The organism is Mucilaginibacter puniceus (genome assembly GCF_054783175.1).
This window is the reverse complement of sequence record NZ_BAAGRB010000002.1, coordinates 1-115343: the sequence shown is the minus strand read 5'-3', so window position 1 is coordinate 115343 and position 115343 is coordinate 1. Positions and strand designations below refer to the sequence as shown.

90 protein-coding genes, 1 tRNA gene and 1 pseudogene (1 of these 92 running past the window's edge) are annotated in these 115343 nt (G+C 38.7%); 39 read left to right on the top strand and 53 right to left on the bottom strand.

Features of this window, described 5'->3' with window-relative positions:
* Positions 1-285: the 5' end (the start) of a hypothetical protein gene (locus tag ACYVJ6_RS07315; RefSeq protein WP_460693396.1), read on the bottom strand. It extends 639 nt beyond the left edge of the window; 285 of the gene's 924 nt are visible here — the first part of the coding sequence; its start codon is at positions 283-285; the stop codon falls past the left edge of the window.
* A 196-nt stretch (positions 286-481) separates the two neighbouring features.
* On the opposite strand from ACYVJ6_RS07315, the gene ACYVJ6_RS07310 reads away from it, so the two are divergent.
* Complete coding sequence (locus tag ACYVJ6_RS07310; RefSeq protein WP_460693395.1) at positions 482-1654, top strand: XdhC family protein; 1173 nt, start codon at positions 482-484, stop codon at positions 1652-1654.
* Positions 1654-2241 (top strand): nucleotidyltransferase family protein, encoded by a 588-nt coding sequence (locus ACYVJ6_RS07305; protein ID WP_460693394.1) that lies wholly within the window; start codon positions 1654-1656, stop codon positions 2239-2241. The genes ACYVJ6_RS07310 and ACYVJ6_RS07305 overlap by 1 nt, the downstream gene beginning before the upstream one ends.
* Before the next feature lie 71 nt (positions 2242-2312).
* Here the strand turns inward: ACYVJ6_RS07305 and ACYVJ6_RS07300 are convergent, their stop codons facing one another.
* From ACYVJ6_RS07300 to ACYVJ6_RS07285, 4 genes are all read right to left on the bottom strand, one after another.
* Positions 2313-3524 carry an aldose epimerase family protein gene (locus ACYVJ6_RS07300; RefSeq protein ID WP_460693393.1) on the bottom strand — a complete coding sequence of 404 codons (1212 nt, stop codon included), beginning with the start codon at positions 3522-3524 and terminating at the stop codon, positions 2313-2315.
* A 123-nt stretch (positions 3525-3647) separates the two neighbouring features.
* A complete protein-coding gene (locus ACYVJ6_RS07295; protein WP_460693392.1) occupies positions 3648-4517 on the bottom strand; it encodes an HAD-IIA family hydrolase in 870 nt (289 codons plus the stop codon).
* Positions 4518-4565: 48 nt separating this feature from the next.
* Positions 4566-5603: a hypothetical protein gene (locus ACYVJ6_RS07290; RefSeq protein WP_460693391.1), complete on the bottom strand. Its 1038-nt coding sequence runs from the start codon at positions 5601-5603 to the stop codon at positions 4566-4568.
* A 64-nt stretch (positions 5604-5667) separates the two neighbouring features.
* Positions 5668-7026: a glutamine synthetase family protein gene (locus tag ACYVJ6_RS07285; RefSeq protein ID WP_460693390.1), complete on the bottom strand. Its 1359-nt coding sequence runs from the start codon at positions 7024-7026 to the stop codon at positions 5668-5670.
* 89 nt (positions 7027-7115) lie between these two features.
* Between ACYVJ6_RS07285 and ACYVJ6_RS07280 the strand changes: the two genes are divergently transcribed.
* Positions 7116-7514 carry a gamma-glutamylcyclotransferase family protein gene (locus ACYVJ6_RS07280; protein ID WP_460693389.1) on the top strand — a complete coding sequence of 133 codons (399 nt, stop codon included), beginning with the start codon at positions 7116-7118 and terminating at the stop codon, positions 7512-7514.
* 53 nt (positions 7515-7567) lie between these two features.
* Here the strand turns inward: ACYVJ6_RS07280 and ACYVJ6_RS07275 are convergent, their stop codons facing one another.
* Positions 7568-8578: a glutamine synthetase beta-grasp domain-containing protein gene (locus tag ACYVJ6_RS07275; RefSeq protein ID WP_460693388.1), complete on the bottom strand. Its 1011-nt coding sequence runs from the start codon at positions 8576-8578 to the stop codon at positions 7568-7570.
* Positions 8579-8979: 401 nt separating this feature from the next.
* Here ACYVJ6_RS07275 and mdh point away from each other — a divergent pair, with 401 nt between their 5' ends.
* Complete coding sequence (gene mdh, locus ACYVJ6_RS07270) at positions 8980-9918, top strand: malate dehydrogenase (RefSeq protein WP_460693387.1); 939 nt, start codon at positions 8980-8982, stop codon at positions 9916-9918.
* A 323-nt stretch (positions 9919-10241) separates the two neighbouring features.
* On the opposite strand, the gene ACYVJ6_RS07265 is transcribed toward mdh, so the two are convergent.
* Positions 10242-10583: a hypothetical protein gene (locus ACYVJ6_RS07265; RefSeq protein ID WP_460693386.1), complete on the bottom strand. Its 342-nt coding sequence runs from the start codon at positions 10581-10583 to the stop codon at positions 10242-10244.
* Positions 10584-10875: 292 nt separating this feature from the next.
* The gene (locus ACYVJ6_RS07260; protein WP_460693385.1) at positions 10876-13479 is read right to left on the bottom strand and encodes a M1 family metallopeptidase; all 2604 of its coding nucleotides are present in this window, start codon (positions 13477-13479) and stop codon (positions 10876-10878) included.
* A 261-nt stretch (positions 13480-13740) separates the two neighbouring features.
* Here ACYVJ6_RS07260 and ACYVJ6_RS07255 point away from each other — a divergent pair, with 261 nt between their 5' ends.
* The gene (locus tag ACYVJ6_RS07255; protein ID WP_460693384.1) at positions 13741-15048 is read left to right on the top strand and encodes a cytochrome ubiquinol oxidase subunit I; all 1308 of its coding nucleotides are present in this window, start codon (positions 13741-13743) and stop codon (positions 15046-15048) included.
* 98 nt (positions 15049-15146) lie between these two features.
* The gene (locus tag ACYVJ6_RS07250) at positions 15147-16163 is read left to right on the top strand and encodes a cytochrome d ubiquinol oxidase subunit II (protein ID WP_460693383.1); all 1017 of its coding nucleotides are present in this window, start codon (positions 15147-15149) and stop codon (positions 16161-16163) included.
* Positions 16164-16216: 53 nt separating this feature from the next.
* On the opposite strand, the gene ACYVJ6_RS07245 is transcribed toward ACYVJ6_RS07250, so the two are convergent.
* From ACYVJ6_RS07245 to gcvP, 3 genes are all read right to left on the bottom strand, one after another.
* Positions 16217-17647, bottom strand: a complete 1431-nt coding sequence (locus ACYVJ6_RS07245; protein WP_460693382.1) for an L-serine ammonia-lyase — start codon at positions 17645-17647, stop codon at positions 16217-16219.
* Positions 17648-17714: 67 nt separating this feature from the next.
* A complete protein-coding gene (gcvT, locus tag ACYVJ6_RS07240; protein WP_460693381.1) occupies positions 17715-18794 on the bottom strand; it encodes a glycine cleavage system aminomethyltransferase GcvT in 1080 nt (359 codons plus the stop codon).
* A 17-nt stretch (positions 18795-18811) separates the two neighbouring features.
* On the bottom strand, positions 18812-21703 hold the full coding sequence (gcvP, locus tag ACYVJ6_RS07235) for an aminomethyl-transferring glycine dehydrogenase (RefSeq protein WP_460693380.1): 2892 nt from the start codon (positions 21701-21703) through the stop codon (positions 18812-18814).
* Between the two features lie 162 nt (positions 21704-21865).
* Between gcvP and ACYVJ6_RS07230 the strand changes: the two genes are divergently transcribed.
* Positions 21866-22324 (top strand): Lrp/AsnC family transcriptional regulator, encoded by a 459-nt coding sequence (locus ACYVJ6_RS07230; protein WP_460693379.1) that lies wholly within the window; start codon positions 21866-21868, stop codon positions 22322-22324.
* Positions 22325-22382: 58 nt separating this feature from the next.
* On the opposite strand, the gene ACYVJ6_RS07225 is transcribed toward ACYVJ6_RS07230, so the two are convergent.
* The 5 genes from ACYVJ6_RS07225 to ACYVJ6_RS07205 form a co-directional block, all read right to left on the bottom strand.
* On the bottom strand, positions 22383-23489 hold the full coding sequence (locus tag ACYVJ6_RS07225) for a bile acid:sodium symporter family protein (RefSeq protein ID WP_460693378.1): 1107 nt from the start codon (positions 23487-23489) through the stop codon (positions 22383-22385).
* A 127-nt stretch (positions 23490-23616) separates the two neighbouring features.
* Positions 23617-24903: a mandelate racemase/muconate lactonizing enzyme family protein gene (locus ACYVJ6_RS07220; RefSeq protein ID WP_460693377.1), complete on the bottom strand. Its 1287-nt coding sequence runs from the start codon at positions 24901-24903 to the stop codon at positions 23617-23619.
* Positions 24904-24938: 35 nt separating this feature from the next.
* Entirely contained in the window at positions 24939-25913 is a 975-nt protein-coding gene (locus ACYVJ6_RS07215) for an RraA family protein (RefSeq protein WP_460693376.1), read from the bottom strand.
* A gap of 308 nt (positions 25914-26221) precedes the next feature.
* Positions 26222-26536: a hypothetical protein gene (locus tag ACYVJ6_RS07210; protein ID WP_460693375.1), complete on the bottom strand. Its 315-nt coding sequence runs from the start codon at positions 26534-26536 to the stop codon at positions 26222-26224.
* Between the two features lie 4 nt (positions 26537-26540).
* Positions 26541-26669: a hypothetical protein gene (locus ACYVJ6_RS07205; protein WP_460693374.1), complete on the bottom strand. Its 129-nt coding sequence runs from the start codon at positions 26667-26669 to the stop codon at positions 26541-26543.
* Between the two features lie 412 nt (positions 26670-27081).
* On the opposite strand from ACYVJ6_RS07205, the gene ACYVJ6_RS07200 reads away from it, so the two are divergent.
* The 10 genes from ACYVJ6_RS07200 (at position 27082) to ACYVJ6_RS07155 (ending at position 38841) form a co-directional block, all read left to right on the top strand.
* Complete coding sequence (locus ACYVJ6_RS07200) at positions 27082-27846, top strand: polysaccharide biosynthesis/export family protein (RefSeq protein WP_460693373.1); 765 nt, start codon at positions 27082-27084, stop codon at positions 27844-27846.
* Positions 27847-27850: 4 nt separating this feature from the next.
* A complete protein-coding gene (locus tag ACYVJ6_RS07195; RefSeq protein WP_460693372.1) occupies positions 27851-30136 on the top strand; it encodes a GumC family protein in 2286 nt (761 codons plus the stop codon).
* 84 nt (positions 30137-30220) lie between these two features.
* A complete protein-coding gene (locus ACYVJ6_RS07190) occupies positions 30221-30847 on the top strand; it encodes a CatB-related O-acetyltransferase (protein ID WP_460693371.1) in 627 nt (208 codons plus the stop codon).
* A 1-nt stretch (position 30848) separates the two neighbouring features.
* Positions 30849-32078 (top strand): hypothetical protein, encoded by a 1230-nt coding sequence (locus ACYVJ6_RS07185; protein WP_460693370.1) that lies wholly within the window; start codon positions 30849-30851, stop codon positions 32076-32078.
* A 6-nt stretch (positions 32079-32084) separates the two neighbouring features.
* Positions 32085-33308, top strand: a complete 1224-nt coding sequence (locus ACYVJ6_RS07180) for a glycosyltransferase family 4 protein (protein ID WP_460693369.1) — start codon at positions 32085-32087, stop codon at positions 33306-33308.
* A gap of 41 nt (positions 33309-33349) precedes the next feature.
* The gene (locus ACYVJ6_RS07175) at positions 33350-34222 is read left to right on the top strand and encodes a glycosyltransferase family 2 protein (RefSeq protein ID WP_460693368.1); all 873 of its coding nucleotides are present in this window, start codon (positions 33350-33352) and stop codon (positions 34220-34222) included.
* 74 nt (positions 34223-34296) lie between these two features.
* Positions 34297-35403: a glycosyltransferase family 4 protein gene (locus ACYVJ6_RS07170; protein WP_460693367.1), complete on the top strand. Its 1107-nt coding sequence runs from the start codon at positions 34297-34299 to the stop codon at positions 35401-35403.
* 54 nt (positions 35404-35457) lie between these two features.
* The gene (locus ACYVJ6_RS07165) at positions 35458-37074 is read left to right on the top strand and encodes a glycosyl hydrolase family 28-related protein (protein WP_460693366.1); all 1617 of its coding nucleotides are present in this window, start codon (positions 35458-35460) and stop codon (positions 37072-37074) included.
* A gap of 58 nt (positions 37075-37132) precedes the next feature.
* Positions 37133-37882: a ChbG/HpnK family deacetylase gene (locus ACYVJ6_RS07160; protein WP_460693365.1), complete on the top strand. Its 750-nt coding sequence runs from the start codon at positions 37133-37135 to the stop codon at positions 37880-37882.
* Positions 37883-38010: 128 nt separating this feature from the next.
* Complete coding sequence (locus ACYVJ6_RS07155; protein ID WP_460693364.1) at positions 38011-38841, top strand: WecB/TagA/CpsF family glycosyltransferase; 831 nt, start codon at positions 38011-38013, stop codon at positions 38839-38841.
* A gap of 245 nt (positions 38842-39086) precedes the next feature.
* On the opposite strand, the gene ACYVJ6_RS07150 is transcribed toward ACYVJ6_RS07155, so the two are convergent.
* Positions 39087-39160, bottom strand: a tRNA-Pro gene (locus ACYVJ6_RS07150).
* A gap of 249 nt (positions 39161-39409) precedes the next feature.
* Here ACYVJ6_RS07150 and ACYVJ6_RS07145 point away from each other — a divergent pair.
* The 4 genes from ACYVJ6_RS07145 to ACYVJ6_RS07130 all read left to right on the top strand — a co-directional run bounded on the left by ACYVJ6_RS07145 (position 39410) and on the right by ACYVJ6_RS07130 (position 44112).
* On the top strand, positions 39410-40441 hold the full coding sequence (locus tag ACYVJ6_RS07145) for a hypothetical protein (protein WP_460693363.1): 1032 nt from the start codon (positions 39410-39412) through the stop codon (positions 40439-40441).
* A gap of 24 nt (positions 40442-40465) precedes the next feature.
* Positions 40466-43336, top strand: a complete 2871-nt coding sequence (locus ACYVJ6_RS07140) for an outer membrane beta-barrel protein (RefSeq protein ID WP_460693362.1) — start codon at positions 40466-40468, stop codon at positions 43334-43336.
* Positions 43337-43439: 103 nt separating this feature from the next.
* On the top strand, positions 43440-43682 hold the full coding sequence (locus ACYVJ6_RS07135) for a MoaD/ThiS family protein (protein ID WP_460693361.1): 243 nt from the start codon (positions 43440-43442) through the stop codon (positions 43680-43682).
* Complete coding sequence (locus ACYVJ6_RS07130) at positions 43675-44112, top strand: molybdenum cofactor biosynthesis protein MoaE (RefSeq protein ID WP_460693360.1); 438 nt, start codon at positions 43675-43677, stop codon at positions 44110-44112. The genes ACYVJ6_RS07135 and ACYVJ6_RS07130 overlap by 8 nt, the downstream gene beginning before the upstream one ends.
* Here ACYVJ6_RS07130 and ACYVJ6_RS07125 read toward each other — a convergent pair.
* Entirely contained in the window at positions 44109-44558 is a 450-nt protein-coding gene (locus tag ACYVJ6_RS07125; RefSeq protein WP_460693359.1) for a KTSC domain-containing protein, read from the bottom strand. The two genes, ACYVJ6_RS07130 and ACYVJ6_RS07125, sit on opposite strands and share 4 nt — an antisense overlap.
* Before the next feature lie 140 nt (positions 44559-44698).
* On the opposite strand from ACYVJ6_RS07125, the gene ACYVJ6_RS07120 reads away from it, so the two are divergent.
* Entirely contained in the window at positions 44699-46489 is a 1791-nt protein-coding gene (locus ACYVJ6_RS07120; protein WP_460693358.1) for a glycoside hydrolase family 9 protein, read from the top strand.
* Positions 46490-46500: 11 nt separating this feature from the next.
* Here the strand turns inward: ACYVJ6_RS07120 and ACYVJ6_RS07115 are convergent, their stop codons facing one another.
* Entirely contained in the window at positions 46501-46953 is a 453-nt protein-coding gene (locus ACYVJ6_RS07115; protein WP_460693357.1) for a QcrA and Rieske domain-containing protein, read from the bottom strand.
* Between the two features lie 388 nt (positions 46954-47341).
* Between ACYVJ6_RS07115 and ACYVJ6_RS07110 the strand changes: the two genes are divergently transcribed.
* The 13 genes from ACYVJ6_RS07110 to ACYVJ6_RS07050 all read left to right on the top strand — a co-directional run bounded on the left by ACYVJ6_RS07110 (position 47342) and on the right by ACYVJ6_RS07050 (position 60711).
* On the top strand, positions 47342-47872 hold the full coding sequence (locus ACYVJ6_RS07110; protein WP_460693356.1) for a hypothetical protein: 531 nt from the start codon (positions 47342-47344) through the stop codon (positions 47870-47872).
* 442 nt (positions 47873-48314) lie between these two features.
* Positions 48315-49523, top strand: coding sequence for a serine palmitoyltransferase (spt, locus tag ACYVJ6_RS07105; RefSeq protein ID WP_460693355.1), 1209 nt, complete (start codon positions 48315-48317; stop codon positions 49521-49523).
* A gap of 76 nt (positions 49524-49599) precedes the next feature.
* A complete protein-coding gene (locus tag ACYVJ6_RS07100; RefSeq protein ID WP_460693354.1) occupies positions 49600-50718 on the top strand; it encodes a hypothetical protein in 1119 nt (372 codons plus the stop codon).
* Positions 50715-51701 (top strand): NAD-dependent epimerase/dehydratase family protein, encoded by a 987-nt coding sequence (locus ACYVJ6_RS07095; RefSeq protein WP_460693353.1) that lies wholly within the window; start codon positions 50715-50717, stop codon positions 51699-51701. The genes ACYVJ6_RS07100 and ACYVJ6_RS07095 overlap by 4 nt, the downstream gene beginning before the upstream one ends.
* A 27-nt stretch (positions 51702-51728) precedes the next feature.
* Entirely contained in the window at positions 51729-53057 is a 1329-nt protein-coding gene (locus ACYVJ6_RS07090; protein ID WP_460693352.1) for an inositol-3-phosphate synthase, read from the top strand.
* Positions 53044-53502, top strand: a complete 459-nt coding sequence (locus ACYVJ6_RS07085; protein WP_460693351.1) for a phosphatidylglycerophosphatase A family protein — start codon at positions 53044-53046, stop codon at positions 53500-53502. The genes ACYVJ6_RS07090 and ACYVJ6_RS07085 overlap by 14 nt, the downstream gene beginning before the upstream one ends.
* 172 nt (positions 53503-53674) lie before the next feature.
* Complete coding sequence (locus ACYVJ6_RS07080) at positions 53675-56227, top strand: DUF5686 and carboxypeptidase-like regulatory domain-containing protein (RefSeq protein WP_460693350.1); 2553 nt, start codon at positions 53675-53677, stop codon at positions 56225-56227.
* 19 nt (positions 56228-56246) lie between these two features.
* Positions 56247-56978: a CDP-alcohol phosphatidyltransferase family protein gene (locus tag ACYVJ6_RS07075; RefSeq protein ID WP_460693349.1), complete on the top strand. Its 732-nt coding sequence runs from the start codon at positions 56247-56249 to the stop codon at positions 56976-56978.
* Complete coding sequence (locus ACYVJ6_RS07070; RefSeq protein ID WP_460693348.1) at positions 56978-57541, top strand: DUF4833 domain-containing protein; 564 nt, start codon at positions 56978-56980, stop codon at positions 57539-57541. Before ACYVJ6_RS07075 ends, ACYVJ6_RS07070 begins: the two co-directional genes overlap by 1 nt.
* A gap of 5 nt (positions 57542-57546) precedes the next feature.
* Positions 57547-58170 carry a sterol desaturase family protein gene (locus ACYVJ6_RS07065; RefSeq protein ID WP_460693347.1) on the top strand — a complete coding sequence of 208 codons (624 nt, stop codon included), beginning with the start codon at positions 57547-57549 and terminating at the stop codon, positions 58168-58170.
* 1 nt (position 58171) lies between these two features.
* On the top strand, positions 58172-59110 hold the full coding sequence (locus ACYVJ6_RS07060) for a phosphatase PAP2 family protein (protein WP_460693346.1): 939 nt from the start codon (positions 58172-58174) through the stop codon (positions 59108-59110).
* Positions 59111-59279: 169 nt separating this feature from the next.
* Positions 59280-60044 (top strand): hypothetical protein, encoded by a 765-nt coding sequence (locus ACYVJ6_RS07055; protein WP_460693345.1) that lies wholly within the window; start codon positions 59280-59282, stop codon positions 60042-60044.
* Between the two features lie 94 nt (positions 60045-60138).
* The gene (locus ACYVJ6_RS07050) at positions 60139-60711 is read left to right on the top strand and encodes a CAP domain-containing protein (protein ID WP_460693344.1); all 573 of its coding nucleotides are present in this window, start codon (positions 60139-60141) and stop codon (positions 60709-60711) included.
* Position 60712: 1 nt separating this feature from the next.
* On the opposite strand, the gene ACYVJ6_RS07045 is transcribed toward ACYVJ6_RS07050, so the two are convergent.
* The 8 genes from ACYVJ6_RS07045 to ACYVJ6_RS07010 form a co-directional block, all read right to left on the bottom strand.
* A complete protein-coding gene (locus ACYVJ6_RS07045) occupies positions 60713-60940 on the bottom strand; it encodes a DUF1456 family protein (RefSeq protein ID WP_460693343.1) in 228 nt (75 codons plus the stop codon).
* A gap of 17 nt (positions 60941-60957) precedes the next feature.
* Positions 60958-62256 carry a DEAD/DEAH box helicase gene (locus ACYVJ6_RS07040; protein ID WP_460693342.1) on the bottom strand — a complete coding sequence of 433 codons (1299 nt, stop codon included), beginning with the start codon at positions 62254-62256 and terminating at the stop codon, positions 60958-60960.
* Between the two features lie 112 nt (positions 62257-62368).
* Positions 62369-63727 carry a putative oxidoreductase C-terminal domain-containing protein gene (locus ACYVJ6_RS07035; protein ID WP_460693341.1) on the bottom strand — a complete coding sequence of 453 codons (1359 nt, stop codon included), beginning with the start codon at positions 63725-63727 and terminating at the stop codon, positions 62369-62371.
* Between the two features lie 29 nt (positions 63728-63756).
* Positions 63757-64017, bottom strand: coding sequence for a hypothetical protein (locus ACYVJ6_RS07030; protein WP_460693340.1), 261 nt, complete (start codon positions 64015-64017; stop codon positions 63757-63759).
* 58 nt (positions 64018-64075) lie between these two features.
* Positions 64076-64753, bottom strand: a complete 678-nt coding sequence (locus ACYVJ6_RS07025) for a pseudouridine synthase (protein ID WP_460693339.1) — start codon at positions 64751-64753, stop codon at positions 64076-64078.
* Between the two features lie 5 nt (positions 64754-64758).
* A complete protein-coding gene (locus tag ACYVJ6_RS07020; RefSeq protein ID WP_460693338.1) occupies positions 64759-65235 on the bottom strand; it encodes a pyrophosphohydrolase domain-containing protein in 477 nt (158 codons plus the stop codon).
* Positions 65236-65294: 59 nt separating this feature from the next.
* Positions 65295-65783 carry a DUF421 domain-containing protein gene (locus tag ACYVJ6_RS07015; RefSeq protein ID WP_460693337.1) on the bottom strand — a complete coding sequence of 163 codons (489 nt, stop codon included), beginning with the start codon at positions 65781-65783 and terminating at the stop codon, positions 65295-65297.
* A gap of 90 nt (positions 65784-65873) precedes the next feature.
* A complete protein-coding gene (locus tag ACYVJ6_RS07010) occupies positions 65874-68042 on the bottom strand; it encodes a glycoside hydrolase family 3 C-terminal domain-containing protein (RefSeq protein ID WP_460693336.1) in 2169 nt (722 codons plus the stop codon).
* A 126-nt stretch (positions 68043-68168) separates the two neighbouring features.
* On the opposite strand from ACYVJ6_RS07010, the gene ACYVJ6_RS07005 reads away from it, so the two are divergent.
* The gene (locus ACYVJ6_RS07005; RefSeq protein WP_460693335.1) at positions 68169-68813 is read left to right on the top strand and encodes a 4'-phosphopantetheinyl transferase family protein; all 645 of its coding nucleotides are present in this window, start codon (positions 68169-68171) and stop codon (positions 68811-68813) included.
* A gap of 45 nt (positions 68814-68858) precedes the next feature.
* Here the strand turns inward: ACYVJ6_RS07005 and ACYVJ6_RS07000 are convergent, their stop codons facing one another.
* The 8 genes from ACYVJ6_RS07000 to ACYVJ6_RS06965 all read right to left on the bottom strand — a co-directional run bounded on the left by ACYVJ6_RS07000 (position 68859) and on the right by ACYVJ6_RS06965 (position 77909).
* Positions 68859-69809, bottom strand: coding sequence for a CvpA family protein (locus tag ACYVJ6_RS07000; protein WP_460693334.1), 951 nt, complete (start codon positions 69807-69809; stop codon positions 68859-68861).
* 100 nt (positions 69810-69909) lie between these two features.
* A complete protein-coding gene (locus ACYVJ6_RS06995; RefSeq protein WP_460693333.1) occupies positions 69910-70887 on the bottom strand; it encodes a ligand-gated ion channel in 978 nt (325 codons plus the stop codon).
* A gap of 99 nt (positions 70888-70986) precedes the next feature.
* Positions 70987-71445, bottom strand: a complete 459-nt coding sequence (locus ACYVJ6_RS06990) for a cold-shock protein (protein ID WP_460693332.1) — start codon at positions 71443-71445, stop codon at positions 70987-70989.
* A gap of 245 nt (positions 71446-71690) precedes the next feature.
* Positions 71691-73247 carry a glycoside hydrolase family 43 protein gene (locus ACYVJ6_RS06985; RefSeq protein WP_460693331.1) on the bottom strand — a complete coding sequence of 519 codons (1557 nt, stop codon included), beginning with the start codon at positions 73245-73247 and terminating at the stop codon, positions 71691-71693.
* A gap of 3 nt (positions 73248-73250) precedes the next feature.
* On the bottom strand, positions 73251-74168 hold the full coding sequence (locus ACYVJ6_RS06980) for an alpha/beta hydrolase (protein ID WP_460693330.1): 918 nt from the start codon (positions 74166-74168) through the stop codon (positions 73251-73253).
* Between the two features lie 139 nt (positions 74169-74307).
* A complete protein-coding gene (locus tag ACYVJ6_RS06975; protein ID WP_460693329.1) occupies positions 74308-75609 on the bottom strand; it encodes an alpha/beta hydrolase-fold protein in 1302 nt (433 codons plus the stop codon).
* 111 nt (positions 75610-75720) lie between these two features.
* Positions 75721-76968 carry an alpha/beta hydrolase-fold protein gene (locus tag ACYVJ6_RS06970; RefSeq protein WP_460693328.1) on the bottom strand — a complete coding sequence of 416 codons (1248 nt, stop codon included), beginning with the start codon at positions 76966-76968 and terminating at the stop codon, positions 75721-75723.
* A gap of 35 nt (positions 76969-77003) precedes the next feature.
* Positions 77004-77909 carry an alpha/beta hydrolase gene (locus ACYVJ6_RS06965; protein WP_460693327.1) on the bottom strand — a complete coding sequence of 302 codons (906 nt, stop codon included), beginning with the start codon at positions 77907-77909 and terminating at the stop codon, positions 77004-77006.
* A gap of 230 nt (positions 77910-78139) precedes the next feature.
* On the opposite strand from ACYVJ6_RS06965, the gene ACYVJ6_RS06960 reads away from it, so the two are divergent.
* The gene (locus ACYVJ6_RS06960; protein ID WP_460693326.1) at positions 78140-79066 is read left to right on the top strand and encodes a Nif3-like dinuclear metal center hexameric protein; all 927 of its coding nucleotides are present in this window, start codon (positions 78140-78142) and stop codon (positions 79064-79066) included.
* 39 nt (positions 79067-79105) lie between these two features.
* Here the strand turns inward: ACYVJ6_RS06960 and ACYVJ6_RS06955 are convergent.
* From ACYVJ6_RS06955 to ACYVJ6_RS06880, 16 genes and pseudogenes are all read right to left on the bottom strand, one after another.
* Positions 79106-79294: pseudogene (locus tag ACYVJ6_RS06955) on the bottom strand (HopJ type III effector protein); the annotation flags it as partial.
* 205 nt (positions 79295-79499) lie between these two features.
* The gene (locus tag ACYVJ6_RS06950) at positions 79500-79835 is read right to left on the bottom strand and encodes an L-rhamnose mutarotase (protein ID WP_460693325.1); all 336 of its coding nucleotides are present in this window, start codon (positions 79833-79835) and stop codon (positions 79500-79502) included.
* Between the two features lie 23 nt (positions 79836-79858).
* Positions 79859-80827: a hypothetical protein gene (locus ACYVJ6_RS06945; protein WP_460693324.1), complete on the bottom strand. Its 969-nt coding sequence runs from the start codon at positions 80825-80827 to the stop codon at positions 79859-79861.
* A gap of 81 nt (positions 80828-80908) precedes the next feature.
* Positions 80909-83230, bottom strand: coding sequence for an outer membrane protein assembly factor BamB family protein (locus tag ACYVJ6_RS06940; protein ID WP_460693323.1), 2322 nt, complete (start codon positions 83228-83230; stop codon positions 80909-80911).
* A gap of 60 nt (positions 83231-83290) precedes the next feature.
* Complete coding sequence (locus tag ACYVJ6_RS06935) at positions 83291-86443, bottom strand: glycoside hydrolase family 2 TIM barrel-domain containing protein (RefSeq protein WP_460693322.1); 3153 nt, start codon at positions 86441-86443, stop codon at positions 83291-83293.
* A 48-nt stretch (positions 86444-86491) separates the two neighbouring features.
* Positions 86492-89104 (bottom strand): glycoside hydrolase family 31 protein, encoded by a 2613-nt coding sequence (locus tag ACYVJ6_RS06930; protein ID WP_460693321.1) that lies wholly within the window; start codon positions 89102-89104, stop codon positions 86492-86494.
* 10 nt (positions 89105-89114) lie between these two features.
* Positions 89115-91049 carry a glycoside hydrolase family 97 protein gene (locus ACYVJ6_RS06925; protein WP_460693320.1) on the bottom strand — a complete coding sequence of 645 codons (1935 nt, stop codon included), beginning with the start codon at positions 91047-91049 and terminating at the stop codon, positions 89115-89117.
* 2 nt (positions 91050-91051) lie between these two features.
* Positions 91052-92923, bottom strand: coding sequence for a glycoside hydrolase family 127 protein (locus ACYVJ6_RS06920; RefSeq protein WP_460693319.1), 1872 nt, complete (start codon positions 92921-92923; stop codon positions 91052-91054).
* 11 nt (positions 92924-92934) lie between these two features.
* A complete protein-coding gene (locus ACYVJ6_RS06915; RefSeq protein WP_460693318.1) occupies positions 92935-94896 on the bottom strand; it encodes a sialate O-acetylesterase in 1962 nt (653 codons plus the stop codon).
* Positions 94897-94910: 14 nt separating this feature from the next.
* Entirely contained in the window at positions 94911-96560 is a 1650-nt protein-coding gene (locus tag ACYVJ6_RS06910; RefSeq protein WP_460693317.1) for a UxaA family hydrolase, read from the bottom strand.
* A gap of 12 nt (positions 96561-96572) precedes the next feature.
* A complete protein-coding gene (locus ACYVJ6_RS06905; RefSeq protein ID WP_460693316.1) occupies positions 96573-98075 on the bottom strand; it encodes a tagaturonate reductase in 1503 nt (500 codons plus the stop codon).
* 5 nt (positions 98076-98080) lie between these two features.
* Positions 98081-99091: a zinc-binding alcohol dehydrogenase family protein gene (locus ACYVJ6_RS06900; RefSeq protein ID WP_460693315.1), complete on the bottom strand. Its 1011-nt coding sequence runs from the start codon at positions 99089-99091 to the stop codon at positions 98081-98083.
* Positions 99092-99097: 6 nt separating this feature from the next.
* Positions 99098-99928 carry an amidohydrolase family protein gene (locus ACYVJ6_RS06895; protein ID WP_460693314.1) on the bottom strand — a complete coding sequence of 277 codons (831 nt, stop codon included), beginning with the start codon at positions 99926-99928 and terminating at the stop codon, positions 99098-99100.
* A gap of 1 nt (position 99929) precedes the next feature.
* A complete protein-coding gene (locus ACYVJ6_RS06890; RefSeq protein WP_460693313.1) occupies positions 99930-100973 on the bottom strand; it encodes an aldo/keto reductase in 1044 nt (347 codons plus the stop codon).
* 6 nt (positions 100974-100979) lie between these two features.
* Entirely contained in the window at positions 100980-102260 is a 1281-nt protein-coding gene (gene fucP / locus ACYVJ6_RS06885) for an L-fucose:H+ symporter permease (protein ID WP_460693312.1), read from the bottom strand.
* Positions 102261-102411: 151 nt separating this feature from the next.
* Positions 102412-103296 carry an AraC family transcriptional regulator gene (locus ACYVJ6_RS06880; RefSeq protein ID WP_460693311.1) on the bottom strand — a complete coding sequence of 295 codons (885 nt, stop codon included), beginning with the start codon at positions 103294-103296 and terminating at the stop codon, positions 102412-102414.
* Positions 103297-103578: 282 nt separating this feature from the next.
* Between ACYVJ6_RS06880 and ACYVJ6_RS06875 the strand changes: the two genes are divergently transcribed.
* Both ACYVJ6_RS06875 and ACYVJ6_RS06870 read left to right on the top strand, forming a co-directional pair.
* Entirely contained in the window at positions 103579-106719 is a 3141-nt protein-coding gene (locus tag ACYVJ6_RS06875; protein ID WP_460693310.1) for a SusC/RagA family TonB-linked outer membrane protein, read from the top strand.
* A gap of 11 nt (positions 106720-106730) precedes the next feature.
* Positions 106731-108464: a RagB/SusD family nutrient uptake outer membrane protein gene (locus ACYVJ6_RS06870; RefSeq protein ID WP_460693309.1), complete on the top strand. Its 1734-nt coding sequence runs from the start codon at positions 106731-106733 to the stop codon at positions 108462-108464.
* A 69-nt stretch (positions 108465-108533) separates the two neighbouring features.
* Here the strand turns inward: ACYVJ6_RS06870 and ACYVJ6_RS06865 are convergent, their stop codons facing one another.
* Together ACYVJ6_RS06865 and ACYVJ6_RS06860 are read right to left on the bottom strand one after the other, a co-directional pair.
* Positions 108534-110672: a TonB-dependent siderophore receptor gene (locus ACYVJ6_RS06865; RefSeq protein WP_460693308.1), complete on the bottom strand. Its 2139-nt coding sequence runs from the start codon at positions 110670-110672 to the stop codon at positions 108534-108536.
* A 22-nt stretch (positions 110673-110694) separates the two neighbouring features.
* On the bottom strand, positions 110695-114879 hold the full coding sequence (locus ACYVJ6_RS06860) for a hybrid sensor histidine kinase/response regulator (protein WP_460693307.1): 4185 nt from the start codon (positions 114877-114879) through the stop codon (positions 110695-110697).
* Positions 114880-115343 lie beyond the last annotated feature (464 nt).

Here is a 115343-nt window from a genome sequence, read left to right as displayed (position 1 = left end):
GTTGGCAAAACTTTTGGTGTTGGTAGCGTATAATCTGGCTGTATCGTCAGACAAAAAAGTAATTTGCCATAAGGGTTCTAATTGATAACCATATTTACTAAATGAACGGCCATTGGCAAGCCTTTGCTTCACTTCGGTATACTTTATACCCCATACCGGTTTAAAGGTTACTTTGTTACGGTAATTATTATTATTCGGTTTAGTTTTACATGAATTGTATATGGCCGAGATAGCAATAAGTAATATGTACAGTGTATATCTTTGTAATTTTGTATTAAGCCGCATTAATATTATATCCGTTTTAAGCCGGGCTCCAAAATTAACATAAAACGCCTTTAAAGGGTAAGCTAAAGGTATTTTTATAGTAATATTTGAGTTATAAATTATGCGGTGAATGTCATACCCTACAAAAGAGCTAATTCATGATAGGTTGAGGCGATAACAAAGACTGAGTAAAATCAATTATATTTGTTCAGCAACTATGAAAGAGTTACAGGATATTGTATCAGCATTTGATAAGGCAATAAAGGATGGTAAACAAACCGCCCTTGCCACTGTGGTACATGTGGAGGGCTCGTCCTATCGTCGTGCAGGCGCACGTATGCTGATAACCGAGGATGGGCAATTGACCGGCGCTATTAGCGGAGGTTGTTTGGAGGGCGATGCCTTGCGCAAAGCGCGATTGGTGATGACGCAAAGCAAATCAATGCTGGTTACTTATGATACTACTGATGATGACGATGCTAAATTTGGCGTAGGCCTGGGTTGTAATGGCATCATCCATATTTTAATTGAACCTATTTTTGCCGATAAAACAAATAACCCAATAGCTTTATTTAAACAGTTTTTGAGTAAAAGGCAGCCGGTTGTGCTTGTTACCATATTTTCTATGGGTGATAAGCAGGCTACCCAGCCCGGTACTTGCTTAATATTAACTGAACAGGAGGAATTACAGGGATTTTTCCCTGATGAAGATATTAAAGATGCTTTACTGGAGGATGCTAAGGATGTGCTTAAAAACGGTAACTCGGTAACCAAAACTTACTTGTATGGCGATAAATTTACTTGCTTTATAGAGTTATTACAGCCAACAGTTTCATTGGTAGTATTTGGCGCCGGTAATGATGCTATACCAATGGTACAATTGGCTGATGTGTTAGGTTGGCATGTTACCTTAATTGATGGCCGGTCCAATTATGCAGTACCAGCACGCTTCCCACTGGCTAAAAAGATCATCATAGCTAAACCAGAGCAAGCTTTGGCGCAAATTAATATTGATAGCCGTACCATATTTGTGCTGATGACGCATAATTATAATTACGATATGGCTATGCTGAAACAGTTGTTGCCACTGGAATTAACCTATGTAGCTTGTTTAGGCCCTAAAAAACGCTTAAATCGCATGCTGGATGAGTTATGCGAAGAAGGTTTAAATATTACGCCACAACAGCTACAAAGCATTTATGGTCCTGCAGGCTTAGATATAGGATCTGAAACTTCAGATGAAATTGCGTTATCCATTATTTCAGAAATGCAGGCAGTTTTGAAGAAACGCAACGGCACACCTTTGCGCGAAAAGGCAGTTATTCATAATCGCGATGCTGACCAGATCATACAACAGCAACGCCCTGCCATAATCATTAAATCCTGCTGATGACAGGGCTCGTTATATTAGCGGCAGGCTCATCAAGCCGGTTAGGAAAACCAAAACAAAACCTGGTTTTTCAAGGCACAACTCTTTTACAACGAACTATTAAAAGTGCTTTAGCTGCTGATTGCCAACACATAGTGGTAGTTTTAGGCGCTAATGATAACGTGATTGAACCAACAATTAAAGATCTACCTATACAAATAATACATAACCTCAATTGGGAAGAAGGCATTTCGTCATCTATAAGTTGCGGACTGGCAGCTTTACTTAAAACTAACCCGCAAATGCAATCAGTTATTTTAATACTTTGCGATCAGCCATTTGCAGATTCATCTATTATCAATCAGCTAATACAAGCATCTGTAAACAAGAAACACCTTGTAGCCAGTAGCTATAACGGCACAATTGGTGTGCCTGCACTTTTTGACAAAACCCATTTTGACGAACTTTTAGCGTTAAAAGGTAATGAAGGTGCTAAAAAGCTATTGTTAAAATATGCCAATGAAGTCCATACTGTACCCTTTCCCTTAGGCATGATAGATATTGATACCATCGGCGATTACGAGCGGTTGGAGATTAGGGATAACTAATCAATCATTTTTCAACAAAAAAGGCAACCCCAATTAAGAGATTGCCTTTGACATCTGACTAATAAATCAGCTTATTTTTTTACCGAGAACTTGTATATAGTTTGAGTTTTATAAACCTGGCCCGGCTTTAACACAGTTGAAGCAAAGTTTGGTTGGTTTGGTGCGTCAGGGAAGTGTTGAGTTTCCATAGCGAAAGCAGTACGTTTACCATCTTTTGCACCACCACGAATGGTGTTTCCACCAGACATAAAGTTACCGCTGTAAAACTGCAATCCCGGCTCATCCGTATAAATATCCATTTGGATTCCGCTTTTATCGCCAATAACGGTAGCTACAACATCCTTTAAAGTATGCTTATTTAAAGCATAATTATGGTCATAACCCGGTCCATATTTCAATTGCTGGTTATCAGCATCTATTTCTTTGCCCAATGCTTTAAAGCTGGTAAAATCAAATGGCGTACCTTTTACCGGCTCAATTTTTCCGGTTGGTATTAATCCTCTGTCAACCGGGGTATAGTTATCAGCATTAATTTTAACCTGGTGATTCAAAATGTCACCATTGCCCTCGCCATTAAGGTTGTAATAAGCATGGTTGGTTAAGTTTACTACTGTAGTTTTATCGGTAGTAGCCTCATAGCTAATTTGCAGGGCGTTATCATCGGTTAAATGATAAGTTACTTTAGTTTGTAAGTTACCCGGGTAACCTTCCTCCATATCTTTTGCAAGGTAGGTCAATTCAACTGTTTGTGGGTTGGTTTGCTTGCCATCAAATACAACCTGGTCAAATCCTTTTTTACCACCGTGTAATGAGTTAGGAGCATTATTAGTAGCCAAAGTATATTCTTTACCCTCCAAAGTAAATTTACCTTTAGCAATACGGTTTCCGTAACGGCCAATTGTACCGCCGTAATAAGCGCTTGCTCCTTTTTTGTAACCCTCAATATTATCAAATCCTAAAACTACACTGGTTAATTTGCCGGTTTTATCAGGCACTAATGCGCTTACTAAGTGACCGCCATAATTAGTTATGGCTACTTGCATACCCTTTTTGTTTTTCAATACATAAAGTTGTGTTTGTTTTCCGTCGATAGTTCTTTCAAAACCGGATGCTGCAGGCAATTTGGCCTGGCCAGTAGTATCAGTCATAATAGTGGTAGTAGTTGTCGTTGTTTCGGTAGTAGTTGTTGTTGTTTCGGTAGTTTTACCATCGCCGCAGGCGGTCAATGATATAATACAAGCCGGAAAGATAATAACCGACAGGCGTTTAATTGATGGGTACATTACTTTAGTTTTAAGTGATTGTTAGTATGAATAATTGATTTAACATCAGCAACGTAGCTGTTATTAGGTTTATTTCAAAAATGATAAAAAAAACTGTAATTACAACGTATGTATAGTGCAAATTTAAAATTCCAGTTCACCGGGTGTAACCACTGCCGATTCGCAAATATAAGTGGGTACAATACCCGTAGCTTTTATACGTGTATCTACATCCTGCGTCAGGGTATTGCCTGATAGTACCAGTACGGTATCTAATCCAAACTTATTACCGCCCAAAATATCGGTACGCAATGTGTCCCCTACCATTACGATATCTTTTTTGTTAATTGGTCGCTGTTCACGTATCAGATCATAGGCAAACATAAACATCTGCGAGTCGGGCTTACCAAAACGGATAAATTCGCGGCCCACAACATTTTCAATCATGGCTGCAATACCACCAATGGCAATATTTACATCGTGTATAGTTAGGGGGTAAGCATGGTCGGTATTGGCCACAATAGCAGGTATAGTACGTTTACGCAACAGGTTAACTGTTTTATTCAAATCGCGGCACCAATCAAAACCCTCATCATCTAAAAATATAAGCGCGTTTACTTTATCAATATTACTATCATTAATAGCGCTTATAGGTAATGTATGCAAGCCCGAGCTTTCAATATAATGCGCCGAGTTTTCGGTACCTAAATAAGCTACTATGCCATCATTTACTTTCAAGTCAAGATACTCTTTGGTTAACATACCTGATGATATAATGCAATCCTGCGATATGGTATGCAAACCCATTTTGTGGTACGATTCGGCTAACTGTGCCGGGCTGCGCGAAGCATCATTGGTAACTATATAGTACTGTTTATTTTGTCGTTTAAGGTATTCAAATGTATTTTCGACTCCCGGCACTAAACCCGAATGGGTTTTAATAACACCAAACGCATCAAAAAATATAACATCGTACTGATCAATTATCGATTTAAAGTTATCAACTTGTTGCATTTATTGGCTATTATATATTATAGTTGCAATATAGCTTATTTGTAAGTATTAGCTTAGCTCAAGCGCATCTAATAATATATCTGCGTTAAAATCCCTGTCAACAGATGGCAGATAGATGTCAAACGCCTCGGCTTGCAGTTTTTTTGCATATTGAGCGCTAAAAAAGTATTTACCATCTTTTATCACATAATTAAGGATGAAAAAGCGATACATCTCTTTTAAAAACCTGATCTCGTTAGCGGTGAGCGGGTTTATCTTATGATACTCTTTCAAAAACAGAATAAAACCTTCTTCGTTCAAAGTATCTATTACATAGCTGAATACCGTTTTATCCCCTACCGATGATACCACCCTGCTTAAAAAATAAAAATCCAATATCCGGTAACTCATTCTAAACCAATCATAATCCCACCGCGAATACAAATTAAGGTTTGCATCAACCGAGAAGTTACCAATGTTCCAGTCAATAAATACAGGTATGATCTCGAAGGTTTTCATATTGTATTTTGACCGGTTACGCAAAAAGGCTTCGCAATGGAACTTTAAAAAGTCAGCCTGCATCGTTGTACCAAATTGCTTCTCGTTAGTTTCCAACTGGTGCATCAAGGCATAAATATCGGTACGTAAAGTTTTTGAAGTTTTTGGCAATACGTTTTTAACCCGTTGGCAGGCTTTATGAAACTTGCCTATCTGTTGGCCCAATTTAACGATATGTCCCTCATCCAATTTACGGGGCAACCTGTCCATTATACGGGTTGGGTTATAAAATACTACCCAGGCATCAGTTTTATCTTGTTTGTAGCGGTAGATATAAACCCTATTATTCTTAAGCAGCGATTTGGTGAGCAGGTTTTCAAAAGGATATAACAGGTTGTTAGATAAACTATGTATGATGCGATGATCTTCCTTAAAAAACTCATATTTACCAAAGTAGGAAAACTTGGCAATTATGATATCATCGTCCTCGAAGGTTATTTTAAACACCTGGTTGGTTGATACCCTGGCGCTGATGTCCTCAATTTTCCTGATCTTCTTTGAGGCATCATACCCCTCCCACGCCTTACTTATTATTGCTGAATAATCCATTTTTTTATTTCCCTTGCAAAGGATACAAAGATATAATACAGGAAGATTGTTTGATTAATATGATTTATATTATTTCAAAATAGCGTTTTAGCTCCCAATTGGCTTCACTTTCAGTATATTGACGATGTTCCCATAAGCGCGTTTGCGTAAAATGCCGGGTAAATGCCTCGCCAAAAAGCTCATTAGCTACAACTGAGTTTTGCATAGCTATACTGGCATCGTATAAGTTGGAAGCCAACTTACCATTACGCGCATCTTCATAACCATTACCAATGGTTGCAGGCGTATTTAAAGCTAATTTATTTTTAATACCATACAATCCAGAGGCCAATGCTGCGGCCAATGCCAAATATGGGTTAGTGTCCGATCCCGGTATACGGGTTTCTACACGGGTGTTTTCCTTTTTTGAATTGATAACACGTAAAGCAGTGGTACGATTTTCAATACCCCATGTTACCGTAGTCGGCGCCCATGCCCCATCAACCAGGCGCTTGTAACTGTTAACGGTTGGTGCATACATAGGTAATATATGGGGGAGGCAGTATAATTGTCCGGCTATATAGTGTTTCATCAAATCACTCATTTTGTTCTTATCGGCTTCATTATAGAACAAATTTTCGGATTGATCCTTATTCCACAAGCTTTGATGAACATGGCCACTACAACCAGGTAAGCTGCTGTTCCATTTGGCCATAAACGAAGCCATTATCCCGTGTTTATAAGCGATTTCCTTTACAGCTGTTTTAAGCAATATCGCTTTATCTGCTGCCGCGATAATATGATCATGTATTATTGCGGCCTCATACACTCCCGGTCCGGTTTCGGTATGTAAACCTTCTACCGGGATATTAAACCGGCCCAGCAGGTCAAAAATATCGTTATAATACTCATAACATTGCGAAGTGCGCAGTATAGAGTAACCAAACATACCGGGTGTTAACGGCTCGGGATTGGTGTAATTTTTATCTTTAAGCGATTGTGGTGTTTCTTTAAAATTGAACCATTCAAACTCTTGTGCAAACTCCGGATGATAACCCATAGCTTCACATTGCGCGGTAATCCGTTTCAATAAACTACGCGGGCAAGCGGGTAAGTCATTACCATCCGAACTGCTAAAATCAGCTAAAAAGAACGGAACATTATACTGCCAGGGTATCGTACGAAAGGTAGACAGATCAATACGGCAAAGTTTATCCGGGTAACCGGTATGCCATCCGGTAAGATCTACATTATCATAAACCACATCATTACAGTCCCACCCAAAAACCACATCACAAAAACCATAGCCTGAATGCAGACCTTCGGTAAACTTTTTTTGATGGATGGTTTTACCGCGTAATATGCCATCAATATCCGCAATGGCAAATTTTATTTTTTGCAGGTCATTTTCTTTCAGGTAAGCTGTAATTTGCTGTTCGGTCATGGTAAAATGCAAAACGAAATAAATATTAAGCAATATAATACAAAAAGGGCGTAATTTGTGTTAGAAAAGATGCTTTTCACCGCTAACAAATGATAAATAAATTATTTATTTACGGATCATTATTGGAAACTGACAATGAGTTTGGCCGGTATTTAAAACAGCACGCTACTGTTTATAAACCCGGGATATTAAAAGGCAAATTATACGATGTGGGCGAATACCCGGGAGCTATTTATTTACCGGATACGGATTATAAGATACACGGCATAATTATTCAACTTACCAATACAAAAGAAACCCTAAAATACATTGACGATTATGAAGGTTTTGGTGATGATCAGTTACAACCCAACTTATTTATCCGCAAGTTGCTTACTATGCAAACTGCAGATGGCAATGTAAAGTGCTGGGTTTATTTGTACAACCACGCTACCACCCATCTGAAACACATTCTCTCCGGCGATTATTTAAGTTACAAAGGGGCATAAAAAAATCCCTTCCGTTTTACGGGAAGGGATTTAGTTTTTATAAAAAGCTAAAATTAAACTTTAGCTGATTTTACTGTTTTAATGATAACCGCAGCAACTTTGTATGGATCAGCTGCAGAGTTAGGGCGACGATCTTCTAAGTAACCGCTCCAGTCATGATCAACTGCATAAAGAGGGATACGGATAGAAGCACCACGATCAGATACACCATAGCTAAAGTCATGGATAGAAGCTGTTTCGTGTTTACCGGTTAAGCGTTGATCGTTATCAGCACCATATACCGCAATACACTCAGCAACTGCAGGACGGAAAGCCTCGCAAACTGCTTTAAATTTAGCTTCGCTGTTAGCAGTACGTAATAATGTATTTGAGAAGTTAGCGTGCATACCAGAACCATTCCAGTCTAATTGACCTAATGGTTTGCAATGCCAGTTAATTGATACTCCGTATTTCTCGCCTATTCTTTCTAACAAGTAACGTGCAACCCAAATTTGGTCACCGGCTTCTTTAGCGCCTTTAGCGAAGATCTGGAATTCCCACTGACCTGCAGCAACCTCTGCGTTGATACCTTCAACGTTTAAGCCGGCTTCTAAACATACGTCTAAGTGCTCCTCAACAATCTCACGACCGTAAGCGTTGTTTGCACCTACTGAACAGTAGTAAGGGCCTTGTGGGCCTGGATAACCACCTGCAGGGAAGCCAAGAGGTTTGTTAGTTGCAGGATCCCAAAGGAAATACTCTTGCTCAAAACCAAACCAGAAATCGTTATCATCATCCTCGATCAAAGCACGGCCGTTTGACTCATGCGGCTGACCTTTTGAATCCAAAACTTCACACATTACTAAGTGTGCGTCTTTTCTTCCCGGATCAGGGCAAGTATAAACCGGTTTCAAGATACAATCTGATGAGCCACCTGGTGCCTGCTCTGTTGATGAGCCATCAAAGCTCCAATTGTCAAGGTCTTCAACCTTGCCGCTAAATGATTTAACAATTTTTGTTTTGCTGCGCAGGCTTTGAGTTGGTTTATAACCGTCAAGCCAGATGTACTCTAGTTTTGTTGCCATTGTTTAATTATTTGTAAAAGTTGGTTCAAATTATACTTTTAGTAATGTTAACGCTTGTTATCACGACAAATTTATATTATTATTTCTATTTTTTGCAAATTTTATCGAAAAAACCTAAATAAAATATAAAATCATACAAAAACAGCTTTCAATGCAGTTAAATTAAGTAATAAATCATAAAAAAATTACAAATAAACAGTTTTTAGTAATTTTTATTCTGCATATCAGCTACTATTCACTTTAATTTTAAAAATCTTTAAACCATTGCTTTACAGCCCTGAATAAATACGGGATACTAATAAATATATATTTTACCTATTTAACACATTACGGGTCACTATTCTATATTTTTTTTCTTAAAATTGCGCCTGTTTAGTTTCCTTCTATATAAAACATAAATCATGAAAATAACTGTTGTAGGCGCCGGAGCTGTTGGCGCTACTTGTGCGGATAACATCGCCAGAAAAGAATTAGCTGAAGAAGTTATATTATTAGATATCAAAGAAGGTTTTGCCGAAGGCAAGGCTATTGATATGATGCAAACCTCGGCCCTGTTGGAGTTTGATACCAAAATTAAAGGTGTTACCAATGACTACGCCGCAACTGCTGACTCTGAAGTTGTAGTTATTACCTCTGGTTTACCACGTAAACCGGGAATGACCCGCGAAGAGTTAATTGGTGTTAACGCTGGTATTGTAAAAGGTGTTACCGAAAACATTTTAAAACACTCGCCAAATACCATCATCATCGTGGTATCTAACCCAATGGATACGATGAACTACTTAACCCTGAAAACTTCGGGCTTGCCTAAAAACCGAATTATAGGTATGGGTGGTGCATTGGATTCAGCACGATTTAAATATTATTTGAGCCAGGAGTTAAACTGCTCTCCTGCCGACTTAAACGCTGTTGTTATTGGTGGCCACGGTGATACTACCATGATCCCGTTAATTAACCACGCTACCTGGAACAGCATACCTGTTACCCAGTTTTTAAGTGCCGAGCAGCAAGAAAAAGTAGTTAAAGCTACTATGGTTGGTGGTGCTACTTTAACCGGTTTAATTGGTACATCTGCCTGGTATGCGCCGGGTGCAGGTACAGCGTTTATGGTTGAAGCTATTGTACGCGACCAAAAGAAACTAATCTCTTGCGGTGTAGCATTAGATGGCGAGTACCAGCAAAGCGATATCTCATTAGTAGTGCCGGTTATTTTAGGCAAAAACGGATGGGAGAAAATTGTTGATTTTAAACTAAGCGCCGACGAGCAAGCTACCTTTAACAAAAGCGCCGATGCCGTACGTGCAATGAACAATGTATTAGCTGATAGCAAATTGATCTAATAATCAACCACATATCAATATATAAAAAAGGCTTTATCGTTTGATAAAGCCTTTTTTGTTGAACATGGTTTACACAACTTAACACATTTTGAATATTTTATACATCTATATAGTTGATAATCAATTTTTTAACATAAAAAACTATCAAAAATATGTTAACCTTAAATTACAAATATAAATAGCAACCGTAATTATTTTATAATCAACAATATATGACAATTTAAACTAGCTTCTCACCACGAGTTACAAACTCGCAGGAGCAAGCGGGCTAAAGCGGATTGTAAATCCGCGTACTGTAGTCCGGGATTATAAATCCGGACTAACTATTTCGATATATTACCCCATATCACACTGATAAAAACTATTGATGCAACAAAGAAAATCAAAAAGTTAATTGCCAATACTTTCCAAATTGGTGTTTGTATATGAACAGTTATTTTTTTTAGCAACCAGTTAACAATTCCAATAATCGCTACCATAAGTAAACTTACTATTACATCAAAAAGCAGCCGATAAGCAAGAAAAATCCAATATGAGTTTTTATAAACTTGCTGGAATTGCTCATCACTACCTAACCAAAACACAGAAGTGAAAAACAGAATAAAAACTCCAAGTAAGGATAGCACTAAGTTTGTTATGACAAATAGCATTTTAGTCCTTTTCACTTTTGTTTGATTAGCGATAGATATATACGACTATTCCATACAAAATCAGAATATACATACTACTTCCGATAACAATAGACTTCTGATTTTTTCGAGGATTTGATATAAACAGCAAATTTAAAACTAAATGAACTATTACAAATGCTCCAAACAATCTCCATGTAGCTGACTCATAATTACCATTAGATGCGTAGCCCGATAAAAATGCTATCGCACCAAACAGAAATACAGATGTTATAAATAATAAAACATTAACTATTAATATCCATAGAATGGATTTTATCATATTCTTTTACTTAAACTCCCCCACCGACAAATCACTATTAGCCACTGCGTCCGTAATTTTAAACTCAACAGATTCGCCTAATAGGCCGGTTACAAAAGTGTATGGTATTTTTATGCCGCCGTTTATAGCGCGGTAATCGCTAAACTCGTTTACAGAGGCACCCTGCACATCGGTAACCTGTTTAACTTTTAAACCGGTTTTAGTATCAAAATAACTTTTAACTTTTAAGCCATCAGGGCGGGTTACGGTTACCAGGTAGGCCAGTTCGCCGTTTACAATTTGGGTCATGGGGTCCAGTTCTAAGGCATAACCCGGTTTGGTATAATCCAATTCGGGGAATAGGGTGTAGCGCGCCTTGATCTGGCTTTTAACGGTATTATCAACCTGTACTTCCTTATTTAACTGTATAGCGCTTATATCATCGCCATTAATAGCTATGCGCATTACTTTAAGGTCCTTATAGCTTGGGGCAGTTATTTCCTGCAGGAACATATTTGGCGACTTATACTTTGTACTTATTTTAATTTCGGTACCATCTATTTTGCCACCACCTAACATCATGATGTCTTTTATGGCCTGTACTTTGTCGGCACCGCCAATAGCATCTAAATGCGCTTTGACAACACCTGCGGCAGTAACATTTGCAGGTACAGCAACACCGCTAAAACTATTGTTATCGGGGTTAATATCAGGCAACACATGTTCAGGGTCTAAAGTTACCGATACAATTTTTGAGGTTGACTTATACGGGAACGTCCAGATTGCACCACGTTGCCAAATTTCGGCAGGCAGTTTTACGGTGCCTGTTTTACCATTTTCCTCTTTTATTTGCGCGATTACCGGCAGGGCCATTTCTTCCACGTTCTCTATGGTGATCAATGAACCTTTGGTGGCATCATTATCGGTATAATTAATAGCACGTACAGCCTGGTCAACTTTCCAGGTGGTAAAGAACCATTCGTTCCAAAACCAACTCAGGTCCTCGCCTGCCGCGTTATCCATCGTATGGAAAAAATCCCAGGGCGTTGGGTGCTTAAAGGCCCAGCGTTTAATATAAGTTTTAAAGGCATAATCAAAACGCTCCTCACCTAAAATCTGCTCGCGCAAAATGGTTAACCCCAAAGCAGGTTTATTATAAGCCGCATAACCCAAATAGCCAGACTGTATAACATCAGGTATATTCATTATCGCGTCTGCATCCGGATTAAACATGGCAGGTGCAGATTTTTGCTCATCAGGTTTGTCGTAATACTCGCCGTTGTTAAATGCCTTGGTCGAGCCATGGTTAATAAATGTGTTAAAGCCCTCATCCATCCATGCATATTTACGCTCGTTTGAGCCCACGATCATCGGGAACCAGTTATGGCCAAACTCGTGGTCGGTAACGTTCCATAACTCACCTCCTGCCGATTTAGCATCACAAAAAACAATGCCGGGGTATTCCATACCTCCCACTATACCCGCTACGTTAGTTGCTGCAGGGTAAGTAAACTCAAACCATTTGCCCGAGTAAAATTCGATAGCGCCCTTTACATATTCTGTTGATCGGCCCCAGGCTTCGTTACCCGCAGCCTCAACCGGATAAACAGATTGTGCCAATGCTTTTTTACCGCTTGGTAAATTAATGCGCGCGGCATCCCATATAAAAGCCTTTGAAGCAGCCCAGGCCACATCGCGCGTATTTTTGCAGCTAAAGCGCCAGGTTAAAGTTGGCTTTGCAGGATGCCACGAGGCATTGGCAATATCGGCTTCAGTACGTATCATCACTGTTTTATCGCTGGCTTTTGCAGCCGCTAATTTGCTGATTACTGCCGGGGTATATACCTCGGCTGGGTTTGTTACCTCGCCCGAACCTACTATTACCATATCAGACGGCGCGGTTATGTTATAATTAATATTACCATACTCCAGGTAAAACTCTCCTGCTCCCTGGTAAGGCAGGGTGTTCCAGCCGCTTATATCATCATAAACCTCCATGCGCGGGTACCACTGGGCAATTTCATATATCCAGCCATTTTTAGTTTCCAACCTGCCCATGCGGTCGGTACCATACTCCGGTATATCAAAAGCGTAATCAATTTTTATCTGCAATTTACTGCCACCCGCTTTCAGGGTATCTTTTAACCTGATCTGTAAACGGGTATCATTCACTATATAATCTGCTTTTTCGGTTTTGCCGTTTTTAATGATGGTGATGCCTTTGATCTCGTTACCGTTGGTAAACGTTTTATTAGCAAACCTGCCGCCTGTAACCGGGCTGGTCGCCTCGGCGCGCGAATCTTCACGAAAGATATTCTGATCTACCTGCAACCATAAAAACGGCAGTCCATCCGGGCTATTATTGGTATAGGTAATTAAAGCCGATCCGCTTAAACGGTTCTTTTCCGGATCAAGGGTTACATCCAGCTTATAATCGGCACGGTTTTGCCAATAACGCGGACTTGGGGCGCCACCGGCTGTACGGTATTGGTTTCCCTTGTCTATATAAAAAGACGGGCTAAAAACCTTATGCTGATCATATTTGCTTGGCGATGGCTGTGCATCCTGCGCAAAAGTGGTAAAGGTACTTGCCGTTAAAAACAAAGCGGCTATAAATTGATAAAACTTCATATGAGGGTGTATTTAATTTTAAAGGTAATATAACGACATTAATTATTAAAATATATATCGACCTCTCCTAAATCCTCTCCAAAGGAGAGGACTTAAATACAATAGTTTATAATAATCTATTATAGCCCCTCTCCTTTGGAGAGGGGTTGGGGTGAGGTCACTAATTTAAAATCATTATGTATTATAAATGATGCGATAAATTTTAAATAGTTACGCTAAAGTAACCCCTATCTTTACCTATCCTGTAACATCACAACGCGTATGAATGATTTTATAGCCGCACGTTCGCAAATGGCCCTTTCGCTGGGGTTTCATATCATTTATTCCTGCATAGGTATGGTAATGCCGGTTTTTATGGCGGTGGCGCACTATAAATATTTAAAAACTAAAGACGAGGTTTATAAAAACATCACCCAGGCATGGAGCAAGGGCGTAGCTATTTTCTTCGCTACCGGCGCGGTATCGGGCACGATGTTATCTTTTGAGTTAGGTTTGCTATGGCCAGGCTTTATGGAGCACGCCGGACCGATATTTGGGATGCCATTCTCATTAGAGGGTGTCGCGTTTTTTATTGAAGCCATTGCCTTAGGATTTTTCCTTTACGGATGGAAGCGATTTAATAAATGGTTCCATTGGTGCACCGGGGTATTGGTTGGCGTAAGCGGTATTATATCAGGGGTTTTAGTAGTGGCCGCAAATGCTTGGATGAATAGTCCGGCAGGGTTTGATTATGTAGACGGACAATACCTTAATATTGATCCGGTTAAAGCGATGTTTAATGATGCCTGGTTCTCTGAAGCCCTGCACATGACCATTGCCGCCTTTGCAGCTACCGGATTTGCTGTAGCGGGCGTACATGCCTTAATGATCTATAAACGACAAAACATTACCTTCCATACCAAAGCTTTTAAAATAGCCATAGCGTTTGGGGTGGCAACGGCATTATTACAACCTTTAAGCGGCGATATATCTGCCAAAAGCGTAGCCAAAAGACAACCCGCTAAATTAGCCGCTATGGAGGCTTTGTTTAAAACACAAACCCATGCACCCTTATTGATAGGCGGAGTGCCTGATACTGCCACCGAAGAAGTTAAATACGGACTGGAACTACCCGGCATGTTGAGCTTTTTAGTACATGATAATTTTGAGGGAGAAGTAAAAGGTTTGGATGCCATACCGAAAAACGAGCAGCCCCCTGTGGCTATAACTCACTATGCATTTCAGTTGATGGTAGGCTTGGGTATGGCGATGATGGCTATTGCCGTATTGTATTTGATAGCCATTTGGAAAAAACGAAGCTGGCTGTTTAAAAAATGGTTTTTGCAGCTTTTTATCATAGCTACGCCATTTGGCTTTTTGGCCGTAGAGGCCGGATGGACAGTAACCGAAGTAGGCCGCCAGCCCTGGATATTACAGGGCATTATGCGTACTGCCGACGCGGTTACACCCATGCCGGGTATACAATATTCGTTTTACCTGTTTAGCTTTGTTTATTTTACTTTAAGCCTGGCGGTTATATTTCTACTGGCCAGGCAAATTAAAATGGTACCCGAGTTGTATGATAAGTGAGTGGTTGATTAAGTGAATAGTTATTATAAAGCTGTTCAATCAACCCAACAAAATAAACTACTCACCCAATCAACCATTCACATAATCAACTAAAAAAAATGCTAACCGTTGTTATCCTCTTCCTGTTTTTTGCCATACTGCTTTATTTTTTATTAGGCGGGGCCGATTTTGGCGCGGGTATCATAGAGCTATTCACGTCTGACCCGAATAAAAACCGCACCCGCCGCACCATGTACCAGGCCATAGGGCCCATATGGGAAGCCAACCACATGTGGCTGATCATTGCCGTGGTAATTTTGTTTGTTGGCTTTCCGCGCATATATACGCAGATGTCAATTTACCTGCATATCCCTATTTTGATCATGCTGATGGGAATTATAGCGCGTGGTACGGCATTTACATTTCGTGCCTATGATGCAGTAAAAGGCGAACGCACACAGTATTTATACAACCACATATTTGTTTACTCCAGTTTTATTACGCCTTTATTTTTAGGGATCATAGCGGGCAGTGTCATATCCGGGCACATTGATACAAAGGCCACCTCATTTATGGATGCTTACGTGTATAGCTGGTTTAATTTATTTTCAGTTGCTGTAGGTTTATTTACAGTTGCGCTCTGCGGATTTTTGGCGGCAATTTACCTGATAGGCGAATCAACAGAAGAAATTGACATAAAGCGCTTTATACTTAAAGCCAAAGTATTAAACATACTGGCGTTTGTGTTTGGCGGGTTGGTATTCTTAGCTGCCGAGATCGAGAATATTCACCTGGCGTCATGGATATTTGGCAACCCAATAAGTTTAGTAGCCGTAATAGCCGCATCTGTATCGCTGGTATTGCTTTGGTTAACTATCAATAAAGGCAAAAGGTTAATAGCGCGTGCATTTGCCGCTTTCCAGGTGAGTATGATATTGCTGTCGGTTGGGTATAGGCATTACCCCAACTTTATCATGATCAAAGGTGGTGAGAATATGTCGCTGTTAACTGAACATGCTACCGAAAAAACTATTGATACCTTAGGTACAGCGTTGTTGACCGGCAGTTTGTTAATACTGCCATCATTATTTTATTTATATTATAGTTTTAAGGACAGGAATAGAACAGATTATTAGTCATTTGTCACTGGTCATTGGTTCTATCAATACTAATGACAACTGACCAATGACTAACATTCCGGCAAGCTTATCGGCACATTTACCGCCAGGCCCCCATCAGAAGTTTCTTTGTATTTGGAGTTCATATCCAACGCGGTAAGCCACATGGTTTTAACTACCGCATCTAAACTTACTTTGGCATTATCAGGGTTACTTTGCAGGGCCAATTGCGATGCGGTAATGGCTTTAATAGCTCCCATGGTATTCCGTTCAATACAAGGCACCTGTACTAAGCCACCTATCGGGTCGCAGGTCATGCCCAAATGATGCTCCATGGCAATCTCTGCCGCCATCATTACCTGGCGCTGTGAGCCGCCCATACATTCGGTAAGTGCTGCGGCAGCCATGGCTGATGATACGCCGATCTCCGCCTGGCAGCCGCCCATAGCTGCGGATATGGTAGCCCCTTTTTTAAATATACAGCCAATCTCTGATGCGGTTAATAAAAACTGGATGATTTGATCATCAGTATAACCATCACAAAAGGTAATGTAGTATTGCAATACCGCAGGTATTACCCCGGCAGCACCATTAGTTGGTGCAGTTACCACACGGCCAAATGAAGCATTTTCTTCATTAACAGCCAGGGCAAAGCAACTTACCCAATCCAGTATATATTGGAAACCATTACCTGTGTTACGAATAGCTATCAACCAATCATCATAATTAGTTTCCTGGTAGTTATTCAATAGTTTCCTGTTTAAAACTGATGCCCGGCGGGTTACGTTTAGTCCCCCCGGCAGCATGCCTTTGGTATGGTAGCCTTTATACATACATTCCTTCATTACCCGGAATATATTAAGCATACCACTCTTTATTTCTCCCTCATTTCTCCAGGCCAGTTCGTTTTCAAATACCACTTCAGATATTTTTAGCCCCGTGGTTAAACACCAATGCAGTAATGCCGCTGCATTTTGTATAGGAAAAGGCAGATCAACCTGCTTGGTAGTTAATTGCTTTTGCTCACCTTCCTTTAACACAAAGCCACCACCTATAGAATAATAGGTTTCTGAAAAAGCGGTTCCGTTATTTAAAAACGCCTGGAAAGTTACTGCATTGGGGTGAGCAGGCAAGCTCTCGCCCGAAAGAAAAAGAATATCCTCTACAGGTGAAAAAGCAATCGCCTTGTTGCCACCCAATACAATTTCATTTTTTACAAGTATGTTTTGAATTTCGGTATTGACGCTGCTTACATCCATGGTAACCGGGTCATGACCACTTAATCCCAATTGTATGGCAATATCAGTGCCGTGTCCATGTCCGGTTTTGGCTAATGAACCGTATAACAAAACTTTAATTCCGGCTACTGTATTTAATGATTGAGCACTGTCAAGCGATTGGATAAATTGCTGCGCGGCACGCCAGGGGCCAAGTGTATGTGAACTTGACGGCCCAATGCCTATTTTAAACATATCAAATGCGGATAGCTGCTCTTTTTCCATTTCTAAACTCAGCTAATAATAATCATAGTCATTGCACAGAGCAATGACATATACAAGATACGCTTAATTAAGCGGTAAATGGAGGTTTAACTACTTTGGCCTTAACCTGGTTATCCCTAATCTTGATAAATATCTCTGTGCCGTCTTTTGCAAACTCGGTTTTAACATAACCCATCCCAATTGCTTTTTGTAAAGATGGTGATTGCGTACCTGATGTTACCTTACCTATAATATTTCCGCTGGCATCAGTTATTTCATAATCATGACGCGGTATACCACGATCTATCATTTCGATACCTACCAGTTTACGGGTAACACCGTTCTGCTTTTGTTGCTGTAACGCTGCCGAATTGGTAAACTCTTTACTAAATTTAGTGATCCAACCTAAACCGGCTTCTAATGGCGATGTAGTGTCATCAATATCATTACCATATAAACAGAAACCTTTTTCTAAACGCAGGGTATCACGTGCGCCTAAACCAATGGGTTTGATATCAAACTCTGCTCCTGCTTTAAATACGGCATCCCATATGGCATCTGCATGAGCATTATCAAAATATATCTCGAAACCGCCCGCTCCTGTATAACCTGTAGCTGATATTAATACATTATCCACGCCTGCAAATTTGCCCTTTTTAAAAGAATAGTACTCCATGGAACCTAAGTCTACCTCGGTTAATTTTTGTAAAGCTTCGGCCGCTTTAGGGCCCTGTATGGCCAATAAAGTGGTGCGGTCTGATATATCTTTCATATCTACGCCCAGGTCATTGTATTTAGCTATCCAGTTCCAGTCCTTTTCAATGTTTGAGGCGTTAACCACCAGCATATAGGTTTTTTCGTCTATCCGGTAAACCAACAAGTCATCAACAATCCCGCCATCCTCATTAGGCAGGCAAGAGTATTGCACTTTACCATCCACCAATTTTGAAGCATCGTTACTGGTCACTTTTTGTATCAACGCCAGCGCGTTTTCGCCTTTAAGGATAAACTCGCCCATGTGGCTAACATCAAAAACGCCAACGCCTTTTCGTACTGTCTCATGCTCGGCATTTATACCGGCGTATTGTACGGGCATATTATACCCGGCAAAAGGAACCATTTTTGCACCCAGTGCTATATGTTTATCTGTTAATGCTGTAGTCTTCATTTGTAATGATTTGGCAATTATTCTATAACGCTTTCTTCAAACGCGTACTCTTCAATTGGCGGGCAGCTGCATATCAACGTACGGTCGCCATAGGTATCATTCACCCTACCTACTGATGGCCAGAACTTGTTACTGGTTACATAATGTAATGGAAACGCTGCTTTTTGGCGGGTGTATGGATGTGCCCAATCATTAGCGGTTATAACTGCTGCAGTATGCGGCGCATTTTTAAGCGGGTTATCTAATTTATTAGATAATCCTTTTTCCACATCCTCAATTTCGTGACGAATGGAGATCATCGCATCACAAAAACGATCTAACTCATGTTTTGGCTCTGATTCGGTTGGTTCAACCATTACCGTGCCTGCAACCGGGAATGATACCGTTGGTGCGTGGAAACCATAATCCATCAGGCGTTTGGCAATATCTACCACCTCTATACCGAAGTTTTTAAATGAGCGGCAGTCTAATATCATTTCGTGCGCACAACGTCCGTTAGTACCTGTGTATAGTACCGGGTAATGTTTCTCCAAGCGTGTTTTGATATAATTTGCATTCAATATCGCATAACGAGTGGCATTGGTTAAACCATCGGCACCCATCATGGCGATATAAGCATGAGATATAATTAATATAGATGCAGATCCCCATGGCGCTGCTGATACAGCCGGGATAGATTTACCTTTATCAATATCAACAACAGCATGGCCCGGAAGATACGGCACCAAATGTTTAGCCACACCGATTGGGCCCATACCAGGCCCGCCACCACCGTGCGGTATACAAAATGTTTTATGCAGGTTTAAGTGGCAAACATCGGCTCCAATATTAGCCGGGCTGGTTAATCCTACCTGCGCGTTCATATTAGCGCCATCCATATAAACCTGGCCACCATTTGCATGTATGATCTCGCATATTTCAATAATAGATTCTTCAAACACACCATGCGTTGACGGATAGGTCACCATCAGGCATGATAGTTCATCTTTGTATTGCTCTGCTTTTTCTTTCAGGTCATTTACATCAATGTTACCGTTGTCATCGCATTTTACTACAATGATTTTCATACCGGCCATAGCTGCCGATGCCGGGTTAGTACCATGTGCCGATGAGGGTATTAAAGCGATATTACGATGATCATCACCCCTATCTAAATGATAAGCACGAATAACCATTAAGCCCGCATACTCGCCTTGTGCGCCAGCGTTTGGCTGTAAACTCATGGCTGCAAAGCCTGTAATTTCTGATAGCCAGTCATTCAACTCGGCAAATAATTGCATATAACCGCCTGTTTGGTCAACCGGGGCAAATGGATGCATTCGGCTAAATTCGGCCCAGGTTACAGGTATCATTTCGGTAGTAGCGTTTAGTTTCATGGTACACGAACCTAAAGCGATCATGGAATGGCAAAGCGAAAGATCTTTTGCTTCCAGCGATTTTATATAACGCAGCATTTCATGTTCTGAATGATGCGAATTAAATATGCTATGTGTTAAGTAAGCCGATGTACGTTGTTTACCTGCAGGTATAGTAGTTTGCAGGTTAGCTTTTAACTCCTCAAAATTAACATCATTGATGGTTTTGCCTTTTACCTTAGCAAAAAAGCGTACCATGGTTTTGATGTCTTCCGAAGAAGTTGTCTCATCAATAGAAATAGTAATAGCCGAACCTGAATAATTCAGGTTCATTTCATTGTTAATTGCTTCACCGTTTATTGGACCGGTTAAGTCTCCGGTTTCAAACCTTAAGGTATCAAAATAGCCTTTGTTAGTTTGCTCGTATCCTAATTGGCGTAATGAATTATCTAATAGCACAGCTAAACCGTGTATTCTTTCTGCTATTTTTTTTAACCCATCCGGTCCATGATATACAGCATACATCCCGGCCATAATAGCCAATAAAGCCTGCGCAGTACAAATGTTTGAAGTAGCTTTATCCCTGCGGATGTGCTGCTCGCGGGTTTGTAATGCCATGCGCAAAGCATAATTACCGGCACTATCAATAGTTACCCCAATTATGCGACCCGGCATGGAGCGTTTGTATTCTTCCTTGGTAGCAAAGAAGGCGGCGTGCGGCCCGCCAAAACCCATTGGTACACCAAAACGCTGTGTTGAACCCACAACTATATCCGCGCCCCATTCGCCCGGAGGGGTTAATAGCAATAAGCTCATAATATCGGCAGCTACAGTTAGCTTAACACCTTTATCATGCAATTTATTGGCAAACTCTTTATAATCATAAACCTCGCCACTGCCTGCAGGGTATTGTACAATAGCACCAAACATGCCTTCGCTTATTTCAACAGTTTGATGATCGCCTATCAGTAAATCAATTCCGTAAGGCTGCGCACGTGTTTTTAAAATATCTATAGTTTGTGGAAATACATCCTGTGATACGAAAAACACTTTAGCATCCTGGTTTTTACGCAAGCTGTACTGCATAAACATGGCCTCGGCTGCTGCAGTACCCTCATCCAATAACGAAGCATTAGCAATCTCCATCCCGGTTAAATCAATAACCATGGTTTGGAAGTTTAGCAGCGCTTGTAAACGCCCTTGGGCTATTTCAGCCTGGTATGGGGTGTACTGGGTATACCATCCTGGGTTTTCTAATATATTTCTTTGGATAACTCCCGGAACTATTACATCATAATAACCCTGGCCGATATAGCTTTTATATACCTTGTTTTTACTTGCGGTTTGTTTCAGGTTAGCCAGGTAATCAAATTCACTTTTTGCTGCAGGTAACTGCAGAGGCTGTTTCAAACGTATTTGTGATGGAACTGTCTGATCGATCAATTCATCAAGTGTGTTTACACCCACAGCATTCAACATTTCTGCAGTTGCTGCATCATTTGGCGCAATGTGCCTTTTTTCAAAAAGTTCCTGGTAATCTGTATTCAAATTCATTGAGAAGGGATTTAAACGTATTCCCTGCAAATTTAAACATTAGCCATTTTTTATTTACCATAGATAGTTATATTAGCAAATATTCCTTTTGGAAGCCTTATTACTATAAAAAAAATCTAAATCTGAACCATTTATTCCTGTTTACAAGAAAAAATTACCACCATGGATACAATTGATGATACTGACAAGGCTATTTTGCGCGAACTACAAAAGAATGCTAAGATCACTACCAAAGAATTAGCATCTAAACTTAATTTGACCATATCTCCTGTATATGAGCGCATTAAACAACTTGAAAACTCAGGTTATATAAAACAATACGTAGCGGTATTAGATAAGTACATGATCAATAAGCCGTTTACCAGCTTTTGCCAGGTATCTATGCGTTACCATGAAGAATATATTGATAGGTTTGAAGAAGAAATTCTCAAATTAGAAGAGGTGCAGGAATGTTATCACATTGCCGGACAGATTGATTTTTTACTAAAAATAAACGTTAGCAGTATTGACGAATACCACGATTTTATCCGTTATAAATTATCAAAGATCAATAACATTGGTACCGTAAACAGCGCCTTTGTTTTAAAAGAGATTAAGCATACCTACGCTTACAATATTTAAAAAAAAACAGGGGTAAAAGATCGCTCCTTTACCCCTGTTTGTATCAGTTTCAACTTTTTTAGGTTGGAACTACAATTTCATCTTTCATTTCTGTATCCTTAGGTGGTTTACGGTGCCAGTAAGAAGCCAGTATTGAACCTGTAATATTCATTATAGGTGAGAATACTGCAGCTGCTAAACCAATAGTACCTGCTTTGCCCATTTTGGTGGCCAAGCTTGCTGCCAAACCACCATTTTGCATACCCACTTCAATAGCAATGGTACGGCAATCGCGCTCAGGCAAGCCAAATAAACGTCCGGTCCAATAGCCAAATAAAAATCCACCAGAGTTATGTAAAAACGCGCAGATAATTAATGCCGGGCCAATTATTATCAGGTTATCACGGCCGGCTGCAACAATAATTAAAATAACACATGCAATACCAAACATTGACAGTATTGGCATAGCTTTATCTAACCATTCTGCTTTACCTTTCATGAATTTATTAAACAATAAGCCGGCTGCTATTGGCACAATTACCACTTCAACAATATCCAGCATCATTTTTCCGGCATCAACTTCAATAAAATGTCCTCCTAACGTTTTCATCCAAAACGGAGTTATAAAAGGCGCTACTACAGTAGCAACAGCTGTTAAAGTAACAGATAACGCCAAATTAGCATTTGCTAAATATGACATTACATTTGAAGCCAAACCACAAGGCATGCTACCTATTAGTATTACACCTGCAGCAATTTCTGGCGGGAAATTAAATAGCGTAGCTAATGAAAAGCCTAAAATCGGCATTACGGTAAAGTGGCCCACTAAACCAATAACAACGGCTTTGGGGGTTTTAATTACTCCGGCAAAATCCCTTAGGCTCATTTCGGTACCCATACCAAACATGATAATTTGGATTAGGGGGGTAATTAATTTTGAAAATTTAAAGCCATTAACTTCAATAAAAGAGGCGGGGTATTGCAGTGCCAATACCACTACAGCAAAAATTATCAGGGTAAATGCAAAACCTTTAAGTACCGGGTTACCACGAAACCCAATTGATAAAGCCACAAAGAAGGCAATTAATAGCGGGCTTCCTATTTCATAGTTCCCACCTAATAACATTATGAGCGATGCAACTAAACACACCCCTGCTAGTATCAATGCTGATTTATAAATATTCATTTAATTTAGTTTAGTTAAGCTGCTGTTTACAGAAGCAATTGGTTTATAAATGCTGCAATTATACAACATCTTTAATAAATAGAAAAGCCGGGTTGAATTATCAACCCGGCTTTTTTAAAACTAATTATTATTCAAAGAAAGGTACGCCAGCTACAGCATATCTTTTCATTCCTTCTTGGTTAACATCAACACCAATACCCGGTTTATCAGATACGGTCATGAAACCTTTTTCAATAAATGGTTTGTCATAGATAACCATATCTTTCCACGCTTGTTCGGTGTCGCTTTTTGTTTGCCACTCTAAAATGTGGAAATTAGGTACCGCAGCACAAACGTGTGCAGAAGCCATAGCGCCAACCATGGTACCTACCATGTGCGGAGAGAATGGTGTATAATAAGTAGCAGCCATGTTAGCAATACGCTGACCTTCGCCTAAACCACCGCATTTTTGCAAGTCGGGCATGATGATATCAACCATTGTTTCTGAAAGCAAACGGCTAAAACCATAAGTAAGGTAAACGTTTTCACCACAGCAAATTGGAGTGCTGGTTTCGCTGGTGATGGTTTTGTATATTTCAGGATTATCTGCAGGAATAGGTTCTTCTAACCACATCAGGTTAAAAGGCTCTAACGCTTTAGCAGCTTTACGGGCCGTAGGCGCATCATAACGACCGTGCATATCGCAGGCAATGTCAACTTTATTTCCTACTTGTTTCCTGGCGGCAGCTATTGAGTTAACCATTCTATCAATTTCCATTTGGCTGGCAGTCCAGTTAGTACGATCCCATTTATTTGGGTCACCGGCTTCGTCAAGGTCAAATTTCATAGCAGTATAACCACGATCAACTACATCTTGTGCAGCTTTAGCAAAAGATTCAGGCGTTTTCTGGCCTACTGCATAAAACTCAGTATCGCAATAAACACGTACCCTATCACGAAATTTACCGCCTAATAACTGGTGTATTGGTAAACCCAATGCTTTACCGGTCAGATCCCATAAAGCACATTCAAGAGCGGTTAAGGTAGCAACAAAAGTACCTGCCTGCGCACCACCAAAAACGCCACCTTTACGGATTTGTTCGAAAATCACATTTGGCTTTAAAGGACTTCCTCTCATTACACTGCCAGCCATACGTTTTAGCAAGTAATAGCTACCAGCGCTGGCATCTACAGATTCGCCCCAAGCTGTAATGCCCTGGTTGGTTTCTAATTTAACAAACATACCACCTTGCCTGGTATAAGCAACTTTAACTGCTGTTACTCTAAGGTCAGCTGGTGCTGACATCATTGAGGTTCTTTCTTTTGCATCCTCTAAGCCGTTTCCAAAAGTTTGGATCAATGGCGTAGCAGCTAACGCAGTGGCACCTATTCCTGCTTTAGTTAAAAACGAACGCCTGTTTTGTTTTGTTGACATGATATTTATTTTATATATGAGTAATTTGTTATTATTTAGTGTACACCGTTAATACTACGAGCTGCAATTATTTCATCAACTTGTTTTTTAGCAACAGGAAGTTTCATTTTCTTGTCTTTAGCTGCAGCCTTTAACCATTCAAGATAATCCGCGTTAATAGCAGCTGTCCAACCCGCGTCCATTTGTCCGGAAGTATATTTACCTTCAGCGGTACGGATATGAGCAAACATATCTTCCAAACGTGTTCTTTCAGATGAAGTTACTACTCTTTCAGCCAGATGTGGAGGTATAAATATAACCACTCCTTGTTTACCTAAAACAACATCACCCGGCATAACCGTAACCTGGCGGATACGTGTAGGTCCGTTTACACTCATGATCATGGTGTTCATATCGCCATTACCATTGTGAAATGTTGGCGAATAACTTGTTATATATGAAGTAAAACCACCAAATTCTTTTAGGCCTTCCAAATCTCTAACGGCTCCGTCATATACTATACCGGTACCTGTTTTTCTATAAATGTCAGCAGCTACACGGTCGCCAATTGTTGGGCCATTTTTGTGTATGCCAAATTGATCTGCCACGTATACATCGCCTTTTTGCAATTGCTCTACTCCCCAAACGTTTTGTCCTTTAAGGCCAGCCTTTTTACCACGATCTTCTATTGCTTTCCATACATCACCACGATAAGGCATAAATGTAGTTGTAAAAGCACGTCCAACCAGTACACTATCAGGATTGATGATAATAGGCCAATCTTCTGCCAGTTGATAACCGTAACTGCGGGTACCCATAGTGGCCCAGGCCTCCTCAATACTCACATCTTTCATACGTGCGATAATATCATCCGGTACTTTTGGCCTTCCATCAGGAAAACGTTCGCCCTTCCATTCCGGGGTTAAATAGATAAGCTCTTCTTTTGAGAATTGCTGCTGGGCACTGCTATACAATGGCGTCATGCCTAAACAAGCAAGCATAAATAATCCAACGGAATAATATAATTTCATAAATTATGTTTCGGTGTTAATTGGTTAAGTCACTAAATTTAGTAACACTTTTCAAATTAAGCAACAAAACATCTTATATACCCACAAAATCACCTGTTATTTTTAACAGTATCAAAATTATTACAAATTTAGACTACGCTAAACATAACCAAATATAACTATTTATATAATTTAAATATCTCATTTACAATATTTTATCAATTTTCAATAAGTATGTTTGACCATTTTTTGTTGTGTCCAACTACGCAAATTATTTGAAACAAAAAAAACACCGGTCTGTTAAAACCGGTGTTTCAATATCGTGTCGATTACCTGGCTCTTTTAGGGTTAAAAGCTACCAGGTATTGCATACTGACATTATCAGCAGTATCAAATTTTCTTTCTATATCATATTTCGCATCAATAAGCTTATTCTTAACCAGCCTTACTAACTTTAATAAAGTTTCGGGCAGGGCTTTAACCGTAACTGTTGGGTAATACTTTTTTTCAAGCGCTGTTTTTTCTAATGCGGTTACCAGGCTCAACTCCCACCCCTCATCACCTTTGAATCCATATTCAATAGCACAATTATTCAAATCATATACATAAGTCATGGCCTTGTATTCAATTGTTTCGTTTTTCATATTGTTATTTCTTTTTAGGAATGACATCAATTTTCGATACCGATTTTTTCCCCGACTGATAATCAGAAGGCGCACCTTTACCAACCGGGTTTGGTAATTTCTTCTTGTCTCTTCCGGGTTTGTCTTTACTCATAAATTTGATTTTTTTATTGTTAAAATTTTGCAAAAAAAGTCAGCAATTGATAAGCCTTCTTTTTAGCTATTTTTTCAAAGCTGTTATTGCAGTTAATTACTAAATGGTAATGGGTTTTTAACAATTTTACAGCCTAAATTTTTTAAATAAAATATATAATTTTTAGTCATATATTTTTTTGAAAATACCATTTTTTGCTTTTTACAATATAGCATAAATATTTGATTATTAGATAATTTTAAAATTTATTTAAATTATAATTTTTACACAATACTAAAGCTCTGCTTATGATGATTTTACCTAAGCCAGGCATTGAAAAAAACCCACATAAAGCCATTGTTGATATCTTACTTAACCATACCTGCCTATTATATTTTAACTTAGGACGTTGTTGTATATTTTTAATATTATAATGAAGACCCGCCTGTTAAAAATCCTATCAATTTTCTTTCTTCTTTTTTTGGCATCATGCAGCGAGTACAATAAGGTTCCATATTTCCAGGATTTGGACAAAACAAAAACAACCAATTCATTAATAAATAATTACGCACCGCTAAAAATTCAGCCGGGCGATTTATTAGGGATTAATGTATCGGGAAACAAAGAGAGCATGGCATCCCTTACTTTATTTACTGATATACCTTCGAGCCCCTTATATGGTTACAAGGTTAATTCGGCGGGCGAAATCAAGTTACCACTTATAAACACAGTACAGGTAGCTGATCTGAGCACCGAAGAAGTTAAGGCTAAACTTACTGCAGCGCTAAGCCCTCTTATTGGCGGTTTAAATGTTGATGTAAGGATAATTAATTTAAAAATATATGTATTAGGTGATGTAGCGCGTCCCAACGAATACACTATACAAAACGAAAAAATAAACATATTACAGGCATTGGCACTTGCGGGCGATTTAAACATTACTGCAAAACGGGAAAATGTATTGCTTTATCGTGAAGAAAATGGTGCAAAACATGTGTACCCGGTTGATCTAACAACAAAGAAACTTTTTGACCTACCCTATTTTTATTTAAAAAACAACGACATTTTGGTAGTTGAACCAAGCAGTAAAAAAACAGATCAGGTGGATACTAAAGGTTACCGTACAGCAACTTTAGCATTATCTGCATTGTCTGTTTTAAGTTTAATTGTATCTGCTCTATTTCTAAATCGTAAATAAATTTATGGCTGCAGAAACGATAAGAGGACCTGTGCCCCCACGCAAGGTTTCTAAAAAGGACGAAGTAATAAATTTAAGAGCAATAATTGTTTCTTACCTAAGTTATTGGCCCTATACAATAGTTAGTGTAATACTCTGTTTTGTATTAGCTACGCTATTTTTAAAAAGAATAAAGCCCAATTATCAAATAAAGGCAACAGTTGTATTGCAGGGTAATGCCAATAATAAAGCAAACGACCCTAAAACAAACCAGGACATTAATATATCCAATACCATCGCTGTAAATGTTGAGGATGAAATTGAGTTTTTAAAATCACGCACTTTAACTCGTTTAGCTATTGACAGTTTGCAGTTGAGCGTAACATATACGCTTAAAACTGTACCTGTAACCGATCCATTATATGATAAATCACCTATAAAATTTCATTCTATCAATCTTAAAGAGGGAATAGATAACCAAAATTTTGAAGTTGTCATCGAAGATAACAACACCTATATTATTAAATTTAAAGATAAGCAAAAGGAATTTTCATTTGCGGATACCATAAATACTGAAATTGGTAAATTTAAAATAAGCCCTACTGCCTATATATCCAAATATATAGGCTCGACAATAAATGTTGACGTAGTAGATCCGAACTTAAGTACTACTTACATTTTGGACGCACTTGAAGTAAAACAAAAATTCAAGCTGGCATCAACAGTTGAACTTTCGGTTAATGACAAAACCTATCAGCGTGGGCAGGACTACCTGGATGTATTGATATATTTTTATAACAGGGCAAAAAACATTGAGAAAAATTTAAATACCAGAAATACCTTAATTTTTATTGACAAACGCTTAGACTCTTTGCGAAAAGAGTTGGATGAAGCTGAAAACACCTATGAAAATTTTAGAAGCAAAAGGAACATCACAGATATTAATGCCCAGGCTCAAATATACAGGCAAAACCAACAAAACAATGCCAATGCCTTAAACCAGGTAAACGTACAATTAAATGTAGTAGGCGAAGTTGAAAATTATGTTAACTCATCTTCCCAACTATCGCGAAACCCGTCAAGCATAGGTATTCAAGATCCCGGTTTGATTTATCTCATCCAAAAATATACCGACCTGCAACAAGAGAAGGCAAGGATGTTAAAAACAACTCCTGAAAAAAATCCTGTATTTGACCCTCTTAATGCTCAAATTGAAGCGGCCAGAGCTTCGATAAGGGAGAATATAAGAAATATTAAAGCTTCTTTACAAGCGCAAAAACAAAGTTTGCAATCACTTGATGCACGATATACAGCTGCCATACAAAGCCTGCCCGGCGAAGAACGAGCCCTTAATGCTTTAAGGCGCCAACAAACCGTCAAAGAAAATTTATATAACTTTTTATTACAAAAACAGGAAGAATTATCTCTTACTGCATCAACAACACTATCAAGCGCTACCATTGTTGACAGAGCTTATTCAACACCATTAAAAGGTACTTCAAGAATGATAGCCTATGCAGGCGCATTAATGATTGGTTTAATTTTGCCAGGGGTATTTGCCATTATGCTATATATAATACGTAATAAAATTACCTCGACAGTGGACATTGAAGATTTGGGGATACCTGTTATAGCACAAATAAGCAGGATAAAGAAAAAAATACCATTAGTGTTCTTATCTGCTAAAAAGAAAAACACCATTAGAATTATTGAACAATTTAGGGCGTTACGTAATGAATTGTATCATCTGCACGGCGCTACCGGAAACAGTAAGGGACATGTAACTTTAATAACCTCAACCATTAGCAATGAGGGCAAAACATTTATAACCACGAATTTAGCAACAGCATTAGCGAGTGCCGAAAAGAAAACCATTGTTATTGAAATGGACCTGTATAAACCACATTCGCCGGAAATATTGGGAGTATATGCAAATAACCCGGGTATTACCGGCTATTTAAGACACCAGGCGCAAATGCAGGATATAATAATCCCTACTACTATATCGCCAGATCTGGATGTGATACAGAGTGGTGTATTTGTTGATAATTATTCAGAACTATTGGAGCAGCCCAAATTAGAAGCTTTGATAACATGGCTTAAATTGCGGTATGACCATATTTTGATCAAAGCTTCGCCAATGCATTTAGTAAATGATGCCACCATTTTAAGCGCTTTGTGCGATGTTACTTTATATGTTGTTTGTTATGACTATTCTTCAAAAGCTCATTTGCCATTTATGAAAAAGATATATTTGGATAAATATATGCCTAAGATGAGTGTTATATTAAATAAGGCAGAAATAAAGTAAATTTTCAATAAACATTCATTCACATATTAGTGCCTGACAACTATGAGGGATTGGCTTAAATTACTTTATTACAAATTGCTTTACATGAAAAAGCATGTAAAATTTGATAGGCTGGTAACCTTAAATACAAATCATTATTTTGAGGGTTGGAACGCGATTGGTAAAAATACAGAAATTTCATACACCAGCCTGGGGTTAGGCACCTATGTATCTGATAATTGCATTATCAGAATGACTAAAATAGGTCGTTTTTGTTCAATAGGCAATAACGTGCAAATGGGTATAGGTACACATCCAACCCAAATATTTGTATCTACTCATCCTGCATTTTTTTCAACCAGCAAGGTTTGTGGATTTTCATTTACAGAAAAAAACACCTTTGAAGAACTAACTTACATCGATCCTGACAGGAAATATGTATTATCAATAGGTAATGACGTATGGGTAGGTAGCAATGTTATTTTTACAGACGGTTTGCATATTGGCAACGGTGCTATAATAGCTGCTGGTGCAGTGGTTACCAAAGATGTTCCTCCTTATGCTATCGTTGGAGGTGTTCCGGCAAAAATTATACGTTATAGGTTTACAGAAGAAGAGATAAAAAAATTAAATTCTATCAAATGGTGGCAATGGGATATCGACAGGTTAAAACAACAAAGCCATTTATTTAACAATATAAATGAGTTTTTAAAAACTACTCAAGCCGGGTAACATGAATAATGTCATTACCATTATTTTTTTATTGTTAGCATCAAAAGGATCTTTTTTGTACACTTCAAATGCAAGCTGGTTTGTAATACTTTTTCTTTATATCGGGATAGGTTTACACTATAAACGCTTCACTTACTACGATCTTAGGGTTATAGGAACTTTTTCATTAGTGTTTTTATCATTAATGGTTTTCAGGTATTACTTTTTAAATGATTTACCCTTAAGATACTTGTTAACCGATGTGTTGTTTTTGGTAAAATACATGTTTGTATGTTTTCTGTACTGTGCGTTGCTCAAAGAAGAATCTATGATATACTTAGTAAAAGTTATCTATTGGGGCGCAGTAATATCAATACCATTGTACTTTTTTCAACTTGTTGCAGGTAACGTGTTGTACACTATAGGAAGAAGTTTACCGCTTGCACAAGACATTAATCATTATTCAAACATTTATATATTTACTTACGTACTGGGACACTGGGACCGTAACTGCGGATTTGTTTGGGAGCCCGGTGCCTACGGCTGCTTCTTAAACATAGCGCTAATGATTAACCTGGCGCAAAACAGGTTTGTTATTGATAAAAAAAGCATTTGGTTTGTAGCGGCTATTATTACCACATTATCAACCACCTCATATTTGGCCCTATTAATAGTTATGTTAATGTATTATAGGGCAAACGGTGGTAAATTTTCTAAAATAATATTTATTGGGGGCCCAATGATGGTGGCATTAGCATTTAACCTCCCCTTCTTGTTTGACAAGATATCTAAAATGTATGTACACGATATGAATGATATAGATAATATTCAGTTTTTGAGCGAATATTATTTAGATGTAGGCGGTGAATTACCTTTGAATAGGTTTTCGAGTGCGGTATATTTATGGGATCTATTTGGTATTCACTTGCTCTGGGGAGTTTCCAACCCTTACCAGGATACGGTTACTATATTAAAAAACGTAAATATTTCAAACGGCATTATAGATTTTTGCGCCAAATTTGGTGTAATGGGGTTATCATATCTACTTTATAATTTTGGAAAATTTTTTAATTTATTCGCCAAAAATGCCGAGCTTACTATATATAGCGTATTAGTAATACTTACCTTAAGTTTTGGCGAACCTATATTGATATTGCCTATTGCCCTGATATTTTTATTTGTAAATTATTATATAAATGAAGAAGACATGGTTTACGATGACCGCGTTTATGAAGAATTGGAGCTTAATTAATTTTCAATGCTAAACGTATTACTTTCAGCATTTGTATGTGAGCCCAACAAAGGATCTGAATCCGGAAACGGTTGGAACTGGGCCTATTATCTTTCAAAAAAAGGATTTGAAGTGCATGTAATTACCACCAGCCTGGGTAAGGCAGCTATTGAGAAAACATTGATTGAAAAAAACATAACCAACTTGCATTTTCATTATGTTGACCATACTCCATTTTGGAAAAAAGCATTTTATTGGAATGTAGCTACCATGTATACTGCCTACTTATTATGGCAGCGGAAAATATATACGGTAGCAAAACATCTGCATAAAACCAAGCCATTTGATGTAGTACAACATGTTACCTGGGGAAGCGTAAAAATGGGATCGATGCTATATAAGCTTAAAAATACCCGGTTTATTTATGGCCCTGTTGGCGGTGGACACAATGCTCCGCCTCAATTTAAAAGATATTTTTTTAATGAGTGGAAACGCGAGTGGTTAAGAACAAATGTGGGTAAATTTTTCTCGTTGGTAAATCCGTTAACCAGGCCTACTCTATCAAACGCCTATGTGGTTTTAGCTACCAATAGCGAAACTGTAGACTATGCTATAGCCAATGGTGCAAAAAATGTTCATTTATTTATGGACTCTGCATTGCCTGTTGATTTTATACCATCTTCACTGCCCGAAAAAAACAACAATTCAGTTAAATTTTTATGGGTTGGTGGTATGTGGGCGTTTAAGGGCATAGCATTGGTATTAGAAGCCTTTGCATTAGTTCCGCATAATATAAGGGAGCAGTTACATTTAAAAATTGTTGGCGACGGCCCTTTTATGAGTCAATTAAGGGAATTAGTTATTCAAAATGGTGTAGAAGATATTGTTACTATTTGTGGGGCATTACCCTACGATACCGTAAAACAAGAATATAATAATGCCGATGTATTTATCTATTGTAGTTTAAGAGACTCCTGCCCGGCTCAGTATTTAGAGGCATTGGCTTATGGACTGCCTATTATCACGCTAAACATGAATGGTGGTAAAAACTTTTTACCGCATAACACAAGCATATTGGCATCGGTTGATCAACCAACTGATGCGTTAAAGGAAATCAGTGACGCCATTATAAAGCTTACTACCTCAAAAAACATAAGACAAGAAATGAGCAAAAATGCCTATGATTTTGCTAAACAAAACACATGGGACCTTAAAATAGACTACATTGTAAATAAATTTTACTATAATTAACTATTAAAACTCTAATTGAATTTTATAGGCCCTTGTAAATAATGACGACCAAGAAATTAAAAATTGCCGCTTTAGCAAGTTCATTTAACAGGCTGCAAAAAACAAGCGCTTTTTTATCAAGCCTATTTCAACAAATCATACCTGAAAATTATATACTTGACGTTTACTTATTAGATGATAAATCGCCTGATGGGACCGGCGACTTTGTAAGACAAAATTTCCCTACGGTAACAGTTATTGATGGTACAGGCAGTTTATTTTGGGCCGGCAGTATGCGTACTTTATGGAAGTACGCCAATGAAAGTAAAGATTACGATTTTTTTTTATTGCTAAACGATGATGTAAAATTATTTGATGGCGCTATACATAATCTGTTAAAAGCATATACCAAATTAAACCAATCGCCTGCAATAATTGTAGGCACTGTACACGGTTTTACTGAAGATGATATTACCTACGGCGGCCGTAAACTTTTGAGCCGTATTACCGGCGACAGCTATATTGTTATACCCGATAAAACAGAATTAAAGGAATGTGAATTTGGCAATGCCAACATTATGTTGGTTGATAAAGCCACTGTAAATGCTATAGGTATTTTAGCAGAAGATTTTACTCATGGTGTGGCAGACTACGATTATACCATGCGCGCAATTGAAGCCGGAATAAAAGTTTGGGTTGCACCGGGGTTTTACGGCTTTTGTGAATGGGATCATGGATTACCGTGGCTATCGGGTAAGCATTCGCTAAAAGAAAGAATAGCGTATTTATATAGTCCTAAAGGATTGGCCTATAAAGAATACCTGCTTTATATTAAAAGGCACTTTCCTTACATGTATCCTGTGTTGGTATTAAAATTATGGGGCAAGACGCTATTACCCGCCATTTTTGATTTCTATAAGGGTAAAAAACAGTGAAGATTTTAATATTAAATAATGATTTAAGAGTATATTGGAAAAGGCGTATAATCTATCTACATCAATTCCTGGCCATGCAAAACATTCAATTTTTTGCTGTAGAGTTATTTGGTAAAGGATCGCCGTATGCTTTTGACCCTTATGACAATAAGGAGAATTGGTGGTCATGCTTATTTCCGGATAACAACTTTTCAGAACTGTCCAAAACCACCATTACCAAAAAAATATTTGATAAGTTAAATGAGATCAACCCGGACGTTGTTATAGGCGGATCAATTGTATTTTTTTCGGGCGCGATAGGTTTACGCTGGGCCAAACAACATAAAAAAAAGTTTGTAATGTTTGATGATGGTAAACCATCAGACATCAAAAGAAATATGGTGGTGCAGTTTGTTAAAGATACACTTATTAAGCAAGCAGATGCTTTATGGCTACCATCTGCCGATTATGATTCTGAGTACCCCTATTTAGATTCTGACACGGTAATATTTCATGGGTTTAACTGCATAGACAATGACCAGTTTAGGTTTGAAGATAAAAAAACACTTGATCATAAAACCATTGTTTGTGTTGCCAGGCTGGTGCCTATTAAAAATATAGATAACTTATTACGAGCCTGGAAAATTGTTGAGGATAGTGGAAGTGGTTACAAGCTCAATATCATTGGGAATGGCCCGCTTTACGACCAACTTACTCAACTGGCATCATCATTAAATCTAAAATCAGTTATTTTTTCAGGAGCGATAAGTAATAGTGACCTGCCGCTACATTTATACAATGCTGATGCTTTTGTATTACCAAGCTATTCAGAAAGCTGGGGGTTGGTAGTAAACGAGGCTATGGCAGCAGGCTTGCCTGTTTTATTAAGTAATAAGATAAATGCGGGCCAGGCATTATTGCAAGAGGGTATTAACGGCTATAGCTTTAACCCTGATAATGTGAATGAGATTGCAGATAATTTGTTAAAATTTATAGCATTAGATATTAGTGCAAAAAAAGAAATGTCTGATAATTCATTAAAAATTATAAACACTATGAATTATCAAAATATGGGGCAAGAACTTTTAAATGCCATGGATAAAATAAATTCTAAAAAAAATAAAAAACCGGGTATTATAGCTTCCATTTTCATAAAACTATGGAGTGGAAATTATAATACAACCGGATGGGACAAGTTATAATTTGATATATGTAAACTAATTATTATATTTCTAAAACCTTATCTTAATACCATTATGTTTAAGCGATATACGTTATTTATATGTCTTGCTCTATTAACTGCATTAGTTGCTTGTAGCAAGTTTTCATCAGATAGTTCTGATTCATTATCAAGCACAACAATTTTAGAAAAAGCCAATTCACAAAGCGAAATTAGCATTGCAGATACCGTTGTACCTGCTGATGCAGCAAATGCAAAAAAGTTTGGAGTAGTTGGCGATGGTGTTACTGATGATACAGAAAAGCTTCAAAATTTAATTAATACCCAAACAAAAATCTTATTGCCTGCAGGCACATATATTATAAATAAGGTTTTAAACTTACGTTCAAACGTTAAAATATACGGCGCTACCGGTGCAACAATTATGGCAGGCAACAAAATGAGTGGTGCTTTGTTAACAAATGGCCACTTTTTTTATTTAGACAAGGCTGATAACTGCCTTATATTCAACTTGATTTTCAAAAAGTCGTCGCAATCATTTACTCTTAAAGAATGGTCAAACGCTTGCATTTTTGCTTCAAATAGTAAGGGCACAAATGTATTGTCCAATACATTTAATTTCAATTTAAATTATGGTAAACAAGGTTTAGAAGCAGTTTGGTTTACCGGTAGCGAAACAACAAATACCGTAATAAAAGGAAACAAACTATATACCGTAGGTATTGAGTATGCCGAAGCCGGAGCAAGCAGATCACTGGTACAAAATAATTACATTAAAAACGCCCATGGTATTGCTATAAATGCACATGGAAATAACACCTCTGTATGTGCCGATAATATAGTATCTGATAACGTTATTGAATATCCCGGTAACATGGGAATTGAGGATTGGGGTAATACATCCGGCACAATTATTAAAAACAACATTATATCACATACCGGGCAAGATCCGTTACGAAGAGATGATGCTATGGGTATATCGGCAGTTGGCTCACGACCACAAATATTAAACAATCAGATAACTGATGCATGGATGTATTATATTGAGATAGGCGGTAACTCAAACAAAACTGTTGACGGAAATATAATAAACGATACCCGCGGGTTGGCTACAGGTATCATTATAAATTATACAGATACCTCGTCAATTAACCAGGCCAATACAAATAATAAGGTAACTATTACAAACAATCAAATATTTAACTGCGAGTTAGGTGTAAACTACTATGGCAGTAATAATATAAATACCCTATTGCAATCAAATACTTTTAAGAATCCAAAAGTATCGGCTGTTAAGTTTGATAGTGATGCAGCTATAATTGATGCCGATGTTAGCAATAATAATGTATCCATTACAGACCCTACTACAAAAACTCGTTCTATTTTTGTGGCTTATACACGTAAAGCACCTAATGCTGTAAAACATAGTATTTCCTTTACCAATAACAATATTGTGTATGAAGCTACAGCCAGGGGCAGTACAGCCGAAGAATATGCATTTTATTTAGCCACTAATAATACAAGCATAAAAAATAACATCATTCAGTCGGCGGTTACTAGTTTATATGCTGTAGGTAATTCATCAAACAATAAATTAAATCTATACTTTACAAACAATAAATTTAGTGGGGTAAAAAACGATTTAAGCCTGTTTAACTTATTGGAAAATTCCGGTAACGTGATAACTAAATAACATATAGATTTATCTTTCAATTTATAAGAGTTTTATATAGCTTTATGGAATATTTTTTATGTCGATAAGGACTGGGTTAATTGTAAACGCGGATGACTTAGGTTTAAGTAAATCTGTTAATGAAGCTATTCTATTTTGTTATAAAAAGGGCTATATCAATAGCTCATCTATAATAACCAATACGCCTTTCTTTGATGAAACCGCACAATTAGTTAAAGACAACGAGGTTATAATTAACCTGGGTGTACATATTAATTTTGCTGAAGGTAAACCTATTACAAATTTTAAATATGCCGAATATTTAAACCACAATGGTGAATGGGATTGGGAAAAAACAAAAAAATACTCTAATTCTTTAAACACAGAGGTTAAGAACGCTTTCCTCACTGAATTATATGCACAGGTTGATAAGGCATTGTCGGCAAATCTGAATATAACTCATATTGATTCGCATTATCATTTACATATCTTGCCATGCTTTTATGACCTCTTTATAACTGCTGCAAAAAAGTATGATATCAAATTACGTTTGGCTCAATTATCACATGAGCAAAATGCTGTAAAATATCTGTATAGGCTATATATCAATAGCAAGATCAAATTAAATAATCATAACTATTCATCCAAATTTGAAAACCTAGGAGAGTTTTTAAAAGTTTTTCCGAAAAATAAGGATCTAAATATCGAATTAATGGTACACCCCCAGTTTGATATATTAGGCAACCTTACTGATAGTGTTGACGCAATAGGATTTAACGAATGGATAAATTATGCATCGCAAGATGTTTATAAATTAAAAACATACTAATATCGCTATGTTTCTATTTCCCCAATCGGTGGTGTATTTTCCACATACACTTCATTACAAGTAACTAAAACAAGTATAAGATGCCTTAGGATTGATATTTGCATTATTCATAAACAAATGTTAATATAATGTTTGCTGCCACTTTAAAAACCCAAAAATCTTCAACAGCTAAAATGATTGATTACTCTATTTACAAGGGTAGTCTTAACGAGATACGTTTTAATAAGAAAACTGTAATAAATACTATTAATCAATATTCATACATGGTAGCCGAGAATGATAACGAATTCAAATCGGCGTTATTGGCTTCAGATATATTACTTCCTGACGGCGTAGGCGTTACAGCAGCAATGAAAGTTTTGAGTAATGAAAATGTTAAAAAAATTGCCGGAGCAGATATCCACGTTCATATTTTAGAGAAATTAAATGCAAGCGGCGGCCGTGTATTTTATTTTGGATCTTCCGAGAATACTTTGAGTTTAATTGAAAAACGGTTAGCAAAAGAATATCCAAACATAACCGTTAAAACACTCTCTCCCCCATTTAAAGATACCTTTACTCAAAGCGAAAGCCTGGCTTTTGTAGCTACCATTAATAGCTTCAATCCCGATGCTTTGTTTATTGGAATGACAGCACCTAAACAAGAAAAGTGGGCTACTAAATATAAGGATGAATTAGATGCCAAAATTATTTGCTCAATTGGCGCCGTATTTGACTTTTATGCAGGAACTATAAACCGACCGGGCGATTTTTGGATAGATATGGGTTTAGAGTGGATGGTTCGGTTGGCACAAAACCCAAAACGCATGGCTAAAAGATACCTTTATTACGGCCCTGCTTTTATACGCGATATATTTAAGTTGAAAATGATGACACAATTAGTCTTACAAAAACAAATTATCATTAATAAAGCACATAAGTTTGAATATATATTTCCTAAATATAAAGTACAATCCTAATTAATTTGATTTTACCTTTTTTGAAGCCGTTTTCATTTAATGAAATGGCTTTTTTATTTGCCGGGCAACAAACAAGGTTAACAACCTTCATAATTAATATTCAAGGTTAATACCTACAACCTGCATTTTTTACTTTTTGAAATAATAATTTTAGAAATATCTGTCAGCATAGAATTTGGATAAAAAACAAAAAACCCTGTAAATTATACACTTACAGGGTTAATGATTTAAAAATCCGACTTTCGTCGGGATGGCAGGATTCGAACCTGCGGCCTCCACATCCCAAATGTGGCGCGATACCGGGCTACGCTACATCCCGAAAGGGTTCGCAAAGGTAAGCTTTAAAATTATTGCTGCAAATATTTTTAAAAAGAAGTTTAGATAATAATACTAACCGCCTCAATTATAGCTAATAAATTTTTGTATTAACTTTGCGCAAAAAAGCACTATTAAAGTAGCATCTTTGCAACAAGTGTATGACATTTAAGCAACAATTATATGACATTGGTTTTTTAATTAAACTTAGATGTAACTTCATGGTCAATTATAAAACCTATAAATACAAACGATGAAAAAGCTAATACCCCTGGCAATTTTGCTTTCTGTAAACTGCACAAAGATGTTTGCGCAGGATGATCTTGCAAATAAAAAATTTGAAAATATACAGGTTACTAACCTTTTAGCACCAGACAAAATAAAAATTGATGGCAATCTGACAGATTGGAACAACAATTTCCAGGCATATAATAAAGCCACCAAGCTTTATTATACCTTATCTAACGATGATAAAAATCTTTATTTAATTGTAAAGTCAATTGATCCTACTAATAATACGAAAATAGCTGCAGGTGGTATTACCTTAACTATTAATACAGACAATAAGAAAAAAGAGCAGGATGGTTATAGTGTAACCTTCCCATATGTAGCTCCTCCAGTACCTGGACAGCGTGGTCAACGCGGCGCCGGTGGGTTTGGTGGTGGCGCCGGTGGATTTGGTGGTGGTGGATTTGATAGAGGTGCCGGTGGATTTGGACGTAATAATGCTAATGACTCTGCAGCACTGGCAGCGCAGGCAGCAACACGCAAACAATTAGTTACTTCAAGCAAAGAAATAAGAGTTGCGGGATTTAAAGATATTACTGATAGTTTGATCTCAATATACAATGAGCATAGCTTAAAAACAGCTATTACTTATGACGCTCAAAACAATTATACCTATGAAGCTCAAATCCCACTTAAACTACTGGGATTGTCATTAGACAAACCTAAAGAATTTGCCTATAACGTTAAAGTTAATGGCAGGCAAATACCAAACTTCCAAAACAGAAATAATGATGGAGGCGGATTTGGCGGTCCTGGTGGCGGTGGCGGTGCTGGTGGATTTGGCGGCGGTGGTGCTGGTGGTGGCGGCGGAGCCGGTGGATTTGGCGGCGGCGGTGGTGGTGGTGCACGAGGCGGCGGCGGCGGCGGTGGTGTACGAGGTGCCGGTGGCGGCGGCGGAAACCGCGGCGGCGGAAATATAGATTTTGCAGAGTTAACAAGCCCAAGCGATTTTTGGGGAAAATACACTCTGGCTAAAAAGAATACCCCTAACAATTAAATATAACCTAATTCCTTACACAACATGAAAAAATTATTTCTTGTGACCGCTATGGTCATTGTTTCATTGCAATTATTTGCCCAGGAACCGATAAGACGACCTGTAACCCAAACTCCTGCTGCCTTACCACCTCCGGTGGACCTGAGAGAGGTAAGCGGCATTGTAAAAGACCCAACAGGCCAGGGTGCCGTTGGAGCAACAGTATTCTTAAAGTCTGACAAAGACAGTATGAAAGTTGCGGCTAATGAAGACGGCGTATTTATATTTAAAAATGTAAAAATGGCCACGTTTTTAATTACAGTAACCGGCGAAGGATATAAACCGAGCGTACGTAAATATGAAAACAATGACGCCGTACCAAGATTGGTATTGGATCCTATTGAACTTAAAGACGACAGGATATTACTTAACGAAGCTACTGTTAACGGAACCCCAAGTATATCATACAGAGGACCGGATACTGCGGTAATCAGAGCAGCCGACTATAAAGTTAGGCCAAATGCTACAGTAGATGAACTATTAAAAAAAGTTGAAGGAGTAGAAGTTGGTAATGACGGTAGCGTAACTTTCCAGGGTCAGTCTGTTACCGGAGCCAAACTTAACGGAAAGGATTTTGCGGGTGGTAACCTGGCACAAACTATACAAAACCTTCCGGCTGAGATAGTGGAAAACTTACAATTTATTGATGATTACGGCGACCAGGCTGCCAGGACAGGTGTCAGGGATGGGGAGCCGAGAAAAATATTGAACCTTACTACCAAGGCAGATAGATCTGTTGGGTTAACCGGCCGTGCAACGCTTCAGGCGGGCAGCCAGGGCCGCTATAATGGCCAGTTATCATTAGTGCGCATTAATGGCAATCAACAACTTAGTTTAATTGGCCGTGTGCAAAGAAATATTACCGGTATAGCAAGCTCTGGAGCTGATGGTGGCGGACGTGGTCCGGGTGCTACCGGCGGCGGCGGTGGTGGCGGTAATCCGGGTACAAGCTTTACCGCGGCACCATCACTTAGTTACCGCGATAACTGGGCTCCTAATTTAGAAGTATTGGCGAGTTTGACCAATAACTATAGCGACAATAATAGCAGAAGCCAAAGTTATGGTGAAACTTATTCAGTAAGAGGTAATGGTACCTATAACAGGAGCGGAACCAATAGTTCAACCTCTAAAGGATATAATGGTAGCTTTAGGATGGATTGGGATATTAACAAGCAAAATTACATGCAAATAACACCTACTTTTAGTACAAGTAGTTCTACAAGCAACAGTACTTCAACATCTGATGTTATTAACTTTTTCAATCCTGTTCAACACCAGGTAACCAGTACTATTAACAGTACAACAAGTTCAAATCCAAGTTATGGCATGACAGTGTTGTATCAGCATATATTTACCAAGCCTGGGCGTAATGTATCTATACAAACCAGCATCAACAGATCTGAAACTAATTCAGACCGTGACGCATTAAATAGTTATCGCTTCTATGCTAACGAATCATATAATCCGCCGTTTAAAGATTCATTGCCTCATACTTTGATCCAAACCAGAAACAGGAATACAACTTTCAGAACCAGTCTTACTTACGCTGAGCCTTTAAGCAAAACTTCACGTTTGGAGTTAAATGTACAGATGCGCAGATCAAATAACGTTAACTCTGCTTTAACATCTAATATAGATGATCTAAATGGTGGAGCAATAACGCCATTGCACAATCTGGATAATTTATTTAACTATAATATTACAGAATATCGTTCTTCATTAAATTACCGCTATACAGGCACTAAGTTTACTTTATTATTAGGTATACAAGCTATACCTATTGCATTAAATGGTACTAAACTTAACGCCGGCGTTGGCCAAAATGTGGAAACCTCTCAATCATATTTTATGGTTGCACCAAGGTTAACGCTAAACTATGCCTGGTCTCGTACCGAAAGATTGGATCTTACTTTAAACACTACAACTAACGAACCAAGTTTCAACCAAATACAACCTTTTACAGACAGGACCGATCCGCTTAATATAGTTATTGGTAACCCTAACTTGAAACCTTCACTAAGCAATAGCGTAAACTTAAGGTATAACAACTACCTGGCTAATTCAAAAGTTAGTATTTCAGCTTCTGTACAAGGTTCATTAACTAATAATTCGGTATCAACCAATACTTCACAGATCATATCATTAATTGATACTGCTGACGCTAGCAAAGGAAGTAAATCAATTAATCAAACAGAGTATGTAAACATAAATGGTTCCCATAACATCACAGGTAATTATAGCTTATCTAAACAGTTGAATAACCGCAGGTACAATTTATCATTGAATGGTGGTGTTACTTATGGCTATACCAATGCATTTAGTAATAATGTTGCTTACCATACTACTTCATGGAGCTTTAACCAACGTTTTGGGCCAAGGCTACAACCTACCGATAATATTGAGATAAACCCATATGTATCATATGTTTTAACCCGTCAATATTCTACAACCCGTAATGCAAAAGCAACTTCGTTACAAACCACAGCGTTGGCCATTGACGGACGCTTTTATTTCTTTAAAACATGGCAGATTAATTATAGCGCGTCAAAAAATTATGTTAGTGGCATAAGTGCAAGTCAGCAAAAAAATCCTTTAGTTGTTAACGCCGGATTTGAAAAAGAATTTGGGACAAGCAGATTTATTACGCTAACATTTAACGTATATGACGTATTCCACCAAAACTTTTTTGTTAACCAATCAGTTAGCTCAACCGGTACCAGTTACACACTTTCAAATGTCGATAGCAGGTATTTCATGGTGGGTGTGCGCTTAAACTTCCAGAAATGGACAGGTAGGCCAACCGGAAGAAACGGTCAGCCATCATTCAGAAGAGGCGACGGAAGTTTCATTAACTAACTACTAAATACTATTAAAAAAAGCCAATTGATATCTCAATTGGCTTTTTTTATTTACCTACTTTACCTACCCCATTATGATATAATTACTTTATTTTTGATATATGAATATTAATATATTGGCTTTTGGAGTAGCGAAAGATATTTTTGGAGGACCGGAAATAAGTGTACAGCTAACAAACGACGCTACGATATATAATTTAAAATATCTTTTAGAAGATAAATACCCACGGCTTAAAAAGCTGGCCAGTTATATGGTAGCGGTAAATGATGAATATGCTTTGGATGGTGACACCATACATGAGCGTGATGAAATAGCCATCATTCCACCGGTAAGTGGTGGATAACAGATTATTGGTGATCAAACAAATAGAAATATACGCTACTCCTTTAAACGTAACCAATTGCGTTGATTGGATAATGTCTCCACAGGCCGGAGGCATTGATATTTTTATTGGCTCTGTACGCGATACCACCAAAGGCAAAAAAGTTATACGCCTGGAGTTTGAGGCCTATAAAAACATGGCGCTAAAAGAAATGGAAAAGATAGCAGAGCAGGCATATTGTAAATGGCCAATTCAAAAAATACTGATCCATCACCGTACCGGAGTATTAGATGTTGGCGAAATACCTGTAATTATTGCAGTAGCGGCAGCCCATCGTGATGCCGCTTTTGATGCCTGCCGTTATATTATTGATACCCTTAAACAAACGGTACCTATCTGGAAAAAAGAAATATTTGAAGATGGCGAAGTTTGGGTTGCAGCACACCCTTAGGCGGTAGCCACCAGCTTATTTACACTCCTGTAAACATATTCATTATAAATATGCCTGCGTGCAAACCTGCCCGGCGAATCTGCATTAATTAGCTTTATATAAACTGCCTTAGGTACATCAAAATATTCGTACTCATTACCATCTAAAAAAGATATTTTTAATACTTGCGACCGATACTCAAAATCAGCAATTGCAGATGTGGTAGTGGTAATAGTGTACTCAGCAAAAGATTGATCGCGGGTTTCCGGCGCAATGCTCACCAAAAAATGATAGGCTTCAATAATGGTCTTGCTTTTTTCCTCGGCCTCCACCCTGCTTTCAGCACTATCCTGAAATTTATCAGGGTGCCAGGTTTTCATCAAATTCCGGTAAACAGATTTAAGCTCCTGCAGTTCCGCAGCTTCATTTACTCCTAACAGCTTCCTGTATTCAACAATTTTTTTCATCAATATAATTTTATTGTTGATGGTAAGTAAACCATATACCACTATCAAAATAATTTTGCAAAGGTACACTTAAATTTCTCCAATAGCTACAATGCTTATAAACCGGGTTTTATATTATATTCGTATAACCAATTAAAATCATGAAATCACTTACAGATCACTTTAAAACTCTTGCAGGCATGCTGTTTATTACCTGCTGCATATTAGTCTGTACATCTGCAAATGCTCAATCTGCCTCATCCGTATCAGATAGCATTCGCTTAAACCAATTGGGCTTTTATTCCAAGGGGCCAAAAATGGCGATAGTCCTTACAGACCGTGCTCAAAAATTTACAATTGAAACTCCTGCACATAAAACTATTTTTACCGGAACGCTTATACCCTCTGCAAAACCTGATCTATCCGGCAGAACCATTTACCAGGCCAGTTTTTCAAGTGTACAACAAAGCGGACATTATATTTTAAATGTGCCTGATGCAGGTTATAGTTACCCATTTACTATCAGTCCTGACGCATATGAAAAAGTGGCGACAGCAGCTATAAAAGGTTATTATTATCAACGGGCATCTATCCCCCTACTTGAAAAATATGCCGGCAAGTGGAATAGGGCCGCCGGGCACCCCGGTAATGATGTATTGATACATCCGTCTGCGGCAACAGATAAACGCCCCGCAGGGAGCGTTATTTCCGTTCCCAGGGGATGGTATGATGCGGGAGACTACAATATTTATGTGGTAAACAGCGGCATTACTATGGGCACGCTGTTTTCTTTGTATGAGGATTTTCCGGCACATATGAAGGCTATTAATTTAAATATACCCGAAAGCAACAACCAATTGCCTGATATACTGGATGAGTGCTTATGGAACCTGCGTTGGATGCTGGCTATGCAGGATCCTGACGACGGCGGGGTTTATAATAAGCTAACCAATGCATCATTTGACGGTATGATAATGCCCGATAAAGCTACTACCCCACGCTATGTGGTACAAAAAGGCACTGCTGCTACGCTTGATTTTGCGGCGGTAATGGCACAGGCAAGCAGAATTTTAAAACCCTTTGATAAGCAAATCCCCGGTTTGGCAGACTCATGTCTTAAAGCATCTGTAAAAGCCTGGCAATGGGCTTTAATTAACCCTAAAATGGCCTATAACCAGGATGCCATGAATAAGCAATTTGAGCCAAAAGTAGTGACAGGCGGTTATGGCGATAACAGGTTTGATGATGAGTTTGATTGGGCGGCGGCTGAATTATATATTACCACTAAAGATGAGAGTTATCTTAAAAATTTATCGTTAAATAATATCCGTATGTCTATACCATCATGGGCACAGGTACGGATGTTGGCTTATTATAGTTTATTGCGCAATCGAAACCAATTAACGCCTATTGTACAAGCAGCGGTACCTATATTAACTCAAAAACTAACAGCATTTGCAGATAGTTTGGCCAATCCTGCCACATTAACCGCTTACCAAACCGCAATGGGCCGCTCAAACCGAGATTTTGTATGGGGAAGTAGCTCAGTAGCCGCCAACCAGGGAGTTGCCCTTATAAATGCATATTTACTAACTCATAATCAGCAATACCTAAATGTGGCGTTAGCTAATTTGGATTATTTGCTGGGCCGCAATGGTACAAGCTACTCGCTGGTGACAGGTTTTGGGTATAAACCACTTATGCACCCACACCATCGCCAATCAGTAGCCGATGGAATAGTTGACCCAATACCGGGGCTTTTATCCGGAGGGCCAAATCCAAGTCCCCAAGATAAAATCCCTTTGCCATCAAAAATACCCAATCGTGCATACTCTGATAATGACCAGGCGTATGCGTCTAACGAGATAGCTATTAACTGGAATGCGCCTTTTGCCTATTTAGTTAATGCTATTGAAGCATTAAAGGCTACAGCCGGTTATACAAGCAAATAGCCTAAGTAAATTTAGGCTGTAACTGTGGCAATTGTACCATTAACCGTTACCGTATACGTTTTTAAATTAGTTGCTGCCGGACCTAAAGTTACCTGCCCAGACTGGCTAAACTGACTACCATGATTTGGGCAGATAAATTTTGCCTGGCCTGCATTATAATTAATTGAGGTACCCTCATGTGTACAGGCTACTTGTACAGCTGTAAATGAACTTGCAACATTACCTGATGCAATGCGCACGAGTATTACCCCATTTAAAACCTTGCTATCGCCAACATTTAATAAGCTGGTGTTAAGATCGGTTGTGAACACAGCTCCGCTACCGGGTGCAGGCGGGGGCGTACCTCCTCCCGGGTTAGGTGTAGGATCATTGCTTTTTGAACCACCGCAAGATGCCAGGCCACAACCTGTACATGCAATTAATACACCTAAACCTAATTTTGATATAAACTCTTCTCTTTCCATAAATATATTTATTAATTGTTAATAAGACCTTTCTTTCAGCAATACGCTGTTATTTAAATGGGGGTTGCTTTCCTATTAAAAAATTGATACAATAATGAAACGAGAAGATAAATGGCACTAATAAGTATACAAAAGTTACTGACAAGCATACACTTTTGACAGACGTTAATATTTTTTCAACATATTTTTTAGTTGAATTAATGTAAATGACACTTGAATTACTATTATAAAATAGCAACTCATTATCAAAATGATAGTGGTAATAAAGTATCCTTTTTTTGCTTTTACAAATATTAAGAGGCTAAAAAATTATGACATTGGCAAAGTATTTGCGCAGCTGCTGTTAATATTTTTAATAATATATATACAAAAAACAAAAACACGACAAATGAAAAAGTTAACAAAATTAGCAGCTGCAGCATTAACCGGTGTAGCGCTATTAATCGGAAGCAATGCAAAAGCACAAACTAACCCTTCAAGCGCATTTCGTTTCGGTATAGGATTAGAGGCTGGTGTACCAACAGGTAATGCAAGCAATGTTTCAAATTTTTCTTTAGGTGGTACCGCACGTTTACAATATGGCTTAACTAATGATTTAGCCTTAACCTTAACATCAGGTTATTATAATATGTTTGGGAAACATGTGGCCGGTAGCTCCACGATAAAATATGGCGATATAGGCATTGTACCTTTAAAAGCAGGTATAAAAGCTTTCTTTGCACAAAATTTATATTTCGGCGCCGAAGTAGGTGCAGGCTTTGAGACCAATAGTGGTGGTAGTACCAAATTTATTGCATCTCCTGCATTAGGCTGGGCCAATAAAACATGGGATGTATCTGCACGTTATGAAAACTTTGCCGGGCAAAACAATAATTATGGTTTAGTTGGCTTACGTCTTGCTTACGGCTTTAAGTTATAAATTTTTAATATGCTTACTAAAGGCCCTTTTTGTTTAGCAAAGAGGGCTTTTTAGTACTTGAAAATTCAATCGGGAAGAAGCCGATGAAAAATTATCAACAATAATATTTTTATCAATTGGCAGCAACAGATTGAACGATTGGTAAAAAATAAAAGTTAAATATTGAAAGATTAGAATATTAGCCGATATTTAATAAACCGCTACAAATAAAAAAATATACTTACTATTACTGTATTAATCATATCTTAAACCACTTTTTTGTGATATTGTTAAAAAAATGAAAGTCAGAGGACTTAACTAAACAAAAAATTTAATTAATTTGCCGATTGGGAAGGAACTGTTACTTTGGCGCATAAAGTAATGTTTAAAAAATTTACATACTTAATATAGGTTATAAGCTTATTCATGGTATTTTTACAAAAAATTTAAGCAGGGTTAATACATGGTTAAAAAATTACATGAGAAGATTGCTCAGTTTCAAGTAGCGAATATGCTGCGTGAAAAAGGATTATATCCTTATTTCAGGCCAATTGAGTCTGCACAGGATACTGAAGTGATGATCGATAATCATAGGGTGTTGATGTTTGGTTCTAATTCATACTTAGGATTAACTAATCACCCTAAAATTAAAGAGGCTTCTAAAAAAGCAATTGATAAATACGGAACGGGTTGTGCAGGATCGAGATTTTTAAATGGCACCCTTGACATTCACATCGAATTAGAAGACAGATTAGCAGCATATACAGGCAAAGAGGCTACAGTATTATTTAGCACCGGCTACCAGGTTAACTTAGGTGTACTTTCATGCATTACAGGCCGTAATGATTATTTGATATTAGACGAGTATGATCACGCCTGTATAATTGATGGCAGTCGTCTTTCATTTTCAAAAGTTATTAAATACGCCCATAATGATATGGATGATCTTAAACGTAAGTTGAGCATCCTGCCGGAAGAAGCGGTTAAAGTTATTGCTGTAGATGGTATATTCAGTATGGAAGGTGATATTGTTAAATTGCCTGAAATTGTTACTCTTGCCGATCAGTTTGGTGCTAATATTATGATTGATGATGCCCATAGCCTTGGGGTTATTGGTGATAAGGGTGCCGGTACCGCTTCGCACTTTAATTTAACTGACAGTGTTGATCTGATCATGGGTACTTTTAGTAAATCATTAGCATCATTAGGTGGTTTTATTGCTGCTGATCGTGATACGATTGATTATATTAAGCACCGTGCCCGTTCATTAATGTTTAGTGCAAGTATGCCTCCGGGTTCAGTCGCCAGCGTTATTGCAGCTTTAGATATTATTGAATCAGAGCCAGAACGTATTCAGAAACTTTGGGATAACACCAATTATGCCATGAAACTTTTATTGGACGAAGGTTTTGACCTTGGCCCTACCGAAAGCCCTATATTACCTATATACGTTCGTGATAACGAAAAAACTTTTGCTGTTACCAACCACTTGCAATCGTCCGGTGTTTTTGTTAACCCTGTTGTATCACCTGCCGTACCTTCAGATTCATCATTACTACGCTTCTCATTAATGGCCACACATACGTTTGACCAAATTGATGAAGCCGTTGAGAAAATAGCCAAAGCATTTAAAGATGTAGGTGTTGTCTCATCTGTAAAAGAAAGAATATAAATTTCTATACAAAATGCAGCTATATAACTATAGCTGCATTTTGCTTTATAGGCATTACAAAGTCCGCATAACCTAAATGAAAAAGATAATACCGGTTAAGTCAAAAAAAGAACTCTCAGCATTTATTGATTTTCCGCATGGCCTGTATGAGCATGATCCTAATTATGTGCCCGAATTATTTATAGCCCAGCGCGACTTGCTAACCAAACACCCTTTTCACAAACACAATAAACTACAGTGTTTTTTAGCTTACGATGGCGATAAGGTTGTGGGCCGTATAGCCGCTATATTAAATAATGCACATAATCAATACAACAAGGTTAATGATGGCTTCTTTGGATTTTTTGATTGTATAAATGATCAGGAAACCGCCAATTTGCTATTTAAAGCTGCAACAGACTGGTTAAAAAAAGAAGAAGTTACCGGCAAATTTTTAGGCCCGGTAAATTTCTCAACCAATGAACCATGCGGTTTATTAGTGGAAGGGTTTGACAGCTCGCCGGTATTAATGCAAACTTACAATGCACCTTATTATGCCCGGTTAATTGAAGGTTTTGGTTTTGAAAAAGATGTAGATCTTATAGCATGGCATTGGGATGGTAATAATTATGATGATAAATCGGTAAGGTTATTAAATGCTTTGCAGGAGCGTTTAAAACGAAATAACATTATCATCCGCAAGGTTGATCTTAAAAATTTTAAAGAAGAAACTGCTAAACTGCGCGAAGTGTATAACTCTGCATGGGATCAAAATACAGGTTTTGTGCCATTAACAGACGAAGAATTTGATTACCTGGCTAAAGACCTTAAATTAATACTTGATCCTGAATTTGCTTTGGTAGCAGAGCAGGAAGGTAAAATTGTTGCTTTTGGCCTGGCATTGTTGAATTACAATGAAATTTTCAAGACCATTAAAAAGGGCCGCTTATTACCTACCGGGATATTTAAACTATTATTTGGCAAAAAGAAGATACAAAGCTTGCGTATTTATGCATTAGGCGTTGTTGACGGGTATCGTAAAATGGGTATCGAGGCTGTTTTATATGGTACCATTATTAAAAACTATACTGCCAGGGGGCTTAAATGGGCCGAAGCCGGATGGACACTGGAAAATAATATATTAATTAACGAAGCAATTATAGCCATTAAAGGCGACCCTTATAAAAAGTACCGCTTATATAAAAAAGAAATATGAAAGAGCGGGTTTTAATAACCGGCGCAAGCGGATTTGTGGGCTATCATTTGGTTACTGAAGCTTTAAATAAAAATTTAGAAGTATTTGTAGCAGTAAGAAAGTCAAGCAAAATTGACCATTTAAAACACCTGGATATTATATATACTTCATTGGATTTTAACAATCTATCAGCGTTAAATAAAGAGCTTGAAGAAAAGCATTATGATTATATTATTCACGCAGCCGGAGTTACAAGGGCACGCACGGTTGATGAATATAATGAAATAAACGCTACTTATACTTATAATCTTGCCCGGGCTGCAGCACAAACAGGGCATGTGAAAAAATTTGTTTTTATTAGTAGTTTAGCAGCCGTTGGCCCTCTGAACGATATAGATGGCATTATTACAACAAATACAATACCTAATCCGGTTACTGCTTATGGAAAAAGCAAGTTATTGGCCGAGGAACAGTTAAGAAGTATTGATAATTTAAATTATACTATCCTACGCCCTACAGCCGTTTATGGCCCAAGAGATAAGGATATTTTTATTTTTTTTAAGCAGGTAGCCATAGGTTTTGAACCTTATATAGGCCAAATTGAACAAAAGTTAAGCTTTATATATGTTGCGGATTTAGCTAAGGCAAGTATAAAGGCTTTATTTGCAGGCGACCAAAAAACTTATATTTTATCTGACGATGGTTGTTATGACCGATATCAGTTGGCTAATTATATTAAAGCTGTTTTATTAAATAAAACAGTTAAATTTCATCTGCCTGTAAACTTTGTAAAAATGATAGCAGGTATAGCAGAAAAAGTGAGTTCTTTGACCAATAAAGCGGCTGTTTTAAATATTGAAAAACTTAACGAGCTAAAAGCTGTTAATTGGTCGTGTAATATTGATGCGGCTAAGGCCGATCTGGATTTTCACCCTGCTTATAATTTACAAACAGGGGTAGCAGAAACAATACAATGGTACAAAGCCAATAAATGGCTTAAATAATTTACATTTAATAAAGTAATACATATAATGAAAAGCAACATTAAACCTGCCAATGGCAAACTTGGTATATTATTACCGGGTTTAGGCGCTGTAGCAACCACACTTATTGCCGGTGTTGAAGCTGTAAAAAAAGGCATATCACAACCTATAGGGTCTGTAACTCAAATGGGCACTATCCGTTTAGGTAAAAGAACAGAAAATCGCAGGCCAAAAATTAAAGACTTTGTTCCACTGGCTGATTTAAATGATATAGTTTTTGGAGGATGGGACGTATATGAGGATAACGTATACGAAGCCGCTATGAATGCAGGGGTGTTGGAAGAAAGTTTATTAAATAAAGTAAGAGGCCCATTAGAGGCTATCAAACCAATGAAAGCTGCTTTTGACCATAACTATGCAAAAAACCTAACAGGTACCCACGTAAAAACTGGTACCCGTTATGAGTTGGCACAGCAAGTGATGGATGACATTAAAAACTTCCAGGCACAAAATAACTGTGAGCGTATTGTTTTAGTATGGTGCGGTTCAACCGAGGTTTACTTTGAATCATCAGATGTACATAGCACACTTGAAAAATTTGAAGAAGGGTTAAAAAACGACGATAAACTGATAGCACCAAGCATGATATATGCTTATGCCGCTTTAAAATTAGGTGTAGGTTTTGCCAACGGTGCGCCTAACCTAACGGTTGATATCCCTGCATTAATTGAGCTATCAAAACTTACCCAAACACCTATTGCAGGTAAAGATTTTAAAACAGGCCAAACTTTAATGAAAACTATTTTAGCACCCGGTTTAGCTGCACGTGCATTGGGTGTTAATGGCTGGTTTAGTACCAATATTTTGGGTAATCGTGATGGCTTGGTATTAGATGACCCGGATAATTTTAAAACCAAAGAGGTTTCAAAATTAGGCGTGTTGGAAGATATCCTGCGCCCGGAAGATAACCCAGAACTTTACGGTGATATATTTCATAAAATACGCATCAACTACTATCCGCCACACGGCGATAATAAAGAAAGCTGGGATAACATTGACATTTTTGGCTGGTTAGGCTATAAAATGCAGATCAAGATCAACTTTTTATGCCGCGATTCTATCCTGGCTGCTCCTATCGCTTTAGACTTAGCTTTATTTATTGATATGGCTAAACGTGCCAACATGAGCGGTATTCAGGAATGGCTATCATTCTACTTAAAATCGCCTCAAACAGCACCTGGTTTACAGGCCGAAAATGATATATTTAAGCAACTAATAAAATTAGAGAACACTTTACGCCATTTAATGGGCGAAGATCTGATAACTCACTTAGGACTGGACTATTACGAAGACCTGGTTGAGGATGTTGTTTCATAAATTAACTGCAACTGTTTTTGGAATTGGCTATATAGGCAAAGGCTCAGGAACGGTTGCAGCAATATTTTGCAGTATTTGCTGGTATATGGCCTGGGCAGGAAACTACCCGGGCCATATTGCCTTAATAATAACAGCTATTATAACAGCTTTGGGTATATGGAGCAGCAATAAAGTTGAACCACTTTGGGGTAAAGATCATGGCCGGGTTGTAATTGATGAAGTTGCAGGAATGTGCATTAGTTTGCTATTTATACCTGTAACCATTAATTATGTTGTGGCGGCACTGGTGCTTTTTAGGTTTTTTGATATTGTTAAACCTTTACATATCAAAAAAATGGAGGCTTTACCAGGAGGTTTTGGTGTGATGATGGATGATGTTCTGGCTGGAGTTTATGCCAATATTGTACTTCAAATTTTCCTGCTAATAAACCCGGTTCATTATTAAATTAACCCACCGTTTACAATATTATTATTTGACTTTTTGACCACAGTAAGAAATTCTTATTTTTTTTACCTTTGCCCATTCGTAACAATACTTTAATAGCAATAGTCAAATTGTTATTTAATTACGTAAAATTTATTTTACTTACTAAAGAGAGTTTGTATTGCACAAGTACATGAATTTTATAAATATTGATAAAAGGTTAATTTTATTAGCTTTCCTTTTACTTAGTACACTCCTACTACATGCACAAAATAGTGTAATAAGTGGCATTGTATCAGATGCTAATGATAAAGAGGCTCTTGAGGCTGTTACTGTTTCATTTCCAGGTACTACAATTGGTGTTCGTACTGACGAGGATGGTATGTATACGCTTAACAATCCGGGCAATTATACCCAAATAAAGTTTACTTATGTAGGTTATAAAGATCTTATTTTAGCGATTGATCCCGGGAAGGACACCGTGTTAAATATTAAAATGACACCCGCCGCTACCCAGCTTAACCAGGCAACCGTAAGCGGCACCAGAAATAGAACCCGTTATCGCAACAGAGATAACCCGGCGGTTGAATTGATACGTAAGGTAGTAGAAAATAAGGAAAAGAATCAGCCGGAGAATTACGATTATATTGAATACCGAGAGTATGATAAATTGCAGCTATCATTTAAAAATCTGGACCCTGCATTATCAGAGAGAAAGTTTTTTAGGAAATATAAATTTCTACTTGACAACAGAGACTCTACAACTGTTCCGGGCGTATCTTTATTACCGTGGTATTTAACAGAAAAATTATCACAGTATTATTATCGCAAAAACCCCGAAAAGGAAAGAACAGTTGTATTAGGTAAAGAAGGCGTTGATTTTGGATCGGCTATCGATAATGATGGTATAGAGCAATACTTGACCAGCCTATATACCAAGGTAGATATTTATAAGAATGATATTTTCATTTTTACAAGAAATTTAAAAAGCCCTATTGCCGATGATGCTCCCACCTATTATAAATTTTTTATTACCGATACTATAGTTGTAAATAATATTAAGGTAGTTGAGTTAAGTTTTACACCGCGCAATACACAAGATTTACTTTTTGAAGGTAAAATATGGATTACCCTTGATGGTAACTATGCCGTGCAGCGTGCTAAACTTGGCCTTAACAGAGATATTAATTTAAACTACGTGAAATCTATGACTGTTGAGCAGGATTTTGAACAAAACCCTGATGGCCGCTATCATTTAAGCCGTAGTAATGTATTAGCAGATTTTGGCTTTAACAAAAAGAAGGATAAGGGAATATATGGGATACGTACAGTAACTTATATGGACTATTTGGTTAATCAGCCAAGACAAGATACCGCCTATATTGTAAAGGCTGATGAGACCGAGTTATCTGATGAAGTAAAAAACCGTAGCGAAGAGTTTTGGGCTAAAAACAGACCGGAGAGCTTAAGCCCCGCCGAAGCAAATACTTATAAAAATATTGATAGCCTGCAAAATATGCCCGCATTTAAACGCACGGTTGATATTGCTACCTTGATATTAGCGGGCTACAAATCATTTGGTAAATTTGAAATTGGCCCTGCAAATACATTTTATAGCTTTAACCCTGTTGAAGGTTTAAAACTACGTTTTGGTGGGCGTACTACTCCTGAATTGAGTAAACGCTATTATTTTGAAACATACGCAGCTTATGGTTTTACTGATGAGCGCTGGAAATATTTTTTAAGTGGCACTTATTCATTTAATAATTCATCTATATATAGGTTTCCACAACATTATATCAGGGCAAGTTTTCAACGTGATACCAAAATACCGGGTTTAAACCTGCAGTTTGTACAGCAGGATAACTTCTTCTTGTCCTTTAAAAGGGGAGCTAATGATAAATATTATTACAATGATTTTTACCGGTTAGATTATGTGCATGAATTTGAAAACCGATTTTCATACAGTTTAGGTTTCCGCAACCTGAAACAAGCACCGGCTGGATCTTTATATTTTAACAACGCATTTGGCAGTAATCCAAGCATTACAACCACAGAGCTTGCACTTAATTTACGTTACGCACCTAATGAAAAATACTATCAGGGCAAACTTTACCGCACACCTATAAAGGGCCCCGATCCTATTATTAGCTTAGATTATGTTGCCGGTTTAAAAAATGTTTTTGGCGGCGATTATAAATATCATAACCTTCATTTACGCTTAGACAAGCGTGTATATCTGTCGCAATTTGGTTTTTCAGATGTTATAGTTGAGGGTGGTTATATTTTTGGCAAGGTGCCGTACCCCTTGTTAAATATATTTGCTGCTAACCAAACATTTGCCTACAACTTATATTCATACAATTTGATGAACTTTTTAGAGTTTGTAGCTGATAGATACACAACTTTAAATGTTGACCAACATTTTATGGGATTCTTTTTTAATAAAATACCATTATTCAAAAAACTAAAATTCCGCGAAGTGGTTTCATTCAAAGGAGCTTATGGTACTGTAAGTGATATGAATAACCCTAATTTGCAGCCTACATTATTTCAATTCCCGGTTACAAGCGACGGCAGGCCTATTACCTATGCTTTGGGTAGTACGCCATATATGGAGGGTAGTGTTGGTGTTGAAAATATTTTTAAATTAATACGTATTGACCTGGTACGAAGGTTTACCTATCTTGACAATCCCGGGGTTGCAAAATGGGGTATTCGTGCAAGATTAAAATTTGATTTTTAAACGTATATTGTTTAATAAAATGGAACAGCAAACATCAATACGTACAAACCTGCAATTGGGCATTTATAAAGTAATTGACCCTGTTGTTAAATTATTGATCAAATTAGGGTTAACTCCTAATGCGGTTACAAGCATTGGCTTTGTTTTAAATATTGGCGTTGCTATAGTATTTATAATTGGTGCAGAAGAAGGTAACCGGGGCGACCTTACCTATGTTGGCTGGGCCGGTGGCTTAATATTATTTGCAGGACTTTTTGATATGCTTGACGGGCAGGTGGCCAGGTTAGGTAATATGAAATCAATCTTTGGTGCTTTATACGACTCGGTTTTAGACAGGTACAGCGAGTTGATCATGTTTTTAGGTATTTGTTACTATTTGGTGGCACATCATTACTTTTTAAGTTCGATATTTGCATTTATAGCATTAATAGGATCAATGATGGTGAGTTATGTTAGGGCACGTGCCGAGGGCTTGGGAGTTGAATGCAAAGGCGGATTAATGCAACGGCCCGAGCGTGTGGTTACTATTGGTTTATGCGCTATGTTATGCGGTATTTGTTCGCTATATATTGGCGGCGATTTTAAATTGTTTGTACCGGGTGTTAAGTTTCATGTATTTGAAACCATATCCATATTTACTGTACCTATTGTTATACTGGCCGTTTTAACTAATATAACTGCCTTTAAGAGGCTAATTGATGCCAAAAAAAGTTTATTGGAATTAGAAGAAGAGAATAAAGCTACCAATTAATGAAATTACTTTTTACCTTATTATCTTTTATTTACTTTACCCCCGTAAGTATTATACAAAAAAAAGCATCTATAATTGCTGTTAATACAATAGAAGATGAAAAATATCCTATCCTTGCCGATAACATAAGCAGACTTTTTTATGTACAGAGGAGCCCCAACAGCAATACTATTGTATACGAATTAAACGTTACTAAAAACGGGCAGTTAGATCCTGAAAATCCGATGCATGTATACTGGTTAAGGTATGCTGAAAAAGGCCAAAAGGAGGAATTAAATTATATACAGCGTAAATTTGCGTACGGTGTGGTTACAAAACCACTGGGACGAGATAAATATGATGTTAGATTTGTATCCTATAAAAAATTTCCGTTAACGCTAATGAAGGCTGAAGATGGAAAATACCATATATTCGCAACGGTTAATCAAAAAGAAATGGCAATTAGCCGTATCTTTATAAAAATTGAAGGCGGGTCTTTTTGGCTACCAAATGTTAAGTATGTTGAAATGAATGGAACAGATCCTTCAACAGGCAAAGAAATTTCAGAACGTTTTAAGCCCTGATAACAATGGCAGAAAAGAAATACATATCAAACTCCCACGAATCTGTAAGGATGTTTAAGAGCGATTTCCTGGAAGCGCTATCTAAAGTACATTTCACAGTTCCGTTATACATTTTTATACCGGTTATAATAGGTTTTACTTATGGTGCTTATTACTACAGCCTTGGTATTTTACTTTATTTAGGTTTATTTACAGGTGGCCTTTTTACATGGACATTGGTTGAATACATTATGCACCGTTTTGTTTTCCATTACATGCCACCTAATAAGCCGTGGGCTATGCGTCTGCACTTTATTTTTCATGGTGTACACCATGATTACCCAAGCGATGCCAAACGCTTGGTATTACCCCCCTCTTTAAGCATACCATTAGCTACAGGCTTTTACTTTTTGTTTAATGCCATTTTACCAACCAATTATGTTTGGGGCTTTTTTCCGGGCTTTATATTAGGTTATCTTTTTTATGATATATCGCATTATGCTATACATCATTTTAACTTTAAAGGTAAAATTTGGAAAACTATTAAACAACACCATATGCTGCACCATTATGGCGACCCTAATAAAGGATATGGTGTAACTTCTCCTTTATGGGATAAAATTTTCGATTCAGATTTCACAAAAAAATAGCATGAATGCAGGTGTTGATACCCCGTCAGCAATTAACTTAAAAACCATACTTACTGTCTCCTTATTATCTATTGGATACTTAATTCTTTCTTATTTTATAGTAGGTTTTAAATCAGACCAATTGGTACTGGTAGCTATATTTAACACCCTATTCTATTCGTCAATAATAACCCGAAAATTTATCCTAGGCTTCTCGGTATTTATAGTTTACTGGATCATATTTGATTATATGAAAGCTGTCCCTAATTATGATTTTAGCACAGTACATATAGCCGATTTGTACAATTTTGAGAAAAAGCTATTTGGTATAAATTTTAACGGCAGGTTACTTACACCTAACGAATACTGGGCCATTAATGGTACCAGCATATTGGATATTGTAGGTGGATTATTTTACTTATGCTGGATACCTGTACCTCTGGGCTTTGCCACCTTTTTGTTTTTCAAAAATCGCAAAGAGTTTCTGGGCTTTGCTATCACATTTTTTGTGGTTAACCTGGTAGGCTTTGTGGGCTACTATACATTCCCTGCTGCACCACCCTGGTATATACATCAGCACGGGTTCATATTTAATCCGGCTACAAAAGCAGATATAGGCGGCTTAGCAAAATTTGACCAGTTTTTTAATGTTCATATATTTAAAAACATATATTCCAAAGGCTCGAATGTTTTTGCGGCTATGCCATCCTTACATTCGGCATATCCTATTGTTGTGGTTTATTACGGCATTCGTAATAAATTAGGGTATGCTAATATCATTTTAGCTTCTGTAATGGTGGGAATTTGGCTTACTGCGGTTTATACCAGTCATCATTATATATTGGATGTTATTGCAGGTATAATTTGCGCTATAATTGGTATTGGTATATTCCACCTGCTATTCACTAAAGTAAAATTCTTAAAGCATTTCTTAAACAGGTATACGTTGTTGATACAGTAATTTGCACTGTACTATTTAGTAGGCATAATTATTTTGTATACTTAATTATTTACTTACATTTAACTCCTCAATAACATCTTTTAGCTTAACGGGCTGGCCATTATCACAATTAAAATATAAGGCATGTTATTTGAATAGTTATTACCAGGTAGTAATAATTACTGTTTATATGAAGAAAATTGCCTTATTCACTGTATTAATTTTAGCCGTAATACGCGTATCTGCACATACTGTAACTGACAGTGTACAAATAGTTACCCTTTCACATTTAGACAGTCTTAAACAAGAACTCAAAAACAACCCATATGATTCGTTAAAAGCAGATTTATATACTCAGATAGCGGCACATTATTTAAATTACGATAATATCACCAATAAAAAAGAAAAAGCAATTTACCAAAATGAGGCTATTAATTACACCATAATGGCCATGCGTAATTATTCAAAATATTATGACACGGTGGGTATGCGCAATAGCTTTGATAACCTGGTAAAAGTATACCGTGCGCAAAAAAAGTTTAGCCAGGCCAAATGGTTTGTTTTACAATCAAATACATTATCGCGTGCTATAAATGATGTACCTAACATCATATCATCATTACTTGAATTGGCTGCTATAAAAGCCGATATAAAAGATTACAGCTTAGCAATGCGCGATTTAAATGAGGCGCTAAAACTATCTACCAACAATCATTTTGCAAAAACCGAAGCTATAGTACAGGAAAATTATGCCATGCTTTATGGCAAAATGAAAAATCATACCAAAGAAGCGGCTGCTTTAAGAAGACGCGACTTTATAAATGATAGCATACGCAAAGCTGAACAGGCACAATTAGCTAAAATTGCTGCGGCGGATTCGGCGCAAAGTAAAAAAAAACTCCTAACAGCGAAAAAGACCAAAGCAGTTTCTTCAAGAAAAATAGCTTCATTATAGTTTCTGTAATCTTTTTTGCTCTGTTATTGATTTGGCTTTTGTACAAACGCAACAGATATTAAACCAGGGCCCTTTATTAATGTCATACACTAACATGAAAAAAATCATTTTAGGAACGATATTAACTACTATAAGTTTAATACCCTTATCATCCTTTATACAGCCTAACGCGGATAAAAACTTCAAACAGGAGCTTTTAGAAACTATTAACCGTACCCGCTTAAAGGGATGTAAATGCGGTAAAACCAAAATGCCCCCTGCGCCCCCTTTAGTTTGGAATGAATTATTGGAGGATGCAGCAATGAGGCACGCTAAGGATATGTCAAAGCATAATTATTTTAGCCACACCGGCAAAGATGGCAGCAGTAGTAGCGACCGGATTATGGCTGCAGGATACAAATTTGACGGTTACAGTAGCTTTATGGCCGGCGAAAATATAGCTTTTGGGCAGCAAAGTATTGCTGAAGTAATGGCCGGCTGGTTTAAAAGCGAAGGCCATTGCAAAAACTTGATGAACCCCGGATTTAAAGAAGTTGGAGTTGCCCGATATAATGATTACTGGGTACAAGAGTTTGGCGGGCGTGAGGAATTTAGCGAGGAGCAAAAAAAACTAATGAAAAGCGGCAAATACCGTATTATTCAAAAAAAAGTGATACAACGCGAATAAGCTATTTAACCTCTTTTGGCTGCTTTGGCGGCATAGGGCCACGTTTATAGATGATCAAACCGTTTAAAAAATTACGTAATATCTGGTCACCGCAGGGTTTAAAGTTGGGGTGATCATCTGCCCTGAATATCGCGCCTATCTCGGTTTTAGTTATCCTGAAATTAACCAGCTCCAATACTTTAATTATATCATCATCGGTAAACTTAAGAGCTACCCTAAGCTTTTTCATTATATCGTTATTGCTCATTATCTTGAAATCTCAATTTTAATTTTTTTGTTTTTGATCTTTTCTGCTTTGATCACTTGTACCAGCTTTTCAATTTTTTCGCGTTTTACAGCGGCATAAGATGAATGATCCAGTACCTCTATCAATCCCAACTCATCTTTAGCTAATTTACCCTTTTGTAATAACAAACCTACAATATCCACTTTATTGATCTTATCCTTTTTGCCCGCGGCTATGTATAAAGTTACCCACGGCGCGGGTTCGGGCAGCTTTAACTTATCAGGCAATCCCTCTATTTCCGGCTGTGGAATATAGCTTAGTTTCTCATCCTCAGTTAAAATCAGATATGATGTACCTTTGGCGTGCATACGCGCCGTACGGCCATTACGATGCACAAACGCTTCCTCGTTATGTGGTAATTGGTAATGTATCACATATTCAATTTCGGGAATATCTAATCCGCGCGAGGCAAGGTCGGTTGTTATTAATAACCGGTGACTACCATTCCTGAATTTAAGTAACGCGCGTTCACGGTCATCCTGCTCCATACCGCCATGAAAAACATCATGCACTATACCCCTATTCCATAACAGGTCGCTTATGCGGTCAACCGCCTCGCGGTGATTGCAAAAAACCAGGGTAGCTTTGCTTCCTATCTTGCAAATTAAAGCAAACAGCGTATCCAGCTTATCTGCTGCCGGAGACATTACTGCTTTTAGTTGCAGATCAGGAATGTTGGTTTTGTTAGATAAAAAGTCAATTACCGTAGGATGGCTAACACCTGTAAAAGGCGGTATCTGCTCCATTTTGGTAGCTGATGTTAATATCCGCTTATTTAAATGCTCCAGTTGGCCTATTATAGCCGCCATATCCGTTTGAAAACCAAATTCCAGTGCCTTATCAAACTCGTCTAAAATAAGCGTGTGTATAGCCTCTGTTTTAAAATTACCATTACGCAAGTGATACGCAATACGGCCGGGGGTACCTATTAATACTGCAGGAGGTTGTATCAAGTTGTTTTTTTCAATTTTGGTAGCATGGCCACCATAACAACAGCTTACTTTAAAACCGCTGCCGATTGTCCTAAAAACCTGCTCGATTTGCAGAGCCAGTTCACGCGATGGTACCATTATTAATACCTGTACCAACTGAATGTCGGCATCCAGTAAATTTAATATGGGCAGCAAAAATCCTAATGTTTTACCCGAACCGGTTGGTGCCAGTAATATCATGTCGCTTTTATCAGCAGCATTAAGGGCAGCATGCTGCATTTCGTTCAGGGCGTTTATCCTGAGGTTTTCAAGCGCTTTTTTTATCATTTATAGCTATTATAAGCAACAAAGATACGATAATAATGCCCCCCTCTAAATCTCCCCCGGGTGGGGAGACTTTAATTTAAGCCCTCCCTTCTGGGGAGGGCTTGGGTGGGGCTTACTTACTTCTCTTAGCCAGTTCCAATGCGCTGGTAGTAGTGTAATATTTAGCTATCATATTAGGCACTTCCCATTTAGGCATGTTGCCATTGCGCAGGTAGCCCAAATACTTTTCGGTTACACGGCCAAAGTGTGCTTCGTGTCCATCTTTATATTTTTCGGGGATAATTACCGTATAGCCCTTCCCTTCCTTTTTCAATTCAACACCGGGGTATTTAGCTTGCACAATTTTTAACTGCGCATTCAAAGCCTTTTCATATGCAGCGTCATTTTTAACAGGTATTATGTACAATACCGGGCTATACTTTTCTGCAGCGGTTTGCTTGATCAACAGATCAGCCTTGGTGCCATGAAAAATAGCATAGTGAGTATCGCCGCCTTCAACCGCTTTATAATCCCATTTAGCGGTTACTTTAATGTTAACGCCAAACAACTTATAATTAACCATGCCATTGGCATACACTTTTAAAACGGTATCCTTAACAACATTCGTTTTTAAATAATCAGGAAAGCCGTTCATTTTAGTAATAGCCTTAAACTGCTGCAGGTTTACGTCAGATGCCCACCTTTTGGCACTGTTCAACTGTATATCTTTTTTATAATCTATCACTTTATCAGGGAAACATGCCCATTGCGCCAGGTCAACCAAATGTACGCCGACATCCTGCAGGCCCTCCCCCTGCTGTTTGGTATCAAAAAACCAGGCCGGTCGGGTCAACACACTACCCGAAACATATTTGTAAAAGAAATGCACACTCTCCATCTCAACCGCAGGTTTTTCCGGCGAGCCTTTTTTTAGCGTACCAAATACCCCGGGCAACATTGCAAATTCGCGTTGCAGGTTATTGGTTATCTCGTAACGCTCGGTCATAATATCATACAAAACAAGCTTCTTTTTAGCCGCGTTGGTAAACGCCTGTTTCAACATATCAAAATGTGTCTTGTCAATCGCCATGGGCTTATCACCCAAAACATTAAAACCGGCGTCAATTGATTTTTTGATGTATTCGGTTTTCTTTTGGTTGTTACCCGCCATTACTACCACGTTGCCTTTCTTCTCGCTTATCATTTTGCTGAAGAAATCATCACCCAGGTATACCTGCTCGTTCCAATGTGTAGGGTCGTCTTTACGCTCGTTATAACCCTTTATTTTATCCAGGTGCAGTTGTACATCATCACTTTTTGGCGCATAAACATATACCGTAGTATCAACATCAGGCAGCATGGTTTTTTGCACCAATGCAGCATGAAAATGACCCGGATCTAAAGTCAATAATTTTACTTTTGTTTGCCCCATTACCGGAAGTGATAATATAGAAGTACAAACAATAGCGCAACTCAAAACATTAATTTTCATAAAACACTTTTAGAACCAAAAAAGGAACGTTACTTATCATTTTTACTGCTTTGTATAAACTCCGCAATCCTTTCAGCTTCTTTATGGTTTAAGTTACCCATTCCTGTATACTCCCACTGCTTCATTTTATCATCAAATACAATGTCTCCCAAATTGGTTTCACCTTCATGTAATGCAAAAACACCTGTTGCGTATGCGCCGTTACCAGTTGTAGCAGAACTATAGGTATGAATTTTTATATCACGGTCGCCGTTATCGGTTTCAAGGGTATATTTCAGCTCGCTTTTCATGTTAACACTATAATAATTTAAGGGATTTGCCTAATTACTTATGCCAAGTTACCAATAATTACCAATTCATTATTTGCATAACTCTTTTAAATTCATCCTGCAAAGGTGCATCAATATTAACCATTTGTTTGGTTACCGGGTGAGTAAAATTCAGATGCGACGCGTGCAATAACATAGTGGTCATTTCCCATTGCTCCTTAAATAATTTGTTTTGCTTATTGCATCCATGTGTACGGTCGCCAATAATGGGATGAAAAATATGACTCATGTGTTTGCGTATCTGGTGCATTCGCCCGGTTTGAGGTATCACTTCAACCAATGAATATCGTGAGGTAGCATGGCCACCAAAGGGCACGTCCAGTTCGGCCCGCTTTAAGGTTGTATAAGCTGTAAACGCATCTTGCAGGGTGCCATTTTCTTTTCTTAACGGATAATCTATTTCTTCAATATCAGGTGTATACCCGCGAACAACAGACAGGTATTTCTTACCCACCTTGTTCTCCATAAACTGCTGTTGCATAGCCACTTCTACAGCCTTATCAAAAGCAAATAAAAGCACTCCTCCTGTCTTTCTATCAATGCGGTGGGTGGGATTAACCTTTACGCCTATTTGATCGCGCAGTATTTGCAGGGCAAACTCTTCTACATCGGCTGCGATGGAGGAGCGGTGTACCAGCAAACCATGTGGTTTATTAATGGCGACGAGAAAATCATCGCGATAAAGTATATCTAACAATGCAATTAAACTAACTCTAACATCTGCCTGATAGCCGCAGGTGAATAGTTGATGGATTTTAAAGTTTTATCGTCAGGCGTACGGTAAACTAAAAACAACCCGTCCTGCTCTTTATAATATGACTCAGACCCTTTACTGCGGTAATGCTCTATAGTTTGATTAGCCTCTTCTAAGGTTTTGCAGGCCTTGCTCATGTTTGATCGATGTACTTCATCAAAAAGATCTTTAAACTTCTCGCCCAGGCCAAACTCCAAAATAGCGCCTGATAGTACGTATTGCAGATCGCATAAAGCATCGGCAACTTCAACCAGGTCATTATTATCTACAGCCTCCTGTAATTCTTTCAATTCCTCGGCCAAAAGGGCAATACGCAGTTGGCAACGCTCCTTACTGGGTATTATTGGCGATGGCTGTATAGGGTGTTTAAAAGTAGTATGAAATTCGGCTACCTGGTTTAACGAGTTGGTGTCTTTGATCATCATCTTTGCGGTTACTGTTAGTACCGCTAAGTTAAAAATTAAGAACTATCTTTCAATACTAATCATGATTTCTTAATAGCACTTATTTCACCGTTTCGCTCCAGGTAAACTTCATCAATGTTATCCATATCCTCAGTTAATAGTAATTTGCGTATACCCTGCATTACATCTTCATGGCAAACCAACGCACGTTTAAGATTTTTGTCAATAAACTTACCATTCTTAAAAAGTAGTATTTTTTTTCCTTCAATAATCATGCTTAAACCAGGGTTACGCACAAAAAGCCAGCCTAATAAACGATGCAGCAATACAATTACAAAACAAGTAATTACTACAGGCACAAATGCCGATGCTCCAACAATAGCCCTGCTTAAGGTTGCACCAAGTGATATAATAATAATGTTATCAAGTGGATTATGTAATCCGAAAGATCGTCTGCCTGACAACCTTATCAATATCAATGCAATAAAAAACACCACTACGCCCCTGCAACTCATTTGCAGCACATTCAAATCATTTCTTTGTCCAAATATATATATTAGCGTGTCCATAAAATAAAAACAGCTACCACCTGGCAATGTTTTATTGACATTATGTTAAACAGAAGTTGCCAAGTCTCTTTACTTACAAAAATTGATCAATCAGTTAATTGTTATATTAACTAAACTTCTTATATCTTTTGAAGATGAGCCTGCTTGGAGTTTGTAACGGCCAGGTTCAACTACCCAATTGTTAACTGCTTCATCATAATAAGCAAGGTCATTAACATCTAATTCTAATTTTACGATAACTTCCTTCCCTGCCTCAACCATTACTTTTTTAAAAGCTTTCAGTTCTTTATCGGCACGTTCAACTTTTGAACCATCTTTGGTTACATATAGCTGTACCACTTCTTTACCCGCATATTTACCGGTATTTTTAAGTTTTAAGGTTACGTTGATCTTCTCTCCCTTTTTGTAAGCTGCTTTATTGGTATGAAAGTCCGAATAGGCATAGTTTGTATAAGATAAGCCATAACCAAAAGGATACATGGGCTCTATCTTTTTGGTATCAAACCAACGATAACCGACCAATATGCCTTCTTTATATTCGGTTACGTGGTTTTCACCGGGATAGGTCTTTAAGGCGTGTGCCGGTGAATCTTCCAGTTTTACAGGAAAAGTAAAAGGCAACTTGCCTGACGGATTTACTTTACCTGTTAATACGTCAGCCAAAGCATTACCATTTTCGGACCCGTTGTACCATGAAAATACGATGGTATGATTGTTTTGTTTGATCTTACCCAAGTCATAAGGAGCGCCGCCTACCACTACTACTATGGTGTTAGGATTAGCAGCGGTTACCGCATCAACCAACTCTTGCTCGCCAAACGGCAAATCAAGCGTTTTACGGTCACTTCCCTCACTTTCATACTCTCTGTTGCCTCCTATAAAAACAATGGCTGCGCCGCTGTTTTTAGCTACTTCAGCGGCTTGTTGTATCATGGCCATATCAGGTTTATTGGCAGCTTCCTTTCGTTGGGCGTTATAGTTGTTTTTATAATCAGGCTTATAACCTTGTGCAAACTTTAGTTCAACCCTATTACCTATTCGACTTTTTAAGCCTTCTAAAGCGTTAACCTCATATTTTGCTTTAACACCCGCACCAAAACCACCGGAATGGAAAGTTTGCGTGGCATTATCGCCAATAACAGCTATGCTTTTGTATTTAGCCGTATTTAGCGGCAGCATTTGCTTGCTGTTTTTTAACAATACAATTGCCTCTGTAGCTACGTCATAAACAGTCTTGCTGTGATCGGGTGTATTTAATTTACCGGCCGGAGCATTTGTGGCCAATGATGTATGGTACATTACCCATAAAATACGGCTCACTTTATCATCAATTGTACTTTGTGATACTTTACCATCTTTTACAGCGGCTATTAAAGGATCAGCAAAATAATTGGTGTTATAAGGCTGGCGCGATCCCATCTCAATATCCAAACCATGATTAGCCGCATTAACGGTACTATGTGTGCCACCCCAGTCAGACATTACCAATCCTTTAAATTTCCACTCGCCCTTTAGTACATCATTTAACAGATATTTATTCTCTCCTAAATACTCGCCACGAAATTTATTATAGGCCGACATTACAACCCATGCATTACCGTCAATAACTGCTGCTTTAAAGGCAGGCAGGTATATTTCGCGCAGTGCACGTTCACTTAAAGTTACGCTTACACCACTACGGTCAACTTCTTGATTATTAACCGCATAATGTTTTATACAGGCAGCGACAAATTGACTTTGCAAGCCTTTAACACTAGCTACAGCCAGTTGCGCGTTCAGGAAAGGATCTTCTGAATAATACTCATAAGTACGCCCGTTAAGTGGCGTACGGGTAATGTTAAATGCCGGTGCCAGCATAATATGTTTGCCGCGCGCACGTGCCTCTTCGCCCATTGCCACACCAAAGCGGCGGGCTAAATCAGCACTCCAGGTAGCTGCCAATGCCGATCCGTTAGGAAAAAATGTAGCGGAGTCGGTAGTTAAACCTGCCGACGCCCAGTTAGATTTTAGATCCTCGCGTACACCTAAAGGCCCATCATCACTCATTAAATCTGGAATACCTAACCGTGTCACACCTGCCGATGTAAATAAGCCATTGGCATGCAGCATCCCTATCTTCTCTTCAAGTGTCATTTGCTGCATTTTTTCCTTGATTTTTACAGCGATTGCAGTTTCTGATAATCCTTGAGCATATATCTTCATAGTACCTGAAAGTATAAGGATGGTTAACGGTAGAATTTTTTTAATGAATAGGTTCATTGTATAATAGGTTTATACCGCAAATTAATTATTTACGTTTATCTTTTGTTATAAAATCTATATTATTAATTGTCAATATGCTGCATAACCTATAATAGTATATTTGCTAAGGTAATTTTCTATTTAATGTTTGATTTCGGACTCTCACCAACCTTATTTTCACAGTACTTTACGAAAGACTTTATTGGAGATAAAGAACTTACCCTAAATGAAAAGCAAGCGACAATCAAATTTTCAGACAAAAGATTAAAAGATTTTAGTACCGGGCGATACTGCGCGCGCAAAGCATTGGCAGATATTGGTCATGAAAATGCTGAAATATTGGTGGGTAATGATAAGCAACCTATTTGGCCTAAAGGATATGTTGGCTCCATAAGCCATTCCGGTAAACTGGTGGGTGCTGTTGCTGGTAAAGCTTCCCGGGTAAAATCCATCGGACTGGATATTGAATCCATTGGCAAAATTAAGCCTGATATGTGGCGGTTACTATATACCGACGTCGAGACCGAGTTTTTAAATTCCTTTTCCGGTGAAGAGCTGGCTTACCACACTACCCTGCTATTTAGTTTAAAAGAGGCTTTTTATAAGTTGCAGTTTCCGCTAACTAAAACCTTTTTAAACTTTACCGATGTGGAAGTAAAACCTTTTGATAATAAACTTGAACTGGTGGTTTTAAAAAACTTTGCCGGTAAAAATATGCTTCCTGGTTCCATACCATTATATCATGTTCAAGAAAAAGACCAATTGATAACTCTCTGCTACTTAACTTAAAACAACTACATTATAATTACCAATACTCAAAATATTTCAGGTGCACTAGTTTCTGAAATTTTGGGTGATCATTAGTCCATATATCCCGCCATCCAATATACCAATACCCAATCGTCCAAAATTGGGATTAAGTATGTTTGCACGATGGCCCGGCGACTCCATCAATTCTTTATGGGCTATTTGCAGTGTTTGAGCCAGTGCCAGGTTTTCGCCGGCGGTTAAAAAACGTATTTTATCTTTCCGCATCCTGCCAAACGGATCAACATTCTCCGGTGTATAGTGCGAAAAATATCCTCTTAAAAACATATCTGCAGAATGTTTACGGGCGACAACAGCTATTTCAGGATCAGCCTTAAGTAAACCCAGGCCCACCTTTTTACGTTCACGGTTTACCATTGCAAGCATCTCCTTTTCCAATTCAGGACGGGTTATAGGATGTTTTACTATAAAAGGTAATTTAACCGATTTACCTTCTTCTTTTAAAGTGGTTTTACGTACAGTTCTGTTCAATGCTTCTGCAAAAATGGGCGAAACTTTACTCTCCAGCCAGCTTACTTTAGTAACTAAGCCTTCCGATAGCTTGCTGTCGCGGGTTTTTTCTGAAACTTGTGTTAACGGCATTAGCATAAAAAACGTGGCCAATAATGCGGCCCATATTAATCCATTGATTATACCGGGTACAATTCCTGCTATCTTATTTATAATATGATCATGCTTTTTTTGCGTAATATTATCCAATAGCCTATCGGCCAAAGTATCCAATCCCCATCTTGAAAAAATAAGGATCAGCATAAATGATAAAGGTGGTGCCCAATAATTTAGTGATAGAAAAACTTTTAATAAAAGCTTATTTAATAATTCATAAAACAGGAAACTTATAAGCAGGCTGCCTATCCAGGCTATTATATGAAGTGATGATACGATAAAACCACGCTGATAATTATTCCATATACATATGCCCATAATGAGCAATAAAACAATGTCGATGTAGTTCATTTATCTAATTTATAGTAACCACTATAAAACTAACGAAATGAATGTATTGGTGTTTTATCTAATAAAAATTAAGGAAGTAGATCAACGTTACCTAAAAAATTTACACTTTACTAGCGGTAATAATAAAATAGGCGTTAAGCAGTAAATAACTTAACAACAACACCCATGCACATAATTTGTCAAATTTTTGTGCTTTTGCTACTCTATTTTGCTTAACCAGGACAAGTGAATAGGCAGTTAATATTATAACAGCTACTATAAATAATAAAGTAATCCCATGCAGCATATCCACCAAGGTAAAGGTGGTAGATTCGGGCAAAGCAGAATCTATAATATACTTATTACCAATTACAGCAAATAAAGCACCTACACTTAAGCCAAAACGCGAATCAATATAATCTACATGTATATAAAAACACATGTACGCAATTAAAAATGCCACATACATGCCCAGGAACATTTTCCAAAACAGGCCCATAGCATCCCTGTCAATTTGCAAGCGTACTTTAAAATTACTGTATTCAGTATGTGGTTTGTCCAGGCTCTCATCGCCAAATGCAGTTTCATAAGCTTTTATACCGGTAGTTATATCCAAACTATCTATATACCATCCCCTGAGTGTAAAACGGGGATCAAAATGTTTTCCTAAGGTGTCAATGGCAAAAATCAATGAATTCGAGTCAAACTGCGAATTTTCGATAGAAAAACGCAGCTTTTGGCGATCGAAGGGGAAATTATCTATAGACCATGAATCTTTCATTACACATTGCAACTTCATTAACAAATAAACCTGCCCACCGGTAGTATCAACTGTAGAAAAAGAGGTAGTGAATGATTTGGCCTGGGGTATTTCAAGATTTTTTTCAAAATCGAAATCTTTGTTTTTATACTTTAACCACAACCATAAGTTAAGGTTGTATTCCTTCTCTTTAAAATTGATATCATGTATGCTGGTAATATACACGCCGGTGTGTACCGTATCAGGAACAATCTTTTGTGCTTTGGCCGCTTGTGATGCCAAAAAGATTATCAGTAAAGAAAGAATCAATATGTTTTTCAAGTAGATATTTTTTAACATGTTGGATAACCAATTATGATATATCCTTGTTTTAAAGATGGTTAAAAAAAGCGATTTAAAAAAAGAAAGCCTCCCTAATTAGGGAGGCTTTAAAATATTTTATTTTTTAACCAATTTAACCTTTATGGCATTGAGGCCCTTTTGGCCCTGCTCTGTTTCAAAGGTAACTTTATCGCCTTCGCCAATGGCTTCTGTCAAAGCGTTAATGTGCACAAAAATACTATCCTGTGATTGTAGGTCCTTGATAAAACCATAACCTTTTGATTCGTTAAAAAAGGTAACTGTACCATTCCTCACCAGATCAGCCGGGTCAGCGGCCTCTTGTTTTGGCACACCAAGCTGTATGTTTTCAGAAAGGATTACTTTGCGCTTAGCAGGATCAGGAGGAGTTGATGAAATGTTGCCATTTTCATCAATATAAGCCATCATATCATCTAAAGTTTTTCCTTTATCTGAATTGGCTTTACGTTCTTCTGCCTTCTCCTTTTTCTCTAATAATTTTTTAGATTTTTTCTTTTCGCGTTCTTTTTTAGCAAATGTTTCGGTTGATCTACCCATGTATTAATTTAGTTGTTAGTGATGAACTTTATTATTAAAGCCCTTATTACTTACATGTTATATTACGCCTTATCAATACAAAAAATGAAACATGGTTCACATTATCAGAAAATTAACCCGGTTGAATTATAGCAAACTCAAACAAGAAATGTATGAAACATGAGCAAATCGCTATTCTGAGATCAGCGTGATATTCAGTGGTGTTTTTGCAAATATACGCAATTTTTAGCGCTTTAGTTGCCTAATTACTTACCTATCCTGAAATAATCAAAATCCGCATACCCCCCGGTTGTCTTGGTAGCATAGTTAAATAGCCCAAACCTATAGCCCATAAAATGAGGCAAAGTATAGCTCATTTGCAAGGTTGTACCTATCGGAGTCCATGTTTTACCATCAAGGCTGTACGCAAAAGTGGCTTTATCTGTTTTATCTGTAAAATCACAAATGGCTTTTAAATAAACCATCTTTTGATTAAGCGGGGCATTAGCAGCCTCAACAGGCGCCCTGTTTTGTCCATTTATCATCACAATTGATTTTACACCATCAACCACTTTTACACCTACCCAGGCATATTTTTGCTGCAATAACAATAAACCGGCACGGTCTCCATCTTTCATGTTTGAAACATCAAGCGAAGTAATTCCCGAGCTTGTCGGTCCAAATGTACGCTGTGTAAGCGTATTACGGGCTAATAGAGCTGTAGTGTCAATACGGGCCGTAGTTAAGCGTAAAAAGCCCGGACGCTGCGTAAGCGACCAATTTGCATTATCAGGGTTATGGTTCCACTGCCATGCCAAAGGCAATGATGAGTCGCCTTTAGGGCGTGTAAATTCATCAGATTCTACCAACTTATTAGCTATAACACCCTTACTTGCAGGCAAATTAAGAGTTGCAGGCACTTTACCTTCTACGCCTAACACAGGCCACCCATCTTCCCATTTTACCGGAACCAGGTAAGGTATGCGCCCTACCGAGCCATGATCCTGGAAAAGATAAGAGAACCATTCGCCTTTTGGTGTGCTAACCAAACCGCCTTGTGCCACACCCTGATCTTGCAAGCCTAATCTGCCTTCCCACGGACCCATTAAATTATCGGCGCGATGGATTACCACGGTACGCATGCCACCCCTTGGCCAGGTAATATTAAATAGATAATACTTATTGTTTATTTTGAATAATTGCGAACCTTCGGCTTGTAAATTAATATTGGTACCTGCGGGTTTGCTGGCATTTTCAATTAGCACCTGAGCCTTAAAATCAGGATCAATGCCTGTAAGATCGTCTTTTAAACGTGTTATCATCAATTTACCCTGAGCATATATCATATAGGCTTTACCGCCATCAAAAACTAAGGTATGGTCATGTAAGGAAGGCGAAAAAGATATCTCTTTCCAATTGCCCTTTTCAATATCCTTTGTAGTAAAAATATAGGTTTTACCTGTGGTAGCCGAAAATGTAGTTACATAAAAAGTCCCGTCATGGTACTGTAAGCTACTGGCCCATGAGCCTTTACCATAAGCGTTTTTACCATTGCTAAGGGTTAATTCATCTTTATCGCCCAGCGTTTGGTAAGCGTAATTAATGAGTTTCCAATTGATCAGATCTGTTGATTTCATAATAGGCAGTCCCGGGCTCATGTGCATAGTGGTACTACTCATGTAATAATTATTACCCACGCGTATAATTGAGATATCCGGCACATCGGCATAAATAATGGGGTTTGTGGCTTGCGCTACACTATTAAATTGAACTATTGCAATAAGCAGTACAGGTAAGGCAAGGTATTTTATAAGTAATTTCATTGGTTATTGTTTATTTATCCATTTATTGTTTTGCATCCATTTCACCAAAGGCCCTACCCACATATCAATGGGCTGACCGCCAAATCCATGACCGCCTTTTGGGAACAAATGCATTTCTGCCGGTACATTAGCTTTTACTAAATGCTGATAAAATGCGATGCTGTTATCAACAGATACTACCTTATCATCGCCGGCATGAACCAAAAATGTCGGCGGTGTTTTGCTATCAACTTGTAATTCGTTAGAGTAAAGGTCAATTTGCTCTTTGGTTGGCGTAGCACCAAGCAGGTTTTTACGCGAATCTTTATGCGTTAAGTTATCCTGCATACTAATAACGGGGTAAACCAATGCCACAAAATCAGGGCGAAGGTTGGTACCATTAGCATTATCAATAACCGCCTTTTGGTAGTGGGTGGCTATGGTTGATGCTAAGTGTCCTCCCGCCGAAAAACCTATTACGCCTACTTTAGCCGGATCTATCCCATATTTAGCCGCGTTTTCACGAACTACCTTAACCGCTTGCTGGACATCTTGTAGCGGACCAATAGTTTTATCAACCATCATAGAATCATTTGGCAATCGATATTTAAGTATAAATACAGTTAAACCATGCTTAACTAACTCAGCAGCACTTCCTCTACCTTCTCCCTGGAAAACAATCACCTTATAACTTCCACCCGGAATTAAAATAACCGCGGCACCATTAGCCTTATCTTTTTCGGGTAGGTAAACTTCTAACTGAGGTTTTACTACGCTGCTAAACTGTCCCCTAGCTAAAGTGGTTTGATCAACAGCTTTACTTGGCTTTGAATTGGGTACAGCACCCGGGTATAAATTAATTAACTCTTGTGCTTGTGTGGCAAATGGCATTAATAACATAAATACCATAGCCCTTTTTAACAGGCTGATGCGTAGTTTCATATTCAAGTTTGTGTCGGTTGGTAAATAATTAAACGTAAACATAACAGTTATTATTTATTTTTCAATCAACATACAAAACATGTTACAAACAAAAAAGCCGCCCATATTATGGGCGGCTTCTATAATAAATTATTAATGCTTATTTAAATAAGTTTGGAGCCATTACCAATAAGCTACGACGCCATGTTTGGAACTCGTGCGCTGTTTCTGGTGAAACATAAGTAGCAGCTTTATAGCCTGCTGCTTTTAGATCAGCTTCAACTTTAGGAAGATTGTTAGACCCACCTTCTTTGCTACCAAAACTCATGAAAACATACTTAGGTTTCATTTTACCTTCTAATTCAGCCGGAGAATAGGTACCACCGCTTAATAAACCCCAGTAAGCAAATACCTCTGGCCTTGCTAAAGTAATAGAGTGTGTTTCTGCCGCACCCATTGAAAGGCCCGCCATTGCACGACCATCCCTGGTTGCTACAGTACGATAGTGAGAATCAACATAAGGAATTATTTCATCGATCAATACAGTTTGAAATGCACCTGTACCTGTTACATCACCTTTAGTGATACCTGAGGCCACTACACCCGCTGCACCCATACCACCACCGGCAGGACGAGCCGCTGGAGCACCAGCAGGAGGGGCACCGGCAGGAGGACCTGCAGGACGAGCTGCAGGCGCTGCACCCGGACCACCAGCTACAGCACCACCCGGAGGAGGACCTGCAGGACGACGGCCACCACCCATAGCAACTCCGGTATTAGTCATACCATAAGACATTACTACAATAAATGGTTTTATTTTACCTTCTGCTATCATGTTATCCATGATCAGGTTAGCTTTACCTTGAATACCCCATGAGGTCTCATTCTCGCCCCAACCGTGTTGCAGGTATAAAACAGGGAATTTAGTTGAACCTTTTTCGTAACCTGGAGGAGTATAAACTACAATATTACGGAAAGGTTGATTTCCAACTTTAGATGGAACCATAACTTCATCCATATGACCATGCGGAACATTTTTTAAAGCATAAAAATCCTGGTCATGTGCAGGTATTTCTATACCGCTTTCCCAACGTTGTGAGCCATAGAAACTTCCTGTGCCCGGATCATTTACCATCTCACTGTCATCAATAGTTAAGTGATAATAATGGAAACCTTCATCCATAGGGCCAGCCGTTGTACCTGTAAAATTACCGTCTGCGTCTTTTGTTAATAAAGTTCCTCCTGCACCACCTAACCCAAGGCTTACTCTAACGGTAGTGGCTTTTGGAGCTTTTATACTAAAGCGTGCATAACCCTGAGAGTTAACCATTGGATAATCATGAAAAGGCTGGTTAAGGCTAGACGGTTTGAAGTCCTCTTTAACCGCTGCAGTTGTTTGCGCCTGGCTTGCATTAAATGATAATGCAGCTACCAGTACAATACTTAAGCTTTTTAAGTTCATTTTGATTTAAGTTTTAATTTGATTGGTTGTTATTTGGTTTGTTTGATTGTTTCTTGATTATTATTCATAAAGCCGCGCTATCAAGATAGCGCGGCTTTAAATCATTATTGCTTATTTAAATAGTAACGGAGCCATTTCATGTAAGCTACGGCGCCAGGTTTGAAACTCATGTGCAGTACCTTCAGATACATACCCAACAGCGTTGTAACCAGCCGCTTTTAATGAGGCTGCTGCGTTATTTACACCTGCAGGGTTTTCTTTGCTACCACAGCTCATAAATATTAGTTTTGGCTTGTCTTTGTCTTTTACTTCATCAAGGTTATAATTTGTACCGCTTAGTATTCCCCAATAACCAAACACTTCGGGTTTTTGAAGAGTTAAACCGTGTGTTTCCATACCACCCATTGAAAGGCCTGCCATAGCGCGGCTATCTCTTTTAGCAATAGTGCGGAAATGCGCATCAACATAAGGTATTAACTCACCAACCAAAACAGTATTGAAAGCAGGGTTATTATAACCAGCCATGCCACCGGCCGGACGTGCACCAGGAGTACCACCGGCCGGACGTGCAGCCGGAGCAGCACCAGGGCCACCGGCAGGAGCGCCAGCAGGACGAGCGCCAGGAGCACCACCACCTGGGCGGGCACCACCAAAACCACCACCTTCATTGGTCATGCCATAGGTCATTACAATAATAAATGGTTTCGTTTTACCTTCTGCTATCAGGTTATCCATAATCAGGTTTGCATGGCCTTGAGTGCTCCACGAGTATTCATTCTCGCCAAAACCGTGTTGTAAATATAACACAGGATATTTGGCTGAACCTTTTTCGTAACCCGGTGGGGTATATACAAATGCGCGGCGAGATGTTTTTGTACTTGCAGACGGAAATAATATTTGCTGTACCATGCCATGCGGCACATCTTTCAATGCATAAAAATCCTGATCATGAGCAGGTATCTCTAAACCGCTTTCTAAACGGGCAGAACCCAAGAAGGTATTTGTGTTATAATCTAAAGTTTCAGCTCCATCAATAAGTACACGGTAATAGTGGAAACCCTCATCTAATTTGGTACTTGTACCTGTCCAGTAACCATCAGCACCTTTAGTTAGATAAGTTCCCTTTCTACCTACACCGTTATCGCCACCTAATCCAAGGTTGATCTTAACGCTATCGGCGCCGGGAGCGTGAATACGGAAACGAACGTTACCTTCCGAGTTCACCATTGGATATTGTTTTCCTGACTGGTTCCAAACATTAGGTTTAAAATCCTCTTTTACCGCGGCGGTTGTTTGTGCCTGTGTTATGCTACCTGCCAGCATTAGGCTTGACATGATAACTAAATTTTTTAAGTTCATTTTATTGGTTTTATACTGATGTTTATATTTTGGCACTATCTAAAAAGTAACTGACTAAATAAATACAGGTCGTTATTCCATACTTTGGCATTGTGCCCGCCCGAATCAATATGCCAGATGTGTTTGATATCTTTTTCCTTTAAATATTTATGCACGCCACGGCTTACATTTATTAAACCATCCTTATCGCCTACAGATACCCAAAGCAGTTTTAATTTTTTAGCACCTTCAATATCCGGTACTATTTTATCAGGTGCCATAGTATTAGGTGCTGATGAAAAGCCACCTACATATGCAAAAGTATTTGTATTAGCTAAGCCAAAGTTTAATGACTGGCCGCCACCCATTGAAAGGCCGGCCAATGCACGGTGCTCACGATCTGCTATTACAGGATAGTTAGCCTCCATATAAGGTATAATACTTCCTAAAAGGTCTTTATCAAATGCACCAAATGCAGCAAACGCGTTACCACCAGCGTTCGCACGGTCATCAGCTTGTGCGCGTCCATTAGGCATTACTACTATCATAGGTACTATTTTCTTTTCAGCATATAAATTGTCTAATACCTCGTGCGCTGCGTCTTCGGAAGTCCATTCTCTGTGATCGCCGCCTATACCATGCAATAAATATAACACAGGGTATTTGTTGTTTTTGTTATATCCCGGTGGGGTATAAACCGACATTTTGCGTTTTGTACCTACACTTTTTGAATCGTAAGTAATAGTGTCAATAGTACCATGAGCTATACCTGTGCGCTTTTGGTCGAAACCTACGGGGGCAGCCGGAAAAGCCGGTTTTTCGTCTGCTTCTAAAACAATAGGGCCTGCAGGGCCTCTACCCGGGCCTTGCGCAAATACAGAAGCTGAAAATAAGGTTGCCGCAAATAGGGTAGTTAGCTGCAATTTATATGCAGCAGAAAAATTAAGTAACATTTTTTTCATAATTGATTGGTCTGTTTGGTTTAAATTAAGTTTACTAAACTATCATTTTAGTTAAAAATGAACTCGTTTATAAATTAATTTAAATGTAAACTTAACGGTTATATATCAATTTGTCAAATGAATATATTCCTATATTGTATAAGATATGTTACAAAGTTTGAATATGATGCTTATTGCTAACTTGCAACCGATTGCATAAATTTAACAACAACCAATTATTGCTTTACAATATGAAAAAATATAAAACTATCGCCAATGGCAGGCGCAAATTTATTGCAAATGCCGGTGTACTTGCCGGTACTAGCATATTAACATCTCTTCCTGGCGTTAATTTAGCTGCCGGTATTCTTAAGTCAAAACCGGCTGGCCTTACAGCAAGACAAGTATTTGAAATTTTAATATCCGAAACTCCTAATGCGCCATTTGCCCGTACAGTCGACCAATTACGCTCTGGTAGTGCTGACCAGGAGGTTACGGGTATTGTAACTACGATGTTCCCTACTATTGAGGTGATAAACAAAACCATAAAAGCTGGTGCAAACATGATCGTTGCGCACGAAACACCCTATTATAATAATGATGACGCGACAGACTGGCTGAAAGATGACCCGGCATTTAATTATAAAATGGATCTGCTAAACAAAAATAAGATAGCCATTTGGCGCATGCACGATCATTGGCACTCCAAACAGCCTGTTGATGGTATTCATATGGGTAATTTAATTGAGTTGGGATGGGAAAAGTATGACTTATCGATACCGAGAATGGTGACTTTGCCTAAACCATTGCCTTTACAAGAAATAGTTACTTTGGTAAAGAAAAGATTAGAAATACCACAAGTGCGGTTAGTTGGTAATTTAAAACAACCTTGCCAAAAAATTTACATGGCGTTTGGTTACATGGATAGCAAAGCACAAATAGCTGCCATCAACAAATATAAACCCGACCTGATATTAAGTGGCGAAACCCGTGAATGGGAAAACGTTGAGCGTGTGCGCGATGGACTGGCCATGGGCGAAAAAACCACTTTAATGGTATTAAGCCACGCAGTTAGCGAGGAAGCCGGTATGAAATATGCCGCTGCCTGGCTGCAACCAAAAGTTGGTAATATTAAAGTAACACATATACCAACAGGTACGCCATTTCAGTATGTATAGATATAACAAAGCCCTTATTAAATAAGGGCTTTGTTATATCTATTTAACCTTTAAAACCTCAGCTTCAAAAACAACTCCCTCCCAGCCATTGGCCATAAACTGCCTGATGTTTTGGTGGTCAATTCCATCCGGGTTAGCAAGTACTGATTGGTAATGCTCTGCAAATAGATAAAGCGTATCTGCTGCGCTTAAATTATGCAATTGGGCAAAAGCAAAAACCTTTGCACTACCCTGGTTTTGTGTGGCTTCGTTATAGGCATCGCCATTTTTAAATGCTGTTGGCTGAGATCGTAATAAGTTTCAATAAATTCAATAACCTCGCTAAAGGGTATTGACTGTTGTTTCAGATCTGAGATAAAAGTTTGTATTTGCTTTTCCATTTATAAACCACCCCCAATTTAAGGCGTGGCAAATATAAGTTTTATACAAATTACTAAAGCTTAAAAATACGGTTCATAAGTACCCATTTTTCGCCATCTTTCGCCCAGGGTAATGGTTGTTGAAACTTCCACATCAGTTGCTCCCATTCCTGCACCTTAGGATTATTGGCATCAGTTTCAGCTTTTAACTGCGCGGAATACGCATCACTTACTTCCATGATCATAAACAGGCGGTTGCCTGTGCGGTATATCTCCATATCCGTAATATGTGCATCCAATATACTTTTCCTGATCTCGGGCCAGCCATTCTCCGCTTTATGCCAGTGTTCGTATTCGGCTATTAACTTCTCGTCATCAACAAGGTCAAGTGCAAGGCAGTAGCGTTTCATTAGTATACTTTAGTTTAGGCCTTTTATTTTAACACAAATCCGGCAGGTTTCAAGTTATCAAAATTATCAGGTTTGTTTTCTGACAATTGCAATTGCCTGGCATTTGATTTCACGCCACCTGCAGGGACATCTATACCGGCTGTCCATAATATGGCATTAAGTACAAAACGACGGTAATTTTCATTTAGTAATGCCGAGTGATAGTCCATTCCACCCCAAAGCACCCCGCGTGCACCGTTTTTATCATAAGCCGTAGCAATACCCAATGGTTCTGCAGCTCCCTGGTTGCTTTTCTCAATTTTACCGGTAAGCAAATCGGTACGGTAAGGATCAGCAGGGTTTACCAACATTCTTGAAAATATCTCATCCTTATAATTAAATGGACCAACACCGCGTAATATAGGGTGGTTTTGTGCAGATTTATTTGGCGTAACTTCCCAAAAGCCTAATGGATTGTGGGTATAACCACTCATACTTGCCGAACCAAACCAGCTTAAGTGGTATTGAGTAGCTTTTTGGTTGGTTGTAGTAATAGCCCAATGCAATACCATTATCCCCATACCCTTTTTGTGCAAACTATCCACCTGTGCTAAATAGTCAAGTGTAGCTTTGTCATATGATCGGGCATTAGCTTCACTTGGCGGAAATATGGGATGAGCACGTTCTTTTGAGCTTCCCTCGGCGCTGCTCTCAATAATAATTGCATCAACGCCTTTAAGGTCCTCAATATCCAGCGCGCTGCGTTTGTATGAAAATTTAGTAACAATTTTTACGCCTTTCAAATTTGCAATACTATCAATACAATGCTGTAATACCAAAAGGTCGCGGCGGGTTTCATGCCTTCCGGATCCTTCCGGACCAGCGTGATCTTTAGGCCCTGCTAAAAAATAGATCACTTTAGTGGGCACATTTTGTGCTGAGGCTTTAAACTGTGAAGTATATACAAGTACAATCACAAAAAATGCAGTTAGTATACGTGAATAAGTGTTCATGATAATTGTTTTTAAGCAGACGAACACCACATTTATAGTATTCGTCTGCAAGTTGTTATTGAACTAATTCAGAAATTCTCTCTATTTTAATTTAGGCAACGCGAAAGTGATATAACCTTTAGGTACATCCTCCTCTTTTTTAGTTCTGTCTAAAAGAGCACCTGTTGAGCAAACCACCAAATATTGGCGGCCTTTAGCCTGGTACATTGCAGGTATGCCCGATGGGTTGCTCCTGCCCAGATCATACTCCCAAAGTATTTTACCATTATCAGCATCAATAGCCCTAACCTTACCGTCGGCACATGTGGCAAATATTAAGCCCGATGCTGTAACCACCATACCTTTATTTTGCGTACCATTAGGCGTGCCTAAACCTTTTACATCCGATTTAGCATACTCGCCCAAGGGAATTTTCCATTTAATAGTACCCTTGTTCAAATCATATGCTGCAATACCGGCAAATGGTGGCGCTAATATATCCGGTATATTAGCTCCCCAGTTAGTTTTTTCAACATAAAGGGATTTGGGGCCAGTATAATCTTCGGGATAATCGCGCATTCCGCCACCAAAGCCTCCGGCATTCGCAGTAGCTTTTAAAGGCGCTCCGCCTGATGCTACCACAGGCCCATCAGGCATTGCATTAATAGAGGCAGTAGCTGCAGGCCCTCTTCCACCGCGTCCACCGGGATTAAGAAAAGCATAAATTGCAGTAATTGCAGCTTCATCAATATGCGGTTGTGCCGGCATACGACCCTTACCTTGTGTTATATAAGTTTTAAATACATCGGCAGTTAAACGGCTGCCGATATCAGCAAGCGACACACCTGCACCAGCCAACCCATTACGATCCGCACCATGGCATGATTGACAGTATTGAACATAAGCAGCTTGCCCTCTTGCCGCTACACCTCCTGCCGCATTGCCACCACCGCCACCGCGTTGGGGCCTGTCGCTTCTTTTTACCAATTGATAAAAGCAGGTCATTTCCTGGTACATTACATAAACCATTCCTTTTGCAGGATTAGCGGCAGTATTGCCCTGATTAGCGCCACCAACTGACCCAGGCAAAGCAAACACTTCATATTGATCAGAAAGTGGCTGATATAGGCCTGTTTTAGCTGCTTTTATTCTTGCAATATATTTTTGTCGTAAAGAATCTGGTAAATAAGGATTGATATCTTTTTCGTCAACACTGTGCCTGTTAAATGGCGGCACTACAGTTGGTATAGGTTGTGTGGGCCATGCATGTTCGCCCGGCATATCGCTTTTAGGGAAAGGGGTTTCTTTTATTGGCCAGATAGGCTTACCCGTAACACGGTCAAAAACATACATAAATCCGTTTTTTGATGCTACGGCAACGGCATCAACTTTTTTGCCCTGGTGATTAATTGTGATTAATTGCGGGGCGGCAGTAAGATCATAATCCCAAATATCATGATGTACTGTTTGAAAATGCCATAAACGTTTGCCTGTACGTGCATCCAGCGCCAATATACAGTTGCCATATATATTTGCTCCCTCACGGTCCGTACCATCATAATCATAAGTAGGCGATCCTAAAGGAAAATAGGCTATACCTCTTTTTTCATCCACAGATATTTCTCCCCACGTATTTGCTGCACCTGAATAACGCCAGGCATCTTTCGGCCAGGTGTTATAACCATATTCGCCTGGATGTGGAATAGTATGAAATACCCATTTCAACTTTCCAGTAATGACATCAAACGCCCTTACATCGCCCGGCGCCGAGAATGGGTCCTCGCCCGGTGCCGAACCTAATAATATCAAATTTTCAAAAATGTGTCCGGCTGATGTAGAGGTACCTCTGGAAACTAATTCAGGCGCACGGCCAATACCCTCCTTTAGATCTACGGATCCGTTATTGCCAAAAGTTAATATTGACTTACCTGTAATAGCATCAATAGCCTGCAGGGTACCGCCTAAAGTAATAAGGAAGCGCTTTTGCTTTTTGTCCTTGCTTTGCCAAAAGTTAATACCACGTTGAATAATACCTCTCAAATTAGCATGAATCCAAAGCTCCTTACCAGTAGTGGCATCTGTTGCAACTAATGAACTGTTTTTGGCCAACACATACATGATGCCATCAACAATTATCGGATTGAATTTATAGGAGTTTACCCTATCGCTGGCAGTTGAATAAACAAATGCGGGCTCCAGTTTGGACACATTTTTCTTATTGATCTGGGTAAAGTTCATAAACTTAGAGTGGTCAGGCCCACCCCCATAATCTTTCCACTCGGAATGCGGTGGCGGAGTAACCGCATTATTGTCCCCTGGTCCGGATGGTACAATTGCAGCTATAAAAGCTAAACCGGCAACAACCGGCAATACTACCTTTATACTTCGCGAAGCGTAAAGGGTTTTAAATAGGTTCTTTCTCATATCACTTGGTTAAAAAATATGATAATAATTGGTTAGGTATTATGGTTTGCTATTGGTTTCTCATTTGATTTGTAATGTGTAACTAAAATTGGTGTTATTTGACCATACCTGGAACTGCTCCAGCGGCCTGGGCCCGCAGCTTGCCGAACCCACACCCAATGTTTTCGCCGAAAGGCAAAACACAGTTGAGGTGCTTGGCGGCAGATCTATTTTATATTCTACCGGGTGCATTTGTTCATCAGTATGAGGAAGTGCCGAGAATTGCATTAATTCCATATCAGCTTTAACCATTAATTGCGGCATATTAGTACCACTTAACTGCGCCCATCGCATGTCTTCGTGATTGCCGTGTTCCATTGGTTTTTCATACTCGTACTGATCATTAACATCAAGGTCATATAGCCCAACATCAGCCGATGCTTTTCGATCTGAATAATTCTCAAAAGGTCCGCGCCCAAAATAATTTACATGATCCAAACTCTTATTGAAAAGCATCCTGACACCCATACGTGCCAAACCAATTTGTAACCCTACAAACTGCATTTCATTATCTACTTTTATACTACCATTGCCTTTTATTAGATAAGTACTGGTATGGTAAACACTAAAACCAAGCTTTCCTTCTGCCTTTACGGTAGAGGTAACTTTTACGGTAAACATATCAACCGATTGGGCTTTAATATCAACCAATGAGTATTTCAAATCAGTTAACCCGTATTTTTCCCAGTTTGTATACGCCCACATATCATCATTACGGTGTGCAGCACGCCATAGGTGAACTTTAGGCCCTCCATCTGCTGTTAACACATTAGTAGCACCTTTAAGCAACTGGCTCATTAAGCCAGTTTTTTTATCAAAGCTTACCGAAAAGCTATTACCTGTAACTTTAATAGTCTGTGGTGTTTGGCTCAAGGCAACAGGCTGAGTAACCTTAGGCTCTACAGCCGGTATCACATTAATAGGAATTTTAAACTGGTCCCAGGCTACTTCATAGCCTTTTTCAGCCCAAAGCGTTTTGTCTTTTTGAGTATAGGATACCCGCAGATAATATTCGGCACCCGGTTTAGGATTATCAACCCTAAATGGAATCATTAGCCTCCCCTCTCTGCGTGGGCCCACGCGTGGAACATTAAAAGTTCCCTTACTAATCTCTATGCCATTTTCGGTAAGACTCCACGCACCATCAAATCCTTCCAGGGATATAAATTGGAATTTATTCTTAACGCGGAAAGCCCCTGTTGTAGCATCGGTTAAGTCGGTACTTATCCATTGGAATGCCTTTTTCATTTCGGGATAATGCGGCTTAATGGTTTTTCTATCCCACGCTACTACTCCTTTGTGAATAAAGTAATGATCATTTGGAAACTCGCCAAATCCACCACCATAAGCCAGTATAGGATGTTTAGGGTCGCGCCTGTTCCATAATGCCTGATCCTGGAACTCCCATATGGCACCGCCTAATATCTCTGGGTTATTATCAAAAACTGTAGAGTATTCTTCCAACGACCCCATTGAGTTGAACATGGCATGCACAAACTCACAGATATACAATGGCTTTGTTAATTCCGGATTTTTATTAAGTTTAACGTAGTCTTCAGCGGTACCATACATCCGTCCTTCCAGATCCGATGGATTATTTTTACCAACTCCGTAACGCTCATAATGTGTTGGGCGCGATGGATCAATATTCTTAATAGCAGTTAACGCGGCTCCTACATTAGTACCACCAATACCGCCTTCGTTACCTAATGACCATATAATAACTGATGGGTGATTTTTAAAATTCTCCACATTGGCCACATTACGGTCAACAATGGCGGCTTTCATGGTAGGCTCTTCGTCAAACCTGCGGTCATAGCCATGGTATTCCATATTTGCCTCGGCAACAAGCCAAATACCCCATTCGTCACACAACTCATACCAGCGTGGGTCGTTTGAATAGTGGCTGGTGCGAACATGATTACAATTACCCTGCTTAATTACCTGCAAATCTCTTATCATCTGCTCTTCGGTAATGGCATGGCCCACGTCGGACCAATGTTCATGGCGGTTAACCCCTTTCAATTTAATTGGCACACCGTTTACCAAAAACACCCTGCCTTTTATCTCTATCTTACGGAAACCAATTTTTTGGGATAGTATCTCGCCCTCACCACTGGTTAAAACCATGGTATATAGGTAAGGTGTTTCGGCTGTCCATTTGGAGGGATTAGTTATTGCAATATTGATATTAAGTTCTTGTTCCTGTTTAGCGTTAAGCGTGCTTCCGTTAACTGCGCCTTTGGCAACTTCTTTTCCTGTATTGTCATAAAGTGTAGCGGTTAAAGATTGTGCTTTGGCAGCATTGTCACCATAGTTTTTAATTTTGGCCACAACATTTATAGTTGCATCCTTATAATCTTTATCCAAATCCTGCTTTACAAAAAAATCACGGATATGTGTTTGAGGCGAGCTCCACAGCGTAACATTTCTGAAAATACCATGCAAACGCCACATATCCTGGTCTTCTAACCATGTACCTGATGTATATTCATAAACCTCGGCAGCTATAGTGTTTTTACCGGGTTTTAAATAAGTTGTCAAATCAAATTCGGCAGCGTTACGGCTGTTAACGCTGAACCCTACTTTTTGCCCATTTACCCACAAAAAGAAACCTGCATCAACACCGTCAAACTTTACAAACACCCGTCTGCCGTCCCACTCTGCAGGCAAATCAAAATCACGGCGATAACTGCCTACCGGATTACGTTCCGTAAACGCAGTGTACCTTTTGTCAGGCTCGCTCATGATATGGGGAAAATCCTTTTTTATAGTGTAACCATAATTTCTATAAAAAGGTGTACCATAACCTTGCACTTCCCAGTTTGAAGGAACGGATATATCTGCCCATTTTGAAACGTCGTAATCGTTTTTATAAAAATCAACAGGACGTTTTTCGGGGCTTGGTACCCAGTTAAACTTCCAGTTACCATTTAAACTGCGGGCATAGGCAGAAGCCTTACGATTAGCTCTTAAAGCCTCCTGTAAGTTGGCATACGGCATTAAGGTAGCGTGATATGCCTCTTTATTTATACCGGTTATTTCTGGATTTTCTATTTCGGCAGGATAATCTATCCCTGGCCTAAGTACTTGCGCATTTCCTATTTGGGTGAATGCGGAAACCGAAACACACAACAAAAAAACACACCTAAAAAAATTTTTGTAATATGACATGACTGTAACTTTATATTAATAATTGGCTTTACAATATACCGTTTTAAATTATAACCCTTTTATAGATATTGGCTTACCTGAATAAATAACGGTTTTGCCCGGCTTTCCCTCCGTAACACCACCTCCGTTATTTTCACTAACCATAACAATGTTAAAGGTGCGACTTTTTAAATATTTAGGATATGTCCCCTCTCTTGAACCAATAGTAAGTGTTTGCGTTTTTTCACTCCACTTAAATGGTATGATTGTATAACTACCTTTTTCATAATTATATCCATCGCCCTCATCCTCATATAGGTTAAATGAACCATCGGCGCCCTTATATACACGAATTTCTAAAACATCTGAAGATTTTTCACCTGTATATTGCATGATCTTGCCCATTGGGATAATAGCCCCTGCTTTTACAAAAACCGGTATTTTGTCCTGTGGCGCGGCGGCTTTAATACTTTGTCCACCGTTGTAGCGTTTCCCGGTCCAGAAATCGAACCAACCTGACGATTTTGGCAAATAAACATTCCACTCGCTTACGCCCGCTTCTGTAACCGGGGCCACCAGAAATGATTTACCAAACATGTACTGATAAGCCTGCTGTATGGCTTTTTCGTCAGTACCAAAATCCATAATTAACGGACGCATTAAGGTGGAGCCATTTTTTGAAACCTGCCAGGCTTCTGAATAAATATAAGGCATTAAACGATACCTTAAATTCATCATGCTACGCATATTGGCCTCAACGGTTTCCCCGTATTTCCACGGTTCGGTTTCTGTTTGGTAACCATGAATACGGAATATTGGATTGAATGTACCCCACTGAAACCAACGTGTTAGGATATCGTGATATTTCACATCAGTATATTGTCCACGTCCCGGACGGAAAAACCCGCCTATATCGGTAGTCCAATAAGGCATACCCGTTAAGTTATAATTTAGACCGGCAACTATCTGTCTTTTTAAGACATCCCAGCTCCAACCAATATCGCCCGACCAGTTGATAGTGCCGTATCGTTGTTGGCCCGGAAATGCCGAACGTGTTAGGGTTGTAACCCTTTTGCCGGGATCGGCTGCCCTTTGTCCTTCGTAAACCGCTTTACTTACAAATAAAGGATAGGTAAGGCGATAAAAATCGCCAGGGCCAAAATAGGTTTGCTTACCTACCAGCGCATCATTTTCAGGTTCGGTGGCATCCATCCACCAGGAATCTACCCCTTTGCTAAATAAATTATCGTTTAATGCTGCCCAGTGTACTTTTTGCGTTTCGGGATTGTAAATATCTATCCACGGGCTGTTTTCCAGGTATAAATTTTTAGCTAAATACGGTTTAGCAACATCTGATTTTTTATCCAGGTTCTCCCACACTGAAACAGAGAAATGTGAATTCAGATCATGTAATTGTTTGATAAAACCTTCGGGATTTGGATAGTTAGTTTCGTCGAACTTTGGCACTCCCCAACCGTATTTGCCCCAGTACTGCCAATCCTGAACAATCACGTCCATAGGCAAATTTCTTTTCCTAAACTCCTGAACTGTTTCCACTAAATGTTTGCCTGACGTATAACGTTCGCGGCATTGCCAAAAGCCATAGGCCCATAGTGGTAACATTGGCACATTACCTGATATATTACGATAGTTGGCTATAACCTCATCGGCATTTTTACCATAGAACACTACATAATCTAAAGCTTTGGCATTAGGCGAACGGAACACGGTTTCGTTAGCTGTGGGCCGCCATGATAATTTAGGTTTATTTGCCGCTTTGCATAAAACCTGCACAGTATGCTCCCCGGCTTTTAAATTAATTATTTTACTTACTGCAGGTGGCAGCCATTGATTTGACTGATCTATACGAGCTATACCATCAATAATCAACAGGTGGCGGCTTTCCATATCACCCAGATCGAGCATAAAAGAATAATCGCCGGCCTTATCTAATTTAAATTTACCTACATGTAATGCCTGCTGCTGCGATACACGTTGGGTACCGGCCGTTGTGGTAACATCCTCATAACGTATCTGTACCGCGTTGGTATCCTTTTTGGCTAAAGGAATGTAGTTATCAGCAGGATTAAAATTAGTTAGACCATACTGGTGCCATAAAATCCCATAACCTTTACTTGAATATAAAAATGGAATGGCTATTTGGGTGTTTACCTGTATCAGCTTACGGGTAACGTTACGTAAATTATATTGCCCATCCTGAAACTGCCCTAAGCCAAACAAGTATTCGTCAGCAGGCGAGTTAAAAGCTTGTTCCGCTTCGTAAGAAGGCTCGCCCATAGTGGTTCCGGCTATAAGTTTGCGGCTATTGGCCTTTTCACTTAAAAATATTTTCCCAGCACTATTGCTATAGCTAATAGATCCATTTTGTTTATTAAACAATACATTAACAAACTTTGTACTTAGCTTTATTTGCGTTGGTGTTTCTGTTACTTTAAAAGCAGGTATAGCTTGTTTGTTAACCAACACAAATTCCTGCTTTTCTGCCGGGATATCTTTTTCCCATTGGATGCGTATGGCTTTATCTGTTATTGGCGTGATGCTTAACACCCCTTCGGTAAGCTGGATTGATAGCTTATCTTTGGTGGTGGTTTGTTTTTTGTAAACCTGTCCAAAAGTAACTGCCGGCAGCAATGCTGCTATAATGATCAATATCCTTTTCATTGTTTAATATTTATTGTAAAGGCCTTATTTGCGCAACAAACCCGCCACGGCGAAGCATTTTCACATCTACCGAGCTTGATCTGTCAACAACTATATATTGGGTTGAAAATTCTTTATCGTGTGCACCGTCCGCTATAAGTGTTAGTTTGAATTTTTCATTGTCGGGTAAAAAATCCAGCTTTATGGCTTTTCGCTTTTCTCTTAATTCAGCATTAATGCCTCCCAAATACCAGCTATCACCTTTTTTGCGGGCCATAATTACATCTTTGCCCGGATACCCATCCAAAAGTTTGGTATCATCCCATGCATTAGGCACATTACGTAAAAAGTTTTTGGCGGCGTCGGGTAAGGTGTAATATCCTTCGGGCCTGTCAGCCATGTGCTGTATACCAGATTCAAAAAGTACACTTAACGCCAACTCATGTCCGTATGATGTTAAGTGAGGATATTGCGAATTGGTAAAGGTGACCGGTGTATAATCCATGCCCCCTACCACATTACGTGTAAAAGGTAATGTAGCGTTATGCTCAGGCGCGGTATTGGTAAAGTCGGGGCCGTTGTTGTACCATTCCGCTCCGCGAACCGACTCGTAAGTCATTAAATGCGGATAAGTTCTTTCCCATCCACGTGGCACAATGGAGCCATGAAAATATACCATGATCTTGAATTTGGCTGCATCCTCTAAAATATCCAGGTAATATTTGATCATATCCTGCTTCTCGCTTTCAAAAAAATCGATCTTTACACCTACTACACCTAATTTGTTCAGCTTGGTAAATTCTTCAACGCGGGATTCATGTGTTAACATCCTGTCTCGTGGAGTTGAAGTTACCCCAGTGTGCTTGCCGCCGGAATTATACCACATCAATGGCTTTACACCTTTAGATAAGATGTATTTCAATGCGTCCTCTAAATTACCACCATTGCCCATACGGTCCCACTCCCAGTCCAACAGGGTATAAGGCCAGTTCATACTGGCAGCTAAGTCGGCAAAAGCAGTAACTATTTTATAATCCATAGTACCGTGGTTGCTTGACCAATAGTTCCATGAAGCTATACCCGGTTTAATCCATGAGGTTTCTTTTACTGTTGAGGGCGAGGCCACATCATCAACCAATGTTGATGCCACAATATCAGCTAAACCACCAATAATTACTACTCTCCATGGCGATTTCCATGGTAAACTTATAGTTGGTAATGCCTCACCCTGCCTGTTACCATCGCGCGGGTTAGGCATGGTTAGTTTATATTGATCTTTTACTGCAACATTACTTAGTTTGCTTGCAACGTTATTCCTGTCCACATCAGATTCATGAACCAAAAACCATGAGGCTTTATCAGAACTATTAAATAATGCCGGATAACACCATTCTTGTTGCAGTACCTTATCATCACTGCTTGCAGCGTATAGTCCTTCGTTAGCTGTGTTCCATTTTTCTAACCAGCGTGTGGTTGTTGCAGGTATGGTATAAGCAGTTAGTTCGTCCTTTAACACAAACGAACCTTGCTTATCAGGGAACTCATAACGGAAAGTAAATCCATCATTATAAGCACGAATGATCACATTCAACCTGGCTTTGCTTTCATTTTGAAAGTATACGGTTACCTCATTTGCAGTGTTTGTAGCAACAGATTTTTTACCATGAACCATGGTGTATTTTTCATTGATAACAACCGGTTTACCTGCACTTACAAATGTTAGGTTTGAAAATTCCTGGTCGCTGCGCGATAAACCTAAATTCACTTTTGGTATAATTTCGGATGGTTTATCACTTGCAGTATGTGACACTTTTAAACTCCATTCGCCTGTATTAGCGTTTTGCTGATTTACCAAATCAACGCTTATCTTCTTATTAGGCGATTGGACCGTTATCTTTTGGGCGTAAGCTTTTACTACAGGAAAGAATATAGTAATTACTATAAATAAATAAAATGCTTTTCTCATTACTAATAATCTCTTATTGTACTATACACTCCGTATGATTGTTTATTAATATTATAAAGCGGATGCAATAAATATTTTTGGCCAGCATAGGTTAAATTAAAGTTGCCGTTACCAGCATAGTTGAGCTTTGATAGTATCTCACCTTGTGTTTTAGATGTGCTTAATGATTGTTTAAAAGTCAATTCATTTTTAGTTTCAAAAGCTAAAAGCGTTGGGCCATAAAATATGGCGAAAGTATTTTTATCATCAGGCATGGTTTTAATATGGTAACCATAGTTAAATACCAGTTTAATAACATCATTATTTTTCCATGCACGGCGCAGTGTGTAGTATGACATGGGTGTTGATTTACCTTGCTGCTTAGTTCCGTTTACAAACACATTAACATCTGTTGCCCATGATGGAATGAAAAAATTAATAGCCATTTTACTACTTTTTGTATTGCTTATTTTAAATTCCACAGCTTTACCTTCAGTTATATCGCCTGTTTGCTGTAAGCTTAAACCCTTTTCGGCCCAGGTTAATTTTGATGGAATATAAAGGTTAACCCACATATCACCATGATTATGATAATATATACCCGTGTTAAGCGCGGCAAATCCTTCTATACAAGTACCATTACAGCACCTGAAATCATTGTCTTTTAAAAACTGTTTACTTTGAGGTGAACCCAACGGAAGATGATAAACAGATTGTCCAGTACTGTCACTTTGTGAGGGCAAAACAGCGTTGTAAAGGGTATTCATATATTGCTCGGCAAACCGTGCATCAGGTGACCAAGTAAATAATTTAGCTGTTAGTTTTTGTGTATTGTGTGTTACGCATGATTCGGCAATTTCTTTTGAAAGGGTATTACTTAACACTCCCGGTATACCCCAATGCTCAGCAGTTTGAGAAGTTTTGGTAGTTACATTTGGCCGTGGCCCGCTACTTGAACCGTTAGCATAGGCGTGCTTACTAATAAGCATGTTCCAAAAATTTACTGCAGCATCATGATATTTTTTTTCTTTCGTGATAGTGTAACGCTCAGCAAATCCGTTTACTAAGACCAAATGTGTATTTGAATGTAGTCCATTCAAAATATCTATATTTTTTGATAGCGGTACCACAAACCAATCGCGATCGAACACTTTTGCCAATGCTAAATGCTTTGGATTATTAGAAACTTCATAAAGTTTATATAGAACCTCATTCATGGCCCCGGCTTCATTTCCCGGATTTGCTTCTACGGTGTAAAGCATCTTTTCAATACTCTCGGTGCTGAGTTTTGAAATCCGCATATCTACAAATGATGCCATACCGGTTACTATTTCATAGGCTTCTTTATTTCCGGTGTGAATGTATGCGTCCAGTAACCCCTGCATAATTTTATGATACGCGTAATACGGTGCCCATACACCGCCAAAACGGGTCTCTAAAGTCTGAAATTCTTTTACAGAAAAAGCGCTTAAATATCCGTTACCCAAAGCTTGCTGGCACTTGTGCAACTCACTTATCATGTAATTTAATCTTTGAGCCAATTCAGGGTCTTTATATTTTTCAACCAGCACGGAAACTGCAGAAAGGTAATGGCCTACAAAATGTCCCCTAATGCCAATAGAGGGCGCTTCCCATCCTTCAAGAGGTTTTGCTGTTGAAGTTATACCTGCGGTAACTTTAAAATTGTGAAGCATCCTGTCTGCATCAAGCGACTTGATATATTTTATATTCAGATCTTCACGGTTTTTTATCCACGATGAAGCTAACGCAACTTCGGTATTGTTGAAAGGTAGAACTTTAATTACTTGACTATTTAACGCTGTTTGGCCAAATGAGTTAAAGCCCAAAAGCAAACATAAAATTGTAGTAAAAAATATTTTTATCTGTTGTTTCATATTAGTTTTCATTACTTCACTTCCACTTCAAATGGTGATGCAGGCAATCCTTCTTTGTTATATAAATTGGCAAAATCAGGGTTATTGGCCCAGGCATAACGCACATAAACTGGCTTTGTAATCTCATCGCTTGAAACTATTACCTGATTGCCGATAATCTGGGCTGTTGCCCAAACAAACTTTTTGTCGGCACCGGCAATGGCAAAATGCCGCAGTTTACTATCATCCTTGGTTATTAACCCGCTGCCTGTATCTGTAAAAGTTAATACCACTTTGTTAGCATCAGCTTTTGCAGTTTGCAAGGTTGGGCCTGATGTAACTAAATCTGTTTTTCCATAAGCCACTTTTTGAGCAGTAAGTGCCAAGCGTTTACCTACGTCTTTTTTGTTACGGGGATGGATATCGCCCCACTCACCAACATCAATTAATACGGTTAAACCAACATTGGGTATGGCTAATGCCTTTCGCTGCGCCTCTCTCAATTCGGCCCACTGGCTTTCGCCGGGCAGGTAAGCGGTTTCTAAATAATTAGGTAATTGTGCAATTATGAATGGTAGCTTGGGGTCTTGCCATGTGATGCGCCAGTTAGCTATCAATTCAGGCAACAATCGTTCATATTCTTTAGCGCGGGTAACGTTTGATTCTCCCTGGTACCATAAAACACCTTTAATGGCATAATTGGCTACCGGGGCAACCATTGTATTATATAACAGCGTTGGCTGATTTGCAGCAGAATAACCCTCTAAACCGGGCTTTGCCGGAGGAAATGCCTGCCCAACCTTGTACTGCCATTTGCCGCTTAATTGGATAGTATCAGTTCCGACCGTTATATAATATGGTTTATCGGGTACAAAGCCACCCTGCGCTGATGAATTATTGCTTAACCTGGCTACAATAACATTTTTACCCGGCACCAAAATGCCTTGCTTTAGGCTATACATTCTATTAGCATACTGCCCGCCTGTACGGCCGGCTAACTGTCCATTGATGTAAACCTCATCATTATCGTTAATGCGGCCAAAATACAGTTTTGCTATTTGTGTAGTTACAGAAGCAGGAATATTGATCTCTCTTCGGTACCAAACTACACCACTAAAATTATTTAACCCTTGTCCGTTCCAAAAACCGGGCACCATGATGTCTTTCCACTTTACGGGATTGTAGTTGGCTTCATACCACTTAGGGGTTTCATTAAGTCCTTCATCGTATTTTCTATCAGTACGTGGCGCTTGCAGGCGGCTATTCTCGGCATTGTTTCTCGTCAATCGATTAACATAAGCTGTATCACTTAAACGGGTTACCTGTTTAGCAATTTCGGGAAATGACTTATATCCTTCTGCACTTATCCATGATTCAATTGGCGTACCACCCCAGCTTGCGTTGATCAAACCTATGGCTACCTTTTCTCGCTCATAAGTTGAAATGGCGAAGAAGTAACCGGCTGCGGTAAAGCGTGGAATATTAACACCCGTTGCAGGAGTCCAGCGTCCGTTGCTTAAATCATCATGAACTTTGGTAGCATCGTTAAGCGCTTTAGGCACCAAAAACTGCCTAATTTGCGGGTTTTGATTTTGGGCGATTATCTTCTCGTACTTTTCAGCAACGTCACCCATACCCATTTCCATATTGGACTGGCCCGAACAAAACCAAACATCGCCTAATAAAATATCTTTTACTTCTATTTTATTATTACCTGTTATGGTCATCTCATAAGGCCCGCCCGCAGGTATAGCTTTTGTTATGATTTGCCATTTACCATCGGTACCTGTAACTACACTGTAATTTTTTTTGATGAAGCCGACAGTAACCTTCTCTCCCGGTGATGCCCAGCCCCATATTTTAAGCGGCTTATCGCGCTGCAATATCATACCATCACTAATTAGTTTAGGTAACCTAACATCAGCCTGCGCATAATGATTAAATGCAAAGGCTGCGAATAGGGTAATTATTAGTAATTTCTGGTACTTCTTCATATTTTTAATGTATCCTATAGTGATATCCCACGTTTCCAGGGTATAAAGTCATCCTGACCGTGTTTTACAGATGCTACCTCTATTTCACCGCTGGCTACCTTTATTACATAATCCAGCATACGTTCGCCTGCTTGGGGTATGGTTTCTTCGCCATCTATAATTGTACCCATGTTAACATCCATGATGTCATGCATGCGGTTAAACAATTTGGTATTAGTAGCTATCTTAACAACTGGAGCTATTGGGTTACCTGTTGGCGTACCCAAGCCGGTTGTAAACAAAACAATATTTGCCGCCGCGGCTACTACAGCGGTGGTCGATTCAACATCATTACCCGGCGTACATAGTAAATTAAGGCCCGGCTTAGTTACTTTTTCGGGATAATCTAATACTGCTGTAACGGGTGATGTACCGCCTTTTTTGGCAGCACCTGCCGATTTTATAGCATCGGTTATTAATCCGTCTTTTATATTACCTGGCGATGGATTCATATAAAACCCTGAACCTACAGCTTCGGCTTTTTGGTTATAAGTGGTCATTAACGAGTTAAACCGCTTAGCATCCTCTACAGTTACACAACGGTCACTTAAATTCTGCTCCACACCGCAAAGTTCAGGAAACTCGGCTAAGATTACTGAACCGCCAAGTGCTACCAGCAGATCGGATGTATAACCTATTGCCGGGTTAGCGGAAATGCCCGAAAACCCGTCAGATCCACCGCACTCCAAACCAATGCAAAGTTTACTTAAAGGGGCGGGCTGCCTAACATTCTGATTAGCAATAACCAGACCTGCAAATGTTTGCTTGATAGCTTCTGAAAGCAGATCAGCTTCTGAGCCAGTTTCTTGTTGGTCAAGCACATACAGTGGTTTATTAAAGTCAGGTGTGCGTTTATATATCTCTTCTTTAAGTATGCTAACCTGCGCATTTTGACAGCCTAAACTTAATATGGTTGCTCCTGCTACGTTTGGATGTGTTATATATCCGGCTAATAACCCGCACAATGCTTGTGCATCCTGACGGGTGCCACCGCAACCACCTTCGTGTGTTAAGAATTTTATACCATCAACATTAGGGAATAATCTTTCTGACTGGACTTTTGCTGTATCAACTTTTACTTCTGCATTTAGTATTTGTTCTACCGAGCTTCCACGTTTGTAAAGGTCAATTATAGCGTTCGCCTGGTTGCGATAGGTATTATTTTTACCATAGCCCAATTGATCTACCAACGCTTGTTGCATCACCTCCACATTCCTGTTCTCGCAAAATACCATAGGTATTACCAGCCAGTGATTTGCTGTGCCTACTGATCCATCTGCACGGTGATAACCCATAAATGTTTTGTTCTGCCATTTAGAAACATCGGGTATTACCCAGTCTAATTTTCTATCGCCCAAGGTAAAAGTACTTGCCGCGTGTGCAATATTGGCGGTACTTAACAGGCCACCTTTTTTAATAGGCTGAGTGCTTTTACCCACTAATACGCCGTACATTTTCACCTCGTCTCCTATCTGCAGATCTGTCTCGGCAAATTTATGTTTGGCAGCAATTTTTTCCTGTATTACTATATCCTCACCCGCCACATTAACCACATCACCGGGATTAAGGTCGGTTAGTGCAACTACGGCATTATCATCGACATTTATTTTCAGCACTTTATTCATCTGCACTTATAATTAAATTCCTTTCAATATTTTATTCATTTCATTTTGTACCGCGTCAGCAAACATCGGTAACTGGGTAATGTCTTCACCCCATATTGCTGAGTCGCTAAGTACTTTCGTGGCTATTTCCTCTATTGGATAGGTTTGATACTTCTCGATCACCTGCCCGGCTTTACCGTCACTAAATGGATAATTAACACCATTATGATTTATAATGAAACCATTACCATCCTTTACCACCTTACTCATTAAGGCTAAATAAGCGGCAAAACCTTTAGTAATATTTACCGGAACCTGGTTATATATGCTATAGTACTGCTTTAATAAAGGCAGCACCCGTGTTATGATTTTAGTAGTGTATTGCTGTGCAATAGCTATCCATTGATGCTGTATAAAAGGATTTCTGAACCTATCTAAAACACTATCAGCAAAATCTTCTGCTAATTTCGGGTCTGCCTTGGGCATAGCCGAGCGAATTTCGGCCATCAGGTTTTTTAAAAACGCCTCAAATTGAGCATCATTAGTTGATGCGTTTACCACATCAAAACCTGATAAAAATGCTAATGCTGTACTTAAAGTATGTGTACCGTTAAGCAGCCTTAATTTTAGCTCGCGGTGGACTTCAATATCCGGAATAACAATTACACCATCGTTTACCTGTTCAAAACTTAATATAGATCTTACTTTTTCGTCACCCTCAATTGCCCACAATAAATAAGGTTCTGAAACGATCAATAATTCATCATGATAACCATTTTTTGCTTCAAATAACTCTTGCTCTTCAGGCGACGGACGACCGGTAACAATTCTGTCAACTAATGAATTGCAGAAATAATTACTTTCATTAACCCATTTTTCAAAATCGGCACCTAATTTATTGAAGGCTATTAGTTCTGTAATGATTGATTTAAGTATAGTGCCGTTATTTGGCAAAAGCTCGGTTGGTATTATAACCAATCCGCTTTCTTTATCACCGTTAAAAGCTTTATAACGATGGTATAAAACTGCTAATAACTTTGCAGGAAAAGATGAAGGTGGTTGTTGGTTTATATTCTCTTTTACTAACTGAAGACCAACTTCGGTAGTGTTAGAAATAACAACCTTAAGGTCAATACTCTCTGCTTGCTTTAGCACCAAATTCCATTCATCTGCTGCAGATAATACCTGACTGATGGAGGTATTAATGATAGCCTCTTCGCTTAAATGCTTATTTTTTATGCCTTTAATATGCAAGGTGTACAGATTATCCTGTTGGGCAAAAGCATCTGTACTGCCTGTATTTGTTGACTTTACAACAGTTATGCGCCCATTGAAAACCCCCTCCCTGTTGGCTTTATCAATTACATGATCAGTAAGCCCCCGTAGCAATACCCCGGTACCAAATTGCAATACTTTTACCGGCAGCTTTAAATAATCAATACCAGGCTTTACAACTTCAAACGCTTTAATTGTAGCCAATGTTCTGTTTGACAGTTGTGTACGCTGCTGACTTACTATGTTAGTATCGTTATTCATTTTCATTACAAAGTAGCTACGGCCTTAATTACGTCCGAATCAGGATTAAGCCATCCTTTAAAATCAACACTCAGGTTATCAAAATCAGTACGATGAGTGATGTAAGACAATGGGTTTATCAGGCCTTTTTTAATGGAATCAATAACATGTTCAAAATCGGCTCTGGTTGCGTTTCTGCTGCTCATTAAGGTGGCTTCGCGTTTATGAAACTCAGGATGGCTAAAAGAAATTGCTTCCTTTTGCAAGCCTATCAATACAAAACGTGCCCCGTGCGCCATGTATTGAAACGCCGAATTTATAGCTCCCTGATTTCCCGTTGCATCAATTACTACGGTAGGCATTTCGCCATTAGTAATAGCTTTTATTTGCTCCATAGCATCATTATGGGCATTTACGGTATATTCCACACCAATTTTCTCTTTACAAAAAGCCAGGCGGGTATCGTTAACATCCATAGCAATCACTCGGCCTCCGGCTATACGGGCAAATTCCATAGTGCCTATACCAATAGGGCCCGCTCCAATAACTAAAACAAATTCATCCTTAGTAACATCGGCACGGCGTATACCGTGGGCGCCAATGGCTAATGGCTCAACTAAAGCCAATTCATCATAACTTAAACCTTCACCATGAACCAGCAAGCGCGATGGTATAGAATAATACTCTGCCATCCCACCATCTGTATGTACACCGCAAACTTTAATATTTACACAACAGTTTGTTTTACCAGTATTACAGGCAATGCAATTTCCGCAATTGATATAAGGGATAAAAGTTACCGCCTCGCCAATATTAAAACCTGGTGCACCATCAGCCTCAACCAACTCGCCCGAAAGCTCATGTCCTAAAACCCGCGGATAATTAAAAAAAGGTTGTGTGCCTCTAAAAGCGTGCAAGTCGGTACCACAAATACCTATGCGCTTAATTTTTATAATAGCATTTCCGGCGGTTAACACCGGTCGCTCAACCTCTTTATACTCAAAACTTCCCGGTTGGGAACAAACTAACGTATTCATGTATTATTATAAATTATAAAATTCAATTGCATTCCCGCCAAAAACCTTATCCTGCTCTACATCACTATATCCTGAAAAATAGTCTTTAACAATATCTAAAACTTCATTATACTTTGCAGCCACCAAACAAACGGGCCAATCTGATCCAAACATAACCCTATCTGCTCCAAATGTATTTACAACCACATCCATATACGGATCAAAATCTGCCTTTTTCCAACTGTTCCATTGTGCTTCGGTAACCATACCGGATATCTTGCAAAAAACATTTTTGTGTTGGGCTATAGCTTCCATATCCTCTCGCCAGCCCTCTATAATATTGTCTTTGATGTACGGTTTAGCTATATGATCGATCACAAAACGGTGGTTGGGAAATTTAGCTACAAACTGCTTTACAAACTTTAATTGATCCGGAAATACCAAAATGTCATAAGTAAAGTTATATTGATCAAGCAAGGATATTCCATTTAAAAACTCGGGCCTTAGCATAAAATCTCGCTGTGGCTCTCCTTGTAGCACGTGCCTGAAACCCTTTAGCTTTTTAAACTGACTAAAATAGTTCAGCCTTTCTTCTATATCAGAAGCTGACAGATCTACCCAGCCAACAACACCTTTTATAAAATCATGCTTGTCAGCATTGGCTATTTGAAAATGATTTTCATCTTCTGACTGATCAGACTGTACAATTACACAACCGTCAATTCCGTTAGCTTTTAATATTGGCTCTAAATCCTCCGGAAAGAAATCCCTTTGGATAACGCTCATCGATTCATCTATCCATGAATCCCTTATCGGATCAAACTTCCAAAAATGTTGGTGTGAGTCGATTTTTAACATATTATACAAGTGTTATATATTCTGACCTTTTAACAAGTCCTTTATTTATCATTTCAACCCAAAACTGGGGTGGAATAACTGTATTAGCCATTTTTATATTGTTTTCAACACGTTTAGGATTAGTGGTACTTAAAGCAATGCTTTTCACTCCCGGTGCTTTTAAGGCAAATGCCACGCAAGCTTCGGCAGGTTTAATATCATACTTGTGGCATATCTTATTAAACTCATCACGCCATTTTAAATGCTCCTTATATCCCGGTAAATTTTCATCTACCAGTTTATAGTCATAAAAATCTCCTCCTATCAAAAAACCGGAATGAAATACAGCCGAATTAATAATTGATACGCCTTGCTGCTCTAATTCGGCCATAAACTTCAACAAGTCTTCCGAATGAGTTTTTATGGTTAAGCTATTGGCTATCATTACCCAATCCAACTTTACATCCTGTACAATTCGGTAAATTGATTTCCAGTCTTTAGCACCTACTCCTATTGATTCAACCTTACCCGCAGCTTTTAAATCAGCCAGGGCACGATAAGCATCTAATATATCCTGATAACGTTTAGCTTCATCTTCAGGGCCATCGGCGGCAGCCAGATATTCGTCAGGATCATGAACAGATACCATCTGCGGGATATAGCCGTTTAATAGCTCATTTCCTTGTTCAAAACAATCCAGCATCCCCTGGTAGCTTATTTTTTGAACAGCATCATGTTTCAACCCAACCCATACACCAGGTTCAAATGTTGGCTCAGGTGTTTTTAATTCTGTCCTGTACCACCCTAATTTATTGCTGATGATGACATTACTTTGGTCAACGTTTAGCTCACGCAAGTGCTTGCCCAGTACTTCTAATGCCAATCCGGCACCATATTTACCGGCCGAATCAAACACTACTTTACCTGCTGAGTGTTTAACACATTCGGCAATAATATCATGCTTAATGCTATCATCAAGCGCAACAAATATATTCCCCAGGCCACTTGTCCCAAAAATTACTTTAGGCAGATCGTTATTGATTGAATTAGATTGTTGAACGCTCATTGGATACTATGCAGTTACCGATTTTAATTTTGAACCTGATAAGGCATAATAAGTGATATACAAGTACCCTACAAGCGGTATAACCATAGCAATCGCCATGCTATGTGATGCTTCGGCTATATATCCCATTAATGGCGGCAATACCGCACCGCCTACAATAGCCATCACCATTATTGAACCACCCATTTTTGCATTTTGGCCCAATTCGCGAATACTTAAGGCGAAGTTGGTTGGATACATTAACGACATAAAAAAGCTGGTGAAAAATATGGCCCAAACACCAATTATACCCGGGAATAAGATGGCTATACCCACCAACACAATATTGATTACACCATATAGACCCATTAACTTACTTGGATCAACAAACTTCATGATATATGTAGCCGAGAAACGCCCTACCCCAAATGCTACTAACGTTCCGGTAAGAAAATATCCCGCCACTTTTTCGGGCTGCCCTGTAAAATCTTGCACGTAGGTAATAAAGAAACTCCAGGTACAAGTTTGTGCACCACAGTAAAAAAACTGCGAAACAACACCTTTATAAAAATGTGGAAATTTTATCAGGTCCCTAACGTTTGATTTATGATCATCCTCCTTTACCTCGTCACGACTAACCGGGAATTTAGATATAGCCAGGAAAATACACCATAATACAGCGAAACCACCCAATACCAGGTAAGGGGTAACTACACGCATGGTTTCTTCTTTAAGATAACTCTCATACTGATGTGCTGCCTTTAGAGCTTCAATTTTTGCGGGATCATGTTCTATGCCCGAAAGAATAAATAACGTACCTAACAATACGCCTAATACTGCACCTATGGGATTAAATGCCTGCGAGAAATTAAGACGGCGTTCGGCCGATTCTGCCTTGCCCATTTCCACAATAAAAATATTAGCACCGGTTTCTAAAAATGTTAATCCCGAAGCAATAACAAATAAGGCGAATAAAAAATATTCATATTTACCGGCTATAGCTGCCGGCCAAAACAAGAAGCACCCCGCAGCAAAAAGTAACAATCCTACACACAAGCCAACCTTATACGAGTAGCGTTTTATAAGCAGGCCTGATGGTACGGCCAATATAAAATAGCCCATATAAAACGCTGATTGAATTAGCCCGGCCTGGAACCTTGTTAATTCAAACGACTTCATGAACTGCTTGATAAGCACATCATTCATGTTATTGGGTATACCCCAAATAAGGAATAACATGGTTACTAAAGAAAACGAAACTATACTACCCCTTGGGATGAATCCTAATACCTCTTGATTTTTAGACATTTTATAATTGGCGATAAATGATTGGTTTCCAAAATAAGGGTTTAAATTTTATTTAAAGTTTCAGAGAATTACCATTTTATTATGAGATATTACCCATAAAGTTGCGAGATTTTAGCATATTGTTATTAAACTTTTATATTAAACCCTTCTATTAATGCTCGTTAAAAACGGCTTTTGATATAAACCTTTGCTTGTAATTTAAGGGTGTTTTACCGGTTATTAATTTAAATGCAGCATGAAACGATGAGAAATTATTAAAACCGCTTTCATAACATATTTGCTTTATACTGATCTCATCTTCAATAAGTAATTTACAGGCGTGGCCCACCCTTATTTCGTTAACAAACTGCAGGTAAGTTTTCCTGGTTTTTGCTTTAAAATACCTGCAAAATGAGTTGGGTGTTAAATTGGCAATCTGAGCAATCTCTTCCAGTAAAATTTTATCCTTGAAGTGCGCAAAAGAATAATCATATATTAAGTTTATTCTATATTGATCCACTTCCTCAAAATTATATTTAAACCCTATAGATGACAGTGTTTTTGATGAATTAACAGAGCCAATTAAAGCCAATGTCTCCATCAATAAAGTAATTCTGCAATAGCCTTCAGCATTAACCATTTGCTCAATCAGAGCAACAATTTTTGTTTCTTGATTTCCAGAAACCTCTATTCCTCTTTTTGCCCGTTCCAGCGTATGTTTAATTATTTTATTCTCGGGTAAATCAAGAAACATACGCCCCCAAAAGTCTTCAAAAAAATGCATTACAGTAGCGTAAGGCTTTTCTGTGCCATCCTCTAAAGTATCTATATCGTATTTCCAATAGTGCGGCAGGTTTGATCCTACTAAAACAATGTTATTTTTTTCAAATCTCTTAATGCTATCCCCTACAAACTGCATTCCTGAACCTTTATGAAAATAAATCAACTCAATTTCCGGATGGTAATGCCATCTGCTATTAATATTAGCCTGCCTATCCTGCCTGATGCTAAATGATTGTGAGGATGGATTTGGTATTTTTAGTAACTCTGGCTTCATTTATTATAAGTATTATATGCCTACTACAATTATAATAATGTTATTTGATGGTAATATTCCTCAATAATAAGGTAATTTCCTGAAATTATTAATAATTAATAAATACTTTATTTGAATGACCAATTATAGCCGCAATTCCCCTAATAGCGCGGCAACTATTATTAACTAATAAATTAATGCCTATGACTTAAAAAAAACTAAACTCCTAACGGAATAAGATTGGCTATAGCCTTGGGCTATATCCACAAACCAAGTAAAAAAACCAAAAACACCAAGAAAATTATGAAACTTAAAACGCAGGCCATGCCGCGCGCAGGGCTTTTTTTGTCAAAAAATTTGCTCGTGCCCACGCTGGTATGTCCAATTTTAATATTTGCAATAACTGCAACTGCTGCAAACAAACCCACCAGCTACAATTTGTTTAAAAAAGGTATTTCGATCACAAATATCAAACCCGTAGCTGAAATTATCACAGGTACAGTAATCGATAATAACGGGCAACCGCTACCGGGTGTTACTATTAAAATTAAAGATGCTACTACCGGCACAACTTCGGATGTAAATGGTAAATACACCATATCAGTGCCTGATGCAACAGCTGTATTGTCATTTTCGATGATCGGTTTTGAGACGCAGGAAATAACAGTAGGCACCTCCAGAACAATTAATGTTACATTAATAGAATCAGTAAGCTCACTTAACGAGGTTATTGTTGTAGGTTATGGTACTCAAAGAAGAGAAACACTTACAGGATCAATAGCTAAAGTACAAGGTGAAGACCTTACTAAGAACCAGTCTGTAAATGTTGCAACCAGTCTGGCGGGTAGGCTGCCTGGATTGATCGTTAATCAGCGTAATGGAGTACCCGGATCAGAGAACCTTGACATTGTCATCCGGGGTGCAAGTACGTTTGGCAACAACAATCCGCTTATTGTAGTTGACGGGGTACCGCGTGGCACAGGCATTCTTTCAACGCTTAACCCGCAAGATATTGAGAGTATAACCGTATTGAAAGATGGCTCAGCAGCTATATATGGTGCACGAGCCGCCAATGGCGTAGTTTTGGTTACCACAAAACCGGGATCAAAAAGTAAAACCGTTTATAATTTCTCCTATGTATATGGTATTACTAACCCTACCAAGGTTCCGGACATGATGGATGCGGCACTTTTTGCTGAGGTTTTTAATGAAACCCAGTACTACCTCCAGGGCCGACCTGCGACCGGCTTCAATCCTTTCTTTACGGATGCGGCGATTCAGAAATACCGCGATGGCTCCGACCCCATTTTATACCCGAATACTGACTGGGCAAATTTATCGTTAAATAAAAACACACCCCAGCAAAGACTGAATTTCCAGGCAAGTGGAGGATCTGACAAAGTGAGATACCTGCTTTCTTTCGGATCTTCCAGTCAGGGTAGTAATTACAGAAATCAACCTTACAAGTATAAACAGTATAATGCCAGGGTAAGGATTGATGCAGATCTATCACAGTATTTAACTGTAGGTGCCAATATCGCCGGAGTATTCAGGGAGCGGTCTGAATCAAATGGAACAGACTTTGTAACCATATTACAGGCAAATCCAACACTGCCTGCAATATATCCTAACGGGTTGCTTGCCGGGGGCCGATTCGATAACAGCCCGCTTCTTTCAGACCGGAGAGGGTATAATAGATGGAATGATGACCCAATAACTACATCATTTACAGCATCTTTTAAAGTACCTCATGTACAGGGGCTGGTATTGGACGCTTCTTATAATTATGATTTTAGAAATCAGTTCCAAAAAAACTTTTCCCAACCGCATTATTGGCATGTATACAATGTACAAACTCAGCAGTATGATCGTACAGAAGCAAATACGCCAATATCGCTTACCGATAGATACGACAGATGGATCACTACTCTTGCCAATTTCAGGATATCTTACAAAACAACAATTGCGAAGAATCATAATATTGCAGCAATGGTAGGTACCGAGCAACAGACAAATTCCAATACGTATGCATCGGCTTACCGCAGGAATTTCCTTAGTGCAGTACTACCGCAGATCAATGCGGGAAGTACCAGACCGGAAGATTTAAACAACAGCGGTAACGCTTCCGCGGGATCTTACAATAGTTTCTTTGGCAGGTTCAATTATAATTACCAATCCAAATACCTGCTGGAAGCCACATTCCGCTATGAGGGCTCGCCTATTTTCCCTCAGAATAAGAGATATGGATTTTTCCCAAATGTATCTGCAGGATGGATAATATCTGAGGAAAATTTCATGAGGGATGTGAAGTTTGTCAATAATTTAAAGCTTAGGGCTACGTACGGCGAACTTGGTAATGATCAGGTGGCGGCTTTCCAATACCTACAGGCTTTCCAATTGGGGAATAATTATGTTTTTGGCGGCACTACTGTACCGGGTGTTTACTCCAGTACCCTACCCAATCCTAATATTACCTGGGAGGTGAGCAAAAAACTGGATTTTGGACTGAGTGCTACTTTATTTAACAGGATGCTTGATGTGGATATTACCGTGTGGAACCAAAAGCGATCAAACCTTCTCCTCAGGCCCAATCTTTCAGTTAGCGGCGTGTTTGGTTTCCCTGCAATACCCGACCAAAATATAGGAAAGGTGAATTCCAGCGGATTTGAAGTGGAATTGACACATCGCAACAAGGTTGGAGATTTGTCATATTCAATTAGTGGAAACGTGGGTTATGCCAAAAGCAAGATCGTATTTATGGACGAAGTGCCGCCTGCATATGATTACCAAAGAAACACCGGTGTGCCACTTGGTAGTGGGCTTTATTACAAATCTGACGGGATATTCAATACCCAGGCAGAACTGGATAGCTACCCGCATGGTACCGGGGCCCAGGTAGGTGATATCAAGGTACTTGACTTAAACAATGATGGCAAGATTGACGGAAATGACCGTTATAGAACCAACCAATCTCCAACGCCATTATACTTGTTTGGCCTAAACACCAATTTCCAATACAAGGGCTTTGACCTAACCGTGTTTTTCCAGGGACAAGCCCAAGCGTATACTTATGATGGCACTTTAGACGAGTTTGGTTTAACAGATTTGGATAATGCCACTGTTTACAGGGCGACTAACCGTTGGACCGTAAATAACCAGGAGGGCGCTACTATGCCGCGTGCCAATAACTGGCAACCAGGCACAACGGACTTTTTCCTGTATGATGCTACGTTTGTTAGGCTAAAAAACGTTGAATTAGGCTATACCTTTAGGGGTGATTTAATCAAAAAAATAGGCGTTAGTAATCTCCGTGCATTTGTTAATGGAACAAATTTACTAACCTGGTCAAAAGAAATTTCATGGAGAGATCCTGAATTGTCCGGAGGTTTTACAACCTATCCGCCACTGAAGATCTTAAGTTTTGGTGTTAATCTACAATTTTAAAAATTATAACGATGAAAGCAATTAAAATAATACTACCTGTAGTGTTAGTTGTAATGTTCAGCATGTCATGTAAGAAAAACATCCTGGACATCTCACCTCAGGACCGTCTTGCTGATGAAGCTGTTTGGAGCGATCCGAAGCTCATAGAAGCATACCACAACGAACTTTACAACTCCCAGGTTCATGGTTTTAACGTAAGTATGGCGTATTCCAAGTATACGGATGAAACTTATAACAGCCTTGCCTGTTGCGGTGGCGACCTTTTTAAACTCAACACTTACAATCCTGACAATGTCGGATCATTAGGAGCAAATGTTGGGGGTTTTTGGGAGGTGCAAAACGGCTACATGTATAATTGGAACTTCGCGTACCAATATATGCGTAAGATCAATGTATTCCTGGAAAACGCGAGTACAACTACCGTTAATTTACCTAATAAAACCAGGATGATTGCGGAAGCCAAGTTTTTGAGAGCCTTTCTTTATTTCAATCTTATTGAAAGGTTTGGGGGTGTTCCTATTGTAGATAAAGTTTATCAACTGGGTGACGAGGCTGCGTTTAAAAGAAACACCTTTGAGGAATGTGTTGCGTTTATTGCAAAAGATCTGAATGAAGCTATACCTGATCTGCCTGCTAAATATCCATCAAATGACGCGAATTACGGAAGGGCTACCGGGGATGCTTGCAAGGCGCTGTTATCACGTACCTATCTATATGCCGCGTCTCCATTATTTAGTCCTGCTAAAGACCTTCAGAAATGGCAAAAAGCGGCAGATGCTGCAGAGGCGCTTTTAAATAGCGGCTATTCGCTATATCCCGATTATCAAAAACTTTTTGAAATGAAACAGGGCGATGTACAGAATGAGGTGATTTATTCGCGAGGGTTTTCTGCAGCCAACGGTCACAATGCACCCATGGATCATTTAAATCGCCGTTTCGGAGCCTATGGCGGTTGGTGGGGTAGCGGCGGGCCCACTGCAAACCTAATTGATTCATACGATATGACTAACGGAATACCTCCATACCTGCCGGATGGTACAGTCAATCCTTTATCAGGTTATGATCCGCAAAATCCATGGGCTAACCGTGATCCGCGACTTGAGGCCACAGTGATTCATGACGGTACCGTTTTCAATCCCGGCGCAACCCCCAGCGCACCTCCGGCTATGGAAATGTGGGTTTCATCAGATGGTACTACATGGGGATTTGATTCGTATAAAAAGACAGGCGACAATCCCCGGACTAACACAGTTATGAAAAAGTTTATGCCTTCGTCGGGCCCAATCAACTCAGCAACTCCGCAAGTGAACCAATGGCCGTTTTTCAGGCTGGCAGAAATTTACTTGAATTATGCAGAAGCCAAATTTGAGTTGGGCGAGGAGGCTACCGCAAGAGAATATGTCAATAAAGTAAGACGCCGTGGAGGTGTTAATCTTCCAGACATACCCATTACGGTTACCGGAGAAGCATTAAGACAACGGATTTATAATGAAAGAAGAGTTGAGCTGGCTTTTGAGATGCACCGTTTCTTTGACGTGAGGCGTTGGGGAATAGCCACCACTACTGAGAATGCTAAAATTTACGGTTTTGATGTAATTAAAGATGTAACGACCGGGGTAAAGACGTATTCAAAAGTAATGTTGCTGGATAAAACAGGAACTTTTCAGGCTTACAAAAGCCTTCTTCCTATAGCGAGGGACGAGTTAAGACGTAATCCTCAATTAACACCAACTCCCGGATATTAAATAAATATGATTACAAGGAGGCGATTTCAGAAATGGAATCGCCTCTTTCGTTAAAGAGAAACAGAAAACTTATTTAATTTTATAATTTAAAGTAACAACAAACTGCCTTAATGGCCTAACATCAAAAAGGTTAAATTGCCATGGGTTTAAATAACTTACCTGGTTGGTAATATTCATTACATTCAATTGAGCGCTGATCTTTTTCCACCCATATCCTATTGCTGCATCCCAGGTATAACCCGAAGGTATTTCAAGTTTGGGGTTGTTAGCAATGCTTGAAAAAAACTTGTCTTTATAAAATATACCGGTTCCTAAAGTTAACCCTTTTAAAAATGTCGCAGGTTCATAATTGACCCATCCATTAACTGTATATTTTGGCACACCGGGCAATTTATTTCCGGCTGGATAACCTGGGTCATTTATTACACGTGTTTGCGTATAAGCCGCACCGGCGGTTATAGATATCTCGCTGTTCAATCGTCCGGTAGCTTCCACCTCTACTCCCCTGCTTCTGTGGTGGCCCTGGTAGTAAACATTGTATTCATCATAATTTGGATTGGCAGGGTCCAGATATACATAACCATAAGGGTTTTGCTTATTTATCTCAAACAAACTGACAGTTACCCCCAGTCTGTCATTAAGTAAACTTGCTTTTGATCCCATTTCTATCTGTGTGCTTATTGTAGCAGGCGGTGTCGTATAATCAGCAAAGTTTTTTGCGAAGATATCGGCCGAATTTATTTCATAGCCTTTTGACCATGATGTATAAAATGAGTTCCATGCCCAGGGCTTATAAACCAAACCTACCCGGGGGGTATATATGGTTTTAGAAATTATATTATCAACATAACCTTCATAATCAGTTCCGGGCAACTCTTGTTGATAATAATGATTGCCCTGCCTGGTTGAGCCTGCCCTTAAGCCCAATAAAACATGAAGCTTTTCATTAAATAGCATTACCTGATCCTGCAAATAAATTCCACGGCGTTCAATAAGCGAAACAAATGGCTGGTAAGGAGAATTGATGGGCTCAATTGAGGGGGTTTGACTATATATTGGTTGATAAATATTGCTACTATCAAGCAAGCTTAAGGTTCCAATATTGGTATATCTATAACGGGTTGACTGGTACTCGGCACCTATTAAAACATTATGTTTTATTAAGCCTGTTAAAAAAGTGCCGTTAGCTTCTAATGAAGCTGTGCCATTACGTGATTTTTGATACAAAGCATATTCCCTGCGTGCAAACTTTCCATCGTCTTCAGGTTGATCAAACCAGATACCAAAAGGCCTGTTGGTTGAGTTGGCATAAAAGCCGGTGGCTTTAAGTCGCCAGGTTTTACTCAACTCATAAGTTAGTGTAGCAAAGTATCCCTGGTCGTTATATAAGTACTGCCTGCTTGATTCTCCAAGATATAACGAAGGACTTAACTTTTTTAAACCGCTGATGCTGCCATCCGGTGAGACTAACCCGGCATCATCGGTATTACGCGAACTTCTGAATGTTGCTTCGACATTTAGGGATAATTTTGATGTAATATCCCAAGAAATAGATGGCGATATAAACTCTTTCCGCATAGAAACCTGGTCTCTGAAGCTGTTTGAATATTGGAATGTTGTATTTAACCTATACCGCAGTGTCCGCTTAGCATTTAATGGCCCTGTTATATCAATCGAGGGCCTGATTAATCCCCATGACCCTGTTTTTAAATTCACATTAGCCATAAACTCATGCTGCGGTTTTTTAGTTACAAAGTTGAGCACGCCACCCGGGGTAACATCACCATATAAAATGGATGTGGGGCCCTTCAAAAATTCAACCCGCTCAATATTATCGTCATAATTATTCCCCCAGTTCCATATCATCATACCGTTCCAGCGATAATTTTGCGCATCATTTAAATCAAAACCACGTGCATTAAAAAATTGTGCTGAGCCGGAGCCACTATAGCTCCCTGTAAAATTAAGTCCGCTAATGTTACGAGCAATAGTAGTCAAATCAAAGGCTGACTGTTCTCTTATTTCTTTCTGCCCTATTACACTGATAGCCTGGGGAATGTCCTGCACCTTTAATAAGGTTTTAGTAGCAGTGGCAGTTTTAACTTTTATACCGGTAATGGTAACATCTTGAAGCGTGGCTGTATCCTTTTGTGAAAACGCGTTTAAACACGTCATCATTAATAAAAGCAAACAGCGTATAATTTTCATAGGGGTATTAGGTAATACAAAATTAAATATTTGGGTAAAAATTAGCTAAAGCTTCTACCAACAATTTCAATTTTAAAGGTTTTGATAAATAACCGTTCATACCGGCTTTTAAACACGCTTCCTTGTCATCGTTCATTGCATTGGCCGTTAGTGCCAAAATTAAAGGCTTATCCCCGTAGGTTTGCCTTATTGATTTTGTAGCCTGCAGGCCATCCAAATTTGGCATTTGTATATCCATTAATATGACATCAAATGTTTGCTCTTTCAATTTATTTAATACTTCCTGGCCATCATTAGCCAAATGGGGCCGGTAGCCTAACTTATTAAGCACACGTAAAATTAATTTTTGATTTAGCGGGTTATCTTCGGCTACCAACAACCTCAATGGATATTTATTTGCAAAATCTGCTGATAGTACGTTTGTTTGTAAGTTATTACCACCCTGTGGCTTTTGTAACACAGCCTCAATAGTATTATACAAAGCCTGCTGTCTAACAGGTTTTGTAAGTACGTACTCAAACAGGCCGGGATGTTCTTTTTGGACTTCGTTACCTATTGAACTTAGTAAAATAATGGGGATATCTGGATATATAGCCTTTATTTTTTTGCTGGCTTCAACTCCATCCATATCGGGCATTTGCATATCGGTTATAATTATATCTATATCCTTAACATCCTGCAAAATAGTTAACGCCCTTTGTCCCGAATACGCCTCAATTACTTTCATCTTGAGCTTACTTAATTGAGCATCCAGAATAAGTAAGTTTGTTGAGTTATCATCAATTATTAATACTTTTTTATTTTCACATATTGATGTATTACCGATAGGTGCCTGAACAGGTGCAGTACTTTTTTTACACATAATATCAAATGAAAAAGTGCTGCCAATGCCAATTTTACTTTTTACAGTTATTGTACCTCCCTGTAACCTTACCAACCGCTCGCTTATGACCAATCCTAAGCCGGTGCCCCCATACTTACGTGTTACTGATGAATCTAATTGGTTAAATGCCTTAAATAGTTTATTTATCTTGTCTTCGGCTATACCTATACCTGTATCCTTAACTGTAAAAAATAATTTTAACTGGTTGGTATCGTAAACATTTGCCGTCACGGTTATTACAATCTCGCCTTTTGAGGTAAATTTTATGGCATTGCTTACCAGGTTGGCTAATACCTGCTTAAGTCTAAAACTGTCGGCATTGATAAATATTGGCACATTGTTATCAATATGACACATCAAATCAATACCTGATTGAAAAGTTGTTGATGAAAACAATTCAAGTACATCTTCAATACATTTTCGTAACTCAAAGTCGTGAGGGTCAAGTTGCATGTGACCTGATTCGATTTTTGAAAAATCCAGCACATCATTAATTACATTTAATAATGATTCGCCACTTGTAAGAATAGCATCTGTATATTCTCGTTGCTCATTATCAAGTTTTGTTTCAGCAAGCAGCGATGCCATACCTAATACACCATTCATTGGGGTGCGTATTTCGTGGCTCATGGTTGCCAGGAAAGTACTTTTGGCTTTGTTAGCCTTGTCAGCTTCTCGTCTGGCTTGCTCTTCCTGTGCTTTTTGCCTGATAAGCTCTTCATTCATTTGCTCCAGAGCAGATGTTTTTGACATCAATTCTTCAGATTGTTCTTGCAATTCTTCTGTTTGTACTTGTAACTCATTATTTGCTAGCTGTAAATCAAGAGTTCTTTCTTTTACCTGCTTTTGCAATTCATCTTTTTGCCTATTTAAATAACGTACCCTTAAATAATAAATCGTGTAAACCCCACCTAATACAAAAAGTATGCACAAACTACGGAACCACCAGGTCATCCAGAAAGGAGGTTTGATAATAACAACAAGTGTTGCAATATTTTTGCTCCATACACCATCGTTATTTGAGCCCTTTACTCTAAATATATATTTACCTGGATCTAAATTGGTATAAGTGGCTTTACGCTGGTTACCCGTACGCCATTCTTCATCAAAACCCTGTAATTGATAGGCATAGCTATTTTGACTGGGTAAGGTGTAATCTAAAGCAGCAAAAGCAATCGAAAATATGGATTGGTCATAATTTAGGGTTACACTTTTACTGGTTAACAAGGTTTGTTTTAAAGGTAATTTACCTGAGTAATCAGTTACTGGTTTATTAAATAATTCAAAATCAGTAAGTACAACAGATGGTGAGTGATAATTAAAATTAAGCTGTTGTGGATTAATTATATTAAATCCGTTGATTGTGCCAAAAGCCAGTTCTCCATTATGCAGACGGATGCCTGACCCGATATTAAATTCTAATGTTTTAAGCCCGTTACCTGTACTGAAAGTTCTATAAGTTTTTTTGATAGGATCAAAACGAACTATACCCTGGTTAGTAGTTAGCCATAAAAAACCTTTGCTGCCTTGGGTAATATAGTTAATAGTGTTATTTATTAACCCATTTTGCTCCGTATAAAAAGCGGTAAACTCTTTAAGCTTTATATTATAACAATTTAATCCGCCCTCCATTGTTCCAACCCATATATTTCCTTCCTTATCTTCATAAAGCGAGCTGATAACATCGCTATTAAGTTTACTGTTTTTTGTATTAAGGTAAGTGAAAGATTTTTTGACCGGGTTAAAAATGCTTATTCCATTGGTATAATTTCCAATCCAGATGTTTCCCTGTTTATCTTCAAATAATGCCTGAATAATATCTTCTTCTATCTTGCCTTTACCACCCGAATTATTTAAGTAAACAGTTACTTTGCCTGTCTTATCAATTACATTTAAGCCAGCATCTGTGCCCACCCAAATGTTTCCTTTACTGTCCTCAAGTAATGTAAATATATAATTACTGCTTAGCTGGTTAGGGTTTTCAGCTGTATAATGAGTAAAACTGTGGCTTTTTGGGTCAAATTTGTCAAGACCGCTGCTGTAAGTACCTACCCAAACCATGCCGGTTTTTTTGCTTACAATAACGGCTGATACATAGTTACTAAGTAAGCTATTTTTATTTTTTTTTGAGTGTAAATAGGTGTTATGAATACCGCTATTTCTATTATAATACTCCAATCCGGCATCTGTTGCCAGGTAAAGATTACCTACTTTATCTTCTGCTATACCCCTTATGATATTTTTTGCTGAGGGCATGCGAGTAAACGAGGTATTAAAAGCCGGAAACAAGGACAGATTTTTATCGTATTTTAAAATGCCTTGACTTGTAGTGCCTATCCATAATATGCCGGCATCTTCCAACATTGAATAAATACCGTCATTAGGCATTTGGTTGTCCTCAAAGGTTTTATTATTTATAGGTACCAGTCTTTTCGCGCCCGCATCAAACATTTGCAAAGTGGTATTGGTGCCAAGCCAAATTTTATTCCCCTTAGTTTTTTGCAAGGTAAAAACAGGGTTAACACCATCGGCCGAATAAACATCTTCCTCAACCGGGTAGTAAGAAAAAGTACCCTTATCAATATGCAACCATTTTAACCCCTGGTAAGTACCAAGCCATAATTGATGGTTATCATCTTCGCATATTGAATTTATAAAATTTCCACCATTTTTTTGCGCATCAATATATCTTTTAAATCTTCCGGTTCTCTTGTCTAATAAATTTAAGCCATGTGATGTACCTATCCATAACCGCTGCTGGGCATCCTCAAAAATAGCTGTAACGGTCTTGTCGCTTAAGGTTGTAGGATCCTTAGCAATGCTTGTATATCTTTTAAACTTACCTGATTTCGCGTCGAAAAGATTTAATCCATTAGCTGTGCCTATCCACAGGTTTGAACTTTTATCTTTATAAACAGCAGTAACAGAATTACTGCTTATAGATGCTAAATTGGATGCTGAATTTTTAAAATTTAAAAAAATATCACGAGAGCGATCAAATCGGCTAATACCTGCGGTGCGCGTACCTACCCATAAATTACCATATTTATCCTCGCATATAGCCGTAATATGATTGGCCGGCAAGGATTGTGGATTGTGGATATTATGCTTGTATACGGTAACTTTATAACCGTCATACTTATTTAATCCATCCTGAGTACCAAACCACATAAATCCATAATGGTCTTTATACAGTGAATTTATGGTATTTTGCGAAAGCCCGTTTATGCCATTTAAAGTAGTTATATTAATATTTGGCTGTGCTATTACTATATTTTGCCACGTAAAAGCCAGCATAAAAGCTATAACAATCTTTTTGACCATTTTATTAATTAGAGTATGGCAAAATAGTATTAAATGTTTGAAGGTAACTAAGATAACAGAAATGTTTCAAGCAATTTTTACTATAATTTCGTGAAACGCTTGATGTTTTCCAATAAAGAAAACCTATATGCAATTATTATTGTCCGTATTATAATAGTTATTATTAAATGGGTAATATAAAAATGGGAGTGATATTCCGAGTTTTTATCTACTTTCCGATACAAAAAGTGAAGCACCACAGATAATCAGGTAGTTATATGATTTCAGTTATAAAATGGTGACCAAAGCAATCAAAACAAATGAAAATATCGGCAATATGAATAATAACTTTAGGCTTATTAATAAATAAAACTACCGTCGCCTTTACGTTTCAACTCTTTCCCGTTGCGTTGCGGCCTTCCGCCCCATTTTTGGAAGGTGGCCCTAAGGCCCACCATAAAATAACGGCTAAGCACGTTTGATAG

Bases quoted from the DNA above. Each gene is read 5' to 3' on its own strand.
- ACYVJ6_RS07310 (WP_460693395.1), top strand. From the start codon at position 482: ATGAAAGAGTTACAGGATATTGTATCAGCATTTGATAAGGCAATAAAG.
- ACYVJ6_RS07305 (WP_460693394.1), top strand. From the start codon at position 1,654: ATGACAGGGCTCGTTATATTAGCGGCAGGCTCATCAAGCCGGTTAGGA.
- ACYVJ6_RS07300 (WP_460693393.1), bottom strand. From the start codon at position 3,524: ATGTACCCATCAATTAAACGCCTGTCGGTTATTATCTTTCCGGCTTGT.
- ACYVJ6_RS07295 (WP_460693392.1), bottom strand. From the start codon at position 4,517: ATGCAACAAGTTGATAACTTTAAATCGATAATTGATCAGTACGATGTT.
- ACYVJ6_RS07290 (WP_460693391.1), bottom strand. From the start codon at position 5,603: ATGGATTATTCAGCAATAATAAGTAAGGCGTGGGAGGGGTATGATGCC.
- ACYVJ6_RS07285 (WP_460693390.1), bottom strand. From the start codon at position 7,026: ATGACCGAACAGCAAATTACAGCTTACCTGAAAGAAAATGACCTGCAA.
- ACYVJ6_RS07280 (WP_460693389.1), top strand. From the start codon at position 7,116: ATGATAAATAAATTATTTATTTACGGATCATTATTGGAAACTGACAAT.
- ACYVJ6_RS07275 (WP_460693388.1), bottom strand. From the start codon at position 8,578: ATGGCAACAAAACTAGAGTACATCTGGCTTGACGGTTATAAACCAACT.
- mdh (WP_460693387.1), top strand. From the start codon at position 8,980: ATGAAAATAACTGTTGTAGGCGCCGGAGCTGTTGGCGCTACTTGTGCG.
- ACYVJ6_RS07260 (WP_460693385.1), bottom strand. From the start codon at position 13,479: ATGAAGTTTTATCAATTTATAGCCGCTTTGTTTTTAACGGCAAGTACC.
- ACYVJ6_RS07255 (WP_460693384.1), top strand. From the start codon at position 13,741: ATGAATGATTTTATAGCCGCACGTTCGCAAATGGCCCTTTCGCTGGGG.
- ACYVJ6_RS07250 (WP_460693383.1), top strand. From the start codon at position 15,147: ATGCTAACCGTTGTTATCCTCTTCCTGTTTTTTGCCATACTGCTTTAT.
- ACYVJ6_RS07245 (WP_460693382.1), bottom strand. From the start codon at position 17,647: ATGGAAAAAGAGCAGCTATCCGCATTTGATATGTTTAAAATAGGCATT.
- gcvT (WP_460693381.1), bottom strand. From the start codon at position 18,794: ATGAAGACTACAGCATTAACAGATAAACATATAGCACTGGGTGCAAAA.
- gcvP (WP_460693380.1), bottom strand. From the start codon at position 21,703: ATGAATTTGAATACAGATTACCAGGAACTTTTTGAAAAAAGGCACATT.
- ACYVJ6_RS07230 (WP_460693379.1), top strand. From the start codon at position 21,866: ATGGATACAATTGATGATACTGACAAGGCTATTTTGCGCGAACTACAA.
- ACYVJ6_RS07225 (WP_460693378.1), bottom strand. From the start codon at position 23,489: ATGAATATTTATAAATCAGCATTGATACTAGCAGGGGTGTGTTTAGTT.
- ACYVJ6_RS07220 (WP_460693377.1), bottom strand. From the start codon at position 24,903: ATGTCAACAAAACAAAACAGGCGTTCGTTTTTAACTAAAGCAGGAATA.
- ACYVJ6_RS07215 (WP_460693376.1), bottom strand. From the start codon at position 25,913: ATGAAATTATATTATTCCGTTGGATTATTTATGCTTGCTTGTTTAGGC.
- ACYVJ6_RS07210 (WP_460693375.1), bottom strand. From the start codon at position 26,536: ATGAAAAACGAAACAATTGAATACAAGGCCATGACTTATGTATATGAT.
- ACYVJ6_RS07205 (WP_460693374.1), bottom strand. From the start codon at position 26,669: ATGAGTAAAGACAAACCCGGAAGAGACAAGAAGAAATTACCAAACCCG.
- ACYVJ6_RS07200 (WP_460693373.1), top strand. From the start codon at position 27,082: ATGAAGACCCGCCTGTTAAAAATCCTATCAATTTTCTTTCTTCTTTTT.
- ACYVJ6_RS07195 (WP_460693372.1), top strand. From the start codon at position 27,851: ATGGCTGCAGAAACGATAAGAGGACCTGTGCCCCCACGCAAGGTTTCT.
- ACYVJ6_RS07190 (WP_460693371.1), top strand. From the start codon at position 30,221: ATGAAAAAGCATGTAAAATTTGATAGGCTGGTAACCTTAAATACAAAT.
- ACYVJ6_RS07185 (WP_460693370.1), top strand. From the start codon at position 30,849: ATGAATAATGTCATTACCATTATTTTTTTATTGTTAGCATCAAAAGGA.
- ACYVJ6_RS07180 (WP_460693369.1), top strand. From the start codon at position 32,085: ATGCTAAACGTATTACTTTCAGCATTTGTATGTGAGCCCAACAAAGGA.
- ACYVJ6_RS07175 (WP_460693368.1), top strand. From the start codon at position 33,350: ATGACGACCAAGAAATTAAAAATTGCCGCTTTAGCAAGTTCATTTAAC.
- ACYVJ6_RS07170 (WP_460693367.1), top strand. From the start codon at position 34,297: ATGCAAAACATTCAATTTTTTGCTGTAGAGTTATTTGGTAAAGGATCG.
- ACYVJ6_RS07165 (WP_460693366.1), top strand. From the start codon at position 35,458: ATGTTTAAGCGATATACGTTATTTATATGTCTTGCTCTATTAACTGCA.
- ACYVJ6_RS07160 (WP_460693365.1), top strand. From the start codon at position 37,133: ATGTCGATAAGGACTGGGTTAATTGTAAACGCGGATGACTTAGGTTTA.
- ACYVJ6_RS07155 (WP_460693364.1), top strand. From the start codon at position 38,011: ATGTTTGCTGCCACTTTAAAAACCCAAAAATCTTCAACAGCTAAAATG.
- ACYVJ6_RS07145 (WP_460693363.1), top strand. From the start codon at position 39,410: ATGAAAAAGCTAATACCCCTGGCAATTTTGCTTTCTGTAAACTGCACA.
- ACYVJ6_RS07140 (WP_460693362.1), top strand. From the start codon at position 40,466: ATGAAAAAATTATTTCTTGTGACCGCTATGGTCATTGTTTCATTGCAA.
- ACYVJ6_RS07135 (WP_460693361.1), top strand. From the start codon at position 43,440: ATGAATATTAATATATTGGCTTTTGGAGTAGCGAAAGATATTTTTGGA.
- ACYVJ6_RS07125 (WP_460693359.1), bottom strand. From the start codon at position 44,558: ATGAAAAAAATTGTTGAATACAGGAAGCTGTTAGGAGTAAATGAAGCT.
- ACYVJ6_RS07120 (WP_460693358.1), top strand. From the start codon at position 44,699: ATGAAATCACTTACAGATCACTTTAAAACTCTTGCAGGCATGCTGTTT.
- ACYVJ6_RS07115 (WP_460693357.1), bottom strand. From the start codon at position 46,953: ATGGAAAGAGAAGAGTTTATATCAAAATTAGGTTTAGGTGTATTAATT.
- ACYVJ6_RS07110 (WP_460693356.1), top strand. From the start codon at position 47,342: ATGAAAAAGTTAACAAAATTAGCAGCTGCAGCATTAACCGGTGTAGCG.
- spt (WP_460693355.1), top strand. From the start codon at position 48,315: ATGGTTAAAAAATTACATGAGAAGATTGCTCAGTTTCAAGTAGCGAAT.
- ACYVJ6_RS07100 (WP_460693354.1), top strand. From the start codon at position 49,600: ATGAAAAAGATAATACCGGTTAAGTCAAAAAAAGAACTCTCAGCATTT.
- ACYVJ6_RS07095 (WP_460693353.1), top strand. From the start codon at position 50,715: ATGAAAGAGCGGGTTTTAATAACCGGCGCAAGCGGATTTGTGGGCTAT.
- ACYVJ6_RS07090 (WP_460693352.1), top strand. From the start codon at position 51,729: ATGAAAAGCAACATTAAACCTGCCAATGGCAAACTTGGTATATTATTA.
- ACYVJ6_RS07085 (WP_460693351.1), top strand. From the start codon at position 53,044: ATGTTGTTTCATAAATTAACTGCAACTGTTTTTGGAATTGGCTATATA.
- ACYVJ6_RS07080 (WP_460693350.1), top strand. From the start codon at position 53,675: ATGAATTTTATAAATATTGATAAAAGGTTAATTTTATTAGCTTTCCTT.
- ACYVJ6_RS07075 (WP_460693349.1), top strand. From the start codon at position 56,247: ATGGAACAGCAAACATCAATACGTACAAACCTGCAATTGGGCATTTAT.
- ACYVJ6_RS07070 (WP_460693348.1), top strand. From the start codon at position 56,978: ATGAAATTACTTTTTACCTTATTATCTTTTATTTACTTTACCCCCGTA.
- ACYVJ6_RS07065 (WP_460693347.1), top strand. From the start codon at position 57,547: ATGGCAGAAAAGAAATACATATCAAACTCCCACGAATCTGTAAGGATG.
- ACYVJ6_RS07060 (WP_460693346.1), top strand. From the start codon at position 58,172: ATGAATGCAGGTGTTGATACCCCGTCAGCAATTAACTTAAAAACCATA.
- ACYVJ6_RS07055 (WP_460693345.1), top strand. From the start codon at position 59,280: ATGAAGAAAATTGCCTTATTCACTGTATTAATTTTAGCCGTAATACGC.
- ACYVJ6_RS07050 (WP_460693344.1), top strand. From the start codon at position 60,139: ATGAAAAAAATCATTTTAGGAACGATATTAACTACTATAAGTTTAATA.
- ACYVJ6_RS07045 (WP_460693343.1), bottom strand. From the start codon at position 60,940: ATGAAAAAGCTTAGGGTAGCTCTTAAGTTTACCGATGATGATATAATT.
- ACYVJ6_RS07040 (WP_460693342.1), bottom strand. From the start codon at position 62,256: ATGATAAAAAAAGCGCTTGAAAACCTCAGGATAAACGCCCTGAACGAA.
- ACYVJ6_RS07035 (WP_460693341.1), bottom strand. From the start codon at position 63,727: ATGAAAATTAATGTTTTGAGTTGCGCTATTGTTTGTACTTCTATATTA.
- ACYVJ6_RS07030 (WP_460693340.1), bottom strand. From the start codon at position 64,017: ATGAAAAGCGAGCTGAAATATACCCTTGAAACCGATAACGGCGACCGT.
- ACYVJ6_RS07020 (WP_460693338.1), bottom strand. From the start codon at position 65,235: ATGATGATCAAAGACACCAACTCGTTAAACCAGGTAGCCGAATTTCAT.
- ACYVJ6_RS07015 (WP_460693337.1), bottom strand. From the start codon at position 65,783: ATGGACACGCTAATATATATATTTGGACAAAGAAATGATTTGAATGTG.
- ACYVJ6_RS07010 (WP_460693336.1), bottom strand. From the start codon at position 68,042: ATGAACCTATTCATTAAAAAAATTCTACCGTTAACCATCCTTATACTT.
- ACYVJ6_RS07005 (WP_460693335.1), top strand. From the start codon at position 68,169: ATGTTTGATTTCGGACTCTCACCAACCTTATTTTCACAGTACTTTACG.
- ACYVJ6_RS07000 (WP_460693334.1), bottom strand. From the start codon at position 69,809: ATGAACTACATCGACATTGTTTTATTGCTCATTATGGGCATATGTATA.
- ACYVJ6_RS06995 (WP_460693333.1), bottom strand. From the start codon at position 70,887: ATGTTAAAAAATATCTACTTGAAAAACATATTGATTCTTTCTTTACTG.
- ACYVJ6_RS06990 (WP_460693332.1), bottom strand. From the start codon at position 71,445: ATGGGTAGATCAACCGAAACATTTGCTAAAAAAGAACGCGAAAAGAAA.
- ACYVJ6_RS06985 (WP_460693331.1), bottom strand. From the start codon at position 73,247: ATGAAATTACTTATAAAATACCTTGCCTTACCTGTACTGCTTATTGCA.
- ACYVJ6_RS06980 (WP_460693330.1), bottom strand. From the start codon at position 74,168: ATGAAACTACGCATCAGCCTGTTAAAAAGGGCTATGGTATTTATGTTA.
- ACYVJ6_RS06975 (WP_460693329.1), bottom strand. From the start codon at position 75,609: ATGAACTTAAAAAGCTTAAGTATTGTACTGGTAGCTGCATTATCATTT.
- ACYVJ6_RS06970 (WP_460693328.1), bottom strand. From the start codon at position 76,968: ATGAACTTAAAAAATTTAGTTATCATGTCAAGCCTAATGCTGGCAGGT.
- ACYVJ6_RS06965 (WP_460693327.1), bottom strand. From the start codon at position 77,909: ATGAAAAAAATGTTACTTAATTTTTCTGCTGCATATAAATTGCAGCTA.
- ACYVJ6_RS06960 (WP_460693326.1), top strand. From the start codon at position 78,140: ATGAAAAAATATAAAACTATCGCCAATGGCAGGCGCAAATTTATTGCA.
- ACYVJ6_RS06950 (WP_460693325.1), bottom strand. From the start codon at position 79,835: ATGAAACGCTACTGCCTTGCACTTGACCTTGTTGATGACGAGAAGTTA.
- ACYVJ6_RS06945 (WP_460693324.1), bottom strand. From the start codon at position 80,827: ATGAACACTTATTCACGTATACTAACTGCATTTTTTGTGATTGTACTT.
- ACYVJ6_RS06940 (WP_460693323.1), bottom strand. From the start codon at position 83,230: ATGAGAAAGAACCTATTTAAAACCCTTTACGCTTCGCGAAGTATAAAG.
- ACYVJ6_RS06935 (WP_460693322.1), bottom strand. From the start codon at position 86,443: ATGTCATATTACAAAAATTTTTTTAGGTGTGTTTTTTTGTTGTGTGTT.
- ACYVJ6_RS06930 (WP_460693321.1), bottom strand. From the start codon at position 89,104: ATGAAAAGGATATTGATCATTATAGCAGCATTGCTGCCGGCAGTTACT.
- ACYVJ6_RS06925 (WP_460693320.1), bottom strand. From the start codon at position 91,049: ATGAGAAAAGCATTTTATTTATTTATAGTAATTACTATATTCTTTCCT.
- ACYVJ6_RS06920 (WP_460693319.1), bottom strand. From the start codon at position 92,923: ATGAAACAACAGATAAAAATATTTTTTACTACAATTTTATGTTTGCTT.
- ACYVJ6_RS06915 (WP_460693318.1), bottom strand. From the start codon at position 94,896: ATGAAGAAGTACCAGAAATTACTAATAATTACCCTATTCGCAGCCTTT.
- ACYVJ6_RS06910 (WP_460693317.1), bottom strand. From the start codon at position 96,560: ATGAATAAAGTGCTGAAAATAAATGTCGATGATAATGCCGTAGTTGCA.
- ACYVJ6_RS06905 (WP_460693316.1), bottom strand. From the start codon at position 98,075: ATGAATAACGATACTAACATAGTAAGTCAGCAGCGTACACAACTGTCA.
- ACYVJ6_RS06900 (WP_460693315.1), bottom strand. From the start codon at position 99,091: ATGAATACGTTAGTTTGTTCCCAACCGGGAAGTTTTGAGTATAAAGAG.
- ACYVJ6_RS06895 (WP_460693314.1), bottom strand. From the start codon at position 99,928: ATGTTAAAAATCGACTCACACCAACATTTTTGGAAGTTTGATCCGATA.
- ACYVJ6_RS06890 (WP_460693313.1), bottom strand. From the start codon at position 100,973: ATGAGCGTTCAACAATCTAATTCAATCAATAACGATCTGCCTAAAGTA.
- fucP (WP_460693312.1), bottom strand. From the start codon at position 102,260: ATGTCTAAAAATCAAGAGGTATTAGGATTCATCCCAAGGGGTAGTATA.
- ACYVJ6_RS06880 (WP_460693311.1), bottom strand. From the start codon at position 103,296: ATGAAGCCAGAGTTACTAAAAATACCAAATCCATCCTCACAATCATTT.
- ACYVJ6_RS06875 (WP_460693310.1), top strand. From the start codon at position 103,579: ATGAAACTTAAAACGCAGGCCATGCCGCGCGCAGGGCTTTTTTTGTCA.
- ACYVJ6_RS06870 (WP_460693309.1), top strand. From the start codon at position 106,731: ATGAAAGCAATTAAAATAATACTACCTGTAGTGTTAGTTGTAATGTTC.
- ACYVJ6_RS06865 (WP_460693308.1), bottom strand. From the start codon at position 110,672: ATGAAAATTATACGCTGTTTGCTTTTATTAATGATGACGTGTTTAAAC.
- ACYVJ6_RS06860 (WP_460693307.1), bottom strand. From the start codon at position 114,879: ATGGTCAAAAAGATTGTTATAGCTTTTATGCTGGCTTTTACGTGGCAA.